The sequence below is a fragment of the Heliophilum fasciatum genome (assembly GCF_004341395.1).
Taxonomy (GTDB): domain Bacteria; phylum Bacillota; class Desulfitobacteriia; order Heliobacteriales; family Heliobacteriaceae; genus Heliophilum; species Heliophilum fasciatum.
In genome coordinates, this window is record NZ_SLXT01000001.1 from 57,672 (window position 1) to 173,014 (window position 115,343).

Annotated in this window: 105 protein-coding genes, 1 tRNA gene, 2 pseudogenes and 1 riboswitch (2 of these 109 cut by a window edge); of the genes and pseudogenes, 26 read left to right on the forward strand and 82 right to left on the reverse strand. The window is 52.9% G+C overall.

Annotated features, from left to right (window positions below):
- The 12 genes from EDD73_RS00300 to EDD73_RS00355 all read right to left on the reverse strand — a co-directional run.
- Positions 1 to 861, reverse strand: the 5' end (the start) of a protein-coding gene (locus tag EDD73_RS00300; protein WP_131917650.1) for an ABC-F family ATP-binding cassette domain-containing protein. 1,137 nt of this gene lie to the left of the window's left edge; 861 of the gene's 1,998 nt are visible here — the first part of the coding sequence; it begins with the start codon at positions 859 to 861; its stop codon lies beyond the left edge, outside the window.
- Positions 862 to 879: 18 nt separating this feature from the next.
- Positions 880 to 1,707: a bifunctional DNA-formamidopyrimidine glycosylase/DNA-(apurinic or apyrimidinic site) lyase gene (gene mutM, locus EDD73_RS00305; protein ID WP_131917652.1), complete on the reverse strand. Its 828-nt coding sequence runs from the start codon at positions 1,705 to 1,707 to the stop codon at positions 880 to 882.
- A gap of 22 nt (positions 1,708 to 1,729) precedes the next feature.
- Positions 1,730 to 4,516, reverse strand: a complete 2,787-nt coding sequence (gene polA / locus EDD73_RS00310) for a DNA polymerase I (RefSeq protein WP_131917653.1) — start codon at positions 4,514 to 4,516, stop codon at positions 1,730 to 1,732.
- Positions 4,517 to 4,663: 147 nt separating this feature from the next.
- On the reverse strand, positions 4,664 to 5,188 hold the full coding sequence (locus tag EDD73_RS00315; protein WP_131917655.1) for a DUF6125 family protein: 525 nt from the start codon (positions 5,186 to 5,188) through the stop codon (positions 4,664 to 4,666).
- Between the two features lie 74 nt (positions 5,189 to 5,262).
- Positions 5,263 to 6,009: a methylenetetrahydrofolate reductase gene (locus tag EDD73_RS00320; RefSeq protein WP_131917657.1), complete on the reverse strand. Its 747-nt coding sequence runs from the start codon at positions 6,007 to 6,009 to the stop codon at positions 5,263 to 5,265.
- Positions 6,010 to 6,103: 94 nt separating this feature from the next.
- Positions 6,104 to 6,712, reverse strand: a complete 609-nt coding sequence (gene kapD, locus EDD73_RS00325; protein WP_131917658.1) for a 3'-5' exonuclease KapD — start codon at positions 6,710 to 6,712, stop codon at positions 6,104 to 6,106.
- A gap of 15 nt (positions 6,713 to 6,727) precedes the next feature.
- Complete coding sequence (locus tag EDD73_RS00330) at positions 6,728 to 7,123, reverse strand: YkvA family protein (protein WP_131917660.1); 396 nt, start codon at positions 7,121 to 7,123, stop codon at positions 6,728 to 6,730.
- Positions 7,124 to 7,226: 103 nt separating this feature from the next.
- On the reverse strand, positions 7,227 to 10,001 hold the full coding sequence (gene fdhF / locus EDD73_RS00335; protein ID WP_131917662.1) for a formate dehydrogenase subunit alpha: 2,775 nt from the start codon (positions 9,999 to 10,001) through the stop codon (positions 7,227 to 7,229).
- A 60-nt stretch (positions 10,002 to 10,061) separates the two neighbouring features.
- Positions 10,062 to 11,876: an NADH-quinone oxidoreductase subunit NuoF gene (gene nuoF, locus EDD73_RS00340; RefSeq protein WP_131917664.1), complete on the reverse strand. Its 1,815-nt coding sequence runs from the start codon at positions 11,874 to 11,876 to the stop codon at positions 10,062 to 10,064.
- A 15-nt stretch (positions 11,877 to 11,891) separates the two neighbouring features.
- Positions 11,892 to 12,377 (reverse strand): NADH-quinone oxidoreductase subunit NuoE, encoded by a 486-nt coding sequence (gene nuoE / locus EDD73_RS00345; protein ID WP_264672902.1) that lies wholly within the window; start codon positions 12,375 to 12,377, stop codon positions 11,892 to 11,894.
- Positions 12,367 to 12,966 carry a 5-formyltetrahydrofolate cyclo-ligase gene (locus EDD73_RS00350; protein ID WP_131917809.1) on the reverse strand — a complete coding sequence of 200 codons (600 nt, stop codon included), beginning with the start codon at positions 12,964 to 12,966 and terminating at the stop codon, positions 12,367 to 12,369. The genes nuoE and EDD73_RS00350 overlap by 11 nt, the downstream gene beginning before the upstream one ends.
- Before the next feature lie 253 nt (positions 12,967 to 13,219).
- A complete protein-coding gene (locus EDD73_RS00355; protein ID WP_131917668.1) occupies positions 13,220 to 13,813 on the reverse strand; it encodes a redox-sensing transcriptional repressor Rex in 594 nt (197 codons plus the stop codon).
- Positions 13,814 to 14,132: 319 nt separating this feature from the next.
- On the opposite strand from EDD73_RS00355, the gene EDD73_RS00360 reads away from it, so the two are divergent.
- Both EDD73_RS00360 and EDD73_RS00365 read left to right on the forward strand, forming a co-directional pair.
- Complete coding sequence (locus EDD73_RS00360; RefSeq protein WP_165876222.1) at positions 14,133 to 16,550, forward strand: DUF4855 domain-containing protein; 2,418 nt, start codon at positions 14,133 to 14,135, stop codon at positions 16,548 to 16,550.
- A 139-nt stretch (positions 16,551 to 16,689) separates the two neighbouring features.
- The gene (locus tag EDD73_RS00365; protein ID WP_131917672.1) at positions 16,690 to 19,095 is read left to right on the forward strand and encodes a DUF4855 domain-containing protein; all 2,406 of its coding nucleotides are present in this window, start codon (positions 16,690 to 16,692) and stop codon (positions 19,093 to 19,095) included.
- 46 nt (positions 19,096 to 19,141) lie between these two features.
- Here EDD73_RS00365 and EDD73_RS00370 read toward each other — a convergent pair whose 3' ends face one another.
- From EDD73_RS00370 to EDD73_RS00460, 19 genes are all read right to left on the reverse strand, one after another.
- On the reverse strand, positions 19,142 to 19,843 hold the full coding sequence (locus EDD73_RS00370; RefSeq protein ID WP_131917674.1) for a metal-dependent hydrolase: 702 nt from the start codon (positions 19,841 to 19,843) through the stop codon (positions 19,142 to 19,144).
- Positions 19,844 to 20,060: 217 nt separating this feature from the next.
- Entirely contained in the window at positions 20,061 to 20,708 is a 648-nt protein-coding gene (locus EDD73_RS00375; protein ID WP_131917676.1) for a class II aldolase/adducin family protein, read from the reverse strand.
- Positions 20,709 to 20,725: 17 nt separating this feature from the next.
- On the reverse strand, positions 20,726 to 21,769 hold the full coding sequence (tsaD, locus tag EDD73_RS00380) for a tRNA (adenosine(37)-N6)-threonylcarbamoyltransferase complex transferase subunit TsaD (protein WP_131917678.1): 1,044 nt from the start codon (positions 21,767 to 21,769) through the stop codon (positions 20,726 to 20,728).
- A gap of 101 nt (positions 21,770 to 21,870) precedes the next feature.
- On the reverse strand, positions 21,871 to 22,272 hold the full coding sequence (locus EDD73_RS00385) for a CBS domain-containing protein (protein WP_131917680.1): 402 nt from the start codon (positions 22,270 to 22,272) through the stop codon (positions 21,871 to 21,873).
- Between the two features lie 81 nt (positions 22,273 to 22,353).
- A complete protein-coding gene (rimI, locus tag EDD73_RS00390; protein WP_131917682.1) occupies positions 22,354 to 22,872 on the reverse strand; it encodes a ribosomal protein S18-alanine N-acetyltransferase in 519 nt (172 codons plus the stop codon).
- Positions 22,869 to 23,600, reverse strand: a complete 732-nt coding sequence (gene tsaB, locus EDD73_RS00395) for a tRNA (adenosine(37)-N6)-threonylcarbamoyltransferase complex dimerization subunit type 1 TsaB (RefSeq protein WP_165876223.1) — start codon at positions 23,598 to 23,600, stop codon at positions 22,869 to 22,871. The genes rimI and tsaB overlap by 4 nt, the downstream gene beginning before the upstream one ends.
- Positions 23,564 to 24,064, reverse strand: coding sequence for a tRNA (adenosine(37)-N6)-threonylcarbamoyltransferase complex ATPase subunit type 1 TsaE (gene tsaE / locus EDD73_RS00400; RefSeq protein WP_131917685.1), 501 nt, complete (start codon positions 24,062 to 24,064; stop codon positions 23,564 to 23,566). The genes tsaB and tsaE overlap by 37 nt, the downstream gene beginning before the upstream one ends.
- Before the next feature lie 22 nt (positions 24,065 to 24,086).
- Positions 24,087 to 24,665 (reverse strand): uracil-DNA glycosylase, encoded by a 579-nt coding sequence (locus EDD73_RS00405; protein WP_131917686.1) that lies wholly within the window; start codon positions 24,663 to 24,665, stop codon positions 24,087 to 24,089.
- A 93-nt stretch (positions 24,666 to 24,758) separates the two neighbouring features.
- Complete coding sequence (locus tag EDD73_RS00410) at positions 24,759 to 25,181, reverse strand: response regulator (RefSeq protein ID WP_165876224.1); 423 nt, start codon at positions 25,179 to 25,181, stop codon at positions 24,759 to 24,761.
- 118 nt (positions 25,182 to 25,299) lie between these two features.
- A complete protein-coding gene (locus EDD73_RS00415; RefSeq protein ID WP_320055162.1) occupies positions 25,300 to 26,454 on the reverse strand; it encodes an amidohydrolase in 1,155 nt (384 codons plus the stop codon).
- Positions 26,455 to 26,463: 9 nt separating this feature from the next.
- Positions 26,464 to 27,465 (reverse strand): asparaginase, encoded by a 1,002-nt coding sequence (locus EDD73_RS00420; RefSeq protein ID WP_131917690.1) that lies wholly within the window; start codon positions 27,463 to 27,465, stop codon positions 26,464 to 26,466.
- Positions 27,466 to 27,518: 53 nt separating this feature from the next.
- The gene (locus EDD73_RS00425) at positions 27,519 to 28,226 is read right to left on the reverse strand and encodes a gamma-glutamyl-gamma-aminobutyrate hydrolase family protein (RefSeq protein WP_207668761.1); all 708 of its coding nucleotides are present in this window, start codon (positions 28,224 to 28,226) and stop codon (positions 27,519 to 27,521) included.
- A 63-nt stretch (positions 28,227 to 28,289) separates the two neighbouring features.
- The gene (locus EDD73_RS00430; RefSeq protein ID WP_131917692.1) at positions 28,290 to 28,640 is read right to left on the reverse strand and encodes a type II toxin-antitoxin system PemK/MazF family toxin; all 351 of its coding nucleotides are present in this window, start codon (positions 28,638 to 28,640) and stop codon (positions 28,290 to 28,292) included.
- 5 nt (positions 28,641 to 28,645) lie between these two features.
- Complete coding sequence (locus tag EDD73_RS00435) at positions 28,646 to 28,915, reverse strand: CopG family ribbon-helix-helix protein (protein WP_131917694.1); 270 nt, start codon at positions 28,913 to 28,915, stop codon at positions 28,646 to 28,648.
- A gap of 128 nt (positions 28,916 to 29,043) precedes the next feature.
- On the reverse strand, positions 29,044 to 29,517 hold the full coding sequence (locus EDD73_RS00440) for a CBS domain-containing protein (protein WP_243116734.1): 474 nt from the start codon (positions 29,515 to 29,517) through the stop codon (positions 29,044 to 29,046).
- A complete protein-coding gene (locus EDD73_RS00445) occupies positions 29,517 to 31,079 on the reverse strand; it encodes an NAD(P)H-hydrate dehydratase (protein WP_131917696.1) in 1,563 nt (520 codons plus the stop codon). The genes EDD73_RS00440 and EDD73_RS00445 overlap by 1 nt, the downstream gene beginning before the upstream one ends.
- The gene (acpS, locus tag EDD73_RS00450) at positions 31,067 to 31,465 is read right to left on the reverse strand and encodes a holo-ACP synthase (protein ID WP_131917698.1); all 399 of its coding nucleotides are present in this window, start codon (positions 31,463 to 31,465) and stop codon (positions 31,067 to 31,069) included. The genes EDD73_RS00445 and acpS overlap by 13 nt, the downstream gene beginning before the upstream one ends.
- An 86-nt stretch (positions 31,466 to 31,551) precedes the next feature.
- The gene (locus EDD73_RS00455) at positions 31,552 to 32,019 is read right to left on the reverse strand and encodes a chemotaxis protein CheW (RefSeq protein ID WP_131917699.1); all 468 of its coding nucleotides are present in this window, start codon (positions 32,017 to 32,019) and stop codon (positions 31,552 to 31,554) included.
- 65 nt (positions 32,020 to 32,084) lie between these two features.
- Positions 32,085 to 32,588: an ATP-binding protein gene (locus EDD73_RS00460; RefSeq protein WP_131917701.1), complete on the reverse strand. Its 504-nt coding sequence runs from the start codon at positions 32,586 to 32,588 to the stop codon at positions 32,085 to 32,087.
- 206 nt (positions 32,589 to 32,794) lie between these two features.
- On the opposite strand from EDD73_RS00460, the gene EDD73_RS00465 reads away from it, so the two are divergent.
- The 4 genes from EDD73_RS00465 (at position 32,795) to EDD73_RS00480 (ending at position 35,109) form a co-directional block, all read left to right on the forward strand.
- On the forward strand, positions 32,795 to 33,001 hold the full coding sequence (locus EDD73_RS00465; protein WP_131917702.1) for a heavy-metal-associated domain-containing protein: 207 nt from the start codon (positions 32,795 to 32,797) through the stop codon (positions 32,999 to 33,001).
- A 125-nt stretch (positions 33,002 to 33,126) separates the two neighbouring features.
- Entirely contained in the window at positions 33,127 to 33,414 is a 288-nt protein-coding gene (gene rpsF, locus EDD73_RS00470; protein WP_131917704.1) for a 30S ribosomal protein S6, read from the forward strand.
- Positions 33,415 to 33,451: 37 nt separating this feature from the next.
- Entirely contained in the window at positions 33,452 to 33,712 is a 261-nt protein-coding gene (rpsR, locus tag EDD73_RS00475) for a 30S ribosomal protein S18 (protein ID WP_131917706.1), read from the forward strand.
- A gap of 170 nt (positions 33,713 to 33,882) precedes the next feature.
- Positions 33,883 to 35,109, forward strand: a complete 1,227-nt coding sequence (locus EDD73_RS00480) for a glutathionylspermidine synthase family protein (RefSeq protein ID WP_131917708.1) — start codon at positions 33,883 to 33,885, stop codon at positions 35,107 to 35,109.
- A 107-nt stretch (positions 35,110 to 35,216) separates the two neighbouring features.
- Here the strand turns inward: EDD73_RS00480 and EDD73_RS00485 are convergent, their stop codons facing one another.
- The 5 genes from EDD73_RS00485 to gltB form a co-directional block, all read right to left on the reverse strand.
- Entirely contained in the window at positions 35,217 to 36,941 is a 1,725-nt protein-coding gene (locus EDD73_RS00485; protein WP_131917709.1) for a putative bifunctional diguanylate cyclase/phosphodiesterase, read from the reverse strand.
- Positions 36,942 to 37,119: 178 nt separating this feature from the next.
- Positions 37,120 to 37,593 carry a ferritin-like domain-containing protein gene (locus EDD73_RS00490; RefSeq protein ID WP_131917711.1) on the reverse strand — a complete coding sequence of 158 codons (474 nt, stop codon included), beginning with the start codon at positions 37,591 to 37,593 and terminating at the stop codon, positions 37,120 to 37,122.
- A 37-nt stretch (positions 37,594 to 37,630) separates the two neighbouring features.
- Positions 37,631 to 39,946, reverse strand: a complete 2,316-nt coding sequence (locus EDD73_RS00495) for a hypothetical protein (protein WP_131917713.1) — start codon at positions 39,944 to 39,946, stop codon at positions 37,631 to 37,633.
- Positions 39,947 to 40,197: 251 nt separating this feature from the next.
- A complete protein-coding gene (locus EDD73_RS00500) occupies positions 40,198 to 41,682 on the reverse strand; it encodes a glutamate synthase subunit beta (protein WP_131917714.1) in 1,485 nt (494 codons plus the stop codon).
- A 21-nt stretch (positions 41,683 to 41,703) separates the two neighbouring features.
- Positions 41,704 to 46,302 (reverse strand): glutamate synthase large subunit, encoded by a 4,599-nt coding sequence (gltB, locus tag EDD73_RS00505; RefSeq protein WP_131917716.1) that lies wholly within the window; start codon positions 46,300 to 46,302, stop codon positions 41,704 to 41,706.
- Between the two features lie 283 nt (positions 46,303 to 46,585).
- On the opposite strand from gltB, the gene EDD73_RS00510 reads away from it, so the two are divergent.
- Complete coding sequence (locus EDD73_RS00510) at positions 46,586 to 47,707, forward strand: type III polyketide synthase (RefSeq protein WP_131917718.1); 1,122 nt, start codon at positions 46,586 to 46,588, stop codon at positions 47,705 to 47,707.
- 15 nt (positions 47,708 to 47,722) lie between these two features.
- Positions 47,723 to 48,238: an isoprenylcysteine carboxyl methyltransferase family protein gene (locus EDD73_RS00515; protein WP_207668762.1), complete on the forward strand. Its 516-nt coding sequence runs from the start codon at positions 47,723 to 47,725 to the stop codon at positions 48,236 to 48,238.
- A 75-nt stretch (positions 48,239 to 48,313) separates the two neighbouring features.
- On the opposite strand, the gene thiL is transcribed toward EDD73_RS00515, so the two are convergent.
- From thiL to EDD73_RS00535, 4 genes are all read right to left on the reverse strand, one after another.
- Positions 48,314 to 50,161 (reverse strand): thiamine-phosphate kinase, encoded by a 1,848-nt coding sequence (gene thiL, locus EDD73_RS00520; RefSeq protein WP_131917722.1) that lies wholly within the window; start codon positions 50,159 to 50,161, stop codon positions 48,314 to 48,316.
- A 111-nt stretch (positions 50,162 to 50,272) separates the two neighbouring features.
- Positions 50,273 to 51,115: a hydroxyethylthiazole kinase gene (gene thiM, locus EDD73_RS00525; RefSeq protein ID WP_131917724.1), complete on the reverse strand. Its 843-nt coding sequence runs from the start codon at positions 51,113 to 51,115 to the stop codon at positions 50,273 to 50,275.
- A 308-nt stretch (positions 51,116 to 51,423) separates the two neighbouring features.
- Positions 51,424 to 52,770 (reverse strand): NADP-specific glutamate dehydrogenase, encoded by a 1,347-nt coding sequence (gdhA, locus tag EDD73_RS00530; RefSeq protein WP_131917726.1) that lies wholly within the window; start codon positions 52,768 to 52,770, stop codon positions 51,424 to 51,426.
- 273 nt (positions 52,771 to 53,043) lie between these two features.
- Positions 53,044 to 54,324, reverse strand: coding sequence for a hypothetical protein (locus EDD73_RS00535; RefSeq protein WP_131917728.1), 1,281 nt, complete (start codon positions 54,322 to 54,324; stop codon positions 53,044 to 53,046).
- Between the two features lie 185 nt (positions 54,325 to 54,509).
- Between EDD73_RS00535 and EDD73_RS00540 the strand changes: the two genes are divergently transcribed.
- A complete protein-coding gene (locus EDD73_RS00540) occupies positions 54,510 to 55,943 on the forward strand; it encodes a flagellin N-terminal helical domain-containing protein (RefSeq protein WP_131917730.1) in 1,434 nt (477 codons plus the stop codon).
- Positions 55,944 to 55,973: 30 nt separating this feature from the next.
- Here EDD73_RS00540 and EDD73_RS15020 read toward each other — a convergent pair whose 3' ends face one another.
- The 3 genes from EDD73_RS15020 to EDD73_RS00555 form a co-directional block, all read right to left on the reverse strand.
- Positions 55,974 to 56,150, reverse strand: a complete 177-nt coding sequence (locus tag EDD73_RS15020) for a hypothetical protein (RefSeq protein WP_207668763.1) — start codon at positions 56,148 to 56,150, stop codon at positions 55,974 to 55,976.
- Complete coding sequence (locus EDD73_RS00550) at positions 56,143 to 56,985, reverse strand: SGNH/GDSL hydrolase family protein (protein ID WP_131917732.1); 843 nt, start codon at positions 56,983 to 56,985, stop codon at positions 56,143 to 56,145. Before EDD73_RS00550 ends, EDD73_RS15020 begins: the two co-directional genes overlap by 8 nt.
- A gap of 291 nt (positions 56,986 to 57,276) precedes the next feature.
- A complete protein-coding gene (locus tag EDD73_RS00555; protein WP_165876225.1) occupies positions 57,277 to 57,600 on the reverse strand; it encodes a DUF4405 domain-containing protein in 324 nt (107 codons plus the stop codon).
- A 178-nt stretch (positions 57,601 to 57,778) separates the two neighbouring features.
- On the opposite strand from EDD73_RS00555, the gene EDD73_RS00560 reads away from it, so the two are divergent.
- Positions 57,779 to 58,270 carry a GNAT family N-acetyltransferase gene (locus tag EDD73_RS00560; protein WP_243116735.1) on the forward strand — a complete coding sequence of 164 codons (492 nt, stop codon included), beginning with the start codon at positions 57,779 to 57,781 and terminating at the stop codon, positions 58,268 to 58,270.
- 137 nt (positions 58,271 to 58,407) lie between these two features.
- On the opposite strand, the gene EDD73_RS00565 is transcribed toward EDD73_RS00560, so the two are convergent.
- From EDD73_RS00565 to EDD73_RS00610, 10 genes are all read right to left on the reverse strand, one after another.
- Positions 58,408 to 58,740, reverse strand: a complete 333-nt coding sequence (locus EDD73_RS00565) for a DUF4405 domain-containing protein (protein WP_131917736.1) — start codon at positions 58,738 to 58,740, stop codon at positions 58,408 to 58,410.
- Positions 58,741 to 58,833: 93 nt separating this feature from the next.
- Complete coding sequence (locus tag EDD73_RS00570; protein ID WP_131917738.1) at positions 58,834 to 59,361, reverse strand: spore coat protein; 528 nt, start codon at positions 59,359 to 59,361, stop codon at positions 58,834 to 58,836.
- A gap of 28 nt (positions 59,362 to 59,389) precedes the next feature.
- Positions 59,390 to 61,408: an ATP-binding protein gene (locus EDD73_RS00575; protein WP_165876226.1), complete on the reverse strand. Its 2,019-nt coding sequence runs from the start codon at positions 61,406 to 61,408 to the stop codon at positions 59,390 to 59,392.
- Positions 61,409 to 61,494: 86 nt separating this feature from the next.
- Positions 61,495 to 61,857, reverse strand: coding sequence for a response regulator (locus EDD73_RS00580; RefSeq protein WP_131917742.1), 363 nt, complete (start codon positions 61,855 to 61,857; stop codon positions 61,495 to 61,497).
- Positions 61,858 to 61,870: 13 nt separating this feature from the next.
- The gene (locus EDD73_RS00585; RefSeq protein WP_131917743.1) at positions 61,871 to 62,797 is read right to left on the reverse strand and encodes a hypothetical protein; all 927 of its coding nucleotides are present in this window, start codon (positions 62,795 to 62,797) and stop codon (positions 61,871 to 61,873) included.
- A gap of 159 nt (positions 62,798 to 62,956) precedes the next feature.
- Positions 62,957 to 63,334 (reverse strand): fluoride efflux transporter FluC, encoded by a 378-nt coding sequence (locus EDD73_RS00590; RefSeq protein ID WP_131917744.1) that lies wholly within the window; start codon positions 63,332 to 63,334, stop codon positions 62,957 to 62,959.
- A gap of 4 nt (positions 63,335 to 63,338) precedes the next feature.
- Complete coding sequence (gene crcB, locus EDD73_RS00595; protein ID WP_131917745.1) at positions 63,339 to 63,782, reverse strand: fluoride efflux transporter CrcB; 444 nt, start codon at positions 63,780 to 63,782, stop codon at positions 63,339 to 63,341.
- A 247-nt stretch (positions 63,783 to 64,029) separates the two neighbouring features.
- On the reverse strand, positions 64,030 to 65,268 hold the full coding sequence (locus tag EDD73_RS00600) for a polysaccharide deacetylase family protein (RefSeq protein ID WP_165876227.1): 1,239 nt from the start codon (positions 65,266 to 65,268) through the stop codon (positions 64,030 to 64,032).
- Positions 65,269 to 65,396: 128 nt separating this feature from the next.
- A complete protein-coding gene (locus EDD73_RS00605; RefSeq protein WP_165876228.1) occupies positions 65,397 to 66,380 on the reverse strand; it encodes a cation diffusion facilitator family transporter in 984 nt (327 codons plus the stop codon).
- 152 nt (positions 66,381 to 66,532) lie between these two features.
- Positions 66,533 to 67,483, reverse strand: coding sequence for a CobW family GTP-binding protein (locus EDD73_RS00610; protein ID WP_131917748.1), 951 nt, complete (start codon positions 67,481 to 67,483; stop codon positions 66,533 to 66,535).
- Positions 67,484 to 68,146: 663 nt separating this feature from the next.
- On the opposite strand from EDD73_RS00610, the gene EDD73_RS00615 reads away from it, so the two are divergent.
- Together EDD73_RS00615 and EDD73_RS00620 are read left to right on the forward strand one after the other, a co-directional pair.
- Positions 68,147 to 69,211 carry a uroporphyrinogen decarboxylase family protein gene (locus EDD73_RS00615; RefSeq protein ID WP_243116736.1) on the forward strand — a complete coding sequence of 355 codons (1,065 nt, stop codon included), beginning with the start codon at positions 68,147 to 68,149 and terminating at the stop codon, positions 69,209 to 69,211.
- 161 nt (positions 69,212 to 69,372) lie between these two features.
- A complete protein-coding gene (locus tag EDD73_RS00620) occupies positions 69,373 to 70,020 on the forward strand; it encodes a corrinoid protein (RefSeq protein ID WP_131917750.1) in 648 nt (215 codons plus the stop codon).
- Positions 70,021 to 70,142: 122 nt separating this feature from the next.
- On the opposite strand, the gene EDD73_RS00625 is transcribed toward EDD73_RS00620, so the two are convergent.
- From EDD73_RS00625 to EDD73_RS00670, 10 genes and pseudogenes are all read right to left on the reverse strand, one after another.
- Complete coding sequence (locus EDD73_RS00625; RefSeq protein WP_131917751.1) at positions 70,143 to 71,726, reverse strand: GMC family oxidoreductase; 1,584 nt, start codon at positions 71,724 to 71,726, stop codon at positions 70,143 to 70,145.
- A complete protein-coding gene (locus EDD73_RS00630) occupies positions 71,723 to 72,394 on the reverse strand; it encodes a gluconate 2-dehydrogenase subunit 3 family protein (RefSeq protein WP_165876229.1) in 672 nt (223 codons plus the stop codon). The genes EDD73_RS00625 and EDD73_RS00630 overlap by 4 nt, the downstream gene beginning before the upstream one ends.
- 11 nt (positions 72,395 to 72,405) lie before the next feature.
- Entirely contained in the window at positions 72,406 to 72,801 is a 396-nt protein-coding gene (locus EDD73_RS00635; protein WP_243116737.1) for a hypothetical protein, read from the reverse strand.
- A gap of 104 nt (positions 72,802 to 72,905) precedes the next feature.
- Complete coding sequence (locus EDD73_RS00640; RefSeq protein ID WP_131917753.1) at positions 72,906 to 74,126, reverse strand: acyltransferase; 1,221 nt, start codon at positions 74,124 to 74,126, stop codon at positions 72,906 to 72,908.
- A gap of 235 nt (positions 74,127 to 74,361) precedes the next feature.
- Entirely contained in the window at positions 74,362 to 75,015 is a 654-nt protein-coding gene (locus EDD73_RS00645; RefSeq protein ID WP_131917754.1) for a DUF1847 domain-containing protein, read from the reverse strand.
- Between the two features lie 23 nt (positions 75,016 to 75,038).
- Positions 75,039 to 76,733: an ASKHA domain-containing protein gene (locus EDD73_RS00650; RefSeq protein ID WP_131917755.1), complete on the reverse strand. Its 1,695-nt coding sequence runs from the start codon at positions 76,731 to 76,733 to the stop codon at positions 75,039 to 75,041.
- Positions 76,721 to 77,761 carry a uroporphyrinogen decarboxylase family protein gene (locus tag EDD73_RS00655; protein ID WP_131917756.1) on the reverse strand — a complete coding sequence of 347 codons (1,041 nt, stop codon included), beginning with the start codon at positions 77,759 to 77,761 and terminating at the stop codon, positions 76,721 to 76,723. The genes EDD73_RS00650 and EDD73_RS00655 overlap by 13 nt, the downstream gene beginning before the upstream one ends.
- Positions 77,758 to 77,904: pseudogene (locus tag EDD73_RS00660) on the reverse strand (uroporphyrinogen decarboxylase family protein); the annotation flags it as partial. The gene EDD73_RS00655 and the pseudogene EDD73_RS00660, both read right to left, overlap by 4 nt.
- 137 nt (positions 77,905 to 78,041) lie before the next feature.
- Positions 78,042 to 79,325, reverse strand: coding sequence for a homocysteine synthase (locus tag EDD73_RS00665; protein ID WP_320055165.1), 1,284 nt, complete (start codon positions 79,323 to 79,325; stop codon positions 78,042 to 78,044).
- Positions 79,326 to 79,425: 100 nt separating this feature from the next.
- A complete protein-coding gene (locus EDD73_RS00670; protein WP_131917758.1) occupies positions 79,426 to 79,620 on the reverse strand; it encodes a hypothetical protein in 195 nt (64 codons plus the stop codon).
- A gap of 82 nt (positions 79,621 to 79,702) precedes the next feature.
- Between EDD73_RS00670 and EDD73_RS00675 the strand changes: the two genes are divergently transcribed.
- The 3 genes from EDD73_RS00675 to EDD73_RS00685 are packed head-to-tail and all read left to right on the forward strand — an operon-like array spanning position 79,703 to position 81,931.
- Positions 79,703 to 80,470: an ATP-binding cassette domain-containing protein gene (locus tag EDD73_RS00675; protein ID WP_131917759.1), complete on the forward strand. Its 768-nt coding sequence runs from the start codon at positions 79,703 to 79,705 to the stop codon at positions 80,468 to 80,470.
- A gap of 17 nt (positions 80,471 to 80,487) precedes the next feature.
- Entirely contained in the window at positions 80,488 to 81,207 is a 720-nt protein-coding gene (locus EDD73_RS00680) for a GTP-binding protein (RefSeq protein WP_243116739.1), read from the forward strand.
- A 1-nt stretch (position 81,208) separates the two neighbouring features.
- Positions 81,209 to 81,931: a (Fe-S)-binding protein gene (locus EDD73_RS00685; protein WP_131917761.1), complete on the forward strand. Its 723-nt coding sequence runs from the start codon at positions 81,209 to 81,211 to the stop codon at positions 81,929 to 81,931.
- A 64-nt stretch (positions 81,932 to 81,995) separates the two neighbouring features.
- Here EDD73_RS00685 and EDD73_RS14750 read toward each other — a convergent pair whose 3' ends face one another.
- From EDD73_RS14750 to EDD73_RS00695, 3 genes are all read right to left on the reverse strand, one after another.
- The gene (locus EDD73_RS14750) at positions 81,996 to 82,151 is read right to left on the reverse strand and encodes a hypothetical protein (RefSeq protein WP_165876231.1); all 156 of its coding nucleotides are present in this window, start codon (positions 82,149 to 82,151) and stop codon (positions 81,996 to 81,998) included.
- A gap of 238 nt (positions 82,152 to 82,389) precedes the next feature.
- Positions 82,390 to 83,637 (reverse strand): trans-sulfuration enzyme family protein, encoded by a 1,248-nt coding sequence (locus tag EDD73_RS00690; protein WP_131917762.1) that lies wholly within the window; start codon positions 83,635 to 83,637, stop codon positions 82,390 to 82,392.
- Between the two features lie 112 nt (positions 83,638 to 83,749).
- The gene (locus tag EDD73_RS00695) at positions 83,750 to 84,883 is read right to left on the reverse strand and encodes a trans-sulfuration enzyme family protein (protein ID WP_131917763.1); all 1,134 of its coding nucleotides are present in this window, start codon (positions 84,881 to 84,883) and stop codon (positions 83,750 to 83,752) included.
- A 112-nt stretch (positions 84,884 to 84,995) separates the two neighbouring features.
- Positions 84,996 to 85,096: riboswitch (SAM riboswitch) on the reverse strand.
- 223 nt (positions 85,097 to 85,319) lie between these two features.
- Here EDD73_RS00695 and cysK point away from each other — a divergent pair.
- The 3 genes from cysK to EDD73_RS00710 all read left to right on the forward strand — a co-directional run bounded on the left by cysK (position 85,320) and on the right by EDD73_RS00710 (position 87,497).
- Positions 85,320 to 86,249: a cysteine synthase A gene (gene cysK / locus EDD73_RS00700; RefSeq protein ID WP_131917764.1), complete on the forward strand. Its 930-nt coding sequence runs from the start codon at positions 85,320 to 85,322 to the stop codon at positions 86,247 to 86,249.
- 191 nt (positions 86,250 to 86,440) lie between these two features.
- Positions 86,441 to 86,516: transfer RNA gene (locus EDD73_RS00705), tRNA-Lys, on the forward strand.
- Between the two features lie 285 nt (positions 86,517 to 86,801).
- Positions 86,802 to 87,497, forward strand: coding sequence for an Rpn family recombination-promoting nuclease/putative transposase (locus EDD73_RS00710; RefSeq protein ID WP_264672901.1), 696 nt, complete (start codon positions 86,802 to 86,804; stop codon positions 87,495 to 87,497).
- A gap of 222 nt (positions 87,498 to 87,719) precedes the next feature.
- Here EDD73_RS00710 and EDD73_RS00715 read toward each other — a convergent pair whose 3' ends face one another.
- Entirely contained in the window at positions 87,720 to 87,971 is a 252-nt protein-coding gene (locus EDD73_RS00715; RefSeq protein ID WP_131917766.1) for a hypothetical protein, read from the reverse strand.
- 329 nt (positions 87,972 to 88,300) lie between these two features.
- Here EDD73_RS00715 and EDD73_RS00720 point away from each other — a divergent pair, with 329 nt between their 5' ends.
- The 3 genes from EDD73_RS00720 (at position 88,301) to EDD73_RS00730 (ending at position 92,356) form a co-directional block, all read left to right on the forward strand.
- Positions 88,301 to 89,125 (forward strand): undecaprenyl-diphosphate phosphatase, encoded by an 825-nt coding sequence (locus EDD73_RS00720; RefSeq protein WP_131917767.1) that lies wholly within the window; start codon positions 88,301 to 88,303, stop codon positions 89,123 to 89,125.
- Between the two features lie 275 nt (positions 89,126 to 89,400).
- Entirely contained in the window at positions 89,401 to 89,706 is a 306-nt protein-coding gene (locus EDD73_RS00725; RefSeq protein ID WP_131917768.1) for a zinc-ribbon domain containing protein, read from the forward strand.
- Between the two features lie 286 nt (positions 89,707 to 89,992).
- Entirely contained in the window at positions 89,993 to 92,356 is a 2,364-nt protein-coding gene (locus EDD73_RS00730) for a cadherin-like beta sandwich domain-containing protein (RefSeq protein ID WP_165876232.1), read from the forward strand.
- Positions 92,357 to 92,457: 101 nt separating this feature from the next.
- On the opposite strand, the gene EDD73_RS00735 is transcribed toward EDD73_RS00730, so the two are convergent.
- Positions 92,458 to 92,655 carry a hypothetical protein gene (locus EDD73_RS00735; RefSeq protein WP_131917770.1) on the reverse strand — a complete coding sequence of 66 codons (198 nt, stop codon included), beginning with the start codon at positions 92,653 to 92,655 and terminating at the stop codon, positions 92,458 to 92,460.
- Between the two features lie 220 nt (positions 92,656 to 92,875).
- Between EDD73_RS00735 and EDD73_RS00740 the strand changes: the two genes are divergently transcribed.
- The 3 genes from EDD73_RS00740 (at position 92,876) to EDD73_RS00750 (ending at position 97,711) form a co-directional block, all read left to right on the forward strand.
- A complete protein-coding gene (locus EDD73_RS00740) occupies positions 92,876 to 94,591 on the forward strand; it encodes a sensor histidine kinase (RefSeq protein ID WP_131917771.1) in 1,716 nt (571 codons plus the stop codon).
- A gap of 23 nt (positions 94,592 to 94,614) precedes the next feature.
- Positions 94,615 to 95,433, forward strand: a complete 819-nt coding sequence (locus EDD73_RS00745; RefSeq protein WP_131917772.1) for a LytR/AlgR family response regulator transcription factor — start codon at positions 94,615 to 94,617, stop codon at positions 95,431 to 95,433.
- A 469-nt stretch (positions 95,434 to 95,902) separates the two neighbouring features.
- Positions 95,903 to 97,711 carry a carbon starvation CstA family protein gene (locus EDD73_RS00750; RefSeq protein ID WP_131917773.1) on the forward strand — a complete coding sequence of 603 codons (1,809 nt, stop codon included), beginning with the start codon at positions 95,903 to 95,905 and terminating at the stop codon, positions 97,709 to 97,711.
- A 170-nt stretch (positions 97,712 to 97,881) separates the two neighbouring features.
- On the opposite strand, the gene EDD73_RS00755 is transcribed toward EDD73_RS00750, so the two are convergent.
- The 4 genes from EDD73_RS00755 to EDD73_RS00770 all read right to left on the reverse strand — a co-directional run bounded on the left by EDD73_RS00755 (position 97,882) and on the right by EDD73_RS00770 (position 102,903).
- Positions 97,882 to 99,507: a peptide chain release factor 3 gene (locus EDD73_RS00755; protein WP_131917774.1), complete on the reverse strand. Its 1,626-nt coding sequence runs from the start codon at positions 99,505 to 99,507 to the stop codon at positions 97,882 to 97,884.
- Between the two features lie 145 nt (positions 99,508 to 99,652).
- Positions 99,653 to 101,599, reverse strand: a complete 1,947-nt coding sequence (locus tag EDD73_RS00760) for a sensor histidine kinase (RefSeq protein ID WP_131917775.1) — start codon at positions 101,597 to 101,599, stop codon at positions 99,653 to 99,655.
- Positions 101,600 to 101,706: 107 nt separating this feature from the next.
- On the reverse strand, positions 101,707 to 102,693 hold the full coding sequence (gene moaA, locus EDD73_RS00765) for a GTP 3',8-cyclase MoaA (protein ID WP_131917776.1): 987 nt from the start codon (positions 102,691 to 102,693) through the stop codon (positions 101,707 to 101,709).
- Between the two features lie 12 nt (positions 102,694 to 102,705).
- Positions 102,706 to 102,903, reverse strand: a complete 198-nt coding sequence (locus EDD73_RS00770; RefSeq protein ID WP_131917777.1) for a hypothetical protein — start codon at positions 102,901 to 102,903, stop codon at positions 102,706 to 102,708.
- Between the two features lie 275 nt (positions 102,904 to 103,178).
- Here EDD73_RS00770 and EDD73_RS00775 point away from each other — a divergent pair, with 275 nt between their 5' ends.
- A complete protein-coding gene (locus tag EDD73_RS00775; RefSeq protein WP_165876233.1) occupies positions 103,179 to 104,231 on the forward strand; it encodes a patatin-like phospholipase family protein in 1,053 nt (350 codons plus the stop codon).
- A 70-nt stretch (positions 104,232 to 104,301) separates the two neighbouring features.
- On the opposite strand, the gene EDD73_RS00780 is transcribed toward EDD73_RS00775, so the two are convergent.
- Together EDD73_RS00780 and EDD73_RS15025 are read right to left on the reverse strand one after the other, a co-directional pair.
- Complete coding sequence (locus EDD73_RS00780; protein ID WP_243116740.1) at positions 104,302 to 105,636, reverse strand: ammonium transporter; 1,335 nt, start codon at positions 105,634 to 105,636, stop codon at positions 104,302 to 104,304.
- A 213-nt stretch (positions 105,637 to 105,849) separates the two neighbouring features.
- On the reverse strand, positions 105,850 to 106,002 hold the full coding sequence (locus EDD73_RS15025; RefSeq protein ID WP_207668764.1) for a hypothetical protein: 153 nt from the start codon (positions 106,000 to 106,002) through the stop codon (positions 105,850 to 105,852).
- Between the two features lie 62 nt (positions 106,003 to 106,064).
- Between EDD73_RS15025 and EDD73_RS00785 the strand changes: the two genes are divergently transcribed.
- Positions 106,065 to 106,865, forward strand: coding sequence for a sulfite exporter TauE/SafE family protein (locus tag EDD73_RS00785; RefSeq protein ID WP_131917779.1), 801 nt, complete (start codon positions 106,065 to 106,067; stop codon positions 106,863 to 106,865).
- Positions 106,866 to 107,038: 173 nt separating this feature from the next.
- On the opposite strand, the gene pyk is transcribed toward EDD73_RS00785, so the two are convergent.
- The 8 genes and pseudogenes from pyk to EDD73_RS00825 form a co-directional block, all read right to left on the reverse strand.
- Entirely contained in the window at positions 107,039 to 108,820 is a 1,782-nt protein-coding gene (gene pyk / locus EDD73_RS00790) for a pyruvate kinase (RefSeq protein WP_243116741.1), read from the reverse strand.
- 25 nt (positions 108,821 to 108,845) lie between these two features.
- Positions 108,846 to 109,880 (reverse strand): copper amine oxidase N-terminal domain-containing protein, encoded by a 1,035-nt coding sequence (locus tag EDD73_RS00795; RefSeq protein ID WP_131917780.1) that lies wholly within the window; start codon positions 109,878 to 109,880, stop codon positions 108,846 to 108,848.
- Positions 109,881 to 109,996: 116 nt separating this feature from the next.
- Positions 109,997 to 110,956 (reverse strand): 6-phosphofructokinase, encoded by a 960-nt coding sequence (gene pfkA / locus EDD73_RS00800; RefSeq protein ID WP_131917817.1) that lies wholly within the window; start codon positions 110,954 to 110,956, stop codon positions 109,997 to 109,999.
- Between the two features lie 203 nt (positions 110,957 to 111,159).
- Positions 111,160 to 112,119 carry an acetyl-CoA carboxylase carboxyltransferase subunit alpha gene (locus EDD73_RS00805; protein WP_131917781.1) on the reverse strand — a complete coding sequence of 320 codons (960 nt, stop codon included), beginning with the start codon at positions 112,117 to 112,119 and terminating at the stop codon, positions 111,160 to 111,162.
- Positions 112,103 to 113,008, reverse strand: coding sequence for an acetyl-CoA carboxylase, carboxyltransferase subunit beta (gene accD / locus EDD73_RS00810; protein WP_264672900.1), 906 nt, complete (start codon positions 113,006 to 113,008; stop codon positions 112,103 to 112,105). Before accD ends, EDD73_RS00805 begins: the two co-directional genes overlap by 17 nt.
- A 13-nt stretch (positions 113,009 to 113,021) precedes the next feature.
- Positions 113,022 to 113,216 (reverse strand): annotated as a pseudogene (locus EDD73_RS15150) (putative signal transducing protein); the annotation flags it as partial.
- Positions 113,217 to 113,237: 21 nt separating this feature from the next.
- The gene (gene mtrB / locus EDD73_RS00820) at positions 113,238 to 113,471 is read right to left on the reverse strand and encodes a trp RNA-binding attenuation protein MtrB (RefSeq protein ID WP_131917783.1); all 234 of its coding nucleotides are present in this window, start codon (positions 113,469 to 113,471) and stop codon (positions 113,238 to 113,240) included.
- Positions 113,472 to 113,589: 118 nt separating this feature from the next.
- Positions 113,590 to 115,343: the 3' portion of a DNA polymerase III subunit alpha gene (locus EDD73_RS00825; RefSeq protein WP_131917784.1), read on the reverse strand. It continues 1,981 nt past the right edge of the window; the window shows 1,754 of its 3,735 coding nt (coding positions 1,982–3,735); its start codon lies off the right edge, out of view — the gene reads right to left on this strand; the stop codon is at positions 113,590 to 113,592.

Consider the following 115,343-nt stretch of genomic DNA (forward strand, 5'->3'; position numbering starts at 1 on the left):
TTTGTTGCGGCGAATGTATTCCTCAATTTTGGCGATCTCCGTTTGATCCTTGGCATAGGCACGCTTTTTCGCCCAGAGTTCCTCTTCACGGAGTTGCAGAAACCGGGAATAATTACCGCTATAGGCTTGCAGCGTTCCATGCTCGAGATGGAGCGTGCGCCGCGTCACTTTATCTAAAAAGTAGCGATCATGGGAGATCACCAGCACAGCGCCCTTATAACCTTGCAGATAATCTTCCAGCCATTCCACGGCTTGCAGATCGAGATGGTTCGTTGGCTCATCAAGCAACAGCAGATCGTAGGGACGAAGCAGCAGCCGGGCCATGGCCAATCGTGTTTTTTGGCCGCCGCTAAGCACGTCCGACGGCAGTTGCAGATCATCATCACTGAAGCCCAGTCCTTTTAAGACCGAGCGCACCCGCGCTTCGGCACCGTAACCGCCGCTTTCTTCGTGTTGATGAACTTTTTCGGCATATTCCTCCATAATCAGCTCTAACTTCGCCGCATCATCGTGAACAGCCGGGCTGGTCATCAAGCGTTCCAGTGCTTCAATCGCTTCCCGTAGCGCTAAGACATGGGCCAGTTCCTGCAAGGCCGTCGAAAATACCGTTTCCCCCGCCGTCACATCTCGTAATTGCTGGAGATAGCCGACACGCACGCCTTGGGTCCAACTGATCACGCCTTCCGTCGGCTCTTCTTGACCGGTTAACAGGCGAAACAAACTGGTTTTCCCGGCACCGTTGGCGCCGACCAAACTCGCTTTATCGCCTTCGTGAATCATCAATGTAACCTGCGAAAAAATATCCCGGGCCCCAAAAGATAAGGCCAGATTTTTCGCTTGCAGCAGCACTCGGTTGCTCATCGTTTCGTTCCTTTTTATCTAAACTTGACAGTACGGGCAAAAATGGGCGCTGCGACCGCCGCGCTTGGCCCGCAGGATCGTGCCGCCGCAGCGCCGGCAAGGCTCACCTTCCCGTCCGTAGACCCACAATTGCTCTTGAAAAGCACCTTTTTGGCCTTCACCGTCGACATAATCACGAAAAGAAGTGCCTTTGGCATCAATTCCTGCCTGCAGCACCCTTTGAATGCTTTGGTATAAGCACGCTACTTCGTCCGTCGTCAAGGATGACGCCGGACGATCGGGATGGATGGCCGCCATGGCTAAGGCTTCATCGGCATAAATGTTGCCCAATCCGGCGATAACATGCTGATCGAGCAGCAATGCTTTGATCCGCGTTGTGCGCCGCGCCAATGCTTCCGCTAGGTGCTCCGGCCGGTAAGCCGGGTCAAGCGGTTCCGGTCCCAATGTCGATAAACCCGGGCACAACGCCAAGCCATCGGCCGATACCAAGCGCAAGCGGCCAAAACGGCGTGGATCGGTATAACGCAATTCCTGCCCGCCGCTAAGCCGCAAGATCACATGGGTATGGGCCGGTTCCGGCGTTTCCGGTGCCGTCAAGACCCAACGCCCGGTCATACGTAAGTGCACAACCAGCCAAAGGTTATCGGACAGGGCCATCAGCAAATACTTGCCTCGCCGTTCCAGTCCCTCAATCGTGCGTTCCATCAGCGCCATGGGGAACATCTCGCCATGCTCCGGCGCCGCTACCACATCGCTTCGCCGCACATCGACGGCCACGATCTGCTGTCCCACCACGTGCGCCGCCAACGAGCGGCGCACTGTTTCTACTTCGGGCAACTCGGGCATGCTTTCTTGATCGCTCCTCTGTTCAGACTGTATAAGGCTTCATTTCATACCAGTTACGGCCCACTTTCAAGTCGACCACCACCGGTACCCGTAGCGGCACCGTCTTCTCCATGACCTGCCGGACCAGCGGCGCCACCTGCGCAACTTGATCGCGGGGCACCTCAAAGATCAACTCATCGTGGACCTGCAGCAACATGCGTGTAGCCGGACTGGCTTGGGCGATCTGCGGGGCCAGCGCCACCATCGCCGCTTTGATCAGATCGGCGGCAGTACCCTGAATGGGCGTGTTCATGGCAGTACGCTCCCCGAAAGCTTGCCGCACTTTGTTCGGGACAAGCAAATCCGGTAAATAACGGCGGCGCCCCATCAGCGTCGTCACAAAGCCGTCACGGCGGGCATCGGCGATTACCTGGTCAAAGTACCCCTTAACCTTGGGATAGCGAGCAAAATAACCTTGAATGTACTTCTTGGCTTCGGCGCGAGTCACGCCGATATCCCGGCTCAAGCCAAAGTCGCTGATACCGTAAATAATACCAAAGTTCACGGCCTTGGCCCGGCGGCGCAGTTCCCGGTCCACTTCATCCATGGGCACACCGAAAACTTCGCTGGCCGTGCGGGTGTGAATATCTTGCTCCTCCACAAAGGCCTCCACCAGCGCATCATCAGCCGACAAGTGGGCCAAAATCCGTAATTCAATCTGCGAATAATCAGCAGCCAGAAGCACCCAATCTTGATCGGGCACCACAAAAGCTTGGCGAATTCGCCGGCCCTGTTCCAAACGAACCGGAATATTTTGCAGGTTCGGTTCTGTCGACGACAAGCGCCCCGTCGCCGTCACCGTTTGGTTCAAGCAAGTATGAATCCGCCCGTCCTGGCTGTCGATCAACGGCAGCAAGCCATCGAGATAGGTCGACTTGAGCTTCATCAGTTGGCGATAGTCTAACATACACGGCACCAGCGGGTGCCGATCAGCCAGTTGCTCTAAGACTTCCACGTCGGTCGAATAACCGGTTTTGGTTTTTTTGATCACCGGCAAGCCTAACTTCTCAAACAAGATCTTGCCCAGTTGCTGCGTAGAGTTAAGATTAAAGGTTTCACCGGCCAGCCCATAAATGTCGCTTTGCAAGCGCGCCAATTCCTGGGCCAATTCATCAGACATGGTTTGCAGCACAGAGGGGTCCACTTTGATGCCCGTTGCTTCCATCGCACCCAACAGCGGCACTAAGGGCATTTCCACCTTTTCATACAAATCGAGCAAGCGGCGCTCCGTCAGGGCAGCGCGCAAATGAGGCATAACCGCGCCCAGGCAACCGGCGGCCTGCGCTGCCGGCGTCATCTCTTCCAGTGTCGCTTCCTCGACAAGTTCCCATCCCAGTTGATCACGAACCACATTGGCCAGCGTATAGCGACTGGCGACAGGATCGAGCAAATAGGCCGCGATCATCCCATCGTCACCGATGCCCTGTAGCGTGATCCCCTGTTGGCGCGCCAGCAAGTAAAAGGCCTTGGCATCAAAAAAAACTTTAGGCAGCGTCACTGACGTCCAAAGCGGCGCTGTTATCGACCAGAAGGCATCCGTCGTCAAGGCCTCACCCATATTGACCGACCAGGCCTGATCGCCACAAGCCAACCCAACTTGCACTAACTGACCGGTACGGGACGCACCGGACCAGTGCGCTACAATCGCCAGCGGTTTTTGCGCTGCCGTGATCGCTTCCACCATGCTGGGCAACGCTGCCGCTGTATCAACGACCTGCCCGGCCCAGCGCGGTTGCTTGATCGGAGCAGTGTCATCGGTACGTTCAGCAACATCCTGTACCGTGCCGACGGCGCCTTCCCCTTGACGCTCTCCCTGCACACCGGTTTCCGTTTTCGTTCCCGTTGTTCCGGCCGTTCCCGCCTCGCAAGCACTATCTTTGCCGACAGCCGCTGCTGGCAGTTCCGCCGCCGGCGGCAAGGTCTTCAGCAATGAGCGAAACTCCATCTGCTGATAAAAACGGCGCAACCCGTCCACATCGGGCGGTTGCACGCGACAAGCATCCCAGTCAATCGTCATCGGTACATCACAGACGATCGTCGCCAAGCGCTTCGAAAGAAAGGCCTGTTCCTGATGGGTCGCCAGTTTTTCCTGCAGCTTGCCCTTTACCTCCGGCAGCCGGCGATAAAGCTCTTCCATCGTACCGAAGGTCTCCAGCAGCTTCAGTGCCGTTTTTTCCCCTACACCGGGAACGCCGGGAATATTGTCGGAAGCATCACCCATGAGGCCTTTCCAATCGACGATCTGTTCAGGGGCTAGGCCCACTTTCTCTTTCAGCGCCGCTTGATCAAAACGTTCCATCTCTTTGATCCCTTTGCGCGTCAACAACACTTCCGTTCCCGGCGCGATCAATTGCCAGGCATCGCGATCACCGGTCACAATCAACCCCTCGATCGCGCGAGCGGCCGCTTCCGTAGCCAGCGTGCCGATCAAATCATCGGCTTCATAACCATCCAGCTCAAACACAGCGACGTTCAGCAAGGCCAGCGCATCTTTTAAAAGGCCAAACTGCGGCCGGAGCAACTCCGGCGTTGCCGCCCGCTGCGCCTTATACTCGGTATATTCAGCCGTCCGAAAAGTTTGCCGGCTTTTATCGAGCGCCACCGCCAGGTAATCCGGCTGATAGTCCTGGCGCAACCGCTCCAGCATATTTAAAAAACCAAACACAGCATTGGTCGGTATTCCCTCGGCATTGCTCAACGGCGGCAATGCATAAAAAGCACGGTGTAGCAAACTGCTCCCGTCAATGATCAAAAAAACCGGTGGGCGCACAGGCAAAACTCCCTTTTCTTTTCCCGAGATCATTCGTCAAATGGCACGTTTATTATACCATCGCGCGTAACCTCGGGCTAGAAAACATTGCCTTGGCGCCTACCGGCATTCGCTTCGAATTTTAGCCAGCCTCAATGACTCGTTAGCTTACGGTTCCAATGTAAATTCCCATACGCAATACGCCTGGTCATCGACCCGCTCCGGCGGGCAAGACAAGCAGCGCGTCTGAATCCGGTCATCGATGGTCCGCGCAAAACCGCTGTACTCGACAATCCCCACGGGACGGCAAGGAAAAGCGTCCATCTTCTTGCGCTCCCGCGCCGCTTGGACGCGACAGTTCACCATGGAAAAGACAAGCTTGTTTTCGCCGTGCCATTCCAGGGTTTGCTCGTTCAAAACGGCATAAAGGCGAAATTGCAGCGCTTGGGCCAGCCCCTGTAAACCGGAACGTTCCGGTAGATTCAACATCGTTTTGATCCGCGTCGCTTCCAAGACCGTAAAGCGTTCCCAGGCCTTGATGTCCATCTCGATCGCTTCATCCATGCCGCGTTTGGCTTCGATCGCTTGGAACCAAACACCGTCATGAGCTAACCAACGCTTTGCCAGATCATCCACCAAAGACCGCAGTTCCTCTTTCGAAAGATCATCAATCGTTTTTAATTTTGTATCCATTTTCCGATTCCTCCAATTTTTCAGATAATTTTAACGGGCAGGCGCATCAGCGCACTGCCGGAATACCCTACCGTTTAATCCTTCAAAACTCCACCCAAATAGGTCTGCATATCCATCCGGATCGGCATAAAGTAGATCGGCGATGCCGCTGACCCTGCTAAGGCCAGTGCTTCACGGGCAAAGCCGATATTCCATTCCAGCGTCGGCTGGAAGCGCGCCGGGAACACCACATTGTTCTTTGTTTCCCAGTAGTTGACCGATTTTTCCCCTAATACCGGCGAAACACCCCAGAAAACTTCTTGCCCCTGCAAGGCATCCATGTACATCTCCATGAAACGCAGATCGAAAAAAGGCTGTGTAAAAAAGCCGTCGGCGCCGGCAGCAATCTTGCGCTTAATATAATTCAGCTCCTGGCGCATGCTGGTGCGATACTGATCGATCGCACCATAGACGCGCAGTTCCGGCATTTCCTCTTTGAGTTTGCGAATCAGCTCAATCGACGTGGAAGGATAGACCTTACGCTCCATTCCCTGCGGCGGATCACCTTGAAGAACAAGCACTTCCGTGATCTGAGCGGCCCGTAAATAAGGCACGACCGGCAACGGTTCATTCAAGTTAAAATCAATCGCTCGCAGGTGAGGAATAGCACTTGTAAAAAACCGTTTGGCAATGCAGCAACCTTCCCAACTGCGCAGATCAAAACGCAACAAATCAGGAATGTTGATTACATTTACGGTCGGGTAGTGAGTATGTATTACCTGCAATTCTTCCAGCAGCGTTTGCTCATTGCGAGGCACCAGTTCAACAGCAATCCGCGTCATGCTACACGCTCCATCCCAATGAAAATAAAATCAAATAAAAAGCTTCAAAGTCAACAGCTTGATGAAATTCTTATACGAAATAGATAAAATTCTTTTACGAAATATCCGAGACGGCTTCCGGCACCGTTGTCGCTTCCCGTTTCAAGCACCAGCCGTCTTCCAGCATACACTGGATAATCAGCGCCGTATTGCGCGCATCATCCAAGGCCGAATGAGAAACGCCCAGCAAATCGAGATTCAATGCATCAACCGCTTTTTTTAAGCTGATCCGTCGCTCCAGCCCATAGAAGCGCTTATGCTCCATCGACAAATCGACATAATCGTCCCAAATGAAAGGGTACTCCAATCCGTAACGTTGGCACACATTATGTAAGACATCACGATCGGCTTCGCCCCAGGCGACGATCATCGTCTCGCCGGGCGAGTACATCGGCAATAACTGTTCCAGCATCACTTCCAGAGGTACGCCGCCATCCACATCGGCTTGCCGGATCATCGTCAATTGCTTGCACTCTTCCGTCAAACGCGGAAAAAAGCGCGGCTTGACAAAAGTTTGATAACCGCCGTCGAGGGAACTGTCGATTCCCTCAACGACGATCGCACCGACTTCAATGATCTCCGGAAAAAACGCCCGCGGACGCCCATAGGAGCGCTGGTACAAAGAAAACTCAAAATCAAGTACCAACCAATTTCGTTTGTTCATACCTACAACCTTACCTCACTTGAGGATTTTGGCCTCCACCTCGATCATATCATTCTCGGCGGCGTCACCAAACCAATCACGCATTTTACCGCGCGCTTTTTCTCGAATCGAACCGTTAATATACATGGCCACCGTAATTAAGGCGGCAATCAGACTGGCAAAATCATCAGTATAGCCCACAACCGGCAAGAGATCCGGAAAGAGATCGACCGGCAAAATCAAATATCCTAAGGCACCCAGTACGGTCATCTTGGCCCATTTGGGCACGTCGGGCTCTTGGAGCACATAATACAACAGCAACGCTGCATAAACCACTTTGGTACCGGCTTGTTTGCCGTACTGGGCCAGCTTCTGCCAAAAACCCTTGTCGGAATAAGCTTCCCGGTAGATTTCATTGTCCGATTTATCCATGGAAGCGATGCCTCCTCTCCTGCAACCATTATTTACACAGAGGGGCCGGAAAATCCTGTTTTTGGAGTGAAGAAATTCATTGCCCACCTATACCAGAACGCACCTATACCAGGACTCGCTTATGCACCGGCCGTTGGTAGCCCTCGGGCGCCGCGATCTTTTGAACAGCCACAGCGCAAACCTTCAACTCGGGAATCTGCGCCAAGGTATCCCGCGCCGGGTTGGTCAGGCGATTAACCAGCGCTTCAGCAAAATGGAACGACGTAAATACCGTTCCCGGCACAATGGCATCAGTGATCCGCAGGGCCAATTCCATAGAGCCGCGACGGCTTGTCACTTGCACCCAATCGCCGTCGCCAATCCCGAGGGCCTGAGCATCATCCGGATGCATTTCCAGGTGTTCTTCCGAATACAGCGCCGCCAACCCCGGATCGCGGCGCGTCATCGTGCCTGTGTGATAGTGAAAAAGCCGCCGCCCCGTTGATAAGATCAGGGGATAATCATCATCCGGCTGTTCAGCCGGCGGCAGATAGGAGACACCGTGAAAACGTCCCAGCCCGCGCGTAAAGGCTTGTTCATGAAGTCGGGGCGTACCGGGATGATCCGGCGCCGGGCAGGGCCAGCACAGCCCTTGCGGCGTCACTGCCAATCGCTCATGGCTGATGCCACCGTAGCTCGGTGTCACCTCGGCGATCTCCTTCATGATCTGCGCTACATCAGTGTACCCAAAAGGTTGTCCCATCGCTGCTGCTAGTTCCGTGATGATCTGCCAGTCCGGTCGCGCTTCACCGATCGGCTCGATGGCCTGCCGCACCATTTGCACCCGCCGCTCCGTATTGGTAAAGGTGCCGGTTTTTTCGGCAAAGGAGCAAGCCGGTAAGACCACATGGGCCAATTCGGTTGTTTCGTTCATGAACAGATCAATGGCCACGACAAAATCGGCCTTTTGCAGCGTTTGCACCACATGATCGCTGTCCGGATCGGAAACTACCGGATTTTCGCCCATGATCAGCAGCGTTTTGATCGTCCCCGCATCGACGGCATCGAGCATCTCGCCCAGGGTTAACCCGGTTTGCAGGGACAAGCTTTCCGGAGGAACGTGCCAGGCCTGGGCCATTTTGCGGCGCACCGCTTCATCGGTTACCGGTTGGTACCCAGGATAGACATTCGGCAACGCCCCCATATCGCAAGCACCTTGTACGTTATTTTGCCCGCGCAGCGGATTAACTCCGGTGCCGGGCCGGCCGATCTGTCCGGTCAGCAACGCCAAGTTAGCGATAGCCATGACGTTATGGGTACCGGTAGTTTTTTGCGTGACGCCCATGGTGTAGTAGATGGCCCCGGCCGGCGCTGTCGCATAAGCGAGTGCCACTTCACGGATTATGGCGGCGGGGACGCCGGTGATCGCTTCGGCCCATTCGGGCGTGCAATCCTTAACTGCTTCCGCGACAGCTTCATAGTTTTCGGTACGCTTGGCCACAAAATCGGCATTGACCTTGCCTTCCGCGATGATCACCTGGGCCATGGCATTGAGCAGCGCCAAGTCAGTTCCCGGTCGCAGTTGCAAGTGCCACTGGGCCTGACCGGCCAGTTCGATACGCCGCGGGTCGATGACGGCCGCTTGGGCACCGCGTTTCAGCGCTTTTTGCATCGCCAAAGCCAGCACCGGATGAGATTCCGTCGTATTCGAGCCGATGACCAGGAAAAAGTCCGTCACCGCCAGATCAGCGATGGGGTTCGTCATCGCCCCCGACCCCAGCGACGCCACCAGCCCGGTAACGCTGGACGCGTGGCACAGGCGCGCGCAATGATCAATGTTATTGGTGCCAAAAACCGACCGTGCCAATCGGTGAATCACGTAATTATCTTCATTGGTCGCCCGCGCCGACGCCAGCACGCCAAAAGCGTCACTGCCGTAGTCGGCTTTGATCGCCTGCCAGCGATCAGCGATCAAAGCGATGGCCTCGGACCAGCTTGCGGCGACCCATTGACCGTCTTTTTTGATCAGCGGTTGGCGCAGCCGGTCACGATGGTGAATAAAACCGGTGCCAAAGCGCCCCTTGACGCAAAGCGAACGGCCGTTGACCGGCGCTTCCGCCGTCGGCACCACTTCCACCACTTGGCGCTTCCCTTGCTGCCCCGGTGCTACGGCCAGATCAAACTGGCAGCCCGTGCCGCAATAACCGCAAGTAGTGCGCACATGCTCCCGCTCCCACGGTCGGCCCCGGCCAATACTGCGCCGGTCGAGCAGTGCCCCTGTGGGGCACACCGTCAGGCAGGCACCGCAATACACACAAGAGGAGCCAATCAAATCTTGATCCATGTCGGCGACGATCTTGGTGGCAAAGCCGCGAAAACCAAAATCAAGCACATGGCGCTGCTGCCACTCTGCACAAGCGCGCACACATTTGCCGCATAAGATACACTTGTTCATATCCCGCAGGAGCATGGGGTTGCTTTCGTCCGGCGGCCATTGATGCTTTTCACCGGCCAAGGGCGATCCGGCCTCGGGAAACCGTACGCCATAAGCGTACGCCGCTTCTTGCAGGGCACAAGTACCGGCCCGTTCACAGGTCAAACAGTCATTAGGATGATTGGCCAGCAGCAATTCGATGATCGTCCGCCGCGCTTCAACAACTTCCGGCGCTGCCGTTTGCACCACCATCCCCGGCATAACAGCCGTAACACAAGCCGGCATTAGGGTGCGGGCACCGGCCACATGAACCACACAAAGACGACAGGAGCCTTCACTGGTTAAGTCCGGATCGTGACAAAGGGTCGGCACATGGATGCCCAGAGAACGGGCCGCAGCGAGCACCGTCGTTCCTGCTGCCACCGTCACCGCTTGCCCATCGATCGTCAGCGTCACCTGTTCCATATCGTTCAAATCCTCCTCGGCTCGCAGGATCGCTTTCCAGATAGCAGGCACCGCGCGCGCTCAAGCACGCACAACCGCCGCGAAACGGCATTTGCCTGCACATTGACCGCAGCCAATGCAGCGTGAACGGTCAATGGTGTGCACTTTTTTCGGCGCACCGCTGATGCAGTGTATCGGGCAAACACGAGCGCAAGCGGTGCAGCCAACACACTTATCCGGTACGATGGCGAATTTGGTCAGGGCCTTGCAAACACCAGCAGGGCAGCGTTCTTCCAGGATATGGGCTTCATATTCTTCGCGAAAATAACGTAACGTCGTCAGTACCGGGTTGGGCGCCGTCTGTCCTAAGCCGCAAAGCGATGTAGATTTGATCACACCGGCCAATCGTTCCAGCGCGATGATATCGTCCATCGAACCTTCGCCCTGGGTGATCCGCTCCAAGATCTCCAGCATCCGCTTCGTGCCTTCGCGGCAGGGCGTACATTTGCCGCAAGACTCTCGCTGGGTAAAGCTCAAGAAAAAGCGCGCTAAGTCGACCATACAAGTAGTATCATCAAGCACCACCAGCCCGCCGGAACCCATCATCGCACCGGCGGCGATCAACGAATCATAATCAACCGGCACATCGAGCAGCGCCGCCGGCAAACAACCGCCGGAAGGGCCGCCAATCTGCACCGCCTTAAAGGGCCGATCCTGCTGGATACCTTCGCCAATGCCAAAAACGATCTCGCGCAGCGACAAGCCCATGGGTACTTCCACGAGGCCTGTATTCTTGACCTTACCGGTCAGGGCAAACACTTTGGTTCCCTTGGATTTTTCCGTACCTACGGCTGCATAGGCATCAGCGCCGGCCCGCAAGATATAAGGTACACTGCCAAAGGTTTCAACGTTATTGATGTTCGTCGGATAACCCCAAAGTCCTTTGATCGCCGGGTATGGCGGGCGCACCCGCGGCATGCCCCGTTCACCTTCGATCGATGCCAAAAGCGCTGTCTCCTCACCGCAGACAAAAGCACCGGCACCGGCTTTGATCTGCAGATCAAAAGCGAAATCGGTACCCATGACCGATTCCCCCAGATAGCCCCGGGCACGGGCTTGATCAATGGCGATCTGCATCCGCTGAATCGCTAAGGGATACTCGGCTCGGATATACGCATAGCCGGCTTGAGCGCCGATAGCATAGGCCGCAATCACCATGCCCTCGATCACGCTGTGGGGATCGCCTTCCAGCAGCGAGCGGTCCATAAAAGCACCGGGATCACCTTCATCGCCGTTACAGACAAGATATTTTTTCTCACCGGGCGCCCCGGCAGCAAAGGACCATTTGAGGCCTGTGGGAAAACCAGCACCGCCGCGCCCGCGCAGCCCGGAACGTTTGACTTCCTCGATGACCGCCTCCGGCGTCATCGTCAACGCCCGGGCCAAGCCTTGATAGCCCTCACGGGCCAGGTAGTCATCGATCTGCTCCGGATCGATAGTGCCGCAATTACGCAGCACAATCCGTTGCTGCTTGGCATAAAAGCCGATATCATGGGCGCTTTTGGCTCGCTCACCGGTCTGGCTGTCTCGGTACAGCAGCGATTCCACCAGTTGGCCCTGTACCAAGTGCTGCTCCACCAGGGTCACAGCATCCTCCGGCTGCACCCGACAGTAAAAAACGTCATCGGGCGCGATCACGACGATCGGGCCTTGCTCGCAAAAACCATGACAGCCCGTCATGGTGATTGGTACCGTTTGGTTCAGGCCGGCTTCATCAAGCGCCTGCTGCAGCTTGTCGGCGACCTGGCGGCTGCCTGAAGAAATACAACCACTGCCGGCGCAGATAAAGATCCGTCGTGCCTGCTCCTGAACAGTTCCTTTGGTTATCTCTCCCATGCTCTTCCCTCCACGTTATGCATAGCGCGCCAAAATCTCCGGCAACTGCTCCGGCGTCAAGCGGCCAAAGGTATCGTCATTGATCGTAATCACCGGCGCCAACCCGCAAGCGCCGATGCAAGCGACCGATTCCAAGGTGAAGCGTTGATCCTCCGTTGTCTCGCCATCGTTCACATCCAAGTGCTGTTGCAGCGCCGTAAAGATCGCAGCGCCGCCCCGTACGTGGCAAGCCGTGCCGAGACAAACACGGATGATATGCCGCCCCCGCGGCTGCAAATGAAACTGTGTATAAAAGGTGACCACACCAAAGACATGGCTCAGCGGCAAATGCAGCGCCGCCGCGATTTGCGCCAGCACCGTCTCCGGTAAGTAACCATAGATCGCTTGTGCTCCCTGTAACACCGGAATCAAAGCGCCGGGCTTTTCCCGGTACTCGGCCAGCATCGTCGCCAGGGCTGCATCTTTGGTTGATTCTGCTGTTCCGCCACAATTACAGTTCACGGCTGATCCGCCCCTTTTTTTCCTGTGTATGGAGAAATAATTGTTGCTCCGTGACGATCGCCTTGAGTGGCACATCGTGCCCGTCACAGGGCACGTGATCGACGATTTGCCATTGGTAGGCCAGGGCGATCGTCCAGGCATCTTGGCGTAGTGCCGGTAAAAAGCGATCATAATACCCGGCGCCATAACCAAGGCGGTACCCTTGCCGGTCCAAGGCTAAGGCGGGCACAATTACCAGATCAAGCAACGCCGGCGCAATCGGTACTTGCCGCTCTGCTCTCGGCTCTAAAATCCCCCATCGCCCCGGCGCCAGATCGTCAGGAAAACGGTCGATCGTCACGGCCCAAAGGAGGTTGCCAGGTCGGCAAAAGGGCACGGCCACTTGTTTATTGTCCTTAAGTGCCCGGGCAATCAAAGCTCCCGTCATCACTTCGCCGCGAAAATCTACATAAATCATCACGGACTTTGCTTCTTGAAAAGCAGGAAGTTCCACCAGTCGCCGGTAGATCGCTTCACTTTTATGGGCTACATCATGGGCCGGCATTTGCTCTCGTCGCTCCAGCATCTGCTGGCGCAGTTCTTTTTTCATACTCACCGGGCTTTACCCCCAATAGTATTTAATTCGCTATCCTGCGACAAATCCCTAGCACTTCTGCAAAAAAGCAAAGGCTAGGTTTCCTGTAAGACAAGAAACCCAGCCTTTGTTTTCTATTTTATCGAAAAGAACTTCATCAAGCTATCCTATGTTGATTGGTTAACGCACAACCGAATCTTGAACGGGCAAGCCCATATTGGCGCGCATGCCGCTGAAACTCGCTAAATTCTGCGTAAAACGCAACAAATCAAAAAAACACCGTCAAGTCCACATTTTGCACTTGTACGGAAGCCAACTTAAGAATGACCGGTGAAAAGTTCAAAATTGCTTCAATGCCCAGGTCGACCAGTTTCTGTGCCGTTGCCTGCACGTCCTCAGCAGGAACGGCAAGAATGGCCATCTTTATTTCTTTTTCTTGAATCATGTTGGTTGCTTCATCCCAAGACAGCACGGGAATGCCTTGGACATCGGTCCCGATCTTGGCTGCATCAACATCGACCAGCGCAGTAATATCGAAACCACGTTGGCGAAAGCCGGGATAAGCGGCCAGAGCCGACCCAAGTTGACCGGCACCAATGACCACGATGGGCCACGTGCGATCTTGTCCTAATAAGCGGCGAATATTATCACGTAACTCACGGACGTTATAACCAACACCGCGAACACCAAATTCGCCAAACATCGACAGATCTTTACGAACAACTCCTGAATTAATGCCGACTGCGTCGCCGAGCTCTACTGAGGAGATCACGGGAATCCCTCGCTCCTCCATCTGCTCCAGTACCCGTGAATAAAGTGATAAGCGCATAATCGTTGGTTCCGGCACCTTGAACAATTTCATTTCTGTTCATCCCCCTTGATGCATTCCGTCAAGCCTCTTACCCGTACTCCCAATGTTTACGATTGATTCTCTGTGCAACGGAGTTACAGGGTTTGTTGATGTTACACATCAACTATACATGCGAAAGTCATCACTTGCAATACCTAAGATGCGATATTACAAAAGTATGGATCAATTTTTTTTATTTGGTTCACTTAACATATTACTTATGGGCTGTTGTTTTTTATTCCCACCCCTAGCGGGCAGGATAATTCCCCCAACAGACGAATTGATCAGGAACAGCCTTTGGCTGTTGACAATTGATCAAAAGGTGAGATGCATGTTCAATCGTTCACGGCACCTGTTTCAAGCTGCCTTCCTGGCCTCATTGCTTTCCCTTTCATCGCCTTGCGCCGCTCAAGCCGGTTCGGCCTTTACCGATCTTTCGGGCCATTATGCGGCAACAGCCGTCGATGATCTCTTCGCCCGCGGGATCGTTCGCGGCGTAACGGCGACAACGTTTCAACCGGAAGCACCGGTTACACGGGCCCAGTGGGCCACGATGCTGGCCCGCACTACCGGTATCCAACCGCTGACACCGGCGGTGCCGCGCTACCGTGATGTCGCTAGCGATCACCCGCTGGCCGGTTACATCGAAGCCTTATCGGTGCGGCAACTGATCCGCGGCCAACAGCCCGATGTCTTTGCACCGGAAGCACCGGTAAGCCGCCAGGATGGTGCGCTGATGCTCGATCGCTTGCTTGCTTTGACTACGCGCAAGACCGGTTCAACAGCGCCGTCCCCATGGTCCGATCGTTCCGCCATCGCCCCCTATGCGCTGGCCGCCGTCGATCGCGTTGCTCAGTTCCAATTGATGGGTAACGGCATCGAACGCTTTGATCCGGAGCAACCGCTGACGCGGGGCCAAGCCACCGTCATCGCCCATCGTCTGTTGGCCTTGCTGGAAGGCGATCTTCAAGCACCGCTCCAACTGCAGCCTACCGAATTGGATGGAAGTTCCCCGAAGCCCCAACAGTTAGCATTGCAAAGCGCTGCTCCGGAAGGGCACTTTGCAATGGCCACCTATGGCGTTAGCTATGGCATTGACAACGACCGTGCCGGCTGGCTGCAAAACGGACAATACGTGGCCACCTTGCCGGTCGAATCTGCGCAAGTCACAGTCAACGTCGGCCCGCGCACCTGGACAGTTCCCGTGCGATCGAATCCTGCGATAGCAGCGCCCTCATCGGCACCAACCTACCGTCCCTACGGACCAACCTACTTTCCTCAACAATCGGTAATTGCCACAACCGGCCCGCTCGATCCGGCCTTTCGCAAAATCGAAAAAGCCAGCTACCCCGGACCGCAGGACGGACTCACGTCCTACTCGGCCAAGTGGACCGGCTTTTACCGTATGCAAGGTCGCACGGTGACGGCCGATCTGGGCAAATTGCAACCGATCAGCAGCGTCTCGATGCAGTTTCAGCAAGAAACATCTTCAGCCATCAATTTGCCCAAGGAAATGCAAGTTGACTTTTCCCAAGACGGACTGCTGTGGTCGCGCGCCGGCAAAGTGGTAGCGGCACCGGCTGTTCAGCAAGGTACACAAGCGATCGAGCGCACCTTCCGGTTAACCTTTCCTACCGTCTCCGCCCGTTATGTCCGTGTTTCCTTTCCCGTTGATGTCTGGGTCTTTGCCCGCTGGTTACGCATTGAAGGCCCCCCGGCACTCCCGGCAGAAGCTCCCCGGTCATCACCGGCGTTTATCCCGGCACCGCCGATAACAGGCACAGTTGTCGCCAGCAACCAAAGCACCACTAGCAGTAACCCATCGTCCAATTCACCGTCAGCAGTGCAACGCCAGCCGATTGCCAACCTGTTACTCGTCTATAGCGATCATCAACGCAGTGACGGCACCTGGTCGACCGAAGATTTTCTGCCGATGCTCGCCCATAAAATCAAGCCCGGCAGCTATGAAGGCCGCTTGTTTGACGGGATTCTCCTCCTGCCCTTTCCGTCGACTGCCGAAGCCGGCAAAGCGGCTTGGACAGACTATGCCGATACGGTCGATCGCCAATTGGCAGCCCTCGATGCTGCCGTAGCCTGGCATCGGGCCCATACACCGGACTTTCCGCAAAAACCTTTGCCCGTTGTACTTACCATCCCCTATCCGAACCCGCAACTGGGCGACTGGCCGACCGAAGCCGATCGCCTGCAAAGCATCCGGGAGTTTACCGCTGAACTTAACAAGCGCTGGCAACAAGCTGCCTGGTCCCATCTCCAACATATCGGCTACTACTGGCAGTGGGAAGATGCGCACCGCGAAGAAGATCAACGGCTGATTCGCACTGTCGCTGATGATCTTCATGAACAAGATTTGCTTTTTTACTGGATCCCCTATTATGATGCGCCCGGGCTGACCAAGTGGCGCGAACTTGGTTTTGATCAGGCTTATCTGCAGCCCAATTACTACTTTGATCCCCAATTCCCCATACAGCGCCTGCAAAATGCCTACCAGCAAGCCAAATCCCTCGGCTTAGGTATTGAAATCGAAGGTGATGAGCATATCCTTCGTCACAATGACGAATTCGGTCCCCGTTACCGCAATCAACTGGTAGCCTCACCTTCCCGCGACATGGCCTATGCTTTTTACTTAGGAACCAAAAGTTTGTTGCAAGCCTCCTTTAGCGGCGGCGATCATATCAACGGACTCTATCACCGTACTTATGAATGGATCAAAGAGCGTTCCCAGCCCTAAGATGGTATACGAGCGTAGCATGGTGTAATGAGAGCACCACGCTACGCTCTTTTTTTGCAGGATAATTTCGCAAACAGCAGAATGCTTAATCAAAAGCAGCATTGCTTGTTGAAAACTATCAAAAGGTGAGATATATCGCATGATCAACCGGAAACGTCCCCCTCGATGTTGGCGCCCCATCTTGCTTGCCGGCCTGTGCCTCCTGGCCCTTTTCCCCTACACGGCCCATGGTGCTTCGCTTCCCGCTTCCCCACCACCGGATGCGACGGCCGTCGCCGAAGAACTGGCCACCCACGGCATCTCCCGTGGGATCATCGACTATGCTTATCCCCTGGAAGCGCCGGTAACGCGTGCTCAGTTAGCGGCACTGCTGGCGCGCACCGCCGGCATCCAACCGCTCCCGCCGACGTCGCGCTATCGCGATGTGCTTTGGAGTCATCCTTGCGCCGGTTACATTGAAGCGCTCTCCGTTCGCCAGCCCGCAAGTGTTCCTCCGAAGGATTTCTTTGCACCGGAAGCACCGGCCACCTATGAAGATGCCGCTCTTTTTCTCGATCAACTGCTTTCCTTGGCATCGCGCCGCACCGGTTCTGCCGAGTCGGCCTTTTGGTTTGCCGACCGCTCCCTTGCTCCTGCCTCACTGGACGCCGTAAATCGTGTTCTCCCGTTACAACTGCTGGGCGTCCCTGCCGATCGCTTTATGCCCCGCCACCGCGTAACTCACGGCCAAGCGTTGCTCATCGCACAGCGCCTGCTGGCACGGCAAGCCGGTGATATCAAGAGCGATGTCCAACTGGAACCGGCCCGTTTAACCGGTAACGCCGCGACAGCGCAGACGATTCAACTACAGGCGCTTTCCCCCGAAGCCGCTGCGACGGTTAACGCCTATGCTCGCAGCTACGGCATTGACAATGACCGTGCCGGCTGGCTGCAAAACGATCAATTCTATGCCCAATCATCTTCCGAAGCGGCCCAAGTCACGGTCAACGTCGGTACACGTACGTGGACCGTTCCCGTGGAACCGGCAACCGTTGAGGCATCCAGGGCTACTTCAGCTCCCTTTTTCCGGGTATCAGGGCCGACCTATCTTCCCGTAAGTTCTTCCGTTACGACGCTCGGCCCGATCGATCCGGCTTTTTTCGATCTGGAAAAAACCAACCACCCCGGCCCCTACGGCGGAGTCCATTCCGCCTCCGATCAGTGGACCGGCTTTTACCGCATGCACGGCCGGGCACTGATCACCGATCTTGGTCAGTTGCAGTTGATCAACGCCGTTTCGTTGCAGTTTCAACAAGATACAGCTTCCGGCGTCTATCTGCCCAAGGAAATGCAAGTGGACTTTTCCCAAGATGGCTTGCTCTGGTCACGAGCCGGCAAAGTAATCCCCGCCCCGTCTGCAAGCACGGCCGTCACGGAGCGCACTTTCCGCCTCACCGTGCCTACCGTGGCCGCCCGTTATGTGCGTGTTTCCTTTCCCGTCGATATTTGGGTCTTTGCACGCCGACTGCAGATCGAAGGCCCCCCCAACGGCGCCGCCACTCCCGTTTCGTCGCTTAATTTTGCGCCTTCACCGGCTTTGAGCGGCACGGTGATCACTACCAGGTCCTCCAGTGCCCCCCCGGATCAACCATCAACGGCGCACCGCCAGCCGATCGATAATCTGCTGCTGGTGTACACCGATCACAGCAGCGTTTATGAGCCCTGGTCACAGGCCGATTTTTTACCGATGCTTGCCCACAAAAAAAGCGACCAGACTTATGCCGATCGCTTCTTTGACGGGATGTTGTTGCTGCCTCATCCCGATTCTGCCTCATTCGGTAAAAAAGCTTGGGATTCCTACGCCGCCGCGCTGGAACGGCAATTGACCGTGCTGGACGAGGCCGTCGCCTGGCACCAAACGCATACAACCGGCTTTCCGCAAACCCCTTTGCCGGTTGTACTTACGATCCACTATCCTACCCCCAAACACAAAGACTGGCCGACAGAAACGGCGCGACTGCAAAGCATCCGTGCATTTATGGCCAAGCTCCAGCAACGCTGGCAACAAGCTTCTTGGAGCCACCTCCGCCATGTTGGCTACTACTGGCTGTGGGAAGATGTCCGACTAGCCGAAGATCAAGCGCTGATTCGTACGATTGCTGACGATCTGCACAAGCAAAATTTGCTTTTTTACTGGATTCCCTACTACGACGCCCCTGGACTGACCAAGTGGCGGGAACTGGGCTTTGATCAAGTGTACCTGCAGCCCAACTACTACTTTGATCCGGATTTTTCCCGGACCCGTCTGCTCAATGCCTACCGGCAAGCCCAAGCGCTGGGATTAGGCATTGAAATCGAAGGCACTGCCCAGTTCCTCCAAGATAGTGATTTTCGCCAGCGCTACCTCGATCAATTGATCGATCCCCCTGCACCTACCATGCCCTACGCCTTTTATCTGGAAACCAAAAGTTTAGTGCAAGCGTCTCAGAGCAATGAACTAGTCAACCGGCTTTATCACGCCACGTACCGGTGGATGCAAAAGCGCGTCCTCAACAAGGCCGATTAGCAAAAAGCTCAGCATCGATGATGCTGAGCTTTTTCGATCGCTGCCATTACAGAACCAACTTTTGCCCCGGCTCCATGACATGACAATCGACATCGGTCGTTTCCTGAGCCGCTTTCTTGAAGGCCAAAGGATCTTGCTTGATCACCGGGAACGTGTTGTAGTGCATTGGCACCACCATGTGCGGATGGAGCCACTTCAACGCATAGATCGCCACGTCCGGCCCCATGACAAAGTTATCACCAATCGGCAGCAGCGCCAGATCCAAGCGCGATCCCTTCAGGTAACACATATTGATCAGTTCCAGATCACGGAACAACCCCGTGTCGCCGGCATGATAGACCGTTTTACCACCCATGCGCAGCAAAAAGCCACAGGGATTCCCGCCGGGAATCATCGTCTCGCCTTCAAAAATTGTCGATCCATGGGTAGCCGGTATTAAACGAACACGGCCAAAGGGAAAATCCCACTTGCCGCCGATATGCATACCGTGCGCTTTGGCACCCTTTGATTCACAATAAGCCGCGATTTCAAAAGGTGCAACAATGGTAGCACCGGTACGCTTGGCGATGGTCACGGCATCACCAAGATGATCACCATGCCCATGGGTAACCAAAATATAGTCGGCACTCACTTCGTCAGCACTGATGGGACAAAGTGGATTCCCTGTGAAAAAGGGGTCAATCAAAACCGTATGGTCACCATCCTGCAACATAAAGTTGGCATGACCAAAAAAAGTTACGGTCAGCATCGTTAATCGCCTCCTTAATTTTATCATTATCCACAAGGGCGCTACAGGGCTATTTTTCCTTTTCGCCATGGCTGGAAGAAAATCCTGCAACGACATTATTCGACGAGATACTCGTGTTTCCACAGGGTTTTCCACAAGCGCAACCCTAGTGAAACAGGGTTATCAACAAGGTTATCCACTTTATCCACAGGACCTTCATCCCCATACCCACAGGCGATCACTTCACTTGTCCGTAACGATCAATCAAGGCGGCCCGCTCCGTTGCCACTTCCTCATCCGTCAAGATGACCGGCCCACCGGCCAGCAAGGAAAGCAAATAGATGCGTGCGCATTCTTCCAGCAGTTCACTGCGCCGGAATGCTTGTTCGACCGTTTCACCGACAGCAACGGCTCCATGATTCGCCAGCAAGGCTGCCGGCTGATCACCCAACGCAGCGACCACATTCCGGCCTAACTCGATCGTCCCGATCATAGCGTACGCTGCCGTTCGAACCCAACCGCCAAAGTAGGCCACCATATTATCGATCACCGGTGGGAGATCGCGCCGCGTTGCCGCTACGGCCGTGGCGTGCTTCGGATGAGTGTGTACGATCGCCATCACATCGGGGCGCGACTGGTAAATGACCCGATGCATCGGCACTTCGATCGACGGCCGCCGTTCCCCCTGCACCACTTCGCCCGTAGCTAACGCTACAACGACCAGATCATCCGGCGTGAGGCGATCATAGGTCATACCGCTGGGTGTAATCAACAGGTGATCCGCCGATAAGCGCACACTGATGTTGCCGCCCGTATCAGCGACCAATCCCCGTTCAATGATTTTTCGTCCATACTGTAGTATTTCTTTGCGCAACGACGCTTCCATGAATGATTCTCCTTATCTTACAACAGCGGTAAATTGGCGATCGCATTCAAATCCGCCTGGGCAGTGATACCACGCAGCAAACGGTAATAACCGGCACAACCGATCATGGCCGCGTTATCGGTGCACAACACCAGCGGCGGTGTTACCAAGCGCCGTCCTTCGGCGGCCAGCGCCGTCGTCAGCCGCGTGCGCAGGTAACTGTTGGCGGCGACACCACCGGCCAAAAGGACCGTATCGATCTTGGCCTCCCGCGCCGCTTGACAGGTTTTACCGACAAGTACATCAGCAACAGCCGCTTGAAAGGATGCCGCCAGGCCTGCCGCATCGATCGTTTCGCCCCGTTGCCGGCTGCGATGAAGCGTGTTCAATACGGCCGACTTGAGACCGCTGAAACTAAAATCCAAGCTGTTCTCCAGCCAGGCTCGCGGTAATTCATAGGCATCTTCGGCACCGGAACGGGCCAACTGTTCAATCTGTGGTCCCCCAGGATAAGGAAGCTGTAGCGCACGGGCCACCTTATCAAAAGCCTCACCGGCGGCATCATCACGGGTGGCTCCGATGATGCGCATCACTCCATGGCCGGTTAACTCAATCAAATGCGTATGCCCACCGGAGACGACCAAACAAAGTAAGGGAAAGGTCAAGTCCGGCTCGGCTAAAAAATTGGCATAAATATGCCCCTCAATATGGTGTACCGGCACCAGCGGCAGTTTACGGGCCAGTGCCACACCTTTCGCATAAGCAACACCGACGAGCAAGGCACCGACCAACCCCGGTCCCTGCGTTACGGCCACACTGGTAACCTCATCCCAGGTGACACCCGCCTCGACCAAGGCCGCATCAACTACATCGACAATGTTCTCCATATGTTTGCGTGATGCAATCTCCGGCACAACACCGCCATACTTTTGATGCACAGGAATCTGGGAAGCAATCACATTCGCCCGCACTGTACGACCGTCGTTCAAGATGGCTACCGAAGTTTCATCACAACTTGTCTCGATCGCCAGCATGCAACGACCTGCTGCTTCCGCCGATCCTTGCAGCTGAAACAAGGACATTTGCTTTCACCTCATCTACAAACCAGTTCTGTTTGCAATCATCGTTTCATCAGCTTGGGCCAGTTAAAAATGACCCTGCCATTGCAGGGCCATCATAGTGCTTACTCTTCTTCCTCCAACAGTTCTGAACAAAGTTCCAGCGCATCGGTGATCGAAAAGATCCCAATCACCTTCCCTTGACACAACACCGGTAACCCACTGACTTTATACCGCCGCATCAGCCGGATTGCGCTGCCTAACGGTTCATCCTGTTCAACCGACACGGGGTTTTTCATCATTACCCAATCAACAGGTGTTAACGGAATAACTCCCGGTGAGCGCATCGCCCGATCGATATCATGAAACGCAATAATCCCCACCAAGTTCATCTCTGCATCCACGACAGGTACACGCCGAAAACTTTGTTCCGTCATCACCTGTAATACTTCACTGATCGTCGTCGTCGGTCGTGTGGTCACAACCGGCGATACCATCCGATCTTTAACGAGCAGTGCTTTTCTCATGATGGTTCTCCTCCTTCTGCAATGATTGATCGCATCAGGTACTCATTTCTTCGTTCGGCAACTGAGGTGGATAATCCTGCCCTAGTCAGGTCCCGATTTGTCAGAAGTTTTTGACGTAAGCTCACACCACATGATGATCGCATCTTCGCCGGTATCGGAATAATAGCCACGGCGACGGCCCACAGCCACAAAGCCAAGCTTTTCATAAAGACGCTGGGCCGATACATTGGATGGCCGAACTTCTAAGGTCATTCGCTCGCCACCATGTTTTAGTGTTTCCGCCATGGCATATTGTAACACCAACGCACCCAGGCCATGACCACGCATAGCCGGGTCAACAGCGATTGTCGTTATATGGGCTTCATCAATGATCACCCAAATCCCGACATACCCGACAATCCGCTCATCATCGCCCTGCTGATCATCGCCCGCCCGCTCCATACAAACCCAATAATGGGCCAGACGGCTTTCCGTTAGTTCTCCCAGAAAAGCATCGTAACTCCAAGGCGTCGGAAAGGATTGCTCCTCAATGGCCAGCACCGCTTCAATATCGCTGATTTCCATGGGCCGGAAATAAAATCGCTCCAGCGCCTCACTCATGCCGAACCATCCTTCGGTAACCCTTGCCCATGTTTTTTCGCCCAGGTTACTTCCGCTTCCGATGGCCGCAGGTAACGCGGCGATAAGGTTCGCCCATCACCGGCGGCTTGCAGGTATTGCGCTCGGCCTAAACGGGCCACCAGCACACCACGAGGATAGCGCCATTCCGGTGGCGCCAGCCACGCCCGCGGACCCAGTTCGCGCCAGATTTCCTGGTAGACCGTAACGGCATCACCGACAAACATGACCGGTTCCGGTTCAAAGGAATGCAATATCGCCAGCCAATCACGCGGGTTGATCGCCTGTTCCTCCACCAGCCGTTCCATCGGTCCACCCTGCCCGTCACTGCGGTACAGACACGTATAGACCTCATTTTTGCGCGCATCCAATACGGGACAAACCAGTCCGGCAAAAGGCGCGCCATGGCCGGCCAGCGCCTCCAGCGTCGATACACCGACAACCGGCAAACCCAAGGGATGAGCCAACCCTTTGATCGTCGCCAATCCAATCCGTAAGCCCGTAAAAGAACCGGGACCAACCGATACAGCCAAAGCCGTCATCTGTTCCAGCGTCATCCCTGCCGATTGCAGCAATTGGTGCAAAAGCGGGATCAGCCGTTCCGAATGGGGGCGCTCAATATGCAAAAACATCTCTGCAACCACTTGTTGATCATCCAGAATGGCCATGGCTGTTACGCCTGTGGCACAATCCAATCCAAGGACGAGCACGTCGCTCTCAACTCCTTCAAAAATCGCAGCGCTTCATCGCCTTGGCTTTCCAGCGTCAGTGCCCGCGCCCAGCTTCCATCAGGCAACGTTACCGGCGTTAAGGTAATATGTAGCCCTGCCATCGGCCAGTTTTCCCCGAGCCGTTCCGGCCACTCCACAGCGACCACACCTTGTCCACCAAGATAGTCCGACCAGCCCAGATCCCACACTTCCTCCGGATCGTCCAGACGATAAAGATCAAAGTGGTAAAAAGGCAATCGTCCCGCAAATTCATGGACAAAGGTGAACGTTGGGCTCGTTACCCGATCAGTAATGCCCAGCCCTTCGGCCAGCCCACGTACCAAGGTGGTTTTGCCTGCGCCGAGATCGCCATGGAGCCAAAGCGTATCACCGGCCTGCATCCGTTGGCCCAGCCAAGTACCCAGCTCTTTTGTCGCTACCTCGTCGGGTAAGATCGCCTGCATCGGCCATCCTCCTTGTCTTCATTCATCGGGGCTGCGGTGCTTGTCCGTCATGAACCACCGCCATCAACTTTTGGATATCTTCCCAGACAGGCCGTTTTTTCGCCGGATCACGAAGTAACGCCGCCGGGTGAAACGTCGGCAAGTACCAACGCCCTTCTTTATTGACCCACTGGCCGCGCACTTTCGTGATCATCGCTTTGGGATCGATCAGCGTTTTCGTGGCCAGGGCACCTAAACAAAGGATCCACTGGGGATTGATCAACGCGATCTGCTCTTGTAAATGGGGAAGGCAAGCTTGCACCTCATTCGGCGACGGCAACCGGTTCCCTGGCGGGCGGCACTTGACGATATTGGCAATATACACATCAGCACGGTCAAAACGCCCAGCCGCTAAAATTCGATCGAGCAGTTGTCCGGCGGCCCCGACAAAAGGGCGCCCCAAACGATCTTCATCCGCACCGGGCCCCTCACCAATCAACATCAGCTTGGCTGTGGCCGGCCCTTCTCCATAGACCACTTGTTGACAACCATCACGCAAAGAGCAGGCTCGGCACTGGCGCACTTTTGCACCATGATCGCTTAATCGATTCTCTTGATTCATCAGTCCACCTCTGCTTCATCCTACATGATCCACACAAAAAAAGCAAAACCCCGTAGGATTTTGCTTATGGAATCAGCCATGAATTGTCGAATATCAAATTCCCGTCGAACAAACCTTGGCAACACCGTTATCGGAGCAACCGTTAGGCGGAACCGCCAGCGGCCAATGCTTGTCCACTTGTTCCAGCAGCGTAAAAATATCAAAAGGTTTGGCAATACAAGCAAGCGCCCCCTCTCGGAACGCCTGTTCAAAAAGCGCTCCCTCCGGGCAAGCCGTCATCAAGATCACCGGCAAGGACGGATAGCACAGGTGCATCCGTTTCATTGCCTGCAGACCATCTAACACAGGCATACGCACGTCCATCAAGACCATCCCGGGAGATGCCTCTTCCACACGCTGCAGCGCCTCAAGGCCGTTGGTGGCTGTAATTACTTCATAACCAACTTCTTGAAAAAGGGCACGCAACAACGAACGTAAGCTGTTTTGATCATCGACGATCAAGATACGTCTGGCCACGCTTACTGTCACCACCTTTTCGACAATTTCCGACAATCATTTTACATTCAATCTTTTATTTCCCATTTCGTCGCTTATTGTCTATCTCCTGCCGAAAAACAAAAAAAATTATTAACGCTTACAAAAGTTGTTTCCCTGCCATCCAAAGATGGCGCACACGACTGCGCGCGTCAAAAGGGTGCCCGGACCAAAGCACAAGATCGGCTTCTTTGCCCACGGTTAAACTGCCCAGACGTTCATCGAGGCCGAGTAACCGGGCCGGCTGAATCGTAATCGCTTGCAATGCCGCCATTTCATCGAGGCCGAACCGCACCGCTAACCCGGCACTGAGCGGCAGATATTGAATCGGCACTACCGGATGATCCGTCATCAGACTGACAGCCACACCGGCACGGTGCAAGATCCCGGCGGTGGCCGGTGAGACTTCGCGCATCTCCACTTTGGCGCGATTGACGATCAGCGGCCCCACAACGGCCGGCACCCGGGCATCACTCAAAAGCTCGGCAATGCGATGCCCCTCGGTGCAATGCTCAATGACCAGATCCACTTCTTGCTCACGGGCGATGCGCAGTGCTGTCCAGATATCATCAGCACGATGGGCATGCACCCGAAGGGGCATTTGTCGTTCCAGGACCGGCTGTATCGCTTCCCAGCGCAGATCGCATTCGCCTTCACCGCACTGCTTCTTTTGCCCATAGAAACGGGCACGCTCCAACGCTTCCCGCAAAAGCGCGGCCGAGGCCATGCGCGTTATCGGTGATTTTTTTTGCTCGCCGTAGATGCGTTTCGGGTTCTCCCCCAGGGCACACTTAAGGCCGACTTGCTCCCGCAGAACCCGCGATGGCCAGGGGCCGGCTGTTTTGAGCAATACCGCTTGTCCACCGACAACATTGGCACTTCCCGGCAATACACAGACCGTTGTTACCCCACCTTGCAACGCATCATCAAAGGCCGGATCATCCAAGTTAATGCCGTCCAGTGCCCGTAAGTGCGGTGTAAGCGGCTCTGACGTTTCATTCAAATCATCGCCTTCGATCGAAGTCCCTTCTTCGACAATGCCCACATGGCAATGGGCATCGATAAAACCGGGCAACAGCATGGCGCCGCTCCCGTTAACGCGCTTTACGCCAGGACGATTCGCCCAATGGGCAGCCTGCTCTTCCGTATAAGCACCGACGGCCACAATGCGCCCTTCGCTAAATGCAAGAAAACCAGGGTCATAAATGGCCCCGGTCATCGTCCAAACTTGCCCCCCATAGATCAGCGTGGTCACAACCCTCACCTATCTTTCCAGCGTAAATGCAGCATGCATCTCACCGATGGGTTGACGAAGATTGTTCTTTACACTTGTTCGATCGTGGTTGGCCAAGGCCGTTCGCTGCTCTGCCGACAAGATACCTAACTGGGACAAAGCCTCAATTACGACCGGCTCCAACGCCCGCATATTGCCATCTTCAATCTTGAGGGCCAGTCCCCAGCCTTTTTCCGGAATTGCCAGGCAGTAGACACCATCAGCACCGATTTTGGCGACCACCGCCCCCTGGGTGACTTGCATCAAATCCGTATCCAGGCGGCCTGTGCCAGAAACGAGGAAGGGGTGCTGCACCATCGCCTTCGTGATGCGCCGGCAGGCTTCCCGTCGGGCTGACGATCCGTGGCTGGCGCTACCGAGACGGGCAAAAGCTAAAGCCATTTTTTCCAATCCCATACCGTACACGGGGATACCACAGCCATCAACGCCGATGATCACATCCTCCGGCGCCAGATCAGCTATGCTGGCGACCGCTTGCAGGATATCCACTTCTGCCGGGTGCGTTGGATCGGTGTAATTTTCCAGATCATAGCCGCGCAACTTGGCATAGGCCATGACGCCGGTATGTTTGCCGGAACAATTACAATGCAGGACCGTTGGCTTCTCTCCCATTGCACGCAGCGCATCAGCCGTTTTACGATCAAAAGGCGTATGGGTACCGCAAGCTAAGGCGGTTGCCGGTAGGTCAATTTTGGCCAGGGCATCAGCGACCCACTGACGGTGCGCTTCTTCACCGGCATGGGAACTTGTAAAGATCGCCAGGTGCTCCTCCTGCAAACCAAAATGCTCCATACCACCTTGTTCAACCAGCGGTAACGTCATCAACGGCTTTGAGGAAGAACGCATATAGGTAACGGACGGCGTTCCCAGGCCGGCAATACGCTGACCATCGCTGTCGACAACAATGATCATTCCTCGATGACGATTTTCTACCATCGGTCCTCGTGTAACTTCTACTACAACAGCTGACACAGATGCTTGACTCCTTTCCTACCTATCCACACTTGTCTATCCGCTATGATCGATTATTGTTTCATCTGGTATTCCCGGCAATAGGCCGCAAACAAACACCATAATTGTTGCGTCTCTGCTGTCGTTAAATCCTCTGGATGCCACTGGACAGCCAGCACAAAGGATTCACCGAGCCCTTCAATCGCTTCGATCATGCCATCACCGGCTCGGGCTGCGACCTTCAACCCTGCACCTACTTGATCGACTGCTTGATGATGAAATGAGTTCACCCAACCGCTTCCCTCGGGGTAACAAGCCTGCAAGCGCGATCCGGCTTCTACGTGAATACTATGGGAAGGATGCCAGCGTGGCGCTTTTTGCTGATGTCGCAGCGCTTGTGGGCGTTGCTTAGGAATGTCTTGAATTAAGGTTCCTCCACAGGCCACATTCAACACCTGTAAACCACGGCAAATCCCCAAGATCGGCATGCCCTGTTGCAAGGCCAAACGGATCAAGGCGAACTCCAAGGCATCCCGCTGCGGATCGACTTCACCCAACGCCGCGTGGGGTTGCTGCCCATATCGAGCGGGATCCAGATCGCCGCCACCGGATAAAAGCAGTCCATGGGCTTGTTCTACATAGTACTCACATTCTTGGGTCGAAGCGATGTGAATGGGCCAGCCAAGTACCCCGGCAGCGACCAGGGAGCGCCAGTAGGGCCCACGCAGAATCATACGTTCACCGTCAAAGGACGGGGCGATCAATATCCGCGGTCGGCTCATGGTCAAGCCCCTCCTATTTCCACCACGAAACAGCAAACAACCCGGGATATCCCGGGCTGCTGATCATACGTCCACAAGCCCTAAACTGATTTCTAACGCTTGTGCAACTTTATGCATCATCTCTTCATCAAGTACACCGATTTTCTCACGCAACCGCGTCTTATCAATGGTTCGAATCTGCTCCAACAAGACAACTGAATCACGATCTAATCCACTGCGCCGTGCCGGCACTTCTACATGGGTAGGTAACTTGGCCTTGGATATTTGCGATGTAATGGCCGCCACAATCGTCGTCGGCGAGTATTGATTGCCAATGTCGTTTTGCACAATCAATACCGGTCGCGTACCGCCTTGCTCGGAACCAACAACCGGATTCAGTTCCGCGTAGTAAACTTCTCCTCTGCGAATGACCATCACCGCTACCTTACCAACCGGGCCTCGTTTACGAGTTCCGCATCAAATTCCGCAATGAATCCTTCCATCGCTAACTCCAAATTAATTCTCGCCATTTCCACATAACCGCGTCTCATCTGATCACGTAAGGCCTTGCGCTTAAGCTCTGTCATGTACAGATTCACAGCTTCCCGGATCAGTTGACTGCGATTCATACGTTCTACCATCAACACTCGGTCCACTTCCATGAGCAGAGGTTCCGGTAACGTAACCTGGATGCGCTTTAAATCAGGCAAACGGTTGCACCTCCCAGGGAGACTCCGACTCTGTGTCCATTATATAAAGCTTGCCCGCAATCCTGCAAGAGTAAACCTCAACGCCACACTGCCCAATTAATGGAAATCAGAGCCCCCAAGTTACTTGATTAGAGCAAATCTTCGGTCATTGCACGAATGATGTCGGCTCGTGTAACAATACCAACCAGCTTACCATGAGCCACCACCGGCAACCGGTTGATTTTGTTTTCCGTCATCAATGTGGCCATCTCTGCAATCGTTGCATCTTCTTCCACGGTTAGCGCGTCTCTGGTCATCAGTTCCTCCGCCTTAAGAGCGATGGACTTTTTGAATTCTTCTTCAAAACGCTTCGGGCTTTCTAAGAAGAAAACGCCATCTAATATAGTAATATACGATGGATAATGCAATTTTTTGTCCTTATAAAGAAGATCGCCTTCCGAAATGACGCCGAGAACCGCGCCCTGCCGCGAGATCACCGGCACACCGCTGATGCGTTTTTCCAGCAACAGCTTGACGACTTCAGCGATCGTTGCATCAGAATAGACCGTTGCTACTTCCCGGGTCATAATATCACTGGCTTTACGCTCTCGGGATTCCATCATCAACTCACCTGCTTTTCTTCACCGATTTGCTGCCAAGCATCCGCCAAATGGGTCACCAGATCACCGGCTTTCATCGCCAGTTGCCCCGTGCTCCCTGCCGCCCGATCACCGGCCAGCCCATGAACAAACACACCGAGCGCTGCGGCGGCCAGCGGCTCCACACCTTGGGCTAACAAGGCGCCGATGATGCCGGCCAGCACATCACCACTGCCACCCGTGGCCATACCGGCATTGCCGGTGGTATTGACACAGAGTTGGCCGTCCGGTGACGCAATCACAGTACGGGCACCTTTCAGTACCACAATGGAGCCCCATTCCCGGGCCGCCTGCAACGCCACATTGACGCGATTGGCCGCTACCGCCTCCACCGTCATGCCTGTCAACCGAGCCATTTCACCGAGATGCGGTGTCAGCACCACCGGTCCCTGCGCTGCCGCTAACAATTCAATGCTGCCGGCCAAGGCAAACAATCCGTCGGCATCGACAACCACAGGACAGTTGGTTGCTTCAAAGAGCGTTTGGAGCACCTCACCGCCACCTTGATGCCGCCCCAAGCCTGGTCCCACCACAAGAGCAGTGAAATCACGATAATCACCGGCTCGTAAGGCCACGCCATGAATCGACCCGTCGGAGGAAGGTAAGGGCCAGGTCATCGCTTCCGGCGCCAACGGCGCTACAAGCGGTACAATCGCTTCCGGCATGGCCGCTGTCAGCTTGCCCACACCGGAACGGAGGGCACCGGCAACGGACAGCGCCAATGCACCGGCCATGCCCACCTTGCCGCCGACGAGCAACAGATGACCGAAATTGCCTTTATGGGCCGACGCCTTGCGCTCGGGCAGCCCAGCAGCTACGCCTTTGGCGGTCAGCAACTGCCGCGGGATATGGGTCTTGGCCAACAAGTCACGAGGCAAGGAAATATCGGCAACAACTAAATCACCGGCTAAGGTAGCACCTGGTTCCAGCACCAATCCCAGCTTCGGTAAGCCAAAGGTAACGGTACGGGTGGCCGCTACTGACACGGTCGAACAATGCCCGGTATCGGCATGGAGACCTGTCGGCACATCAACAGCCAAAACGGGCAACGCCGCTTCTCGCACCATCGTCACGGCCCGTGCAATCAGTGCTGGTAGTTCTCCGGTAAAACCGGTACCATAGATCGCATCAATCACCAGATGAGTCGAAAGCAAGGCCATACGCAACGCGTTGATATCTTTGGTATCCATCAAGGAATAGATTTTGCCGCCGATGCGCTGAAAAATGGTCAGGTTCGTCAAGGCATCGCCTTTCACGTCCCGTTCTTGGGCCAACAAAAACAGCTTCACTTCCACACCGGCATTCATCAGGTGACGAGCCGCGACAAAGCCATCGCCGCCATTATTGCCTTTCCCGCAAAGGATCAAGACTTTTTGTTGTCCCCCGCCCATGCCGCCCAACATCGGAAGACAAGCACGTGCCACTGCCGCACCGGCATTTTCCATCAGTACGATCGAAGGAATACCATATTCAGCCATTGCCCGTTCATCTAGCCGGCGCATTTCCGTGGCCGTCACGAGCTGCATGAATCATTCCTCCCTTCGTCCACCGGGCAAGCGAGCACCATAGCCATCGCGTGGGTTCGTTCATGCGACAAAGACAGGGACCACGCCCACGCTCCGACCTGGGCCAATCGTTGTGCTGTTGAGCCGAGAAAATGGACCTGTGGTTTTTCTCCGGCACTGCGAACGATTTCAATTTCATTTAAAGCTATAGGTATGCCTGCTGGCAATGCCTTGATGACTGCTTCCTTGGCAGCAAAACGCGCTGCCAAAGAAGCCCATGGGTTCGCTTTACGGTAACATTCTTCAATTTCAGCAGGTGAATAAACTCGTTGTAAAAAGCGGCCGTGTCGTTCCACAGCCGCTTTAATGCGACAAATTTCTACGATATCACAACCGATACGGGTCATCGTTGCTTCCGCCTTACGCTACCAACCTGTTCCTTAGTATATCCGTTCGTTTTCATCGGCAGACCTCGACAAAAAGAAAGTTATACTTAAAAGGAAAGTTGGCTTTTTTCATCTTTCGAAAGAATCTTATCAATTTCCAGAAGCAACAACAACCGTTCCCCGATTTTACCTACGCCATATAAATACTCAGCAGAAATACCGCCGATCATGCTGGGTGGGTGCTCCACCGACTGCAACGGCAAACGAAGCACTTCGGTTACCGCATCAACGATGATCCCGACGGTATGCTCAGCGATATTGATTACAATAATGCGTGTGCTGTCACTGTAATCGGCCCAAGGCAATTGAAAGCGTTTTTTTAAGTCAATCACGGGAATGATCTTACCACGTAGGTTAATGATCCCTTCGACAAAGGAAGGTGCCTGGGGAATCTTCGTTGGTGCCGTTAATCGGTTGATTTCCTGCACTTGAGTAATCGGTACGCCATACTCTTCCGAACCTAAGCCGAAAACCACCAATTGAATCACGCCGGAATCTCCTTGATACTCATTCATCGTCCTTGCCGCTCCTCCTCATGCCTCCATGCGCTTGAATTCTATGCACCTTGTCCATGGGACGGTCAATGCGGCAATTTTTTTACCATACGGATACACCGACCGCCATCATGATAGGAAACTTCGTCCATCGATGCCCGGATCAGTAGGATTCCTCGTCCTGATTCACTGTACAAATCCATCTCTTGATTTTCACGAGGCACAAAGCCGTTTCCTTCATCAGCAACCATGATAATCAAATGTTCTTCCGTCATCTCCATGGTTAGACAAACTTGCTTATCCGGTGATTGCTTATTGCCATGGATGGCTGCATTAACAAAGGACTCAATCAATGCCAGCTTAATAAAATCAAATTCTCCGGTTTTCCATGGGAGCTTGCCAATAAAACTTTCTAACATTTCCACTGCTTTATCGACAAGGAGCGGCTGACTGGCCAACCGTATTTCTTTTTTGGTGCTCCCATTACGCTTATTCTCTTGCGATGTGATCACAGCCCCCTCCCAAGCAAATACAAAATTCTTCGCATATACTGAAGTATTTCGCGCTTCTAAACCAGAATCCTTTTTCATGAACCAAGATTCTTACCAAGTTATGAAGATTATCCGCTTTTTCGCCCTGAGTTTCATCAGCAGGTTTTGATTATTGATAATTTCTATTGACAGTTACGTTCAAAACTTTTATAAGAGACGTAACACCCGACGTAATCCATGAAAAAGACGTGCTCCCTGCCACCGTTTGCAAACCTAATGAAAGTTTAATGAAAAGAGGAATTACCATGCGTGAAGTTCAATTGCATGTAGACGGAATGTCCTGCAGTCACTGTCAGGCTGCTGTTGAAAAAGCAACATCGGCCGTCGCCGGTGTGATTTCGTCGCAGGTTGATCTGGCCGCCAAAACGGTAACTCTCCAATTGACCGACGAAGCTTCTCTGCCGGCCATCTGCGCTGCCATTGAAGACATCGGTTTTGATGTGGTCGATTAAAAATATTTCCTAAAGCTCTTGTAAAAAGGGATTTTATCCGGTAATATTATGTGCTGTGGCTAGTTGCCATCCCTGCTCCGCTCCAACAGAAGCGGGGCCATACGTCCGAAGGGAGGTGCATTTACATGCGCAACTATGAAGCAATGATCCTGATTCGTCCGGGAATCGACGAAGAAACCTACACGGCTGTTGTGGACAAGTTTTCGAACCTGATTACACAACAAGGTGGCGAATTGGTCAAAGTCGAGAAGTGGGGCAAACGCCGTCTGCAGTACGAGATTAATCGTCACAAAGAGGCCTTTTATCTGCTCGTCTACTTCAAAGGCGAACCGGCTGTCTCGCAAGAGCTGGAACGGGTGATGAAGATTTCTGATGACATCATTCGTTTCCTCGTGATTCGCAAAGAAGACTAACCAAATCGTTACACCTTTTGAGTAAAGGAGGGTTCCCATGCAAGACCGTGGAGATAAGCCAGAACGCAAAGGCCGCAAAGGACGTCGTCCTCGCCGCCGTATTTGCTTCTTCTGCGTTGACAAAGTCGCTGATGTCGACTACAAAGAAATCGGCAAACTGCGCAAGTACCTGACCGAGCGCGGCAAAATCCTGCCCCGCCGTGTATCCGGTTGCTGCGCCAAGCATCAACGTCAACTGACCCAAGCCATCAAACGGGCTCGTCACGTTGCGCTGTTGCCGTTCACACTGAACGAATAGTCCTGAGCATCAAAGCTGGTGAGAATCTACCGATTCTTATCGGCTTTTTTATTTTCCCCTGACGATCGCGCCTTCATAAAGTAGGTTTTTTTAAGGATGTGTCGAACTTTCATATCTGGTCAACTTTCATATCCAAATGAAATGGAGCCAATCATGAAGGAGTTGAGGTCATGCGCCTGGTTTGGGTACATGGCGAAGACCGTGATGCCTATCTCGATACATGGGAAGCAGAATGGGCCCGCTTTGAAAAAGACTTTGGATTTACTTGGGCTTTCGATCGTCGTGGCCAGCACTATCTCAATCTTCACGCACTGGCACTGAGCGCGGAAGAACATGAAACGCTGCAAACGGCCCACCGCGAAGTGGTGGCGCTTTTTCATCATGTCCAGATGCATGTCCGGTTGTATCCTGAGGTTTTGACCTTTTTAGGCATTCCCACGGAGCTTCGTTCGTTTTGTCTGTCTTCGCCGCTTCCCTATCTGACGGCCATGGGACGTTTTGATTGGCACTGGACACCGCAGGGTCCGGCACTGCTGGCTTTTAACAGCGAAACACCGCTCGGTCAGATTGAAGCCTGCGGCCTGCAGCCCCTGATCGCCGAACGGTGCCATCCGTACCTGCGCGATCCGAATCAGCTCTTGGGTGAGCAATTACGGGCCAGTTTGCGTGATTCCTTTACCCGTCAAGGCGGTCATGCTTCTTCGGTTACGGGAATCGTCGGCTTTCCATCCAATCCGGAAGAAGAAGCCACCTTGCGCTTGATGCGCCGTTTGGCTCATTTCCCCGGCGCAACGATTATCGGCGATATCCAGTTGCTGACCGTAAATGACGATCAGCGCCTTTGCTTGGGTGATGCTCCTTTGGATTTCCTCCAAAGTTTCGCTTCGATTGAGTGGTACACGCCGGAACGGGACGGCGGTGCTTTGGTTACAGCGCTGCAATCGGAACAATTACATTTGATCAATCCACCTTCAACACTTGTGCTACGTTCTAACGCTCTTTTTGCTTTGATCTGGCTGTTAAAAGGTCATCTGCCGCTTTCGTTGCAAAAGGTGGTCACCAAATATATTCCCTATACTTCCTTTGATCCGGAGCCGCTGATCGGTCAGCCCACGATGATCAAGCCGCTGCAGCAACGGGAAAACCAAAGCATCCGCTGGTCATCGTCGCTGCTACTCACCGATTGTCATGAAGAAAATTATGTGTACCAACGCCTTGTCCCCAGTGAAGCGCTTGCTTTTCCAGTCATGCGCAACGGACGGGTACAGATGCGCAAACTGGTACCGGCCATCTCCACCTTCAGTGCGCAAGATCAACCTGCCGGATACTTTACACGTCTGGGGACCACGGTGCTGAGCACACAAGATGTTTGTTGGGTCCCTACCTTGGTGGAGTAACACCGGATTGTCGGGCATCAGACAAAAAAAGCAACCATTTCAAGCAGCGCAGCTTGGAATGGTTGCTTTTACTTTGTCTGTAACCCAGGAAGGGTAACAACCCTCATTCAACTGAACCTATCATCATCATCGCTAACCTTGTTAAGCTGTTTTTCCAGATCAGCGGCAGGCATCGGACGGCCAAGCAAGTAGCCTTGTACCTGATCGCATTGATGCTTGCGCAAAAAAGTCAGTTGTTTTTCCGTCTCGACACCTTCGGCAATGACGCGCATATTGAGATTGCGCCCCAAGGTGATCACACTGGCCAAGAGCAGTGCACTGCTGTTGCTTTCTATCGAATCGCGTACAAAGGAATTATCAATTTTCAGCCCTTCCACGGGAAAGCGCATGAGGTAGCTAAGGGATGAATAGCCGGTGCCAAAATCATCAATCATCAAGCTGACCCCCATGGCCCGTAAATCTTTAAGCATCGCAATGGTAAATTCGGCATCTTTCATGGCCAGCGATTCGGTGATCTCCAGTTCTAACCATTGTGGCTCCAAACCGGAGGTATAAAGGGCGCTCTCCACGGTAGCCACAAGGTTTTGCTGCTGAAACTGGCGCGGTGATAAATTGATCGCCACACGTACAGGGTCAAAACCACGTTCTTGCCACTCTTTGGCTTGGCGGCAAGCCGTACGGAGAACCCATTCACCAATTGGCAAAATCAATCCCGTTTCTTCGGCGATTGGAATGAAATGGTTCGGCGGAATCATCCCTAATTCCGGATGGAACCAGCGTATCAGCACTTCCACACCGATCATTTTTTCGGTCATCGTATCGAATTGCGGTTGATAATACAACTGTAACTGCTTACGCTCCAAGGCATGCCGCAAATTACTCTCGATCAACTGCCGCTCTTTGAGTTGCTTTTCCCATTGATGTTCATAGAAACAATAGGTGTTTCTTCCCTGGGCCTTCGCTACATACATGGCCCGGTCACCGTTTTTAAATAATTCTTCCGGTGTTTCCCCATCACCGGGATACATGACAATGCCAATGCTAAAGGACAACGGAAACTCGTAGCCATGAATGACCCAAGGTGTACGCATCATTTTCAGAATTTCTTCCGCCCGCAGTATCAGACGCTGGCGGTCCCGCGCGTTGGTAATTAATAAGGCAAACTCATCGCCGCCGGTACGGGCCAAAAAATCACCATGTCCTACTACCCGCTTCAGACGATCAGCCACTTCCTTGAGCAACTGATCACCGCCCACGTGTCCAACAAGGTCATTGATCGTCTTAAAGCGATCAAGGTCCATGTAGAGCACCCCGAAGAGGGTATTGGTTGCTGTCGCTTTGCGCAAGGCAATGGCTAACTGGCGTTGCAGCAAGGTGCGGTTGGGCAAATCCGTCAGGGGATCATAATAAGCGAGATGATAGACAAGTTTCTGCGAACGCTGGCGTTCGGTAAGGTCCCGTTTGGATACGATTAAACCGGTTGTTGCCTCTTCGGTTACCAGAGGAACAGCGGCCACTTCCAGCCAAAGGTATTCACCACTGGCATGGCGGTAGCGAAATTCTGCACGCATCGGAACGCGCGTGATCAAGCATTCCTCAAAAAGCGTTTGTGCTACCGTTATATCTTCAGGGTGTACACGGTCGACAATGCTTGTCTCCGCTAATTCTTCTGCCGATAATCCCAAAAAACGTTGGTAGGAAGTACTTACATAGCGATAACACAAATTCGTATCTGTCTCAGCAACCATATCATCAAGTGTTTCCAGCAGTTGACGAATCCGGAGATCGCTGATCCGTACGCAGCAAGCCGCGTCCTTGGCTTGTTCGCTCAATTGACATCCTCCTTGCCCTTGGACTTGCTTTGCCTTGTCTTTGTCCTAATGGTATTCGCATTAATTAGACATAAATCCTGCTAAGAAACCATTTTTCAACGATAGAAAAAGGCTACGGATCCTTTTTTTTGTCCGTAGCCTTTCAGATCAATATGGTTTTTTTCGGATGTGTTCGATGTTAAGGAAGTTCTTTTTTGATCGCACTTAAGCGACGAATATGCTCCTGCTCTTGCCGGATCAGTTCCTGTACCGCCCGGCGATCACTTATGGCCACCAGATTCATCATCTCATGGAAAAAAAGAATCGATTCTTTCTCAAAATGGAGTGCCCATTGAATCGCATCCCGATCAGAATGGATTCGCTCGATCAGCTCTTCGATGCGCGCTGATTGGCCAAACACACTGTCTTGAATCAATGACTGCATATAGGCTTCGTACTCTCCGGGAAATTGTTCCGGCGGTTCATAATCGCCCAGGCGGTCACGCAATGCTTGAAAATCAACGATATGCTGGCTCTCGGCAGTGGCTAGCTCTTCGATGACCTGGCGTATCGACGGATTGGTGATCCGGGCCGCCAGAGAACGGTAGAAAGCTTCACCGTTTTTTTCAATGCTGACCGCAAAATCCACGATTTCCGAAGACCGAAACAACATAGAAGTCACTCCATTTCATCATTAACGTTACCGCCGTTTATTGACTTTGACCGGTCTCATTGGCGATCGGTTGGGCAGGAAAATCTTCCGTTAGGCGAGGTGCTTCGTACCACAGAGCTTCTCGCTGCGGGCATTCCACATCATCGAGAACACGTACAACTTCACCTACCAGTTTCCATCCTTTATGTTGTAAGTAGGCATACCACTTGGGCATGGCCTCCACGGCACTTCCCTGTTGCCCGCTCCACTTCTCATAATCGTGGAGCAAGTACTCTTGCACAATCGACAAGCATGGCGTCGACAATCCCATCGAACCAGCCAACCACCATCGCCCATCATCCAGCGGCAGCAACCGCGCCATAATGATCTCCTGTGCCTGTAGCTTTCCCGGTCCCATCAACAATACATCAGCAGCAATCTCTTCTCCTGTCAAAAAATCGCGAACGCGACAGGCTTCAGCCGTGCTTGATAGGATTTGGTAAAAACCAAAGGGCACTTCTGTCCATTTTTTCAGTCGTTTAACGAGCCGACGATCAAGCACATCCATCTGGTGGCGTAAACAGACCGGGCGCATCTCCTGGGGCAGGGCCAAGATGATCCCGTCAAGCAACAAACCGCGAATGAGTTCACCATGCCGCAGAAACTGTTCCCTGCTCATACCTATCCAATCCAGGAAGCCCCTCGTAACAGCGGCTACTTCTTGTGGTTCTTGATGGAACCACTCTTTCCATGTATGCATCAGTGCTGACAGATAAACATCATCTGACAAGGCCGGCGCTTTTACAGGAGGCACTTGCTGCCATCCGTCCGGCAATCCTACGCGCTTGGCGTCAAATACGGAAAGCATGGTTTGCACTTGCTGACGCCACTCGGGAAAGGAAGACACATCTACATTGGACAACCAATCGCGAAATGAACTATACAACCAAAGGGGTAATTGCTCGTTTTGCATTATCATACCGCGCAAGGATAATTTCTTTTCCCAACCGGCGATGCGCGTTTCGTCTTTACCGACGATGACCAATACATCATTAAACAGATAAAAACTGCAACGATGATCATGGCCTGCATCAATTTCGCTTTGCCAATTGGTCTGGGCTTCTTGCCAGACGAATCCGCCTGCTTCAGCTACCCCCATCAACGCCGTTGTGTTGTTTAATTTGGTTGTAACCGTTCCTCGCTGGGTACCTAAGCGGAAGACGCGATAGTAAAAGGGCGCTTGAAACTGGCTGATCTGTTCACTCAACAGGTAGGGGCGGGCCGGCCAGGAACGTCGATCCTGAATCCGCCAGAGCAAACCGTGGCGATGCAAATCCAGTTCGATCAATCTTTTTTCCCAGGGTAGACTTAAATTCCCTAAGATCGAAGGGGTTGCTTGGATGGCACTGCGAAGCCAGGTGAGTTCCAGTGTTGTAGTTTGGGGGATGGCCACCTCGTTAAGCAGTTCATGCTTACCGGCCAGATGGAGTTTCCCTTGATAATCAGCTACGTTTGGCAATGATACGCCTGTCGATGCTGACGTGATCAGGAGGTGTTCCGATTTCCAGGGAATGATCCAGGCGGCATCAAGTGCTTCTTGCACCATGCGCTGAACAATTCCGTCAATTTGCGCTGCCAGATCACCGGGATTCCACAGCTTAGGATCTACGTCAATGCTTTCCCAGGAACTTGTGCGGCGTTGAATTTCATTACGTACCATCGCATAAAGGTACCACGGCGCCATGGGCTTTTCATGGCTCGGTGGTTCCTCGTAGAGTTGCTTGGCTAAGATATCCCACCAAGGTACACGAATTGCTTCTTTAGGCTCACCAAGGGCTTGCGTCAATTCCATATCCAGATTTTGCTGCGACAGAATATAGGCCAGCGCCACATCTTTCGGTTGCATGGCTTCGGGCCGTAATTTTTGCATAAAGCGATAGCTTGTTCCTCCACCGAGAGGCGGCAGCGGTGCCAACCCTTGATATAATCGTCCCAGGTCTGGCCAAAGTTCTTCGCCAATGCGCTGCATGTTGGTTTCTTCACGGTCAAGCAATGCCCAATATTGCAGCATCGCTTGCAATGCTCCACCTAATTCATTGCGTTGTAACGGGATTTCATTGAGCTCCTCCGATTTCCATTTACGGTAGGGAATCTCATGCCAGCTTAACAACGCCGGATCAAGCGGATTATAGGTAAATTGCCCACGACAAACGCAAAGTTGCCCTAGTTTTCCTTGCCAGGCAGCCCGAAATGTCAGCAACGATCGTTGCCAGCGTTCATCTTTACGAACAAAGGCTTCAAAAAAGCTATCCTTCATCACAGGAGTCTGGCTAAGCAGTCGACGCCGCAGGGCTACAGATTTTGAAGGTTTCACGTTCGATCACCCCTTAAGGATAACAGTTACAATCATCATAATTACAAGGAAAACTCGCCCCGGACTGTCCGGTGAAGCGAGTTTTTTTTGCGGAGCTTTATGTCTTATGAATCTATCTGTGTATATTATTACATTCGCTATGGCTGAACAAAATCCTTGTGGTGACAATAACTTTTTTGGTAACGCGTAAGCCTAAGCAAAAAAGCCCTGCCGATAACCGGCAGGGCTTTTCGCTATACCTTGGGGACTAATCAGGGCAAGTTGGTACTGCCCATCAAGTAGCGGTCGCATTCGCGGGCCGCTTGACGGCCTTCGCTGATCGCCCAGACGACGAGGCTTTGACCGCGCCGCATGTCACCGGCGGCAAAGATGCCGGGCACATTCGTGGCGTAGGAACCTTCTTCCGCTTTCGCGTTGGAACGGGGATCGCGCTCGACGCCCAATTGTTCCAGCACGGTGTCTTCGGGGCCGAGGAAGCCCATGGCGAGAAGCACCAGTTGGGCCGGGTAGACTTTTTCACTGCCGGGAATCTCTTTCGGGATAAAACGGCCTTGTTGGTCTTTGACCCACTCGACTTGTACCGTGTGCACTTCTTGGACATGGCCGTTCTCATCGCCGACGAATCGCTTCGTCGTAATGCAGTATTGACGGGGATCGGCGCCAAAGCGGGCAATGGCTTCCTGTTGACCGTAATCGGTTTTGCAGACTCGGGGGAATTGGGGCCAGGGGTTATCGGGCGTCCGCTCGTCGGGCATTTTCGGCATGATCTCCAGTTGGGTTACGGTGTTGCAGCCGTGGCGCAAGGAGGTACCGACGCAGTCAGTGCCGGTGTCGCCACCGCCGATGACGATGACGTCTTTACCGGCGGCGGAGATATAGTTGCCGTCCTCATGATTGGAATCGAGCAAGCTTTTCGTGTTGGCTTTCAGGAAGTCAACGGCGAAATGGATGCCAGCCAATTCACGGCCCGGGACGGGGAGATCACGGGGCTTGGTAGCGCCGCCGCAAAGGACGACAGCATCGTATGCTTGCTGCAGTTGGGTGGCCGGAATGTCTTTGCCCACTTCCGTACCGGTGACGAAGGTGATGCCCGATGCTTCCATGACATCGATGCGACGTTGTACCACCTGTTTTTCCAGCTTCATGTTAGGAATGCCGTACATCAACAAGCCGCCGGCGCGGTCAGCGCGCTCGTAGACGGTGACGGTGTGGCCGGCTTTATTCAGTTGCGCTGCGCAAGCGAGGCCGGCCGGTCCGGCGCCGACAACGGCGACTTTTTTACCGGTCCGTACGGCCGGTACCTCGGGCTGGACCCAGCCTGCTTCGTAGGCTTTGTCAATGATCGTACATTCGATGGTCCGGATCGTGACCGGGTCGCCGACCAGGCCGGTGGTGCAAGCGCCTTGGCAAGGCGATGGGCAGACACGGCCGGTGAACTCGGGGAAGTTGTTGGTCCGCGTTAACCGTTCCAACGCTTTCTCCCACAGCCCGCGATAAACGAGATCGTTCCACTCCGGCGGTGCGTTATGGAGGGGACAGCCGGAAGCCATCCCGTTGATCATCACGCCGCTGTGGCAATAGGGGACGCCACAAGCCATGCAGCGAGCGGCTTGGCGCTTAAGCGCTTCTTCGCTCATGGGCAGATGAAAGTCTTGCCAGTCCTTGACCCGTTCGATCGGATCGCGGTCGGCTAATTGTTCTTGTGCGTATTCGATAAAACCAGTTGGTTTGCCCATCGTCGTTCCTCCAAACCTCTCTTAGTTGCCGCTGACGCGCGATTCGTCGTTTTTATTTGCTTCAAAGGCGGCCATAATGGCTTCCGTTCCGGTCAGCCCTTGCTGATGGGCACGGTCAATCGCTGCCATCATGCGCTTGTAGTCTTTGGGGATGACGCGGACAAACTTCGGCAGGTATGCTTCCCAGTTATCCAGCACGTCTTGAGCATATTGGCTGCCGGTGTACTGGACGTGTTTTTCGATCATCGCCTTGACGTGGGCGATGTCTTTTTCATCTTGCAGCGTTTCTAACTGCACCATTTCCATATTGCAGCGGTTGGCAAAAGTACCGTTGCGGTCGAGTACATAGGCGATACCGCCGGACATACCGGCTGCAAAGTTACGGCCTGTGCTGCCAAGGACCACGACGCGGCCGCCAGTCATGTATTCACAGCCATGATCGCCCACACCTTCGACAACAGCGTTGACGCCGCTGTTGCGGACGCAGAAGCGCTCGCCGGCGACGCCGCGGATATAGGCTTCGCCGGAGGTGGCACCGTAGAAGGCCGTATTGCCGATAATGATGTTTTCTTCGGGAACAAAGGTCGCTTGGGCCGGCGGATAAACGACGAGTTTACCGCCCGACAAGCCCTTGCCCACATAGTCGTTGGCATCGCCTTCGAGGGTCAGCGAGATGCCGCGAGTAACAAAAGCGCCAAAGCTCTGACCGGCCGAACCGTTAAATTTGAACTGGATCGTGTCTTCTGGCAGTCCGGCAGCGCCGTATTGGCGGGTCACTTCCGAACTGATGATGGTACCGACAACGCGGTTGACGTTGCCGATGGCCACTTCGGCTTTGACCGGTGTACCGGACTCAATTGCCGGTTGGGCCAGCGGCAGCAAGGTCGTCATATCGAGGGATTTATCGAGGCCATGATCCTGCGCTTGTGTGCAGAAGCGGCCAATATTTTCAGGAACGTTGGGTTGATAGAGCAGTGCCGCCAGGTCGATGCCCTGGGTTTTCCAGTGCCGTGTGGCTTGATTCTGCTCGAGGATTTCGGTGTGGCCGATCATTTCGTTGATCGTCCGGAAGCCCAGTTCCGCCATCAGTTCGCGTACTTCTTGGGCGATCATCTTCATGAAATTGACGAGATGGTCGGGATCGCCTTTGAAGTTCTTGCGCAGTTCGGGGTTTTGGGTCGCTACGCCGACGGGACAGGTGTCGAGGTGGCAGACGCGCATCATGACGCAGCCCAGAACGACGAGCGGGGCTGTGCCAAAGGCAAATTCTTCGGCACCAAGCAGCGCAGCGATGACAACATCACGGCCGGTCATCAGCTTGCCGTCCGTTTCCACGACGATGCGGTCACGCAGGTTGTTGAGCACGAGGGTCTGATGGGTTTCGGCGAGGCCCAATTCCCAGGGCAGACCGGCGTGACGGATACTGGTGCGCGGCGATGCGCCGGTACCACCGTCATAACCGCTGATCAGCACCACATCGGCTTTACCCTTGGCTACACCGGCAGCGATGGTGCCGACACCAACTTCCGATACGAGCTTGACGTTGATCCGCGCCCGGGGATTGGCGTTTTTGAGATCATGGATCAGTTCGGCCAGGTCTTCAATGGAGTAAATGTCATGGTGCGGCGGCGGCGAGATCAGACCTACACCGGGTGTAGAGCCGCGCACTTCGGCGATCCAGGGATAGACTTTACCGCCCGGGAGTTGACCGCCTTCCCCGGGCTTGGCGCCTTGAGCCATTTTAATTTGAATTTCGTCAGCGTTGACGAGGTAGTTCGCTGTGACACCAAAGCGACCGGAAGCAACCTGTTTGATCGCACTGCGGCGCGAGTCGCCATTGGGCAGCGGAATGAAGCGCGCCGGATCTTCCCCACCTTCACCGGTGTTGCTTTTGCCACCGATACGATTCATGGCTATTGCCATCGTCTGATGGGCTTCCGGGGAAATGGAGCCAAAGCTCATGGCGCCGGTTTTGAAGCGACGGCAGATCGCTTCCACGGATTCCACTTCGTCGATCGGCACCGATTGACGATCCCGCTTGAAATCGAGCAAGCCGCGCAACGTCAAGGCGCGCTGGCTTTGATCGTTGATCATGGCGGTGTATTTTTGGAACAGGCCATACTGGTTGGTTCGGCAAGCTTGTTGCAGCGTTTGTACCGCTTCCGGGTTAAAGAGGTGTGCTTCCCCCTTATGACGCCACTGGAAGTCGGATCCGGAATCGAGGGTGATCTCCCGGCCTGGTTGTTGCGAGTAGGCGCGGTTGTGACGCAGTTCCACTTCGCAGGCAATGGCCGCCATATTGAGACCGCCCACACGGGACGGTGTCCAGGTAAAATGCTTGTCGATGACTTCTTGACTGATACCGACAGCTTCGAAGATCTGGGCACCGCGATAGCTTTGGATCGTGGAAATACCCATTTTGGACAGGATTTTGACAACGCCTTTGGTCGCCGCTTTGATGTAGTTGTACTCGGCTTTGGCTTGATCAACGCCGGTGAGCAGGCCGTTGCCCAAGCTTTCTTCGATCGTTTCAAAGACAAGGTAGGGGTTAATGGCGCTGGCGCCGTAGCCGATGAGCAGCGCAAAGTGATGAACTTCCCGAGGTTCACCGGTTTCCACAACGATGCTGGCACGGGTCCGTTTGCCTTCCCGCACGAGGTAGTGTTGCAGCGACGATACGGCCAAGAGTGCCGGGATCGGTGCATAGGCTTCGTTGATGCCGCGGTCGGACAGGATCAGGATGTTGGCGCCTTCATCGATGGCCTTACCGGCGGTGGCCGACAGGTTTTCGAGGACCTTTTCCATGCCTTGGCTGCCTTCGGCCACGTTGTAGATCATGGGCAGTTCGACGGGCCTAAAGCCTTCCCGTTGGATATGGCGAATTTTGGCCAGGTCTTTGTTGCTTAAAATCGGCGAAGGCAAGTGGAGTTGGCGGCAGCTTGCCGGTTCCGGCTGGATCAGGTTGCGCTCGGGGCCGATATGGGTACCGGTAGCGGTAACGATCTCTTCACGGATCGCATCGATGGGCGGGTTGGTCACCTGGGCAAAAAGCTGTTTGAAGTAGTTATAGAGAAGTTGCGGCTGCTCGGAAAGCACAGCCAGCGGCGCATCGTTGCCCATGGAGCCGAGCGGGTCAATGGCGCTTTTGGCCATGGGCAAAACAATTTTGTCAAGCTGTTCATAGGTGTAACCAAAGGCTTGCTGGCGCTGACGCAGCGTTTCCAGGTCGGCCGTAGCCACTTGTTCGGCATCCGGCAGATCGGTAATTGCCATCAAGTGCTCTTGGAGCCACGCCCGGTAGGGATGCTCGCTAATGATGCGCTGCTTCACTTCTTCGTCGTCGATGATCCGACCTTCTTCCGTATCAACGAGAAACATCTTGCCAGGATGAAGCCGTTCTTTACGGACGATGTTTTCGGCGGGGATATCCAGGACGCCCACTTCCGAAGCAAGAACGATCAAGTCATCTTTCGTGACATAATAGCGCGCCGGGCGCAGGCCGTTGCGGTCCAGCGTAGCGCCGATCACTTTCCCGTCGGTAAAGGCGATGGCAGCAGGGCCGTCCCAAGGCTCCATCATGCAGCTATGGTATTCATAGAATGCTTTTTTCTCATCGCTCATGCTTTCGTGATTCGCCCAGGGTTCGGGGATCATCATCATGGCCACATGGGGCAAGGAGCGGCCGGCCAGCATGAGGAATTCCATGGTATTGTCGAACATGGACGAGTCGCTGCCTTCGGCGTCGATGACGGGCATGACTTTCTTGATGTCATCGCCGAACGCTTCAGATGCGCACATGGCTTGACGGGCATGCATCCAGTTGATATTACCGCGCAGGGTGTTGATTTCACCGTTATGGATCAGGTAGCGATAGGGATGGGCCCGCTCCCAACTGGGGAAGGTGTTGGTGCTGAAACGGGAGTGGACGAGGGCCAGCGCCGTTTCCATGGACGGATCTTGCAGATCGACATAAAATTTATCCACTTGCTCGGGTGTGAGCATCCCTTTATAAACGATCGTCCGCGCAGAGAACGATGCGGGATAGAAAAACTCACCGCCAGGCATCTTATCCATACGAATTGCTTTTTCCGCACGTTTGCGGATCACATAAAGCTTCCGTTCAAAAGCTAGGTTATCAGTCAACGCTGTGTTCGGCGCGATGAAAACTTGGCGCACAAAGGGCTGCACCGATTTGGCTGTCTCACCGAGCGAACTGTTGTCGGTCGGTACGGTCCGCCAACCCAGTACGGTCTGGCCTTCTTCGGCAATGATCGCGTTCAGCTTCGCTTCGCAGGCTTGCCGCTGCTCCCCATCGGGCGATAAAAAAAGCATACCCACGCCATATTGGCCGGCTTCCGGCAGTTGAATATGATCGACAGCACAAGCTTTGGTTAAAAATGCATGGGGAATCTGCATCAGGATCCCCGCGCCGTCGCCACTGTTGGTTTCACTGCCTTGGCCGCCGCGATGATCAAGGTTGATCAGAACGCGGAGTGCTTGGTGAAGAATTTGATTTGATTTTTTGCCTTTGATATTGGCGACAAAGCCAATCCCACAGGCATCATGTTCAAATTGGGGATCGTATAGCCCCTGTTTCGGTGGCAATCCAATGTTTTTCATTCCTTACAACCTCTTTTTAATTTTTTAACCATCGAAATATGGCTTCATTTAAGATCTTCAGCATTATAGCACGTAAAACCACGATTTGTTCTTATAAATTACATTTTCCATTTAAGTTTATAGAGCATTGTATACAGAACACAAACTTCAGTATTTTTAATATAAGATCCATAATTTTATCTGAATATTATTTGTTTTAATGAAATAACTATAGATTCGTTGTCATTTTCTTCACGGTGGTGCAATAAGCTAAAAAGAAATCGTCAAAAAAGGAGCGGATGTTGTGCCGCAAATTCTTTCTGTCGGAACAGCCGTCCCCCCCTATTGTGTCGATCAGGCGATGGCCCGCCGCTTTGCCCACTCCCTCTTTGCATCATCCTTTGCCGACATTGGGCGGTTGCTCACCGTATTTGAGCACAGCCAGATCGAGGAACGATATTTTTGTGTTCCCACCGAATGGTTTGAAAAACCTCATGATGTAGTCGAAAAAAACCGCCTTTATGAAGAACATGCGGTTGCCTTAGCTGCCACAGCGATTGAAACGTGCTTGGCGCAAGCCGGTGTGGCTGTGCAGGACGTGGACACTCTGCTTTGTGTTTCTTCCACCGGAATTGCTACGCCGACGATTGATATTCACATTGCCAACAAGTTAGGGATGTCGCCTCATCTGCATCGCTTACCGCTTTGGGGGCTAGGCTGCGCCGGTGGTGTGGCCGGCATTGCCCGGGCGGCGGAGATGGCCCGGGCTTATCCGGGACGTTATGTGTTACTCGTTACGGTGGAACTCTGTGGGCTGACTTTTATCTGGGATGATCGCAGTAAAAGCAATCTTATCGCCACGTCGCTGTTCAGCGACGGTGCAGCAGCAGTGTTGATCGCCCACGAACCGATGCGCCGCCGTGGACACGGTCGTAGCTACGGCTCCGGTACGGAAGCGATACCGGGTCATTCCCGCAGCCGTTCACTGCGTGCGGGCCCGGAGATCATCGACTGTCAAAGTACGCGCTGGCCGGGAACGGGCGACGTCATGGGTTGGCAAGTGACGGAGCAAGGATTGAAGGTCGTCTTTTCCCGTCAGATTCCGCAAATTGTGCGCACTAAATGGGCGCCTGTCGTCAAGGCTTTTATTGCCGGTGAAGGGCTTGGGCCGGGCGATGTGCGCCGAGTGATCGCTCATCCCGGCGGTCTGCGCGTCATTGAAGCTTATGAAGCGGCCATGGGCTGGTCCGCTGAAGATACAGCGGCAAGCCGCGCTGTACTGCGTCATTATGGCAACATGTCTTCAGCAACGGTACTTTTTGTGTTAGCCAAAGCGCTGGCCGATCCGCCACCGCCAGGCAGCTATGGTTTGATGACGGCCTTGGGACCGGGTTTCTGCTCTGAGCTTGCATTACTTCGCTGGTAAGAGGTGTAGATGATCATGGGACTGGTCGCGGTGCTTTTACTTGTCATCGTTCAGCGTTTGTTCGAACTACAAATTGCCCAACGGCACCGCACTGCGTTGCTCGCCCGGGGAGCTTATGAAGTCGGTCAAGGGCACTATCCTTTTTTTGTGCTTTTGCACAGCTTATTCTTCGTCAGTTTAGTCGGGGAGGTCACCCTCTGGCACCGGACTTCGCCGGCATGGTGGCCTTTTGCGGCTGTCATGCTGGCGGTCGCCCAGGGGTTACGGCTTTGGTGCATACGCTCGCTCGGTGTGTTTTGGAATACACGGATTATTGTTTTACCGGGGGCAGCGTTAGTAAAAAAAGGTCCCTACCGGTATCTGCGTCATCCCAATTACCTGGTGGTGATCATCGAATTGTTGGTGCTGCCCCTGCTCTTTGGCGCCTATGGGACAAGCTTGGTGTTCAGTTTAGCGAATTTGGTGCTGTTGTTGTGGGTGCGGATTCCCATGGAAGAAGCGGCACTGGCATATAAAAAAACGGCGCAGTGAAATGTTTGGTTTCACTGCGCCGTTTTTCACTGGGGCCGTTTATTACTAGAACCTTTGTCCGCGAAGCCGTTTTTTCTATTCTAAAAAATGATTGAATCCTTTTGCCGGTAAATAATTCGGCGCCCCACCGTCAATATCCGGATGAACAGCGGTGATTCCGGCTTCCGGTTCGGTCAACTGACCAATGACCGTCACCGTTGTGCCGGTCTGGGCTTGAATGCTGGCCATCAAGCCCGGCACCGCCGCCGGTGAGGCCGTGAAGATCAACTCATAGTCTTCCCCACCGGTTAGCGCGAAGGGTAGCACCGATTCCCCCTTAGCCTGCGACCAGCGCTGGGCGGCGGGACTGATCGGCAGGGCCGTCAGATCGATCTGCGCCCCACAGCGGGATGCGCGGCAAAGATGATGGACTTCACTGCTGATCCCATCACTGACATCCATCATGGCTGTCACACCGCCATGGGCGGCAAGCAGCAGTGCTTCCGGCACACGCGGCGTAGGGTCAAAGTGCCGGGCCAAAAGAAACGATGCGTCGTCTCGAAAGAATACGCCTGAAGTTTCGGCAAGTTCCGGGAACTCATGGTGCGGGCGAAGCAGTTCCTGCAAACCGATGGCCGAATCGCCTACCGTGCCGGTCACTAAAATGAAGTCACCGGGACGACCGCCGCCACGGGTAATCGGCTCCCCTTTGGCCACGCCGATTAAGGTGATATTCAGGATCCACTTATCGGCGCAGATCGTATCACCACCGGAGAGGAGCACACCGTAATCAGCAGCGACGGCACCCATCCCGGCATAAAGTTCTTCCACTTCTTCCACGGCTGCATGGGGCGGCACACCGATCGATAAAAAAGCCCATCCGGGACGGCCACCCATCGCTGCGATATCACTGATATTGACGGCCAGCGCCTTGCGTCCCAATAGGTGAATGCGCTCCGGATGCCAGATAAAATGAACATCTTCCACGAGCATATCGGTAGTTACCAAGCAGCGCTTGCCTGCGGGAAAGTCAAGAACGGCAGCATCATCACCGATACCTAAGCGCAGGCCCCATAACGGCGACGAAGGAAACCACTGAAAAGCCCCATCATCGTGGGAATTCGCTTCGAGCGTTTCGCCTTGAATGGCCCCCTCGGTGCTCTCCCGGCCGCCTTTTTCCCATGCTTCTTGCAATCGGGCGATGAGACCGAATTCACCGACAGCGCTCAAGGGGGTACGGGTTACGCTGCCGTTGGTCTCTTCGGTTACTGCCAACGTTTCCTGGGATTCTTCTTGATACCGGTATGCTTCAAGTTGTTGCACCAGTGCCTGCGCGGCCGCTTCGGGATCACTAGCGGCCATGATCGCCGACACAACAGCAACACCGGCACTGCCGGCTTCAATCACGTCGGACACATTGCCTAGATGCAACCCACCGATGGCGACGACGGGCACCGATACAGCCTGGCAGATGGCCTTCAAGCCGGCAAGCCCCAACGCGGGTGCTTCTTCTTTTGTCGGTGTGGCAAAAACAGCGCTGGCACCGATGTAATCGGCACCGTCACGCTCAGCAATTTGCGCTTCTTCAACCGAGGAAGCTGAGATACCGATAAGTACATCATCACCAAGGATCGCCCGGGCATGCTTGATCGGCATGTCCTCTTGCCCGAGATGAATCGCCGGTGCCGCCACGGCCAGGGCCACATCGATGCGATCATTGACTACAAAAAGTGCACCATAACGCTCACATAGGTCTTTTAGTTGGCTTGCTTCGGCGATCATCTCCCGGGTAGGCAAGGTTTTTTCGCGATATTGGACAACTTTTACACCACCCCGTAACGCTTGCTCGACAATCATCGTAAGCGGCCGCCCCTGACAGAGCGCGCGATCCGTCACCAGATAGGTCCACGGAAGTCGCTGGGGCCAAAAAATTGGCTTTTTCACTGCAATGCTCCTTAATCCAGGTTCATTAATCCAAGTTCCTTAATCCAACCAAGTTCGCTAATCCAAGGTCATCATCAAGTTGGGGGAAAACGTTCTGGCCATAACGTTGGCTTAACCCGCTGCACTGATCTTGGCCAGTTCCGCTGCCCGTTGGCCGTCAAGTCGATAGATTGCATCGAAAAAAGCCGTTTTGAAGCTGAGCGGCCCTCGTGGACTTGTCCAACACTCATTGCCAAGCGCCAGCGGTACATGACCAGCCGCGATCTCACCAGCAGCACCGTAAAAGGCCACCGCCGCCGTTGCCGAGGTGAGACCGTCTTTTTCGACGGCACAGAATGACGCTACCACCGATGAGGCCATACAACCCGTCCCGGTTAGGCGGCTCATCCAGACATCGCCATTAGCAATCTCGAGCGTTTTTTCTCCATCCGATACGTAATCGATGACACCGGTAACGGCAGTAACAACACCAAATTGGCGTGCCAACGCTTTGGCTGCCGATACGCCGTCACCGCTGACGGCATCCACACCTTTGACGACAGATGCTTGTCCTGCTAACGCAGCAGCTTCAGCAGCATTGGCCCGGACGATAGTAACTTTCACTTCATTCAGAATGCGCAGTGCCGCTTCAGTACGCATCTGCGTCGCTCCGGCACCGACGGGATCAAGAATGACCGGGACGCCGGCAGCATTCGCGGCTTGACCGGCCATGATCATGGCATCAATCCAAGGCAAGGTAAGTGTGCCGATATTCAGCACAAGCGCACCGGCCATCCGGGCCATGGCGGCAACTTCTTCCGGTGCATGGGCCATCACGGGCGAAGCACCGGTAGCCAAGACCATGTTCGCACAGTCAGTCATGGTCACGAAGTTCGTCAGGTGGTGGATCAGCGGGCGCCGGGCACGAAGCTCGGGAAGTTTGGTTTGTAAGCATACCAGCGCTTGTTGGGGCATGGGGTCGCCTCCTTCATCAGATCAATCCCTCTTGAAGATCAATCTTTCTTGAAAATAAATCCCTCTTGAGAATAACATACCATTGTGACGTCCGGCAGTTGATTGTGCCCTTAGCCAAATAGCCCTTGGTCTCAGGTTGAGATCAAGGGCTATACGATAGTTTTATTATAGCCGGAATGGCGAATTTTGAAAGGGGGAAGCTGCTTCAACTTGTAGAGACAAAAAAGAGGCCGGACTGTTTTGCCGTCCGGCCCCTTGACTGCCAGGAAGCTCAGGCAGTTATGGCCATGGTCTTCCGTATCCGTTAATTATACGCAACCTTGTGCTTTCATCGCTTCGGCTACTTTCAAGAAACCGGCAATGTTGGCACCGGCCATGTAGTTGCCTTCCATACCGTATGCCTTGGCTGTTTCGTCGCAATTTTTGAAGATGTTGTGCATGATATTTTTCAACTTTTGGTCCACTTCTTCGAAGGTCCAGGAGAGGCGTGCCGAGTTTTGGCTCATTTCCAGACCGGAAGTGGCTACGCCGCCGGCATTGGCTGCTTTTGCCGGTCCGTAAAGCACACCGTTGGCGAGATATACTTCGATCGCTTCCGGTGTGGAAGGCATGTTGGCACCTTCCGACACGCAATAACAACCGTTTTTGACAAGGATTTCAGCGCTTGCTTTGTCAATTTCGTTTTGCGTTGCACAAGGAAGTGCGATATCGCAAGGAATGGTCCAGATACCGGTAGAGCCTTCTTTGTACGTTGCACCGGGATGGGTGTCCACATAGTCTTTGATCCGGCGGCGTTCTACTTCTTTCAGTTGTTTTACGCAAGCCAGGTCGATGCCGTTGGGATCATGGATGTAACCGTTGCTATCGGACATTGCTACAACTTTGGCGCCCATTTCAACGGCTTTTTCGACGGCATAGATCGAAACGTTACCGGAACCGGAAACAACGACCGTTTGGCCTTCGAAGCTCTTGCCGTTGGCTTTGAGCATCACATCGGTGAAGTAGCACAGGCCGTAGCCGGTCGCTTCGGTACGAACGAGCGAACCGCCGTAGGTCAGGCCTTTACCGGTCAAGATGCCGGTAAATTCGTTGGCAAGACGTTTGTATTGGCCATACATATAGCCCACTTCACGAGCACCGGTACCGATATCGCCGGCCGGCACGTCCGTGTCAGCACCGATGTGGCGATAGAGTTCGGTCATGAAGCTCTGGCAAAAACGCATGATTTCGCCATCGCTTTTGCCTTTGGGATCAAAGTCAGAACCGCCTTTGCCACCGCCCATGGGCAGGGTGGTCAAGCTATTTTTAAGCACTTGCTCAAAACCGAGGAATTTGATAATGCCCAGGTAAACGGAAGGATGGAGGCGAATGCCGCCTTTGTAAGGTCCAATGGCCGAACTGAACTGAACGCGGAAGCCACGGTTGACTTGAACTTTGCCTTGGTCATCAACCCAGGGCACACGGAACATGAGTTGCCGTTCCGGTTCAACCAAACGTTCAAATACACCGGCTTCTACCAAATCAGGGCGCTTTTCGACAACAGGTTCCAGGGACTCCAGCACTTCGGTGACTGCCTGAATAAATTCAGGTTCTGCTGCGTTTCTCTTTTTTACTGTTTCCAATAGATTGGACAAATACTCGTTTTTCAATGCCATTGTCAAAAACCTCCTGAATCACTTTCAATATTTGCTGAATATTGGCTTCGGTTACGGATATTTTTCTGTCCAGTAACCTTTTGCGGTCATATTATACTACGAAATCTTCGGTTGACTAGTGATTCCATTTAAAGAATACAGTATATATTACCGAATAACGATAAAAAATTCTGTATACCGTATTCAGGACGAAAACAATGAAAATTCAGAAAGCGATATTGAAAAAGCCACCCGTTGACCAATCACTCATTCCCCAACAATTCCTTGGCAGGATTAAATTTTTACGAATAAATCCGAATACTTTAACCGTTTTTTCAATGTACTCTTCACTTTGTTGCGATATCCTTCGTGTTCGAATGTGAAGTAGAGATAACCATTGCGATCGACCGTTGTCATCATATTCTCAGCCAGACAATGCTGTTCCAGTTGATACCACGTTTCCAAATGAGCCGAGCCGGCGGGAAAGCGATCCCACACCTGCAACTCATCACATAAGATGGCCAGATAGAGTAAGGGATCCGTATCTAATGCCAGCGGTTGCTCTTTGATCGTCATATTATGGTAGATCACAGCCCGGCAAGCAGGAATCACATCGTTGAGAAACACTTTTAATGGGTATTGGTAAATCTCATGGATTTCATGATTTGCATCGCGCTCTTTCGCCTTATTACTTAACCAATACCAAATGGATGTATACTGCAAAAGCATGAGACCGCCGGCAATGGCATGATCGACCATCCCCCCCGTACCCTGGCCATAGCCATGTTCGGCAATCTGATGAGCATAATCGGCTAAGTTTGGTGATATTGATTCGTTTTTCAGCAATTCAAAACCAGTTACATGGTCTAAGGAAATGATTTTATTGATAAAATCTTTTTTATCGATAGACAGATCATCTTCTTTTAGCTCGATCATCATCTCTTTGATCCACGCAACTTCATTAAGCCGGGACAAGATATCGGCCGGTGTTTTGGCGACACTGGTGGGCCGCGGTCCGTATTGCTCATGGAATCCTTTCCATACCTCTGCAATTTCGTTCCCGAATTTTTTATAGCCGCGCTCAAAGGCATTTTTAAATAAATTGTCATAATGAACGCCATTTTTCTCATATTTTTTGTCATAATAAAGGTAGCCGATATCATGCAACAACGAAGCGATGATCCAGCGGAACAGAAACATCTTTTCTTTTTTACTGCTTTCGATCGATCGATTGATCTTTTCTTTGATACCCGGTACATTATCATAGATAAATATGCCCAAAAGAAACAGATATAGTGTATGCGCCGTATGATCCGTTTGTTTGCTATACTCAATCTCTCTTTTGATCTCCAGGCTGGCTACCTCATGACGGAGACAAGCGATTTCTTGATAATCCATCGTATCAAGAATGTGTCGGGCCACTTTCTCTGCTTCGATAATTCGTTTAAAATCAGATCGGGCCTGAAAGAAATTCTTTAATTTATCACCAAGCTGCCAGACTCGATTGCGTAAATATTTTGCCGCTCCGTAACCGTTTTGAAAATGGTCTAATAATCGCTGATTGATATTCTCCATGCAAACCCTCCTCATGAAAGCAACGGTACTGATTATTGTGGTTCCCCAACAAGCGGCACTTTTTGTGTTCATTAATCTATGATGCCGTTGTCGGGTTGATACCGTGTACTTCATTTTTCTGGGTAGCAGTGCACAAAAGACAACGAAGATAAGGTGAAAAACAGATAATAACGAGGAGGGTACGAATGCGTATCAATCACAATATACCGGCAATGAATACCTATCTCTATCAGTCCAATAATACCGCCAAAGCGACCAAAGTCATGGAAAAACTGTCTTCCGGCATGCGCATCAACGGCGCGTCCGATGATGCCGCCGGTTTAGCTGTGTCGGAAAAAATGCGCTCGCAAATCCGCGGCTTACGCCAAGCGGATCGGAACGCCTTAGACGGGATTTCCATGATCCAAACGGCCGAAGGCGGCCTTGCTCAGATCCAAGCATCATTGCAACGAGTGCGTGAACTTTGCGTACAAGCGGCTAATGATACCTATAACCTGAGTGACCGGCAGGCTGTTCAAGAAGAAATCGATCAAATCATCAACGGGATTACTACGACCGTGAACACCACCGAATATAATAAGACCAAATTATTGCGCCCGCCGATCATCGAAGCCTCCACCGGCAACGGCAAAGCCGATATTGTCTTTGTCGTCGATAATACAGGCAGCATGGCCGGAACCCAGACCAATGTGGCCAACAACCTCGGTGCATTCATCAACAGTGTTACCGGCAAAGGTGTTACTGAACTGCGCATGGGCGTCCTGGAGTATACCGATTTTACGTATGACATCAAACAGTTTTCCAGCAGTCCCTGGACCGGCAACGCCACCGATATTCAAGATGCCTTACTTAAATTGGCTGCGACAAACTCGGGAGGCATTGAAAATGCCATGACCGCCCTGGAACTCGTCGCGAATCAATACAGCTTTCACGAAAATACCAACGGTGCCATTACGAAGCATGTTGTGCTGGTCACCAATGAGAATGCCGATGATGAAGGTAAATTATCGGGTACATTAGCGCTCTTGCAATCCAAAGGAATTCGCGTTCACGGAGTCTATGACAAAAATTTTTATGAAGGCACGGCCGACCTCGATACCCTCACCCAAGCTACCGGCGGAAAATCAGTCAATTTATCGAGCCCTTCCTGGGGGACGGAACTGATTGATGTGATCGGGGCATCGATCGGTTCCGACGCAACACCGATCGAATCTGATGAAATGCCCGTCATTACACTGCAAATCGGGGCGAATCAAGGACAGACCTTTACGCTTCCCTTATTCGATTCAAGACCGGAAAAGCTGGGCCTCACCGGCCTTTCCGTAGCTACTCACCAATCCTGTCAAGAGGCCCTCGTCAAAACCGATGAAGCATTAAAAACCATCGCCTATCGACGGGCGCTCTACGGTGCTTATCAAAACCGCTTGGAGTTTGCCGGCAACATCACCGGCAGTTATCAGATCAACATTACCTCGGCTGAATCACGGATCCGCGATACCGATATGGCCCTAGCCATGGCCGATTACACCCGGACGAATATCATCGATCAGGCGGCAACGGCCATGTTGTCCCAGGCCAATCAATTGCCCCAGGGGATTTTACAACTGTTAAAGGCGTAACCATAAAAAAATACCGCCAAAGGAAGTCACTCACTGCAACTTCCCGGCGGTTTTTTCTTTACCCATCAATACACGTCCTGCCGCACAAAATGCCAGAACGCCAGCGCCAACGCAACCGCGCCGCAGTTCAAAATCAATACCTTTGATAATCTCTTTGGTGCCAATAACCTTACGCAGACCTTGAACCGCCAGTGTGATATCACTCATGGAAAGCCTCCGATTCCAGAATCAAGGGAACAAGCCGATCGGCCATCCGTTGATAGCCGGCGGCATTGGGATGAAAGGCATCCAGCGACAAGAATTGATCGGCCTTGAGTTGAAACAAATCATAAATCGGCACAAATACGGTCTTGGGGAACTGCGCCGCCGTCTCCGCCGTCATGGCATTCCAATTCCGGACAACCGCTGAAGTGGCCATACCGTCCGCTTGCTGACTGTAAGGATTGTAAATGCCCAGCAAACAGATCGTCGCTTCGCTGTTAAGCTTACGCAGATCCGCTAAGATGCCCGTCAGGTTACCGGTATATTCCTTGGTGAGCGCTTGGATCATGGCCGGATTCATACTGGCCTGCGTCTGCCCACTGCGATTAAGATCATTGCCGCCGATGGTCATCAAGATCACCTGGGCACTTTTAATCTGCCGCTGCACTTCGCTTTGCTTAATCTGTGCCGCCAGTTGCTCCGATCGTTGTCCGCTGATGCTGAGATTGTAGGCCGTCACTTTTTGTTTTGTTTTTTCCTGAAGGCGTTCCACGGTGTAGCCCATATAGCCTTTACCGTTCGGATCACCAACGCCCCGGGTCAAGGAGTCGCCAAGGCCCAGCACGATAATGCCATCGTTAGTCACCGGCATGGCAGAACTCTCTCCTGTACCCAAGGTAGGCTTGTCCGCACCAACCCGTGATGAGCCCGTCGATGAATCACTGACTTGCGGCTGCGGTGAAAAAACATTGCGGTACAAGGTCATGCCCAGGCCGCTGATCCACAATAACCCGGCAATCGCTGAAAGAATCACAAAAATCGTTACCCCTTTGGATCGCATCCAAATTCCCTCCTTAAGAAAGTGATTCAATTGATGAGAAAGTGATCATCGATGCAAAGAGCCCCTGGACTCCGGTCAGAGTTCCAAGGGCCGCAACACATCTAGAATCTTGAATGCTACTATTCATACTCTCATGGTATCAACGGGGCTTCATCCTTGTCAATGTTCACGTTGATACCAACTGAACCATCGATGCCATTGGTACACTTGTACAATCGAAGTGTTCCGAGCCATCGGATCAAAAAAGCCCCGGCAATCATACCGAGGCTTCCATCGATCGCTATAAGCATCCTACCGGAAAAGCTGCTTGAACTCACCCTTGAAGATTTTGAAGTTGAGCACCATGTGGGCAATCACCGGTAATACGATGCCGAAGCCCAGCAAAATATGCAGTCCCTTGAGCAGCTTACCGGACATGCCTAAGAACGTCCACCCTTGTACTGCGGCCGGACCGTGGGGTGCCACTAGTAAACCTAATCCCGTTACCGTGACCACCATGCCGAAAAGAGCCAGCATCATGGAAATAATCGCTTTGGTTTTGCCATTGGATACCGCCTTAGCTTGTGTTGCCCGCTCGTTGAAACCTGCGGTCATTTGATTATTCATCGTACTCATCGTGATAGCCTCCCGAATCATTTTGATTTCTTTCGATGGCTTTACTTTACACCGGAAATCTGAAAATCCCCTGAAAGACTATGCATCTTTTGAATTTTTCTGCTTGCGTTGCATGATCGCTGGGTTAAAAGCTTTGCTATACTGAGAAGGTACAAACCACACAAAAGGGTGTGTTTTTTTGATTACCATTGAAGCCGTCACTTCCACATCACAACTGGAACAAATCGGGGAACTCTTTCGTGAATACCAAATTTCTCTGGGCATTGACTTATGCTTTCAGGATTTTGAGCGCGAATTGGCCAACCTTCCCGGCAAGTATGCACCGCCGCAAGGGCGGCTTTATCTGGCGTTGTGCGACGGAATGCCCGCCGGCTCGATCGCTTTACGTCCCCACCAAGATGATCAATGTGAGATGAAGCGCCTTTATGTGCGTCCGGCTTTTCGGGGCCGGCAGATCGCCCGGTTGCTGACCCGGCAAATCATTGCCGATGCTCAAGCGATCGGTTACCGGCAAATGGTTCTGGATACCTTGTCGACGATGACAGCAGCCTGTGCGCTTTATCAATCCTTAGGTTTTCAACCGATTCCACCGTACTGTTTTAATCCGCTCGCTCATGTTTGCTATCTGGGGCTAGACTTGACCCTGCAAGATAAGGAGTCTCGGCAATAAGGCCATACAAAAGCGAAAGCAAAAAAAAGAAACCGACCAGCGACCCTGCTGACCGGTTCCTCTTTTTTATTAATTACATACCGCTGTTTTTACTGCCAAACATGAACTGCCTGCACAACCGGCAGCACGCTCATCCCTTACCGAAAAAGCTGTTTACACTCACCCATGAACATTTTGAAGTTGAGCACCATGTGCGCCATCACCGGCAACACCATCCCAAAGCCGAGCCAGATGTGTAAGTCTTTCATCACTCGGCCACTCATCCCCAGGAAAGTCCAGCCCTGAGCTGCTGCCGGTCCGTGCGGGGCCGCCATCAAACCCAAACCGGTTACGGTGACGATGATACCAAAAAGAGCCAGCATCATCGAAATAATCGCTTTGGTTTTCCCGGTCGATCCAGCTTTTGCACTTGTCGCTTTGGCTGCGAGACCGTTTAATTCTACCGTTATTTGATTGTTCATCGTACTCATGTTAATAGCCTCCCAGATATTTTTTTGATTTCTCCCTGTGCTTTTACTATACAGTGAGAAACTGAAAATACTCTGAAAGGCTATCTTTTTTCGCTACATTATTGAATTTTGCTGGAGGTACTGCAAAAGTTCTTGCCCGTGCTGCTGTTCTTCCTTCTGAATATGGTTAAAAGCCTGCCGCACTTGGGGATTGTTGAATTGGAAAATCGCTGAGTCATAGGAAGAAGAAATATACTGTTCCGTCACCAGCATGTCCCTGCACAACTGCAGATCATCCTCGTTTGCCTGTGAAGATGAACCGGCTACGGACGATAGCAGACCCTGGGACGCCATATTTTGTTGCTGCATGTTTGGGGACTGCTGCATGCTTTGCTGTTGCTGACCTTGTTGCTGACCTAGCTGCTGACCCTGCTGCTGGTTCATCGCCGGTACTTGACCGCTCAAGATCTGATTGACCGTATTTAAGTGCTGCTGTTCGTGCTGGGCATGCTTTTGAAACATCTGCTTTAACACTGGGTCCTGCGCCTGTTGGGCATAACTCTTGTACTTATAAACACAAAGCTGTTCATGAGATTGCTGATCTTCCAGTAAGCCCCGCTCCCGTTGGGTAAGTTGCAGCATGAACCATACCTCCCAAAACGTTTTAAAGCTAGTTTGGGAACGGAGACGCTGCTTTATACCCCCCAGCGGAGCAGGAAGACAATCCATTGATTACGGGCAGACAAATGATCAACGTCGTACCTTGACCTACCTTCGATTCCACATGAATCGAACCGCCGAGCAGTTCCACTTCCCGCTGAACCGCTGACAAGCCCACCCCTCGTCCGGAAATGATGCTAATATTGTCTTTGGTAGAAAAGCGATCACGAAAGATCAGCGCAATCACTTCCTGATCGGATAAGCATGCTGCCTCTTTTTCGCTGATCACTCCCTTGTTCAGCGCTTTGGCGCGGATCAACGCCGGATCGATTCCGTGCCCGTCATCGTGAATCCGCATCGTCAAAAAGTTGTTCGGGGCCGAGCGGATCTCGATGGCCACCGTACCGCTTTCCGGCTTACCGGCAGCCAAACGCGTATGACTGTCTTCAATCCCATGATCGACAATGTTACGAAAAATATGGTTCAAGGATTTACAAAAATCTTTGTAAGCACCTTGCTCGATAAAAATATCATCACCGGTAATTACCAGTGGCTGCAAAATTTTATCAAGGCGTATGGCCAGATTCTGTACATATTCATCATAGGATGCGACAATTTGTTTTAAATTTTTGCAACGCAGCCGTTTGATCAATGGCAACAGTTGATCCTGTTGTTCCGCTGAAAAGGCTTCTTGTACACGTCGTTCAATGTCGAGAATCTGTTCCGCCGTCACACAAAAAGATTGGCTCTGCCAGAAGAAGTCTTCGCCAAGGATATCGGTAATCGTTTCCATATCACGGGCCAAAAAGGACTGATAATCAATGGTGCTGATCAAGTGTTCGATATCGCGCTGGGATATTTGATCAAATGATTCACACATGGCGGCCAGCCGGTCTTCCAGTTCATGAAGATGAAGAGCCGTATTCCGCAAGTACATCTGCGAGAAATCCCCTTTAAAAGTATGGACCGTACGAAAAATCACCGAAAGCTTCTCGGTCACCGGACAAGGGCTGGCCAGAATTTCATACACACTTCGGGTGAAAAACTCCCGCAGCCCTTCCATGCTGTTGATCATCTCGCTTTGGTTGGAAAGTGCCTTCAGCACCAACTGCAAGTTGTTTTTCTCGGCCTCCATCTTTTGTTCCAGCTCTTTTTTTTCCGTTACGTTGGTCATGATGGTCATGATCATCTTTTTTTCCGCTTGGGTAATCAGTTTGTACTCACAATGTAAAAATACATTTTTAATTTTGATTTCCTCAGGCAGTAAAGAGAGATAGACCTTCCTTTCCAGTTCCTTCTGGGTATTGAAAATACTTTGCAAAACCACCGCCAGGATTTGCTTTTGATCATTGGCGATATAATCGTTCAATACATCGACAAAATTCAGCCCGCCGATTTCTTGACCGAAAAGGCTGACACATTCCTTGCTGTACTCGGGGGAAATGATTAAGTCTTCCCCAAACAACAAAAAGCCTTGGCCGGCATTATCTAACAAGCTCTTGATCGTTTCTTTTTGTTTATGTAACAAGCGAAGTTGTTTTTCTCGCCGGCGGGCTAACTCCATGGTAAAGTTGCGGATGCTGATCACGCCCAGGTAGCGGGTTTGATCGTTGATGATGATAAAGTCGTATAAATTCTCCTGCGGGCGATTCATGGCCAAGGTACCCATATGGGTCAAATCCATAAAGTGCTGCAGAATCAGCGGCGTCTTCTCCATCATTAAGCTTACTGGACGATTCAGATATAGTTCCCGTCCAAAAGGGCGGCCAATCTTACGGTAAAAATAATTGCGCATGATTAAACCGACAGCACGATCATCATGCAAGACAACGATACCTTCCAGTGACTCCTGTGCTTCAAAGATCTGCTGCACCACCGAACCTTCAACGGTAACACTCACGGTGGGAACTTGTTGGATCAACTGATGAACGGTTACATCATACTGCTCATCATGAGACGAACGATCATGCTTGGCCAGCAAATTCAGATGTCGATAAGGATTGCTGAGGCTTTCTTCCCGTAATGCCATGGTCATCTCCTACTGTCGCCCGGAATCCTCCGGCTTCTGCTTGTATGGGCTTTCTGCTGTTGATTCGATCGACCTTTTGCTCTGACTTACGCATTCAGTGCATCATCAATAGCGGTCCGAACTGCGTTTTCATCAAACGGTTTGGTTACATAACATTTGGCCCCGTGGTGGACAGCTTCCAGGATCTTGGCTGCATGCCCCAACGCGGAGATCATAACCACTTTGGCCTGGGTATCCCTTTGGAGGATGGCCTGTAATGCCTTAATCCCGTTCATTTTCGGCATGGTGATGTCCATCGTGACCAAGTCCGGTTTTAATTCGCTGAATTTTTGGCAAGCTTCTTCGCCGTCAACGGCTTCACCGACGACAGTATGCCCGGAAGTATGGATAATTCTCCTCAATGCACTGCGTGACAAGTTCGAATCGTCACAGATCAGAATGCGAGCCAACCTTGATTCCTCCTTAAACTGTTCCTTGTTCATCCTTGGACTGCTGTTCCAGCAGGTGTACCCCTTCAGCGATAAGGTAATCAAAATGTCCAAAGGTCATATGAACGGGAATGCGAAAAAAAGGTTTACTGTTACATAGCGATTGCCTTTTCAGGGCCACCGGCGGCAACAACTCCACCATGACGCCTCGCTGAGCAAGCGAAGCCTCAACCATGCCTCCGACAATGTTCAAGAGTTCACAAAGCGAATCGGCCATTTCGTTATCATCGACATTCATCGATTCCGCGAATAGCCTGGCTAATTTATTGAGTTTATCAAAGTTGCCGCCAACACCGACCAAGACGGTATAGTCACCTTGCATGACACTAAACATCAAATATTCAAAATCGTAATTCGTCAGCTTCTCCAAAGGCCCAAATTGAAAGGATGCCTCAATAAACTTGATTACCTTGACAAAGGAAATCAGGCTGCTGCCGAAAATGGGGTCGGCAAATTCCATGGTGGTCTCGAAGGCCGTAAGTTCATCCATCATCATTTCTACACTCTCTTTTTGCAACGGTTCAACGGCAGCAGGATCACTTGTCGATTGTGATTTGTATTCGTCGATCAGCCTTTCAATTTGCTCATAATCGAAAAATCCTTGGTTGACCAGCACTTGGCTAAAGGTAAGGTAGCTATGGATCGGTTGATCAAAAAGCTCTTCCATTTGGGCAATCGTTAGAAACCCTTCTTGAATGGCGATTTCACCGAAGCTTTTATCGCTTGCCCGTTGCAGTCGGTGAATGCGATCGACTTGTGCACCAGTCATGTAATCGCTGTCAATGGCCAGAAGACCAAGTTTGACCCGCACAAATTGTTGGGCCGCCAACACTTCATCTAATTGCTCCAACGTCAAGATATTCCTCTGGTGGATAAAATCGTAAAAATATTGGCGATACATGATTGCCTCACTCTCAAGATGCCATCGGAAAAGCCAACTTATATCCGGTTTTGTGTTAACCCTGGAAAAATCATAGCAAACCACCTTTATCCATCAATGGACTTTGTGTTAAATTCATGTAAACTTATAAACCCTCCATCCCGCTACGCGATGGAGGGTTTACCCCAGAAAATAACCTAGCCCACAAGCCAGCAATCCCATGACCGTTGTACCCAAGAGATAGGTAAAAAATTTATCCCATTTGCCCAACTCAATCAAACGTACCGCTTCATAGCCAAAGGTTGAAAAGGTCGTATAGGCACCTAAAAAGCCGATCTGCCATCCATAGCGTTCCACCAGGGCCGCCATCGAGCCATCATCGGTTACTGATTCCAGATGGGCCGCCGAAAGCCCAAGCAAAAAGGCCCCGGTAACATTGATGAACATGGTCATCCAGGGAATCTTCGCCCCCGGCCAGCGTTTGCCGCTCCACAGCGCCAGCCCGTAGCGCAGCCAGGCGCCACCAATACCGCCCAACCCAATCCACAACAATTCCATCGGTTTATTCCTCCTGCGCCGGCTGACCTTCGGTTCGCGCACCTTGCGATCGGTGGTGCCGTCGCTGGGCCCGCTCCAAGTTGCGCGCCCAGAACACACCCAGCGCCGACAAAACGGTGCCGCCAGCGATGCTGGCCATCAGGTAGATCCCTAAGGACCAAAAAGCCCGGCTGTTCAAGAGATAAACACATTCTAACGTAAAGGTTGAAAAAGTAGTAAAAGCCCCTAAAAAACCGGTGCCCAATCCCACCCGGATGGAGGGGCGTACAGAATAGTATTCAAGGGTAATTGTCAAAAAGAAAGCGAGCACCAAGCAGCCGCTCAAGTTAATAAGCAGCGTTCCCCAGGGAAAACCGCTCTGGGCCACCCAAGGAGCGCACCACTGCCCCATCTCATAGCGCAGGATCGCCCCAAGGAACCCTCCGATGCCGACGGCCAATAACTGCATAGTATTCTCCTCAACAACTTAATCACAGCAACATTGCTCATGCCTGGCCCACCATGTTGGCAAAAGTCGAATCATGGTGGGCTGTGCTTTTAGCGATATTTTATTAAGGATATTACTGCAAAAATCATCGACTGGCTATAGATCCCCTTGTTTTTTCTCTTCACAGGCATCATCACTGCGGCCAAATCCCTGTTCTGTTTTTCGCTCTTTCGCTCGCTCTTGCGATCACTTTTCAGCTTCCGTGCTTTCATCTCGCCGCCAGCGGACTGCTTTGGGCCAGATCGGTCAGCGTAATCACATCGACATCAGCCCGCACCAAATGATCGATGACCGCTTGAAAGGTCTCGATTGTCACTTGATCATCCCGCGTCACCACCGGGACAAGATCATGAAAGGTGATCGTCAGCAATCCGCCATGATTGGCACAATCGTCAATGAGGGCCTGGATCTGAGCGGCCGTACGATTTTCACAAATCGTGCTATGCATCGTCCACCGCCCGAGCGGCGGAAAGGTATCGATACAGTCAGCGCCTCCATAAGCCAGCGTGTGATAATCCCGCGCTTTTTGATAACTCATTGCCGAAACCTGATGACCGGGAAAAACGAAAAATTGCGCCCCCTGAGCAAAACCGTGATGACGCAACCAGCGATAGGATGCACCGATTTCGTACTCAAGCAATGCAGGATTGCCGTCAAGATTCGGCAATGACGGATGGGACATCGTATGGGAACTGATATCCCACCCTTGCGATTGTAAGGCGCGAATCTGCTCCACCGTCATGTGCAATCGCCCTTCGATGATTTTTCCGATGTTCCCCACGATCACGCTGGCAAATCCCACAAGTCCCTTACGGGCCATATAGGGCAATGCCACAGCGTAGACGCTTTGAAAACCGTCATCAAAACGGACGATGACCTTGCCTCGTTTTGTCCCATAACGTACTCCTCGGAGATCGTCCAAGGAAAGACCACGGGCATCACCGGTGGCCGTCACTTCGCAACCTTGGATCGCCGCCCAGTCATTTACGGTCGCGCCACCGAAGGCCAGAAAGTCAGACTTACGCACAGCGACGGTCTGCCATTGACGGTCCACCCTGATCCTGGCCTTGATCTCGCCGCTGGAAAAGCCTTTACGCTTTCCTTCTCCCGCAAAAAACTTGATCACCAAGGACGTGAGCAATGAGGGCGCAGCATGTGGATAGATATCAACGGCAAGAGCATCCGCTTGCGATACATCCCAAGACCCGTTGATGACAATGTGAATCCTATTTCCAGTAACCTGCAGCGCCCGAACCCCTTGCGAAAAATTCGTCGGATCATACGCCGCCTGTCCCAACAAGACGGCAACCCTATTTTCCCCAACCTCAAACCCTGCCAACGGGAGCGGACGCCCCGCGAGACCGCGCATCGCCACGGCCGCTTTGATCTCCCGTTCAATCCGGTCGTTTTCTTCCTGCAGACGAACCAACTCATGAGCAAGTTGCACGGATATCACCGCCTCGATTTTTTTAGTCCTGCCCCACTTTAAAAAGACCATCACCCGGCCAGGTTTCATCCTGTCGAGGTGATGGTCTTTTCTTTTCCTCCCGGCTCAATACTATCCATACTCCGTGGTCATTCGCCGTCACTCGTACCCTTCCAGTGGGGAATCTTGTCGTCTTCGACACCGTCAAGGATGATCTTGATGATATCGGAGTCAATGGCCATGATTTCCGCACGCAGCGCTTCTTTGGCGGCATCAACTTTACGAAAAGGAAGTGTCGACTTCCACTCCATTTCACAGGCAACGACCGTTTTGTCACCTTCGGCCAGCAAATAAAGATTGCGAATGTCTGCAACATTGGCATTGGAGATGATCACTTTAGCCACTTTGTCCCGCAAGCTCTCCGGGGCTGCTACCCCGATGAGCGCCAAGGCGTTTTCCCAACCGATCTTGAGCGCGATCAGCACCAGAACCGCCCCGATGATCATCGTCACCACCGGGTCAATCCAGGCGATGTGGCTAAAGTGTCCGATCACGACGGCCACCAGTGCTAGCAATGCCCCACCGACAGCGATAAAATCCTCCCAGAACACCAGCTTTGTCGGGGGACTGGCCAGGTGTAAATTCGCCAGGGCCACAAAGGGGAGTTGCACCAGACCAACATGACCGGAACCGCTTTCTTCGGCGACCTCTCGCATCGCCCCCAGCCAAACCTTGCCGTCAACGCCAATCGACAACAGCAGCGCAGCGATGGCGATCAGGAAATTTCCCTCCGCTTCCGGATGCATCAGCAGTTCATAGCCATGGAGTACCGTTTTGGTGCTCATGAACACAATAAAAGCGGCCGCCAACAGGCATAACAAGTTGACCAAGCGCCCAAAACCATGGGGATACTTATCCGTTGGCTCATGTTCGGCAAAGATGCTGCCAAACCAAACCAGCCCCTGGTTGGCGGCATCGGCCACTGTGTGGATCGCTTCCGCGAACATCGCCCCGGAACCACTCATGACCGCAGCCCCGTATTTTACCATCGATAGCATCACGTTACCCAAAAAAGCGGACTTCGCCGACTGGTTACCCCGTTGGTACCACGGAGCATCCCCATGAATTAGCACATCCATTCCTCCAAACCCAGCCGTAGGTATCCACAATGGGTAAGGGCCATTTCTAGTGTATGCAACCCACGGGATAGATAAACATCACTAATCGCAGGCCGACACCCGATGACCAGCGCATCGGCCTGCGATAAACTGTTGTTTCTGAATTTTTAGCAGATAGTGCCAAAAAGTTCATTAAGCGCTTTTTTATTTACATTGTACCCGATGAAGCACAGTCGACTTTTCTGATGAGTTCCTGCTTCCTTGATCCGATAGAAACCCCGAACATAATCAAACTGTAGCCACCCGTCTTGCCCAGCTCGGATTAATCCTTTGCCACGCAGGATAGTGCCAAAGATATCGTTATGCGGCAAGACATTCAGGTTTGCTTTTATTTCTGCTGCACTGAAGGAGCGTTCCGTCTCTGCGCCCCAGATGTCAATGATTTTTTGGCCCGCTGCCTCATGATCGTCACAATGGCTGTGATCATGAAACGCTTTCGGAACTGCCCCATCCAACTCTGGACTGAGTTCGGCGATGGCCAAAATCTCATCGCCAGTCAATACCGCCCAATCAGCCGTAATCAAATTGGCGTAACGATTTATTTCCGATACAGAAGCAACAACGCTATCGATTACCGGATCATCGACTTCTTGTGTTTTACTCAACAGGATTGTTTTTGCATGGGCAATCTGATCGTGATAAAACTCGCCAAAATCTTCGATATACGCTTGATGATGAACGACATCCACAACCGTAATCAAGGCATTTAGGGTGAGGTCATTTTTCCCGGCAGCCTTTTGGCAGGCTTTGATGACATCGGTTAACCTCGCCAAGCCTGTTGGTTCGATGATGATCCGCTCCGGCTTATAAGCAGTGACAATCTCATCAATTCCTCGGATAAAGTCACCGACCAAGCTGCAGCAGATGCAACCGGAGTTGATCTCCAGGACTTCGATCTTTTGTTCGCGAAGAACATGGCCATCGATGCCAATTTCGCCAAACTCGTTTTCGATGATGACCACCTTTTCACCGGTAAGGCTTTCTTTTAGCAATTTGGAAAGCAATGTGGTTTTGCCTGCTCCTAAGAAACCGGAAATAATATCAACTTTTATGCTCATTGCACTCACCTTTTTTCATCATTGTTATTCGTTACGGTGATCATCAGCCAAATCCCAGTCAGTAATCGTACAACTGTCCGGACAATAATTCTTCCTTCATGATCTCGCAAGCAATGATTTTTATCGTCACCAATATCCTCCTTCCATTCAAGCCATCAAATCAGAATTTAAAACAAAAAGGCCTGGCATGATCGCCAAGCCTCCAGTTCTCTGGTCAGCTATGAACACATGATTAGCATTCAGTTCAGTGGTTGGTTGGTTTCGCTTCCGGACATCGCCATCCGCATATAATTGACTATTCAGGTATGAATATATGTATTTTATCATCTCATCACAAGGGTGGTCAAATTCTTTGTCCAAAGAATAAATTTATCTTGACACGATTCTCATCGCCGACTAACATAATAAATACGAATCGGTTTACTAGTATTTAAATACGGAGCCAACCGGAAAACCGGAGGCTGAGCGACACCTATCCACTGCGCGATAGGGTTACTCAGCCTCCTTTTTTTTTCAAAAGGGGTGATTGAGCAGCGTGATTGCCTAACCCAATAAAGGCAGGTATCGCCAGGCACTCTGGAAACAATCCCATAATCCTGATCAAAACTTACTGAAGCAAACCGCACTCTGTCGAAAAAAGAGTAAAAAAGGAAGTTGAACACTTTGGTAAGACGCGACGAACTGACCTCGTTAGAACGAATCGCCACCGCACTCCAGTATAAAAAACCCGATCGCGTACCTGTTGCCCCCTTGGTTTGTGGTGCCTCCCACCGGGTCTTAGGAACAAGCTATGACAAATGGTCCATGGACGCCGACTTGGCAACCAGAAGCCTCCTGGCCGCCCATGAGATCATCGGATTTGATTCCTTCTTGACCCTGGTCGATTTATCGGTCGAGGCCTACGACTTTGGACAGGAAGTTGTTTTTCCCAAGAACAGCACCGCCTACACCGAAACAAGCAATCCATTGATCAAAACGGTCGAGGACTATTACAAACTTACGCCCATCAATCCCCGGGAAACCACACGGATGAGCATGGTTATCGACATGTGCGCCGGACTGTCGAAGGCTCGCGGCAAAGACACCGCCGTCATCGGCTTCGTCTATGGCCCTTTAGGTGTGCTTTCCCAACTGCGCGGTCATGAGCGGATGTTTGTCGACTGCATTCGCCACCCTGAGGCGATTCTTCATGCCGTAGAAGTGCTTACTGAAGTGCTGATTGAATATGCGAAAGCCCAGATCGAAGCAGGTGCCCATGCGATATGTATTGATACCCTCTACGCGTCAGGGAGCATTATGAGTAAGCGCATGTGGGAAAAATTCGAAGGTCCCTTTGCCAAGCGCATTGCCGATGCGATTCGCGCAGCCGGGGTAACCGTATTGCTCCATAACTGCGGCAATAAAATCTATTTTGACGTCCAGGAAAAATGGTGCAATCCCACAGCCATCTCCCATGCCTACCCCTCCGATGACTGCGCTGACTGGGATGAACATGCCCGGAAATGGGGGAAGAAAATCGTCACCATCGGCTACTCCGTTCCATCCGATACGGGGATCATGATGAGCCCGGAAGAAATCATGGAAGATTGCCGCAAGCAGATCGAAACGTTTAAAGATTGCGACGGCGGGTTTATCTTGGCCACCGGCTGCGAATTCCCCCCAAACGGTAATTTATTAAGCGCCATCGCTATGGTAAACGCCTCCAAAACATACGGCCGTTACAGCTAAACCGTTCAGGTGATTTCTCTACCCTGAAAATCCCCTCGCTGTTGCTTTCATCCTTTGGGGTGCTACATAGCAGCATGTTGTCTATTTTACCCGAAGTGCTCAGCGTGCGATCAAGCTTACCGGATTAATTGCAAAGTAATAAAAAGGAAGTGACTGTCCTAATGTCAGAACTGAAAGATAAATTATTCCAAGAGCTTTCCGATGCCGTTGTGGATATGGATGAGGATAAGACGGTAGCGACCAGCCATCGCGTGATCGAGGAAGGCATCGACGCATATGAAGCGATTGAAAACGGCCTCGCCCATGGCATGGATCGAGTCGGCGAGCTTTTTGACCAAGAAGAATACTTCATTCCCGAAGTGTTGATGAGTTCCGACGCCATGTATGCCGGTGTGGAAGTGCTGAAACCCCATCTGAAGGCGACCGAGCAGGGAGAAAAAACCAAAGTCGTCATCGGTGTTGTTGAAGGCGATACCCATGATATTGGCAAAAACCTCGTCAAAATTATGCTCGAGACCTCTGGTTTTGAAGTCATCGACTTGGGTCGGGATATTCCACCGCAGCAGTTTGTCGACAAAGCTACTGAAGTAGGTGCCCAGATCATCGGACTGGCGACCTTGATGACAACCACCATGGATGGCATGCACGAAGTCATTCGCATCTTGGAACAAAAAAATATTCGCAGCCAGTTCAAGGTGATGATCGGTGGCGGACCGATCTCACAGGCCTTTGCCGATAAAATCGGTGCTGACAGTTACGCCGTCAATGCAGCCGACGCCGTGAGAAAAGCACGAAAACTGGTCAGCTAAGTTGGTAGAACGGCGGCTCATTTAGTCGGTATATTAAAAAGCCAACGCCCTCGGACATCCAGTCAGGAGCCGAGGGCGTCTTTCTTTGCCCACAAGTACGTCTGGCCAATCGCCCTTTCCCCTCAACTACCGGACGAACGCATCTGATCAATCAAATGATCCACCGTCCGCCAGGCCAGCGCCATCGCCGTCAGCGTCGGATTAGACGCTCCCGACGTTACAAACAGTGACGTATCGGCAATAAATAAATTGGGATGATCATGCGTCCGCCCCCAAGCATCGGTCACTGACGTCGCCGGGTCCTTGCCCATCCGGCAGCCGCCCAGCATGTGCGACGTATCGGGCGCCACAAATTCCACTCGCCCGCCGGCCGCTTCCAAGATGCGTTTGGCCATCGCCACGCCGGCTTCAATCACTTTATGATCATTATCACCGTAGGAAAAGGTGATCAGCGGTACCGGCAGTCCCGATGCATCGATCTCCCCGGTCAGCGTCACGCTGTTGTTCACCTGTGGAAGCACCTCGCCGACCATGGTGATCCGTGCGAAAAAGTTATAATCCCGGGCGATTTCCCGCAGATTCGCTCCCCAGGCACCGCTGGCTTTTACCACCGGGCGCAAAAAACCGAGTGGCCGTGATCCATGGGAATGCAGCGTAAAGCCCCGCTTGCGCGAACCATCCTTGGGCGTTTCATAAAATTCCTGGGTCGTCGCCATGATCGGCGTACCTTTATAAGGCAACACTTCGACCGGGAAGCGCGCAATCACCTCATGGCCCGAATGGAGCATAAAACACTTACCGACCATGCCGCTGCGATTGGCCAGCCCCTGGGGATGCCCTGCATCCATCGACATCAGCAACAGCCGGGGCGTTTCGATCGCCGAAGCGCAAAGAACAACAATAGCCGCCCGCTGCCGGTATTCGGTCCCATCATATAAGAAGGTAACCCCTTCTACACGTTCATCATCATCCACGAGAATCGAATTGACCATACAACCTGGGCGCAATTCCACCCTGGCTTCCACCGCCTGGGAAATGTGATGAATCAAGGTGGAAAACTTCGAGTTCGGCAAGCATCCCTGCGCACAAAAACCGCGATTGATGCAAGGCGGTCGTCCTTCATAGGGCGCTGAAAGAATCGCCAGCGGTGCCACCGTACTCCGGATCCCCAAGCGCTCGCAGCCTTCCCGAAACAACTGGTGCGTCACAGCGATCGGTTCCCGCTCCGGGTACGGATAGGAACCTTTGAAGCCGCCCCAGGGATACTCCTTCGGCCCCGAAACAGGGATTTCTTTTTCCAACCGCTCATAATAAGGCACCAGATCATCATAGGCGATCGGCCAGTCTTCCCCAACCCCATCGGCGGTGCGGATGTGAAAATCGGAAGAAAAAAACCGTGGCGTCACGGCCGTAAAGTGAATCGTACCGCCACCCACACCGGTTCCGGCGATGTTATGGCCCAGTTCCGGCGGATCGGCGCCGGCCGTCAGCCGCTTGGCCCGCCAGGCCGTCTTGCGCATATGCAGTTCATCGCTGACAAAGTCCCGCTCCACCTGCCAGTGCGGTCCTGCTTCTAGCAAAACCACCTTGCAGCCGGCTCGCCCCAGTTCCCGGGCGACCAGCCCACCCGTCGCGCCGGCACCGACGACCACCACATCAACCGTTTCATCCAGCCAAGGCCACGGTGCTCCATGCGTTGCACTCATTCCCCCGCCTCCCCTACCGCCACACCATGCACCGGATCATCGGGCATCGATGAAGGCCCCAGCCCTGCACCGCGCCGTTTTTGCATTTGCTCTGTATTCAGTACCGGCTCCCAGGGATCTTTAAGCCCACTTTCCAACCGGTAATAACCGCGCGGGTAGGCCGGGCCGCCAAAACCGATTTCCGACCAGATATCGGGTTGCGAAAAGAAAAAATCAACAGCGCTCAACAAGGCATGCTGAAAAAAGTCCTTCGCCGGCACCGTAGCCCAGGTCACCGTGCCTTGCTGCACTTGCAGCAGCAAGTTATCCCGCTCCAGTGGCGTCAAGGCGACAAAACTCCGCCCGTACTCGGCCACGGCCGTGCGTTCCAATTCACCGAGCCCGTAACGCCAAAGCACTTCTTCATCGGGCAAATGGGTCGGGTGATACCCCTGCCCTCTTCGCTTAGCCAGATGCTCGTCCAATTGACCAGCCACCCGGAGCAACCGCCCTTCGTCGGCATCACCGACAAGCGCGCCGATCAATACCTGAATACAAGTGAATTCCGTAGACGTAAAAAAGCGCGGCTCTGACGGCTTCACCAAGCGATCAGCCACGATCCGTCGTGTACGTTCATCCCAGTGCGCTTGCTCGGCCATCACATCATAACCGGGATACATGCTGTTCATGATCATCCCCCTTACCAGTACATGGCCAACAGCCCCAGAACCGACAAGGCCGACAACATCATCGGCAAGATCAGCGGCGGCCCAATCATGATATTATGAAGGCCCCAGCCGCCCACGCGCTGGCCCACGCCGCGGCCATGAAAATAAATCCCCAGCAACGAACTGCCCAGTTCCAACCATAACGCAAGGATAAACAACAAGCGCATTGTCACCGTTTCCTTAGCCACCAGCAAAAAACCCAACAGCGCCGCAATCGGCAACCCGATTACCGGTCCCCACATGGCCCAGTGCCGAAAATTTTGCCGGTAATGAAACAGCGTCACCTGCACCGCCAGCAGCGCAAAAGCCAGCGACGTAAAAAGCACCAGCGTTCGCTCCCAGGGCCAACCTACCCAGCGATCGATCAAGATATCACCTCCCCCAAAATTCCTTACCCTTCACGCAACGTTGCAATAAAAAAGACCTTCTCCTTGCTTATTGTGAGCAAGAAGAAGGTCTTTCTATCCTGATTTCATGATTTTATCGAAAGTGAATCAACCGGTTCACCAACTGCCACCGGCGGCATCATCCGGCGTCGCCCCCCGGTTCCCACCAGCCAATGACCTCCGGGCAAGCGCGAAAGCAGTAACGATCCCCCATAGGCTACGGCCGTACAAAAGCCAAAAGCCACGAACATCTTCAGCACCGGGTTCAGCACCGGCAAAAACCGAATCACCACCCGGGCCACATAATCAAGCGCCAGCGCATGCATTAAATACGCACCGTAGGAATGACGGCCCAACGCTTTTAAAGCGCCAGACCAGCGCACCTGCGTCTGCCACGCCCGGGAAGCGGCATAGAGCAAGATCAGCATGCTCACCGAGTACAGCGCCATGGTGGGCTTCAGCGTTGTGGAAACATTGATATCCACCGCCGGAACACCGGGACCATTGGCACCAAAGGACAGACTGCCCACCAGCGGGTAAGTCACGATCAGGAACAAGACCAACCCGATCCCCAAGTTCCCAAAGGCATACCGCTCTGCCCAGGCCCGCCATTGATCAATGTACATCCCCACGATTCCGCCGAGGATAAAGTAGAAAAACCAGAAAAGCAAATTGCGATCACGATAATCGGCAAACAACTGCCAAGCCCGCCAACCGGCCCAGCGTTCACTCCATAAGGGAATCATATCAACGGACAACCACATCAACAGCAGATAGCCCACAGCCAAACCCAGAATCCAGGCAAGCCCCTGCCTACTCGTTGTCAGCCGCGGCCCGATCGCCAGCCAGCCCTGGCGGAACAAGGGAAAAAACAAATAAAACTGAAAAATCATCACCACAAACCACAGGTGATAGCAGCCGGTCCCCGTCAGCAACGCTTTCAAAAAATACCGCAATCGCTCAACCGCGCCAGCACCAATCGCCGGATCGCCGCTGATCCAGATCGCATCGGCCACATAGATCAAGGTCCAAAAAAAATAGGGCACCATGATCTCGCGAAAGCGCTTACCTAAAAACTGCCCATACTTCAATCGTTCCCCGTAGTTATAGAAAAGAACGATACCTGTAATAAACACAAACATCGGTACGGCAAACTTCACCAGATTAAAGACAATCGCCAAGGTGATCACATCACCAATATGTACATCAGGCCGGCGCAGGAAAATCCCGAGCGTGTGTTGCAGCACCACTCCCAAAAACGCCAACCCCCGCAGATCATCGATCTCCGGAATCGCCCCTTTGGCCACAGGTCCACCGCCTTTACACTAAAAAAAACCAGCGAGGCAGTTACGTACCGGGGCAAATGGTTAGATATGGCCATTCACGGCGCAAGCAACCATCTCCCCATCGCCAACCCTCACTGGCCTGCTTAGCGTACTATACCATGGACAAGCAGAAAAAAGTATCCCTTTGATCAAACCACCTTTTCTTAACCCTACCGTTCCATCTTCTCAAGAAATACAAGGTGACTCTTCATCGGCGTTATTTCAACGGCTCCAGCAGCCGTTTATAGTAAAATCCCGTATTATACAGCGCTGCTGCCGGGTTATGGCCGAGCACGCGATCCTTAACGATCAATGTGGTCACTGGCGCCTCTGAATACTTGATAAACATGGAGTCATGACCTACACAAAGGCCGATGATCACGTTGAGATCGGTTTTTTCACGGTTTAGCAGGCGTGCTTGCATCACCGGATTGCATAGGGACTCATGGCATCCCTGGTTGACTTTCATCGACTCGGGAATACCGATCTCCGTCTTATCGATCGCGCCGACCTTGCAAAGGACGCTGTAATTCTCCAGGCCGTTGATCGCTAGAATGCGCGCGAACACCTTCGCTTCTTGACTTAAACCGATGCACGTAGCCAGTCCAATCTTTTTGGCTCCGATGCGCTTGGCAAAAGCGACAATCTCCTCGACACGGGTCAGCCTGCCGTAATAGGTACCTTCCACCTCTGCAGCCGCTTTGGTGAGCCGGGCAATCGCCGGATCTTCCTGGTAAAGCGTCTTTAGTTCTTCACGTTCCGTTGCTGTGATCGCCGTCGTCAGGCAAAAAGCAGGGAACGTTCCTTCGGCCGGACGGGCACAATTCAAGACGCCGCAATCGGAACAGCTCAATGTTTTTTTCTCACTCATTGGTGTACCTGTCACTCCTGCACTTAAAAATTCAAACTCTCCACAAAGACCCGATCAAAACCGGGGTCATGGGCCAGTTCCACGACATCCACCGTATCGACCCAAGCCTGAGCCGTCGTCCGCAACGGTTCATGAACCAGCAATGCCTGCCCGCCGGTCAGTGCCGTATTGCCGACAAACTCGATCTTCCCGGCAAAGTCCGCCGGCAACAGACCGATATCGATCAAACTCCGTGCGCGCAAATGGTAGCCGAAGGAGCCGGCAATCAGCACCTGATCCACATCCGCCAGTGTCAGCCCCTCCCGTTTTAACATCATTTCAATACCGGCACGAACTGCCCCCTTGGCCAGTTGAACTTGGCGCACATCTTTTTGCGTCAGATAGACATCGCCGTCCACATAAAAGACGGTTTTGCCTTCACGCGGCTGTAGCCGTTCGGCCAACGCCGGCAGCAACTGGGTTCGCCCTGGATCGGCCCAGCGGCCGGTGGGCTGAAGTACTCCGTGGCGGACAAGTTCCCCTACCAGATCGATCAAGCCGCTGCCACAGATGCCGACGGCAGGCGCTTGCCCGATCGTCTCGACCGATAGGGTTCCATCGTCTTCAACCGTAAACCGTTCGACGGCACCGGCTGCAGCGCGCATGCCGCAAGCGATGTTCATGCCCTCAAAAGCAGGACCGGCTGCCGTCGATGTGGCCAACAACCGGCCATCGCGGGCCAAGATCATCTCGCCGTTCGTACCGATGTCGACAAACAGCGTTGTCCCGACCCGGGACGCCAGTTCCGCCGCAACGACACCGGCGGTGATATCAGCTCCTACATAGGCCGAGATGATCGGCGGGAGATAGATCCGCCCCCACGGCGCGATTGCCAACCCATGGGCTTGCGCTTCGATCACTCTGCCGCCGCGTTCCAAGGGATCATAGGGATAACGCCCCAGCGAGGTGGGATCCTGCCCGGTGGCCAGGTGCAGCATACAGGTGTTGCCCGAAAAGACAACTTCATAGATCTGCCGGCGATCAACGCCGCTTTGCCGGCAGACCTGGCCGATTAAATCATGCAGTTCCCCGATCAATCCCGCATAGAGCCGCTCCAAGCCTTGGGGCTCGCCGGCCAGCTTAATGCGCGAGAGCACATCCTGGGCATGCAAACTCTGTGGATTCAGCGCTGATGATTTCGCCGTTTCCTGACCGGTATGTAAGGAAACCAGGGAAACGACCAGCGTCGTTGTCCCGATATCCACAACGACTCCCCACAAATCGGCAACGGTATTACCCGTTTCACTCCCCAGGCATTCCTCTTCCCCGGTTTGCCTGTTGAGGGCCAATACGTCCGTTCGTTGCAACAGCGGATCATAGCGCTTACGGATGGCCGCATCAGCGATCACATCCAGTGCTTTTCCCTGACCGATGATCTGCATCGCTGCGGGCTGTCGTGCTGATGACGGCAAGAAAACTTCAATATCGTCGAGCACTTCAGTCACGCAGGCCAAAACCGTGCCCTTCGCTTGATCGTCAACGGTGACATCATGGTGAGCCGCTTGCCGAATGCGATGGTGCCAAGCCGGGTCCACCTGTACACGGCACTTGCCGCAGGTACCGGCACAATTGCAAGGGGATTCGATCAATACACCAGCTTGCCGGGCCGCCGCCAAGATCGTTGTTCCCGCGGCAACGTCAATCGATGTCCCACCGGGCAGAAAGGTTACGCGAGCCATCCTCGGGCACCTCCTCGCACCGTCTCGGTCAACGCCTGGATCTTCGCGATCGACGTGGATGTACTCAAGCCGCAAGCCGGGGCAATGATATCGACCTGATCCCTGACCAGTTGTTCCGCCTGCCTTGCCACTTGATCAGCCGAACCAAACTCCAGCAAATAGGTGCTCAAATTACCCATCGTCGTCAACGCCGGAAAATCTTCCTTGAGCCGCCTGAGACTGACCATCGCATCGGTGCTGATCGCATCCGAGCGAATCGCCGGGATCAAGTGGCGGACCGCTTTCATATCGCCGCAGATATGTACAATCACCGGTGCGCCGACGGCGTGAATGCCATCGATCACCTGGTTCAAATAAGGCACCGCAAACTCTTCAAAACACTTGGGGCCTAAAATCTCCCCCGTTGCCGTCGGATCGCCGATGGAGATCACCGTCGCGCCGTTGTCGATCAACTCTTGGGCAAATTCCACAAGATGGCGGCTCACATAATCGAGTACGCGATGCACTTGTGCTTTGTTCTTGCGCAGTTCCTTAAAGAAGTTCATCGGATCGATGATCGAAGCAGCCGTACTGATCGGTCCCGTCAAGTTACCGACAATGGGCACATCGGGACGGGCACGGTGCAAATGATAAGCGGCCTGGATCACTGTGGCCGTGCGTCCCGTACCCATGCGGTACGCTCCATCGCGAAACTGAACCTGATCGGCCGAAGCAAACAATTCCCGGGCAATTTTCGGTTCACAAGCCAGCGTACCGTAATCAACATCAGCCCCCAACACTTCCGCTTCCACGGTCATGCAAAAGGGAATCCCCAGATTTTCAAACCCCGTATAGTCATGAATATCCAGGGCGATTTGGGCCATTTTTTGCGCGTCATGATGTCCTTCGGGCAAGGTGTGACCGGTTTGATTCATCACGTCCACAATGGCTGCGTTCATCATCCCGCCAGGGCAAATCACGGGCGGGCGATCGGTCGTTTTTTTCTGTAATACCCGTTGTAATCGTTCTTGAGGACTGAGTGAACTCATTTAAGGCCACCGCTTTCTATTTTAGATTGGATTTGACTTGGATCACCGAGGGAGCGAACTGTCGCCATCATCGCCTCGATATTGGTCAGGGGCGTTTCCGTCGGCAAGCTGCAACCCGATGCAACGATATAACCACGAGGACTATCGTAGTGACTTCGGAATTCAAGACATCAAAAAAAGCGAAGCGATCTGCCTTACTCATGTAAAGCCGATCGCTTCGCCTTCAGTTTTTCTGATCAGCGAAATATTCTTTACTCATTGATGACTTTCAGCGTAGTATTTACGCTTGCGCCAACGCTTGTTCGATGTCGGCAATGATGTCTTCCACCGTTTCCAAACCGATGGAGAGACGGATGAAATCTTCCGTCACCCCGGCAGCCACTTGCTCTTCCGGCGTAAGCTGCGAGTGCGTCGTCGTGGCCGGATGGATCGCCAAGGACTTGGCATCGCCCACGTTGGCCAGGTGCGAGAAGAGTTTCAAGCTGTTGATGAAGCGCGCGCCCGCTTCCTTGCCGCCGGCGATCCCAAAACCGAGAATCGCGCCGTAACGTCCGCCCTGATGATATTTCTTCGCGGTTTCATAGGACGGATGTTCCGGCAAGCCGGGATAATTGACCCAATTGACTTTCGGATGATTTTGCAAGTACCCTGCGACGGCAGCGGCATTGCTGCTGTGCTTCTCCATGCGTAGCGGCAACGTTTCAAGACCTTGAATAATTTGAAAAGCATTAAAAGGACTGAGGGCAGCACCGATATCACGAAGAAGTTGCACACGCGCTTTGATAATGTAGGCAATCGCTCCTAATGCTTCATAATACTTCAGACCGTGATAACTCGGATCGGGTTCGGTAAAGCCGGGGAACTTACCGTTACCCCAGTTGAACTTGCCGCCATCAACGATGATCCCGCCGAGGGATGTACCGTGACCGCCGATGAACTTAGTCAGCGAGTGCACCACAATATCGGCACCGTGCTTCAGCGGCTGGATCAGATACGGTGTCGCCAAGGTGTTATCAACGATCAGCGGAATGCCGGCTTCATGAGCAATGGCCGATACCCGCTCAAAATCCAGCGTATCCAGCTTGGGGTTGCCGAGGGATTCGGCAAAAACCGCTTTGGTTTTTTCCGTAATCGCCTTGCGGAAATTCTCGGGATCTTGAGGATCAACGAATTTGACCCGGATGCCGAACTTGGGCAGTGTGTAGGCAAACAGATTGTATGTTCCGCCATAGAGGCTGCTCGATGCAACGATCTCATCACCGGCTTCAGCAATGTTCAGGATCGAAAAGGTAATCGCCGCCGAGCCGGAGGAAAAGGCCAGGGCACCAACGCCGCCTTCCAGCGCATTGACTCGCTGCTCCAGCACATCCGTCGTCGGGTTCATCAACCGTGTATATATGTTGCCAAACTCCTTGAGCGCAAAAAGGTTGGCCGCGTGCTCAGTATTCTTAAACACATAAGACGTTGTTTGGTAAATCGGCACTGCCCGGGAAAGGGTGTCTCCATCGGGGTTATGTCCACCGTGCAAACTGGTTGTGGCAAATCCTTGTGATTGCGTCATGATTGTTCCTCCTCTTGATATGGGCCTATCGTTTTAATTCCTTACTAACTTACCCGGAATTATTATAATTACATAGCTACTATAACGGCTTTACCCACCTTTGTCAATCAACTTTATGTAATTTATCTGATGCTTTACCAAAGCCGCCGCCGTCCATCCCTTGCCAGCCGCTACCTGCATTTTTTCCGCCTGTCCCCATCAAGCGCCCGGCCCCTTTTAAGCAGCCAATAACACTTGCCCACTGGGTGGCATAATGTACCACCACCGTCAACCGTTGCAACTCTTTGGGTCTGAACATATTCTTACACCATTGAACGGCGCACCTACCCAGGTGCCGCTACCCTTGCTCACCATGAGCATTGAGAAAAGAGGCGATGCCAGTGATCCAAGAGATTACGATTTTACCCGGTCGCGATCGTAACGGGCAGGCAGAAAAATTTGACGCCATCACCATGCGCGCCGGCGAAACCATTTCCATCGTCGGCCCTACCGGTAGCGGAAAAACAGCCTTAATCACCGACATTGAATTGCTGGCCCAAGGCGACACCTCCACCGGGCGCTATCTGCTGCTTAACGGACAGGTGCCTGATGAAGAAATGCGCTACAATCCCACCAAAAAACCGATCGCCATGATCACGCAAAACACCAAATGCTTTACCGATCTGTCCACCGTTGATTTTCTTACCATCCATGCCCGTGCCCGCGGTATCAGCGATCCGTCCATCGTGCGCAGGACCATTGATCTGGCCAACACCTTTACCGGTGAAATGATCCACCCCGAGGTCAAAGTGACCGTGCTTTCCGGCGGTCAAACCCGTTCGTTGCTCATCGCTGATGCCATCTTGATCGGTGCCGCACCGATCATCTTGCTCGATGAGATCGAAAACGCCGGCATCTTCAAGCAAGAAGTCGTTCGCCTGATCCAGTCAACCGGTAAAATCGTTCTCTTTGTCACCCACGATCCCGTCATCGCCCTCTTGACCAAACACCGCATCATCATGAGCAACGGCTCTGTACAAAAAGTGATCGCCCAAAACGAACTGGAACTGCGGGCTGCGCAAAACTTGCTGGAACTCGATCAGCGCGTCGGGGACATCCGGGAAAAACTGCGCGCCGGCCACATGATCACCCACGTTCAATTGGCCTAAGTCGTTACGAAAGGTAGGTGACCCATTTGAAACTGCTCGTGATTGCCGGTCCTCCCTCGGCCGGGAAAACGGCTCTGACCAAACAGATCGTGAAAAACTTTCAGTCCCAACTGCGCATTGCCTATCTTAAGATCGACGTCGTCAAAGCGTACGAAGATATTGAGCTCAAGAAAGAGTTCTCCATTCTGACCCGTAAAGTCTACTCGGGCGATCTTTGCCCCGATCATGCCAGTGTCATGGTGCTCGGTGACGTCATTGATTGGGCCGAAGAAAACAAAGCCGATCTGTTGATCGTGGAAAGTGCCGGCCTTTGCTTGCGCTGCTCGCCCTATCTGAACCAGGGGCTGGGCGTTGTCGTCCTCAGTTCCATCTCCGGCATTCACACACCGGAAAAAATGGGCGCCATGGTCAGCCTGGCCGATGTGGCTGTCGTGACTAAGATCGACTTGGTCAGTCAAGCGGAACGGGAAGTATTTATTCAAAAAATCTCCGAAATCCATCCCAGCGGCATCGTCATGGAAACCAACGCCCTGCAAGGTACGTCCTTACATCGCCTCTATAATTTGATCGTCAACTCGGAAGATATTACTCCCGATCAGTTGATGCTTAAAGGTAGCCCGCCGATCGGCACATGCACGATCTGTGTCGGCAAAAAAGAAATCGGTTGGAAAAACCATTTTGGCGTCGTCAAACGCCTCGACGGTCCGATCGCCGACTATCTGTATCGGGGGGAGTAACATGCACAGTGATCATGCTTGGCTGCCTCCGGGTAAAAACTGCGGCCTTTGCGGCGAGCCGTCATGCAAAAGCTTTCTGCGCGCACTGGCCGGCGGACGCAAATCCAACGATGACTGTCCCTTCTATACTGCCGAAGTCCTCAGTGCCCATCGCCCTTCCGTCCATCCGCCTTCGGCCGGCTGTGGCTGCAGCGAGCACAAGTGCAGCACCTGCCACTGCGCTGCCGATGCGGCTCACGCGACCAACCATCAAGGCGTCGATGTCTTAGGCAATCCCTACCATTTTGTCCTTGCCCCACTGCCCGGTGAAATCTCGGCGCGCAAGATCGTCCTGCCTTTCCGAGCGGATCTGGTGGAGAAATTCGAGATCCGTCCTGGTGATCATGTCCTGGGCCGGCCGATGGGCGCCGGCTGTCCTGTTCCGCACGTGCTGCGTGTCATTGATGCCGATCCGATCACCGGCGTGCTGACCACCTGGGCCGTCGGACCGCAGTTTGCCCGCGATCAACCGGTCAAAGATGTTAAGGCCTATCACATGATTGGCTTTGAAGGTCTGGTCACGGCGATGCAAAAAGAACCGGTTATCGGCTGTCGCGTGACCTTTTTACCGGGCTTTTGCATGATGAACCTCAATCATACAGCTCTCGTGAACATGCTGCTTGAAAAAAAAGCAGGCCTCCACATACGGCTGGAAGACATCCGTATCTTGGCAGGCCTGCCCTAAATGAAAGAACCCCCGGTTGCGCGGGGGTTCTTTGCTTTTTCATACACTTTTTTCCGGCTCGGGGTTACTTGTCAAACAAGCCGCCTTTTTTATGTTTCTTCGTGGCCGGACGTGGGCTACCGAGCACACTCTCACCGCGTTTGTTATTCCCCTGGCTGGCACTTTTCCCCTTCTTCTGTTCGATAACCTTCTTCATCAGTTCCACGTATTGATCATTCATGAACCGTTGCCCCACTTTCTGCTTCTACGCCGATTCGCTATCCTATATTGTGTCTGCCCCGCATAAAGTCTGCATAATGCCTATAATCATTACACCAACCCTGCATTTCTCCACGATATCATGTCTACCTTGCGTTACGCCTACCCCGCATTATACCTGCCCTACATTATAGCTGCCATGCATTTATCGCGAAACCGAAAAAAAAGGTGGAAATCATCACCGATAACCCACTTCCCGCTTATTCCTGGCCGCCCGATAGCGCCGCCAGTGCTTGCTCCAGATCGGCAATCAAATCATCGGCATCTTCGAGCCCCACGGAGATGCGCAGTAACCCCGGCCCAATGCCGCGACTTTCTCGCTCTTCCGGCTCCATGGCCGCATGGGACATGGTCGTGGGATAGGAAAGAATGCTCTCCACTCCGCCCAAACTGACGGCCACCAGTGCCAATCGCACTTTCGTTAAAAAAGCTTTGACCCGCTCCCGGCTGCCCAGATCAAAGGAAAGGACGGCACCGGCACCTTGCGACTGTGCCTTGTGCACCCCATAGCCGGGATGATCGATCAGTCCCGGATAGTATACCTTCTTCACTTCCCGATGAGCCTGCAGCGCCGTTGCCACTTTTTGCGCCGTTTTTTGCATGGCTTGCATCCGTACATAGAGCGTCTTGATCCCGCGCAGCAACAGCCAACTGTCGTGGGGACTTAACACCGCGCCAAAAGCATTTTGTAAATAGCCGATGCGTTTGGCCAAGGCCGGATCATCCACGACGATCGCCCCAGCGATCAGATCGCTGTGACCGCCCAAAAATTTGGTGGCACTGTGCACGACCACGTCGATACCTAAGGCCAGCGGCTGTTGCAGGCAAGGCGTCATAAAGGTATTATCGACGATGCTGATCCAACCTTGTTGGCGCGCCAAGTCCGCGGCGGCCCGCAGATCGGTAATCGCCAGCGTGGGATTGGACGGCGTCTCCAGAATCAGACCTCGCGTGTTGGGTCGCGCTGCTGCCGCAATCGCCTCGACATCGGTCGCATCGACAAAAGTCGTCTCGACGCCAAAACGGGGCCACACCTGTGACAGCAAGCGATAGGTGCCGCCATAGATATCGCGGGTCGCAATCAAATGATCACCGGCGCCAAAAAGGCCCAGAGCTGTCGTCATGGCCGCCATCCCTGAAGCAAAGGCAAAGCCGGCCCTTCCACCTTCCAAGGCCGCCAGCGCTTTTTCGACGGCTTGCCGTGTGGGGTTACCGGAACGAGAATATTCAAAGTCCTGAGGCGCATCAATATCACGCTGGTGAAAAGTGGAGGCCATAAAAATCGGTACACTGGCCGCGCCGGTGTGTTCCTCCGGTTCTGTTCCGGTATGGATGACCTGCGTCGCCGGGCGTAAGGAGTCCTTCGCCTGGTGTGGTTGCGCCTGCGACAGCTCATTTTGCTGCTGTTCCTGCGACAGCTTGTCTTTTTGCTGCTCTTGATCAGCCATCATTACCCCTCCTATACCCTTGCTGAATTAATCAGCTTATTCAATCAACATGCTTAGATCAGAAGCTACTTATGTCAGCGTCATGCTTGTATCGTTATCGTGCTTGCACTTTCTAATCGGCTAAAGCACCGGCCAAATCGGCAATCAGATCCTGTACATTTTCGATCCCTACCGAGAGCCGCAGCATACGCCGGTTCACGCCGGTAGCCGCCCGGATCTCTTCCGGAATATCAGCGTGAGTTTGCTGGGCCGGGAAGGTCAGCAACGTCTCCACACCGCCGAGGCTTTCAGCAAAGGAAATCAATTGAATGCGCGCCAGGACTTCCGGCACTTTGCTTTCTTCCTTTACTGTAAAGGCAACCATCGCACCGGCTCCTTTGGCCTGACGAAAATGAATCTCCCGGCCGGGATGATCATCAAGGCCGAGATAGTTGACCTTTTCCACGGCCGGATGCCCTGCAAGCCACTTGGCCAGAACCAGCGCATTTTCCTGGGCGCGGTCCAACCGCAGTGCCAGCGTCTTGAGTCCCCGTAAAATCAGCCAAGCATCCCAAGGGCCAATCACAGCCCCCACGGCATTTTGATAATAATAGAGACGATCGCCCAGTTCCGCCGTCGCCGCCACCACCAACCCCGCCAAAGTATCATTATGGCCACCTAAATATTTTGTCCCACTGTGCACAACAATGTCCGCCCCGTGGGCAATTGGTGTTTGCAGGTACGGGCTCATAAAGGTGTTATCGACAATCAATAACAGTCCGCGTTGCCGGCAACATCGGGCCACGGCGGCAATGTCGTAGACCTGGCCGGAAGGGTTCGTCGGTGTTTCAATAAAAACGGCCTTGGTGTTAGGTTGTACCGCTGCTTCAATTGCTCCGTCAACGGCATTGACATAGGTCGCCGTCAAGCCCCAGGGACGAAACACTTTCTCCATCAAACGATAGGTGCCGCCATAAATGTCCTGACAGAGAACCAAGTGATCGCCCGGTTGAAATAAGGACAAGACGGTGGTAATGGCAGCCATACCCGTAGCAAAAGCCAATCCCCGCTGTCCGCCTTCCAATTGGGCAATGGCCTCCTCCAATGCTTTACGCGTGGGATTGCCGGAACGTGTATAATCATACCCGGTGCTCTCCCCCAGCGCCGGATGGGCAAAAGTGGCCGTTTGATAGACAGGGCAGGTGATGGAGCCGGTCAGGGGATCGCGACGATTGCCGGCCTGTGCTAAAAGAGTCTCCATTTCCATCTGTATATTCCTCCTTAAATTGCTTCTTTTCATCAGTTTTGTTATGCTTGGCGGTGACGTAAGGGCAATAAAAAAATGTCTTCCCAGCGAGAAGACATTGGTGTGACCCCGTGTCTTATCTCTCAGGGATATCCCTGCAGGAATTAGCACCGTACATCACTGCCGGTTGCTGGGCTTCATCGGGCCAGTCCCTCCACCATCTCTGGATAAGTTATTTAATTACAACATATCCTAGCTGCTTAATGAGAAACCGTCAAGCTTTTTTTCGTACCTGCTTGACAGTATCCAATAGGGCAGGTAAGATAAGAGCACAGTAATTCTTTAATCCCGATTTGTTTACTCAAGGTTATTTTACTCAAGGTTGGTTCCGGATCGTAAAAAGAACAGTAAAAAATCTTCAGAAAATCTTCGATTAATTGAGCGGAGGATGAGTTTTATGTCCCGTATCGCCCAAAGCATTACCGAATTGATCGGCAATACGCCTTTAGTGCGCCTGCAGCGCCTTCCTCACCCATCAGGTGCTGAAATCGTAGCGAAAATCGAATCGTTTAATCCCGGCGGCAGTGTCAAAGATCGTATCGGTTTGAATATGATTCAAGACGCCGAAGACCGTGGTTTGATCCAGCCCGGTGCCACCTTAGTGGAACCAACCAGCGGCAATACCGGTGTCGCCCTGGCTATGGTGTCGGCCGTCAAAGGCTACCGTTTGATCTTAACCATGCCGGAAACGATGAGCATCGAGCGGCGCAATTTGCTCAAAGCCTATGGCGCTGAGCTTGTCCTGACTCCAGGCTCGGAAGGCATGAAAGGCGCCATTCGCAAAGCCGAAGAGATTGTGGCTAACACACCGGGCGCGTTACTTTTACAGCAGTTTGCCAATCCGTCCAACCCGGCCATCCATCGTGTGACGACGGGCGACGAGATCTGGCGCGATACCGACGGACAGGTCGACATCTTGATCGGTGGTATCGGCACCGGCGGCACGATCACCGGAACGGGCGAAACACTGAAAAAACATAACCCGGCTATTCGCGTCATTGCTGTGGAACCGGCAGCTTCCCCGGTACTGTCCGGCGGTAAGCCCGGCCCACACAAAATCCAAGGCATCGGTGCCGGCTTCGTTCCTGAGGTCTACAACGGCGATATCGTTGACGAAGTGATTCCGGTTGACGACGAAGATGCGCTGGCAACCAGTCGCCGCCTGGCGCGCGAAGAAGGTTTGCTTGTGGGTATCTCGGCCGGTGCCGCTGCCTACGCGGCCTTGCAAGTGGCTGCTCGTCCCGAAAACGCCGGCAAACGCATTGTGGTGATCTTACCGGATACGGGTGAGCGGTATCTGAGTACGGTTCTGTTTACCGAGGCGTAAACGGAAGCTTCAATTGGTCTTTGGCTTGCCTTTGATTAAAGAATCAAGTTAATAAGGCTTAATGGTAGCGCGATGCCTCGCTGGGATTACTATACCCCACGAGGCATCGGCTTTTCCAGATCTGCAACGATTTTCATGGCCATTCGACATTGACATTTCATTCTTTTGCGTTATAATATTCTTTGTTCGATGGACCTATAGCTCAATTGGTAGAGCATTCGACTCTTAATCGACAGGTTCACGGTTCGAGTCCGTGTAGGTCCACCAGTGAAATCAAGGCTTTCAGGGTTTTTCCCTGAAGGCTTTTTTGTTGTTTTGGTGTTACCCGGGGGTTACCTGGGAGTTACCCATAAAAAAAGCCGTTTTCGGGAGCTACCCGAGAACGGCTTTTTTTCCCGCCTCCTTGAACAAATCGTGAAGCTTATCTATCATTTTATTAAAGCGATGCCACTTCACTGTTACATCACGCTAATCAGTCATCTAGATCGATTAAATTGACAACATCGTCAATATTTTGTTGAAGTATAAAAACCCGGAATACAAAAGGAAAATGTGAAGCGCGGTTTGGGGAGCAACAAAAACCACATGCCGAACCGCAGCGCCTACTACATCTCCGAGATGTTTGCCGAAATGATGACCAAAGGGATGCGCTACCAGGACATACCGAAAGCCATTACCATCATCATCACTGGGTATGTCCAGTTCCCGCAAAGCAACAGCTATCGGCATCATTTCCTCTGGTATGAAAAAGATCAGCACTTTCTCCTGACGGACCGCATGGAGATCATCTATCTTGATTTGGAACGGGTGAAGCAGCAGTTCCGGTCCGGTACACTGCCGATCTGTAACGACGCATCGCTTAAATGGCTGCTTTTTCTGCTGGCCAAAGATCATCCGACAATCGCAAATGAGGTGGAAAAGATGGCGATCGAAAATCCGTCATTACAAGAAGTCTTCAAAGCGCTGGACCGCATCACCAGCGATCCGGGTGCCCGCGCTGATTACCTAGAGTGGAAAAAGCGGCAGTTTGATGAAGCCGATGCCCTGCTTGGGGCGCGGGAAGAAGGTATGAAGGAGGGCATTAAACAAGGTTTTGAACAGCGTGCAGTAGAAACTGCCCGAATCGCACTGAAAAAAGGCTACGATCTGCAAACCGTCTCCGAACTTTCCGGCCTGTCCCCGGAGCATGTACAACAAATAAAGGCAAAGCTTTCCGCCACGAATTATCAAGAAAAACCCCCATCATAATGATGCATCGCTTTAGCCTATGGTAACAAAAAGCCTTTGGATTCCCAATCATCCGGAATCCAAAGGCTTTTTGTTTTGATAGACTTCCTCCACGTGGGGAAAAGTGTCCTGCTTACGGGTCATTTCATGTATTGAAGCATCAAAAAAGGCTGCTGACATTGTCAGCAACCTGCCATGCTCCACATAGAACTTTTTCAACTCTAAGGTCTAATCGCAACTGGTTCAAGGCGTTCTCTCAATCACTTGTAGGCTTCGCCGCGCCAACTGCAGATGTTCCCGAACCTTTTCAATCACCTGCTGAAGCTCTACCGCATCTAGCTCTGTAAAGTCACGATCGCCACCTTGAGCCCGGATCATATACTCCGCTTCACTGGGGTTATAACCGACTGCAATAAGTTGTTTCTTGAGCTCCAACAATTCATCGGGCATAACTCTGTGGGGCTTTTTACGCAGAAACTTCGACAATCCATACATAAAAAAACCTCCATGTTCCATATATGTCGAAGAAAGTGAATACGATTAAGCTGTTATAATCCTGCGGAAACCTTCGGTCATCCTGACCATCGATAGATAGCCCATTTCACAGAAAAATTACTTATACACTACATACAATATTAGTAAGAAGAACTAATTGCGCTCGTGCGCCTTCAATTATAACAAACAAGCAGACCCCTTCCAAGCAGAACTTCTATCCAGAATACCATTGTCTGTGCAATCTGATGCTACATTCTTGGTGATCTTGTGCTAAACTAATGAAGGTTCGCTATCGCCATTATGCTTTACGATTCAAAGGAGGTCTGGGTTTGGATAACCTATATGTCATCGCGGTAATTCTCGGGATCATCGAAGGGCTCACCGAGTTTATCCCGGTTTCCTCAACAGGACACTTAATCATCGCCGGTAACTTACTCCAATTTACCGGGGAGCGGGCCGATACGTTTGAGGTTTTTATACAGCTTGGTGCAATTCTGGCCGTCGTCATCATCTATCGCGATCTGTTTGTGAATATCCTGCGCAATTTTTGGCGCTATGGTTTGCGGTCTCAAGAATGCGGTTTTTCAGTCATTCACATTGCCGCCGCGATTACACCAGCCCTCGGGCTCGGTTTCTTGCTTCATAAAATCATCAAAACCTATTTGTTCTCCGTTCAGACCGTGCTGATTGGCCTTGTGTTAGGGGCCATCTTGATGCTGGTCGCCTCCCGCCTGTTAACGCGCAACCATGCTGATACGCTTGATGAAGTCACGATCCGCCAATCGTTCCAAGTGGGCCTCTGGCAATGTCTTTCGCTTTGGCCTGGCTTCTCACGGTCCGGCTCGACGATTGCCGGTGCCATGCTGTCCGGCATGACGCCGTCGGTAGCCGCCGAATTTTCCTTTATCATTGCCGTTCCGGTCATGATCGCTGCTACCGGGTACGATATGCTTAAATCGTATGACATCCTGACCGTCAGCGATATCCCTGTCTTTGCTACCGGTTTTCTCGTTTCCTTCTTCGTTGCCTGGTTGGCCATCGTTTGGTTCCTAAAACTGTTGCGCCGGATCGGCCTTACGCCGTTCGCCATCTATCGGATCGTCATTGCCGGTTTGTTCTGGTTGATGATCAGCATGCAAATCATCAAAATTTAGTCGCCCACCGTACTGGACCCAGATACATCAAAATGTAGTCGCCCATCATGCTGGACCCAGATACATCAAAATGTAGTCGCCCATCATGCTGGACCCAGATACATCAAACATTGCATGATCTTTCTCTTGCTTTTTCCTGATTTTCGGTTATACTATAGATAACCCGGTAAGAGCTATAGGATAAACGGAATCCCTTCTCAGTTGCCACAGGCTATGGGGAAGTTGGTTGGATCTGTTAGTTCCCTAGGCCCGGGTATTACGAGGAGGTTTTTCCCATGTTTCAAGACAAAGTATTAGCCTGCAAAGAGTGCGGCCGCGAGTTCGAATTCACCGCTTCCGAACAAGAGTTCTATGCGGAAAAAGGATTCACCAACGAGCCTGGCCGTTGCCCTGAGTGCCGCGCTGCCCGGAAAGCCAACCGCAACGCCGGTGGTGGCAACTCCTATGGTGGTCGTCAAGAGCGCCAAATGTTCAGCGTGACCTGCTCCTCTTGCGGTGCAGAAGCTCAAGTTCCTTTCCAACCACGCGGTGACAAGCCTGTCTACTGCCGTGATTGCTTCCAATCGCGCAACCGCTGGTAGGATTGAAGCGTTTACCACTAAGGTGAACTGCTGATATTGCCGATAAAAATCAACCTGAGAGCCATTCGCTCTCAGGTTTTTTATTTTGTCTTTTTCTCTTGTCTTCATAATTCATACCTTATTGCTGGTGTAAATTAATAGTCTTATTTTTTGGATATTTTTTTCTATTACCGATTGGTTTGCTTATCGACTTCATTAAAGTTTACATGTACAATAAATTTAGCAAAATGTGCAGGAAGCACGTTGACTTTTCATCGAACAACCCATCAATAAGGAGGTTATGATGATGGTTCGGTCTGTATTTCGTCTTTTATGGAGCAGCATCTGCAGCATCTGCTTGATAAGCACATGGTTCGTTGGAGCAGCACATGCCGGCGTGGCAATTGACACATACCATGACAATAAACCTTTTACAAGAACAATCCCGAATGTCATTAACAGTGCTCACCCGCCCATCCTCCAACTTTACTTAGAAGGCTTTAAGAAACTGCAAGCCAATAAGAAAGACAATCGTTGTATTTTTCATGTAACGCTGAACGATGAACCTGTTACTGCTTTGGAGGATATTCTCAATACTATACCTGCAACCAATAATGTTATGACCATAAACATCCCCATGCCAACACATCTTTATAATAAATTTAAAACCGAAACAACCCTCACCTTGCGCATCTCTGACGTTGTGCATGGTGTCGGTCACTATCCTGATGATACTAAAAGTAGCGCCACGATCGTGAAAGAGATCAAAGAAAATGCCACGATTTACGGTACAGTAAAAGATGCCGCTGGTAACCCGATCACCGGTGCACAAGTCAGTGTTGCCCTTGGCCCAACTACCACTACTGCCGCTGACGGTTCTTACATTCTAACCAACGTCCGTGAGGGCACCGTACTTGTACAAGCGGTAAAACCCACCTTTGAAGCCAGTGTAATAGCCATATCCGCTGTCAGCGACGTAAAAACACCATGCGACTTTGTGCTTGTAAAATCACTGAACACGAACCTTCCCGTAATCAAGTCGTTTACCATCAATGCCGATGAAACCTATGCTTACAACTCGAAGGTTACGCTCAATGTTAATGCGATCGCCTATAACGGCAGTAAAGAGATTACGCCTGCAACTACTCCGCGCACCTATGTTCCCGATAAAATGTTTATTTCTTTGGACGGTATTACAGGAGAGTGGATACCTTATACGAGCTCATTCACATATACCTTACCCAGTGGTGAAGGCATCAAAACCCTCTTTGTTCAAGTGGAGGACAGCAACGGCCTCCGCAGTATTATTGCCACAGACACCATTGAACTGCGTGAGCGCTTAGAGAGTCTTAATATTCAAGGTGCAACCTTAGCTCCTGATTTCGATCCTAATCGCTACAGTTACACAACCACGGTGAACTACACGAACTCCCTTACCGTATTGCCTGTGCCTGAAGATAAAAACGCAACAGTAACGGTTCGATGCAACGGTGAGTTTATTGATTCGACGCCCCCACGATGGGATGTGCCACTTCAAAGCAACACCACCAACACGATTGAAATTATCGTCACGGCGCTTGATGGTTCTGTGTCTTCGACATACCGTATCGCTGTTCCGACGGGAATCAAAGTGGCTGCTTCGCTTACAGATGATATCATCAGTATGAACAGCGGCAATACAACCATTTCTGCCAATAACAGTTGGATAATCAACGTCACTGCCGGGACCGTAAAAACAAATATCAGCAAGGACGATCTGCTGATCACCGATCTCCCGAACGGGGTAACGTTTACGGCCGCCAAAGACGGTGCCAGCAATGCCATTATCGTTACACTGTCAACCACAAACAACGCCAATACCCCACTGATCAGTACCCTTACACCGGTGAAAATCGTTGTCAAAAGCACTGCGGTTTCCGAAGCCAATGCAGCCAATTCCAACGAACTCACCGCCACGCTACATCCCTATCGAAAAATCACAACCACCCTCACCGATAACACGGTAACAATGGCACCAGGAAACTCCTCCGTTTCCGCCGATAATAGTTGGCTCATCAATGTTACTTCAGGAACCGTCAAGGAAACTGTCAGTATCGAAGATCTCACCATTTCCGGACTTCCTGCCGGTTTGAGCGCCACCGTAACCAAAGACGGTGCCAACAACGCAATCAAAGTGACCATTGACGGAAAAACAAGTTCTCCTATTGGGACTACCATACCGGTATTCATTACCGTCAAAGGCAGTGCGGTAACCGAACCGGCCGATAATGCCGACCAACTTACCGCTTCCCTGAAAATCAATCTTACCGAAGACACCGGCATTCGTTCCCTTTCTCTTTATGATGGTGCCAAAACGATTCAATTGACCCCGGTGAGCGGCAATCCGACCCTCTACCAATATGTGGTTCCTAACGAAGTTACCGCAGTGGCCCTCCAAGTTGTGGCGGTGGATCCGGGAGCTAGCATCACCTTCCCCGGCACATCAACTCCAGTCCAAACGGGCGTCGGCTATTTACCAATTAGCAACTTAAGTTGGGTTGGCAACCAACGAACTATCACCGTGACTTCAGGCTCAGCACAGCAGAATTATACCGTCCAAATCACCCGCCGGATGCCTAACTATCTTCCCAACAAAGCACCAAGTACGACAATCACCGAATGGCGAACCTGATCGCCTCTGTCGACACTCTACCATCCATCATTTACACCCTCTACCAACTGAAACCTGCAGCAACGCAACGGTGGCGAATCAATCACGATTCGCCGCCGTTTTTATTGGGGATCACGTTCAATCTCCGGCAGCAGATCATATTCCGCGATATGCGGCACACCGGGATCATCCCATAATTCAGGGACACCTTGCGGATCCATGCCCGCATCATAACTTATCGCCGAAACTTTTCCATCCTCGTGTGCTTTTTGGAGATGAGAACACACACACTTTTTCTTCTTTGGTTGCAGTGCTGTCATGCCGCGTCCTCCTTGCGGTTTACCTACCTACCGCCAATCCTGCGGACCCCATTAAGGATTCCCAGCAAACTACGTACTTATGCCATTCCTTTTTTTACGATACCCGACCATGGACTGATGATTTATACTATTGTTAACCCAAGATCAACCCAGGCTCAAAAACCAGGTACGTACCACACCGCCTACCCTTGCCGCTCATCGGAAAGGAGCACCATTACCGATGAAACACGATCTTTTTCTCTATCTGGCTCAACGGCTGACCATCGTCGTTACCATCGCCTTTCTCCTCTCCCGCCATCCCGCCATCCGCCGTTTTTTTGCCTACCAGGCCACCACCAAACGGGACATCTTACGTATCAGCGGCATCTTTGGCGCCATTTCGATCATCGGCACCTATGCGGCCGTTCCCATCGACGGCGCCCTCGCCAATTCACGAGTGATCGGGCCCGTCCTTGCCGGCCTGTTAGGCGGTCCCTGGGCCGGCCTAGGCGCCGGTCTCATTGGCGGTATCCATCGCTGGTCCCTAGGCGGCTTTACTGCACTCGCCTGCGGTATCTCCACAGTCATTGAAGGCCTGCTGGGCGGTTTGGTTCGCCGTTACCATCCGCAGCCGTTAACCGGATTTGCGGCGTTAATCACCGGCCTGATGGCCGAAACCCTGCAAATGCTGATTATCCTCGCCGTAGCCCGCCCCTTTGAAGATGCCGTTGAGTTGATTTCCCATATTGCTTTGCCCATGATCCTGGTCAATGCCAGCGGCATCGCCATTTTCGTGCTCATGATTCAAGATCTGCGTGCCCGGGAAGAACAAGCCAGCGCAGGCGAAGCTCAAAAGGCACTGCAAATCGCCACCATTACCGCGCCCATGCTGCGCCAAGGGCTGAACGCGAAATCGGCCCGGAAAGTCGCTCAAGTCGTCAAAAACCAAACCGATCTTGCTGCAGTTGCCTTAACCAGTGCTGATCAGATTCTCGCCCATGTGGGCCTTGGCGAAGATCACCACCTGCCCGGTATGCCCGTTCGCACCGAAATTACCCGCGAAGTCTTGCGTAACGGTGTTCCGGTGATCGCTACGACCAAAGAAGAAGTCCAGTGCTCCGCACCCGATTGCCCCCTCCATTCGGCGATCGTCGTTCCTCTCTTTTCCGGTAATCAAACGGTGGGAGCCCTTAAGCTGTACCGTGCCCGAACACTGTCCGTCTCCCTAGTCGATCAAGAGTTGGCCAAAGGATTAGCTCATCTCTTTTCCACTCAGCTCGAAATCGCCGATCTGGAAAAAACCGCCCGCCTCAAAACGGTGGCCGAAATTCGCGCACTCCAAGCCCAGATCAGTCCCCACTTCTTGTTTAACGCCTTGAATACGATCGCATCCTATGTCCGCACACAACCGGAAACCGCCCGTAACCTGTTGATCCAACTCGGTGATTTCTTTCGAAAAAACTTGCGTGATCCTGTGCAATTTGTCACGCTTGCTGATGAATTACAGCATATCGAAGCGTATCTTGCTTTAGAACAAGCTCGATTTGAAGATCGGCTCCAGGTGGTTAAAGATATCGATCCGCAAACGCTGACGTGCCAGGTACCGCCGCTGTTGCTGCAACCGCTTGTGGAAAACGCCATTCGCCACGGTTTGTTGCCGCTGCGTCAGGGAGGAACGCTTACACTACGCACCTGCCATGTCGATGATGGTACAACCATTACCATCGCCGACAATGGCGTAGGCATACCTCAAACCCATATCGATCTTTTGCTGCACAAAGAAAAACCGCCACTCACCGCCATCACTACCGGCGGGATCGGTGTGCGCAATGTGCATGAGCGGTTAGTGACCATCTACGGTCCTGCCTACGGTTTATGCATCGAATCATCGCCAGGTAGCGGGACGTGCTGTACCGTTCGTATCCCTAATCAAGCGCCAATCCCCCTGACACTGTAAGACGTACGCGAGGAGGAATTCTTGTGGTTATTCGCACATTCATTGTTGATGACGAAGCCCCTGCCCGCCGGGAACTACGTTTTCTCCTTGAGTCGCTGCCTGACTGCCAGATCGTCGGTGATGCCGCCAGTGGTGAAGAGGCATTGGAAAAACTCCGGTCCCTACCGGCCGATGTTATTTTCTTAGATATTCACTTGGGGGACATCGATGGTCTGCAAGTCGCCCGCACACTTAGCGAGGAGGGGCATTTGCCTTTGATCGTCTTTGCCACCGCTTTCGATCATTATGCGCTGCAAGCCTTCGAGTTTCATGCCATTGATTACTTGCTGAAACCTTTTGATCCCCGGCGCCTCACTTCGACTTGGCAAGCGATACGCCAGCGCATACAAAATCAAGCAAACCTACAGCAGAAAATCGATGAATTAAAGCAATGGTTGCTTCATGGGCAGCCATCACGACCGGTAGAAGCACCGTCACCGTCCGCACCTGCCCCCAATCCCGTATCAGCACAACCCTTAGAACGTATCGCTGCCCAAAAAAACGGTAAGATCTTACTTGTTTCGGCAGAAAACATCCGATATGCCACGGTAGAAGGGCGCAAAGCCGTCGTTCAGGTGAACGGCGAGCGTTACGAACTCCACCTGACCTTACAAGAACTCGAAGAGCGCCTTGATCCACAGCTGTTTTTCCGCGTACACCGCGCCTATCTGGTGAACATCTCCAAGATTCGCGAAATTGTCCCCTGGTTTAATGGTTCCTATAATGTCATCCTTGATGATCGCAGTGAGATTCCGGTCAGTCGCCATTACGCCAAAGAATTTAAGGAGCACTTAGGCATTTAATGATCAGCGATTTAACGTAACCAACGCGTTTCCACAAGTGCGTTTTATGCAATCATCATGCACTTGATGCAGCCATTGCTGCTTTTTGCGCAAAAAATCTCGATCGTTTTTTGCGCAACCTGTATGATATGCACAGATGGACAGACTCGCAGATGCAAAAATCAATGCAGCACGATACTACGGTTGTACCTTCTCTACCGTACCATCACCGTTCATTCGCCGCATCATCTCTGCAATCTCGCACCAACGCTCTCGTTCATTCGCCGCATCATCCCTGCTATCTCGTCACAAGTGCTATCGTTCATTCGCTGCATCATCCCTGCCGCTTCGCTGCAACAAAGATACTTCGAAGTTACTTCCCTGGTAATCAAACATATCCTACCTACAACGTTTCCGGCCTGTCCATCTATTGTTTCTTCTTCTCCATTGTTGTTCTCTCTACATACCCCCTCAAGGAGGAGTGATCATTATGAACGGACTTACTCTGGTCGTTGGCTTTGCTTGTATCCTGATCATTGCTTATCGCTTATACGGTGGGTTCATGGCCGCCAAAGTACTCTCGGTCGATGCAACGCGGCCCACACCGGCGCACACCATGGAAAACGGTACCGACTATGTACCGATGAACCGTTGGGTCGCCTTTGGCCACCATTTCGCCGCCATCGCCGCAGCCGGGCCCCTGGTGGGACCCATCTTAGCCGCCCAATTCGGTTATCTTCCCGGCACGATCTGGTTGCTTGTCGGCGCTGTACTCGGTGGCGCAGTCCATGATATGGTCGTTCTTTTTGCTTCCATTCGTCACAAAGGCAAATCCCTTTCGGATATTGCCCGCGAAGAAGTTGGCCCCATTGCCGGCGTTTGCACCGGAATCGCAATTTTATTTATCATCACGATTACCATGGCCGGTCTCTCCCTCGTAGTCGTTCACGCCTTGAAGAACAATGCCTGGGGCACCTTTACCGTCGGCGCGACGATCCCCATCGCCATCTTCATCGGCATTTTGATCAAACTTTATCCGAATAAACTGGGCTGGTGGACGGCCCTCGGTATGGCCCTGGTCATCGCCGCGGTTGCCTTAGGCCCTAGTGTCAAAGGTACCTGGCTGGGTTCGATATTGACACTCTCCGAACAAGGCGTAAAATTGGCGCTTCCCATCTATGCCTTCTTCGCAGCCGCCCTGCCGGTGTGGTTCCTCTTAGCCCCTCGGGACTACCTCTCTTCCTATATGAAGATTGGTACCATCGGTGCCTTGGCGATAGGGATCATCCTGATCCATCCCGATTTGAGAATGCCGGCACTGACACCCTTCATCAACGGCGGTGGGCCGGTGATCAAAGGACCCGTATGGCCCTTTGTATCGATCACCATCGCTTGCGGCGCCATCTCCGGATTCCACGCCTTAATCGGTTCCGGTACAACACCCAAGATGATCGACAATGAAAAAGACATTCAACTGGTCGGCTTCGGCGGCATGCTGGTGGAAACTTTCGTCGGCGTCATGGCGTTAATTGCCGCTTGTGTCCTCGAACCGGGCGACTATTTTGCCATCAACTCGGCACCGGCCGTATTCGCCAACCTGAATATTCCTGTTGTCCACCTTCCGGAACTTTCCAGCCTGGTCGGCATCGACTTGGCCGGGCGCACCGGCGGTGCCGTTTCCCTGGCTGTTGGCATGGCCTACATCTTCAATCAACTGCCGGGCATGACAGGGCTCATGGCGTACTGGTATGAATTCGCCATTCTCTTTGAAGCCGTCTTTATCTTGACCGCCATCGATGCCGGCACCCGTGTAGCTCGTTACATCGTCCAGGACTTTTTCGGTCAAGTGATCCCCAAACTCAAAGATAATGACTGGAAACCCGGTGTCATTGGTGTCTCTGCCATCGTCTCTGCCGCCTGGGGTTACCTCCTCTACGGCGGTGATATCGCTTCGGTATGGCCGCTCTTCGGTGTTTCCAACCAGCTCCTGGCCACCTTGGCGCTGGCCATCGGTACCAGCTTGATCCTCAAAAAGACAGGAAAAATCCGCTACGCCTTGACCTGCTTTCTTCCGATGAGCTATCTCTTTGTGACGGTGATGTACGCCGGTTACTGGACCATCATCAATCAGTACTTACCTAAAGGCATGATGCTGAACACCGTGCTGTCTGTAATCATGATGGGCCTTGCCGTGATCATCATGGGCGATGCCTTGATCAAGTGGTACACCATTATCACCAATAACCATCATCACAACACCCACCACGACCACGACAAGCATGTTACCAAACCCGTGTAGCCTACGTTTGAGTGACCGGTGTCCACGTTACTACCGCCCCTTTGCTCCCTTGCTTCGTTCTGGTCCGAAGTCAAGAGTATCAATACCCTCCTTTTCCCCTTCGTTGCATTTCTTTAATGCAAAGGAGCCGTGGCAATGCCCGGCTCCTTCTTTTTATGCGTTATCCACTTTTATTCGGCTTTGCGCGACGGTGCGAGGGCAAAGTTGACACTGGAATTCTGCTCCGTCGCATAACGCAGGGACCACTCATTGCGAAATAGGGCCACCGGTTGATCATAGCGGTCATGAATGATCATCGCGCTGTCCATCCCTTTGAGCGGCTTTTTGCCGATGTTATCTCCTTCCAGCCAGCGCGCTACCGAGTAGGGCAAATTGCGCAGTTCGATATCGACGCCGTATTCCCCTTTGAGACGATACTCCAGCACCTCAAGCTGTAGCATCCCGACTGCACCGACAATGAACGCTTCCACACCGATTTCCGGTTGGCGAAAGACTTGCACGGCCCCTTCTTGCGTTAACTGGGTCATACCTTTGATGAACTGCTTGCGCTTCATCGTATCTTTGGCTTGTACACGGGCAAAATGCTCCGGCGGAAAGACCGGGAAATCTTCAAACGAAAAACCTTTATTATCGACACACAGGGTATCGCCGATGCCAAAAATTCCAGGATCAAACAACCCAATCACATCACCGGGATACGCTTCGTCAATGATCGTTCGTTCTTGCGCCATAAATTGCTGCGGTTGGGCCAACTTAACCATTTTGCCGGACGGCACATGACGCACAACCATGCCGCGCTCAAAACGGCCGGAAACAATCCGAATAAAAGCGAGCCGGTCACGGTGCGTCGGGTTCATGTTGGCTTGAATCTTGAAGACAAATGCGGAAAAGCGTTCACTTTCCGGATCGATATCGCCTTCTGTCGAACGGCGCCCCCGTGGCGGCGGTGCTAAGCGCAAAAACTCTTCCAGAAACGGCTGCACACCAAAATTGGTCAAGGCACTGCCAAAAAACATCGGTGTTAGTTCACCGGCCCGTACCTTAGCCAGATCGAATTCATCGCCGGCCATATCCAGCAGTTCAATGTCTTCACAAAGCTGGCGATGAGCTTCTTCACCTAATACTTCCGCAAAGGCCGGATCATCCACACGGCCCAGTGTCGACGGCATGGCCCACTGCCCATGCTTGGCGTCACCTTCGAACATCTCTACCTGAGCCAGTTTGCGGTTATAGACGCCTTTATAAGCGCCTTCCTCGCCGACCGGCCAATTGACCGGATAGGCCCGGATGTCCAAGACCTTTTCTAATTCCTCGACCAATTCAAAGGGGTTGCGCCCATGACGATCGAGTTTGTTGACAAAGGTAAAGATCGGAATGCCTCGCTGCCGGCAAACGCGGAACAGTTTAACCGTCTGATCTTCCACACCTTTGGCCGCGTCGATGAGCATAACGGCGCTGTCGGCAGCCATCAGCGTTCGGTACGTGTCTTCACTGAAATCCTGGTGACCCGGTGTATCGAGAATGTTGATACGATACCCATCGTAATCAAATTGCAATACGCTCGATGTGACCGAGATCCCCCGCTGTTTTTCGATCTCCATCCAGTCCGATACGGCATGCTTCGACGCCTTGCGCGCCTTGACCGAGCCGGCCAAGCGAATGGCGCCCCCATAAAGCAGCAGTTTTTCCGTCAGCGTCGTTTTCCCGGCATCAGGGTGAGAAATAATCGCAAAGGTACGCCGCCGCTGTACCTCCTCCGTCAGCGTAAACCCATCTTTATCAACTGAATCAGCCATGTTGATACCTCCAGAATTGTTCCTGCCTCAAGCAGTCTGCACTGCCGGCACACTTGCTTAAGTATACCTTTTTCATCAACAAAGCAAAAGAGCAAGCTTGCGTAAATGCACGAGAAAAGCCGTAAGCACTTTGCTTACGGCTTCATCACGCAGATTCCGATCCCGATTCTTTGATCGGCAGATAGAGAATAAACTCACTGCCTCGCCCTGACTGACTCTTGATTTCGATTTCGCCGCCCTGCAGTTCAATGATCGCTTTAACGATGGACAACCCTAATCCCGTGCCGGTTGTTCCCCGCGTCACCGCATTTTCGGCGCGATAAAAGCGTTCAAACAAATGCTCCTGCTCTTCCGCCGACAAGCCGATTCCCGTATCCCAGATACTGATGCGCACGCGCTCCCCCTCACGGGATGCCTTAATGCCGCAAGCGCCCACCAGTGTATACTTGATCGCATTGGACAATAAGTTGTTGATGGCCTGGGCCAACTGCGATTCATCACAATAGATCGGCGGTAGATCGGGCTCAATCTCACAACTGAACTGCAACTTTTTCTTACTCGCCAAGATCGCATAGCTGTCACAGGACGGTAAGATCAATTCATCGACCGAAATCCAATGCATTTTCATGTGCTGCTGTGTACCCTGGATTTTTTCCAGATCAAGAATATTGGTGACCAGATGATGTAATCGTTCCAAACTGGCCCGCGCTTGGCTCAGAAACTGTTCCCGTTCCTCGACCGAAATGTCCCGATCCGCGGCCAATTCCAGATAACCATCAATGCTCGTCAAAGGTGTGCGGATCTCATGAGTGGCCGATGAAAAATATTCTTGGCGCAAACGCTCCATATTCTGCTGCTTGGTAACATCGCAAAACTGCATCAAGCAACCGGCCATCGATGAACCCTGCATAACCAGTTGCATATAAACGTCGACGCGGCGCACATCGGTTTCACCAATCACTAAGCGTGTCAGCGGTTCCCCGTTGTCCTTCTGGACGGTCTGGGCCCTCTCTAAGATACTGTTCTTGTCCAGCAAGGTGTTGAGAGAATCCATATCATCGATCCGCAAACTCATGGCCTTTAAAAAAAGCTCCGTGCTGTCAAAATGAATAACTTCTTCATCCCAGCCAAACATCTCAGCAAAGTTTTCGTTACATACCCACGTTCCCTGGTGCCAATTGTAATAGGCAATACCATCTTTCGATGCATTCAGTAAGGCCACCATCCGTACCCGTTGATCATCACGACGTTGCCGTAAATCTTCATAGGGTCGTTTAACTTGCATCACGAAAACAGCATGATAGAAAATGCCATAGCCCACCAAGCGGATGAGCTGGCTCACCATACTTTCCGCCCCGGGTACGAAGGCTTGCCACAACTCCGCAACCGCACAAAGGGCCAAGGCTGCAACGATCACCTGCCGCGGTGCCGTCAGCGGTAATGCTTCATGACGGTACATGTAAAAAAAGGCCATCGCCGCATAAAGCACCGCTGCTACGGTTTGCACAATGATAAAATTCGTGCTGCTCATCAATAAGGCAGTGCTGAGTGGCCAAGCACCGTTTTTTTCTAAAATGATGACATACTGTACCACCAGCATCAGCAACGCAATGATCGCCACACCACGGTAGATCACCTGCGAAGCAACACGTTCCATCGGCGGAATCAACGTTCCATAGCCAATGATCGCCACCAACACAAACCGGCCGATGATCGCCAAAAGCCGGGCCTGCTCTTCGCCGCCAAATAATGTCCCCTGCACACCGTGATGAACCAACAACTGCATTGCATCCATGCAACCGATGGCCAAGAAACCAAGACCAAGATTGATCTGCCAGGCCGTTGCTTGATCCCGCGTATGCCAAATCGTCGAAAAAATAAAAAAAGCAATAATCACCGTTGCCCCTTCAGCAAGCAACTGAAAGGGAATGGTCCAATCGATACTCGCCAAAATAGCAGCTTGACTGTGACCTAATGTAGCGAAGATAAAAACGACCGAGGTCACCACAATCAACAAGGGCGCTAAAAGATACTGACGCTCTGCTTTAGAGCCTTGAGCTGTCAAACCCAGCATCCGTGCCATCATCTGCATCTATAACGCCTCCATGTGTTATGTGTTAATCATCTACTTAGGAATTATTCGCTTTAAGCTGGTATTTTCCTGCCTACATACCGGAAACATCTGCAAAAGAACCTCATTTACCCACCGATTTGGCTCATTTGACGAGCATGGGCCTTCCATGGTTCCGTTATCATCTCATGGTGAGCTGGCTTGACCGCCAGAGCCCGTCGAAAGATCGCAGCCAACTGCCGATCGGACACGCCCAGGCGCAGGAGGCCCTTCAGATCGAACTCAACAGGCCCATCCAAGCAAGGGCGCAAGTGACCGTCGGCCGTCAGGCGCAGGCGATTACAGGCGGCGCAAAAATGCTGAGACAGCGCCCCGATAAAGCCAATCGTTCCCAACGCACCCGGCAACCGCCGATAGGCAGCAGGCCCCGCCCCTCGAACCGGCGACACCGGCTCGGGCCGCAATCCCGCTTCCATAAGCGTTTGTTCCATTTGGCCAACACCGACAAAGCAGCCTGGAATACCACTGCACCGGGACGCCCCCATCGGCATCCACTCAATAAAACGCACATGAATCGGCCGCACCAGCGTCAAACGGGCAAAATCAACCAGTTCATCATCGTTAAACCCACCGATCACTACCACATTGAGCTTGATGGGATTGAGCCCGGCAGCCAGAGCGCCATCGATCCCGGCCCAAACCGCATCGATAGCACCACCGCGGGTAATCGCCCGAAAACGCTCCGGTCGTAACGAGTCCATGGAAATATTAACGCGCTGCAACCCAGCCGCTTTGAGTTCCGGCGCCATCGCTCCAAGTAAGATACCATTGGTCGTCATCGCCAGATCGTCGAGCCCGGCGATGCCGGCAAGGCGGGCCATCAACGGTACAATCCCTTTGCGCACCAGCGGTTCACCGCCGGTCACCCGGATCCGCCGGATGCCCAAACGAACGGCAACCCGAGCCAGGCGTTCCAACTCTTCCAGACGCAAAATCTGCTCATGAGCCAGACGACGCACACCTTCTTCCGGCATGCAGTAACGACAGCGTAAATTACAGCGATCCGTTACGGAAAGACGAAGATAATCGATCGAACGCGACCACCGGTCTTGCATCGGCGACCTCCCTTAAAAACAGCCAAGTTCACAATGGGCGATCTTGATCTTCAACTCATTGGCTGCTTGTCCAATCGAACGGTACGATACCTGCAATTCTTCCGCCAGCGCCCTTGCTCCGGCGCAATCGATATGCCCATTCGCAGCCCGCTCCAGCAATCGTTGCTTGATGAACAGCCAATCGACGTCCGGATACTCCTGATGGTTCATCGCACTTCCTCCACTTAATCATTGCTCTATGCAAGCTTGATCATTGTCTATGATTGATTATTGCCTATGCAAATATAAAAATTGCGCTATGCAAGTATAAAAAAGAATAAAAAAATCCCCGCTACCGGTCAAGCACCGGAGCAGATACTTAATCAACAATTAATTTAGATAATTATAAGTTAAAGCAAGATAAAAGAACAAGTAGCAGAAATAGTCACCTCTGCATCTTTTAGCGCATATACTGAGCAAAAAGCATGGATCGGCAGGTGATCCTCATGAAGTGGGCCCTGATCCTCAGTGGCGGCGGTTCTCGTGGTGCCGCCCATGTCGGCGTCATTAAAGCCCTTGAAGAAGCCCGCCTTCGGCCTTCCTTGGTCATCGGCGTCAGTGCCGGCAGCTATGTGGCCGCGCTGTACGGTACCGGTGCCGGTGCTGCTGACATGGTCAAAATCGCCCAGTCCCTGTCCCAGGCCGCTCTCTTCGATTTTGATTGGCGTTGGGCCTGGCAAGCAGCGCGCAACCTGGGTCAAAAGCTCCTGGGCCACCCCAACAGCCACTTGTGGCCGGAACTACCTTCCGGCGTGCTGCGCGGTCGCCGTCTGGAACAATTCTTCACCGATCAGTGGGGCGAACAAACGCTGGATCAGACCGATCCCCCCACGGTGATCACCGCCACCGATCTGATCAGCGGCTATGCCATTTGCTTTACGCCGCGGGATCTTTTGCCCAAGTACCCCATACCCTACCGGCAGTTTATCAGCGCTGTGCCGATTGCCCAGGCCGCACGGTCCAGTTGCAGCCTTCCCGGTGTCTTTCAACCCTTTCCCCTCGGTGATCTGCTGCTCGTGGATGGAGCCGTACGCAACAATATGCCCGCCGATGTGGCCCGCGCACTCGGTGCGGATCTCGTCATCTCGGTCAATCTGCGTAACCCTGGTCAACCGGTTCCGGCACCAGCCAACTTGATCACCACGATGGTGCGTTCCACCGAAATTCTCGGCTACGAAGTTGACTTATGTACGACCCAAACCAGCACCGATCTGCTGATTGAGCCGCATTTAGATGACATGGGCTTGTTTGACTTTGCTTCCTTCGACGCGGCCATTCAAGCCGGCTATCGGGCGACCGTCGACAGCTTACCGGCACTGCATCGCTTACTCCACAGCGAAACCGTGTCACCAACATCGTCATCGGAGCCGCCATCTCCCTTTCCACCGGCGCCGGCTCATTCCACGATCAACGGGATCCGGCTGCAGATCACGTCAGCACCGCCCCCTGCACCAACAACCCCTTTCCCCGCCCTGTCAAGCCCAGCCAAAAGAAAATAAAACGATGGCCACAATCGCTTGGCCATCGTTTTTTATTTTAAGGTGATTTCATTGATTGGGCTGGTTTGATTTATTGAGGTGGTTTCATTGTCGGAACATTGGCCCATTGCGCCGACACCGGCATCGCTTGACCAAAAGCGTCGTGACCTACGGAGTGACTGGGAAAGGTCGTTGTTTCCGTATAGGCAGCCATACCATGTTCGGCCAAATCCATGCCTTCCAGTTCGTCTTTTTCACTGACACGAACGCCCATTGTATTCTTCAAAACCAAGAAAATTCCGTAAGTGGATAAAAAGGCGACGAGGGACACCGATAAAAGGCCGACGAGCTGTACACCGAGCAGTTCCGCACCGCCGCCATAAAAAAACCCTCGCTCCGTATGCAACAAGCCGACAGCGATGACACCCATGGAACCACAAACGCCGTGGACGGCCACAGCGCCGACAGGGTCATCGGCACGCAAACGATCAATCCAACCAACTGCTTCCACAACCAGCACACCGGCCACCGCACCGATCACCACAGCACCTACTGGCGATACGCTGGCACAGCCGGCTGTGATGGCCGCCAAGCCGGCGAGACAGCCATTGATCACCATCGTGGGATCCGGTTTGCCCCACTTGAACATCGTGTAAAAACAACCGATGGTACCGCCGGCCGCTGCCGCCAGATTGGTCGTAACAGCGATGCGCGCGATATTCATATCTAAGCCCGACAGCGAACTGCCCGGGTTAAAGCCAAACCAACCAAACCAGAGGATAAAGGCACCTAATGCCGCCAAGGGTAACGAGTGGGCCGGAATGACGTTCGGTGTTCCATCGGGATTGTATTTACCGATACGCGGTCCCAAGACAAGCACTGCGGCCAGCGAAGCCCACCCGCCGACGGCGTGAACAGCGGCACTGCCGGCAAAATCAACCATACCCTTCTTCGCCAACCAACCTTCCGGATTCCATACCCAGTGAGCGACCAAAGGATAAATAAAAGCAGTTGCTACTAAACTAAAGATAATATAAGGGCCAAACTTCATGCGCTCCGCCACAGCACCGGAAACAATCGTCGCTACCGCCACAGCAAAAGCCGCTTGAAAAAGCCAATAGGCATAAACCGGAATGGAAAGATTCAAGTGGGCTGCATCACCAAGCAGAAAAAAGTCACTCCAACCGATGAACCCGCCTTTACTGACACCGTACATGATCCCAAAACCGACGGCCCAATACCCAAGCATCCCTACGGTGCAATCCATGAAAACTTTCATGATGATGTTGATGCTGTTTTTAGCCCGAACAAATCCTGCTTCTAAAGCCGCGAAACCTGCCTCCATAAAAAACACCAGCGCTGCTGCCAGCAGCACCCATACCGTATTAACCCCCATGGCCAGTTGGCTTAACGTTGGTTCCATCATCTCGATCCCTCCATCATTGTCTCCCATGTTACGCCAGGCAGTTTTGCGTCTTGCTTGATCCACCTCTCTTGATCCCGATTGGTTGTTTAAACAAAAAACGCCCTCAAGACTTGACCTGTATCAAGTCTTGAGGGCGTCAATGCCCAGAACATAACCCATCCCGGTTAAACGATTACCCGGAAATGTTTGAAGAGCTTTCCACTATGGATGGAATTATACCGCACCGGAACCAGAATTGACAAGCGATATTTTGATATTTTTTTTACAAAGCACGGGCGGCCAGTCAGGCAACTCGGTGTACTGATGGCCCACCTTTTGCCGGCTTAGCAAAAGGGCCATCCGCTCTTCGCCTACTGTTACAACCAACTGATGCCATCAGACTATGTTATAATGAGAGCAATAACTCGCCCCATAACAAGGAGGCTTCTATGGACACGGCACTGCTCTTGATCACCGGCATCGTCGCAGGAACCCTCGGTTCGATGATTGGTGTCGGCGGTGGCTTTATCGTCATCCCCGTTCTGCTCTTGTTTTTCAACTATTCCCATACCTGGGCCGCCGCTACGTCGCTGACCTTTATCCTGATCAACTCCTTGGTTAGCACATGGAATTATGCCCAACAAAAACGCATCGACTTCCACATCGGCATTCCTTTTTCCATCGCCACCATCCCCGGTGCCCTGGTCGGTTCTTATCTGACACCCTACATTGAGGGCAAAGCCTTTGCGATCGCCTTTGCCGGTTTGCTCGTGTTGGTTGCGCTGTTGATGTTTTTTAAACCGACCGGCGCAGCGCAAGACCGTATCCCGGCAGCATGGGGGAACAAGATCACGCGCTCATTTCAAGATGCCCAAGGGATCGTCTATCACTATCAAGTAAATCGCCGCGCCGGTATTGCCATCAGCGGATGGGTGGGCTTGCTTTCCAGCCTCTTTGGCATCGGCGGCGGCATCATCCACGTGCCGGCCATGACGATGCTGCTGGGCATTCCTGCCCATATTGCCACGGCCACATCGCTGTTGATCTTGACCGTATCAGCCTTTTTCGGTACCATCGGGTACTTGCTCCAGGGGCAGATTCAATATCTGCCTGCAATGTTTTTGTCCATCGGTGCCATCATCGGCGCCCAAATCGGTACGCGGCTGGCACCGAAGATTCCCGCAAAAAAACTGCTTCAGCTTTTTGCCGTGCTCATGTTCATCGTGGCCTGGAGACTGGCCTTCGCTTGATCGCTGATCAGACATTGGAAAATCCACGGATTAGGTCCATGAATCAAGAAATACGTTGCTTTTATACGATCAAGGGGAATACAAAGCATCCTTGCGGTGCTGTGTATTCCCCCTTTTTTATGAAAAACCGTTTTCATTATAGCCCGTGGCCAGCGGGTCATGAATTTTTTGTTTTATAGTACTCGTGCTACGCCTTCGTAAATCAGCCCACGCTCCGAATCCATCGTCACGGTTTCACCGTCCGTCAGGGCATCCAGATCGCCGATGCTCACGATGACGGGAATGTTAAATTGCAAACCGACGATGGCCGCATGGGATGTCAGCCCGCCTTCGCCGGCAATGATGCCGGCGCAGCGTTCAATGGCCGGGATCATGTCCCGTGTCGTCAGCGACGCCACTAAAATATCACCCTTTTGTACCTTCTGCGTGTCAGCAGCCGTGCGGCAGATTACGGCCCGGCCCACCGCTGTCGCCCGGCCAATGCCTTGCCCACGGGCCAGGATTTTACCGGCTACATGCACTTTGATCAAATTGGTCCGCCCGGCCACACCGGCCGGTACACCGGCGGTCAGCACGACCAGATCACCGGAATCGATCCATTGTTCCTGCAAAGAGCGATCGATCGCTTCGGACAGCATTTCATCGGTGCCTTCGGTCTGGCGAACCTTCATCGGCTCGGCACCCCACACAACGGCCATCTGCCGCATCACTTTCTCCTCCGGTGTGGCCGCAATGATCGGGCAGCGTGGACGATACCGGGAGACCATGCGCGCCGTCGATCCTGATTTCGTCAGGGTAATGATCGCTTTGGCCCCAAGATCAGCGGCGATCGTACAGGTTGCCGCACTGATCGAGTCCGTCACACTGCCAAAATTGCTGGCGAATTGGCGCTCCCGTGCCGTTTTATATTCCAGCGCTTGTTCCGCGCGCCAAGCGATGCGCGCCATCATGCGTACCGCTTCTACGGGATATTTACCGGCCGCCGTTTCCCCGGACAGCATGATCGCATCGGTGCCGTCAAGGATGGCGTTGGCCACATCAGTCGCTTCAGCCCGGGTCGGCCGGGGATTGCGGATCATCGAGTCCAGCATCTGCGTCGCCGTAATGACCGGTTTCCCGGCAGCATTGCACTTGGCGATGATCATCTTTTGCACCAACGGCACTTCTTCGGTGGGTATCGCTACGCCGAGATCGCCTCGTGCTACCATAACCCCGTCGGCCACCTGCAAGATGCGATCGATGTTGTCCACGCCTTGATGGTTTTCAATCTTGGCGATCAACTGCATCGACGCTCCCCGTTCCTCCAAGATCTGGCGAATCCCTAACACATCATCGGGCGTACGGACGAAAGAAATGGCGATAAAATCGATGTCATGAACAATGGCAAACTCCAGATCTTTTACTTCCTTTTCGGAAATGGCCGGCAACTTCAGGGCCACCCGCGGTACGCTGACACCCTTGCGCGTCAGTACGTCGCCGCCGGTTTTGACTTCACAGGTGATCGCCTTCCCGTCAATGTGGATGGCCTGCAACTCAATATTGCCGTCATCAATCAAGATCCGTGTGCCGGCTTCAATATCGCCGGCCAACCCGGCATAACTGATCGGCAGTTGCTTGACGTTCCCCGGTGTTCCATCATCGGGTACCAAGACAACCGTAGCCCCTTCCTGCAGTGTGACCTTGCCGCCGTCGACTTGGCCTATGCGAATCTCCGGCCCTTTGGTGTCCAGCAAGATAGCGACCGAATGGCCCGTTGCCGCTGCGGCCTGGCGAACCATCGCAATGCGCTCAGCATGTTCACCATAGGTCCCGTGAGAAAAATTCAACCGGGCCACCCGCATGCCGGCAAGCATCATCGCTTGCAACGTCTCTACATTGGAACTGGCCGGCCCAATGGTGCAGACGATCTTCGCACAAAGTTTCATGGCGTTAGCCTCCGCGTTCACTTCTGGCATCGATACATTTCCTCCTTGAACATCATTACGACTTCCGAGGGTTCAAGCTAATCGTTTGATCATCACCATGCCACTGGACCTCGACCCCAAAAACTTGGGCAATAGCCCGTAACGGTACGAACATACGCTCCTCCATGATCTGCGGTGCCACCGGTAGGGAAACTTGTTGGCCGCCGGGAAGACTCATCGTCGTACTGCCCACTTGCAACGCACAGGATTGGGCACCGACGCCGATGTGTACTGTACCGGTACTACCATCCCACTGCAGCGCGCCTGGGCTCAACCCCATCACTAGCGCCAAGGAGCGCAAGGGAATCATTGCATGATCGTTGAGCAATTGCGGCGCCTGTTCCATCGTAATCAGGCGATCATGCCAGCGAACCGATGGCCGGCCGATCTGCAACTGCAGCCGATCGTCAAGGGACCGTTCCTGAAAACCGGTCGGTACTTTGGTTGTATGGTCGGTCGTTACCGAGGGTACCCCCACCGGTGCGGTCACCGCCCGGGCAATGGGGATTTCGGCAGCCGTGTCACGGCCAAAGGCAGCGACGATACCATCGTCAGCCGTAGCCGATCCTTTTAGTTTAACAACGATGTCGCCATCAGGTACCATGCGTTGCAGCCGCAAATAGATCGAAGATACACGCAGTGTCGAGGGCGTTGTGGAATCGGCGCGCAAGCGAATACGCAGATAAGCCCCCTCCGAACCGTCGCTGTATGTACTCACCGACGAGGGATCGATGAGCAAATCGCCTTGCACTACGTCCACTTGCGGCAATCCATCGAATTCCACCCCGCGCGGTAAATAAAGCCGCACTTCATCGTTACCTTTGCTTGCGCTTAAGCTGCCGGCCATCCCTTCCGTCAAGACAATATCCCCGGCGGCTTGATGCGTTTTGCCCACATAGACCAGCGGCAATGTTTGCGCCGCTTCCACCGGTGCCGTTGCCGCAAGGCTCGGCGCCAAGCCCAGCGGTGACAGAGCCATCAGCCAGCTTACCGCCCCCAGCATGGCCATGCGCACCGGCAAACAACGTAGCCAGTTCCAACGATACTTCATATTTTTCACTCCTGCACTGCGCACAGCGGTATGACGCTGAAGTTTACAGCGATAAGATGCCTGCCGTTTACAGTAATAAGATGCCCGCTGTTGTAAGTGACAAGGCTACCCGCCTCTTACAGCGATAAGATGCCTGCCAGATCATAAAGATCCTGATCGAGTCCGGTCGAAGTTGTAGCGGCCGCATCCAGATCCACAGCGACAAGCCGGCCCTGCTGCACGGCCAGCATTTCGCCGCTATGGCCGGCCTGCAAACGCTCCACCGCCCGGGCACCCATGCGCGATGCCCAGAGGCGATCGAGGGCCGTTGGGTTACCACCCCGCTGGATATGGCCTAAAATGGTGACCCGCGTCTCCTGGCCGGTTTTTTTCTCGATGGCTTTGCCGATTTCCATGGTATCACCGGCCCCTTCGGCAATCAAAATGATCGAATGCTTTTTCCCGCGCTCGCGCCCGCGGATTAGCCGCGTACATACAGCCTCGAGATCAAACGGCTCTTCCGGTACCAAGATCGACTCCGCCCCGCCGGCAAAGCCAGCATGGAGCGCAATATGGCCGGAACGATGACCCATCACTTCAATCATATTGATCCGTCCATGGGACGTGGCTGTGTCACGAATTTTGTTGATCGCATCCAGTACGGTATTGACGGCCGTATCAAAACCGATCGTATACTCCGTACCGGCAATATCATTGTCAATCGTCCCCGGAATGCAGGCAACAGCAATGCCGCGCTTATGCAAGGTCTGGGCACCACGAAAGGAACCGTCACCGCCGATGACGACCAAGCCGTCGATACCGGCGATACGCAAGCGCTCCGCCGCCCGGTCCTGACCGGCCGTTTCCATAAAAGAGTTGGAACGGGCCGTCATCAAAATCGTACCGCCACGATGGATGATATCACCGACGCTCCCACTGTCCATGGCCACAAAGTTATCATTGAGAATTCCTTCATAGCCATACCGAATACCGGTTACGCGAATCCCGTGGTAAACGGCCGTACGTACAACGGCGCGAATACAGGCATTCATCCCCGGTGCGTCGCCACCGGACGTTAACACACCAAGATGTCGAATCGCCATGCCTTTGACCCCCTTTTTTCTTCCCTTAGAATACCCGACAGGTGCTGTTTTCACCACCCTGTCAGGGTTAATTTTTCGTCAAATCCCACCGCAGTTCCTCTCCGGACGGTTTCTTTTCCGACCGTTTCTTTCTATGCCGTTTCTCTCCATAAAGAAAAGACCTCTAGGCATCACTCCATGCCTGAGGTCTTTTCTGCTTATCCCATCAATAAATGATGTCCTAATTGCCGATACTTTTCATAACGACGTTCGACAAGTTCCGCCGGCGGCAGATCTACCAAAGACGCCAATTCCTGCGCAAAGGCAGCGCCCAGATTATGGGCAGCCTCCAGCGGCGCACGGTGGGCACCGCCGACCGGCTCATCGACGATACGATCGACAATCCTCAGCTTATGCAACCGTTCTGCCGTGATCGCCATCGCCCCAGCGGCGCGCGGTGCTTGGGTGGCATCTTTGAAAAGAATCGAAGCGGCCGACTCGGGGGAGGCCACGGAATAAATGGCATGCTCCATCATCATGATGCGATCAGCTACGCCCAGCGCCAAGGCGCCGCCGCTGCCACCTTCACCGATGACGCAGGAAAGGATCGGCACCGGCAAGGATGCCATCGCATAGAGATTATGGGCAATCGCTCGCGCTTGCCCCCGTTCTTCGGCACCGATGCCGCAGTAGGCACCGGGGGTATCGATAAAACAAAGCACGGGACGACCAAACTTGCCCGCTTGCTGCATCAGCCGTAAGGCTTTGCGATAGCCTTCCGGATGGGGCATCCCAAAGTTGCGGTAGATGTTATCTTTGGTATCTTTGCCTTTGACATGACCCAATACGGTCACCGGCCGGCCTTGGAAAAAGCCGATGCCGCCGACAATGGCCGGGTCATCGCCATAAAGGCGATCGCCTTTGAGTTCGATAAAGTCCTGAATGTTCGCGCGAATATAGTCAATCGCATTAGGTCGCTCAGCATGGCGGGCCAATTGCGCTTGCTGCCACGGTGTTAAGTTTTGATAAATCGAAGCGCGTAATTCTTGTGCCCGCTGTTCTAACGTGGCAATCTCTTCCCGCAAGTCCATGCCTTTTTCTTGGGAAAAATGGCGCAGCTCATCGATTTTCGCCTCCAAGGCAAACAGGGGCTGTTCAAACTCAAGCGGTTGGGCCATTGGCGGTCACCCCTTCCGTCTTGGTATGCATGGCGAGAATCAAGGCCAGTTGACTGCGCATCTGCGTACGGGGCACAATACGGTCGATCATACCGTGCTGCTCCAAAAATTCAGCGCGTTGGAATCCTTCTGGCAATTTTTGTCGGATCGTTTGCTCGATCACCCGTGGGCCGGTAAAGCCGATCAGTGCGCCCGGCTCCGCTAGAATCAGATCGCCTAACATAGCAAAGGAAGCCGTCACGCCACCTGTCGTGGGATCGGTCAACACGGAAATATAAAGCACACCGGCTTCAGCAAGGCGCGTCAAGGCTGCACTGGTGCGGGCCATCTGCATCAACGAAAGAACGCCTTCTTGCATGCGGGCACCACCGGAAGCCGAAAAAAGAATTAAGGGAATGCGCTGCGCGCAGGCGCCTTCAATGGCACGAACGAGCTTTTCACCGACAACGGTTCCCATCGAGGCCATGATAAACCGGGGATCCATCACACCGACAACGACGGGAAAACCTTCGATCGTTCCCTGTCCGGTAACAATCGCTTCGGCCAGACCCGTTTCGCGCTGGCTTTTTTCCACTTTTCCTTTGTACCCCGGAAAATGCAACGGATCTTGCGTGGGCAAATGGGCATCCCACTCGATAAAACTGTCCGGATCAAGCAGCGCCGCGATCCGTTGCGGAGCAGCGATGCGAAAGTGATGGCCACACTTGGCACAAACGCGACAGTTCTTATCGAGTTCTTTCGCCAAGAAGATCTCCTGGCACTTTTCACAGCGAACCCAAAGTCCTTCCATGCGTGTTTCCCGTTCCTCCTGAACAACGTCGTTCTGAGGATTTTGTTCTCGCGTTTCTTCTAAGAGCCGCTGGCGGGCGTTGCGAATAAAATCTTTCAATGTCTTCTACCCCCCCTAGTGCTCCGCTGAGAATCTCATGTGCTTCTTCCGCTTCCGATTCGGGCACAAGGATTTCTACAGAACCGGAATCACCTAAATGAGGAACACCGACGGGACGCAACATCACCAGTAACCCCTCTAGCGTCAATACATTCTTTAACATCTCGGCGGTACTACGATTCGGCGCGATGTAGACAACCGTCCACACGGTCAGTCACCTCTCTTTCTCTTAATTTCCTGCTTCAACAACACCGTGCTTGGTATATACTTGGGCTCGCCCACGGATCTTCATGGCTGATGTATGTTCCGTAAACTGAGCGACCATGACTTCACCCTTGTCCATTTTTTCGGAATGATGAAATTTTGTATCTCGCCCACGTGTTAACCCAATAATGGTGACACCGTTTTCTAATGCTTTAATTAAAATATATTCACCAGTAACGATCGTTTCTTTTTCTTGCAAAGGTCACACCTTCTCTCGGTTAATCCATTCCATGCTAAGCATAGCACAACCAATGTTCTCCATGCAAACAGTATGTTATCACAATCGTTTATGATCGTTGTTACCATACACTACGCAATTATGCTTGTTGAAGTTCCACTGTTCCCGGTCCTAAATAGTCTTCAATGGTTTGCCAAAAATGTGCGTTCACATCGACGGAAAACTCCGGGGTAAGTTGAAAAGCGCGGCGATCTTTGAGAAAAAGCACGCGCACCGGTGTAGGGCCGGGAAACTGGCGAATGCGCTGAAGCAGATGGCCAACAGCGTCTTTATCACCATAGGCGATCGGCGCTTGAATGACGACGATGCCCTTGGGCGGTGGCGGTGTTGGCATGGTTGGTTGCGGTAGCATGGTTGGTTGCGGTAGCATGGCTGGTTGCGGTGGCATGCCCGGTTGCAGCGGTGGTGGCATGCCCGGTTGCAGCGGTGGTGGCATGCCTGGTTGCAGCGGTGGTGGTGGCATGCCTGGCTGCGTCCATGGCGGCATGGCTGATTGCTGTGGTGGGATGCCATCGAGCACGGCCTGTTGCACCGGATAGATGCGCTCCCCGAAGATGCGTCGTGTTTCATCTTCGTAGTGCACTTTGCCTTCCAGCAAAATGATCGCATCATCTTTCAGCAGTTCCGAGCAACGCTGGTAGGCACGGGGAAAGACAAGCACTTCGATGCTGCTGTCCCAATCTTCCAACGTCAAGTAGGCCATCAATTCGCCGCGCTTGGTCGTCGTCCGGCGCAAGCTTTGGATCAGCCCGGCCAAGAGCACCCGCTGTTGATCCATCTCCGGCGTGATCTGGCGGATCGAAAGGTTGGTCCGTTGCTCTAACTGCGCCCGCACTTCTTGCAAAGGATGACCGCTAAAATACAGGCCCAGCAGTTCCTTTTCCATCGTGAGCCGTTCGCGCTGGCTGAAGTCGGCCACTTCCGGTAAGGGCACATCTTCCACTCCGGCAGTGCTGTCGAGGTCTTCTTCGCCACCGGCTTCATTAAATATATCGAGCAAGTTCATCTGCCCCGTCGCCAGATCGCGCTGGCGGCGCGAAGCGATTTCCAGGCAGCGGTCCAGTATCATCAACAGCGGCCGCCGCGGTCCCAGCGAAGCCATAGCACCGGATTTGATCAAGCTTTCCATCACGCGCCGGTTGACATGACGCCCATCGACGCGAGTGCAAAAGTCGACAAGCGAACGAAAGGGGCCGCCCGTTTCGCGGGCCAGCAGTATCGCTTCGATGGCGTTGCGGCCGACGTTTTTCACGGCTACCAGGCCAAAGCGAATCTGCGCCTCGCCGCTCTCCCGCTCCGTCGTGACGGTAAAATCGATGCCCGATTCGTTCACATCCGGTGGGAGTACCTTGATGCCCATGCGACGGCTTTCATCAATATACATACTGACTTTATCCGTCGTATCGGCAGCGATCGTCAATAGGCCCGCTTGAAACTCCACCGGATAATTGGCTTTGAGGTAGGCCGTTTGGTAGGAGATCAGCGCATAGGCCGCCGAGTGGCTTTTGTTAAAGCCATAACCGGCAAAGTACTCGATCAATTCAAAAACTTGCGCCGCCGTTGCTTCCGGCACCTGCCGGGCCCGGGCACCGTCAGTAAACTGCTGCTTGAGCCCGGCGATGACTTCAGGCTTTTTCTTGCCCATGGCCCGGCGCAGCATATCGGCTTGTCCCAGGGAGAAACCGGCCAGGTCGCTGGCGATGCGCATGACCTGTTCTTGATAGAGGATGACGCCGTACGTCTCTTTGAGGATCGGCTCCAGGACGGGATGTAAATAGGTGACGGCTGTACGACCATGTTTGCGCTGGATAAAATCTTCCACCATACCCGACT

Bases quoted from the DNA above. Each gene is read 5' to 3' on its own strand.
- gdhA (WP_131917726.1), bottom strand. From the start codon at position 52,770: ATGGCATTGAAAAACGAGTATTTGTCCAATCTATTGGAAACAGTAAAA.
- EDD73_RS00750 (WP_131917773.1), top strand. From the start codon at position 95,903: ATGAACGGACTTACTCTGGTCGTTGGCTTTGCTTGTATCCTGATCATT.
- acpS (WP_131917698.1), bottom strand. From the start codon at position 31,465: ATGACCCGTATCGGTTGTGATATCGTAGAAATTTGTCGCATTAAAGCG.
- EDD73_RS00430 (WP_131917692.1), bottom strand. From the start codon at position 28,640: ATGGTCATTCGCAGAGGAGAAGTTTACTACGCGGAACTGAATCCGGTT.
- EDD73_RS00740 (WP_131917771.1), top strand. From the start codon at position 92,876: ATGAAACACGATCTTTTTCTCTATCTGGCTCAACGGCTGACCATCGTC.
- EDD73_RS00690 (WP_131917762.1), bottom strand. From the start codon at position 83,637: ATGGCTGATCAAGAGCAGCAAAAAGACAAGCTGTCGCAGGAACAGCAG.
- EDD73_RS00455 (WP_131917699.1), bottom strand. From the start codon at position 32,019: ATGAATGAGTATCAAGGAGATTCCGGCGTGATTCAATTGGTGGTTTTC.
- EDD73_RS00465 (WP_131917702.1), top strand. From the start codon at position 32,795: ATGCGTGAAGTTCAATTGCATGTAGACGGAATGTCCTGCAGTCACTGT.
- EDD73_RS00460 (WP_131917701.1), bottom strand. From the start codon at position 32,588: ATGAAAAAGGATTCTGGTTTAGAAGCGCGAAATACTTCAGTATATGCG.
- crcB (WP_131917745.1), bottom strand. From the start codon at position 63,782: ATGCAGTTATTGGCCGTCGGCATCGGAGGGTTCCTTGGGGCGATCCTG.
- cysK (WP_131917764.1), top strand. From the start codon at position 85,320: ATGTCCCGTATCGCCCAAAGCATTACCGAATTGATCGGCAATACGCCT.
- EDD73_RS00535 (WP_131917728.1), bottom strand. From the start codon at position 54,324: ATGGAGAATATCAATCAGCGATTATTAGACCATTTTCAAAACGGTTAC.
- EDD73_RS00575 (WP_165876226.1), bottom strand. From the start codon at position 61,408: ATGGCATTACGGGAAGAAAGCCTCAGCAATCCTTATCGACATCTGAAT.
- EDD73_RS00650 (WP_131917755.1), bottom strand. From the start codon at position 76,733: ATGGCTCGCGTAACCTTTCTGCCCGGTGGGACATCGATTGACGTTGCC.
- EDD73_RS00755 (WP_131917774.1), bottom strand. From the start codon at position 99,507: ATGGCTGATTCAGTTGATAAAGATGGGTTTACGCTGACGGAGGAGGTA.
- EDD73_RS00350 (WP_131917809.1), bottom strand. From the start codon at position 12,966: ATGAAAAAAGAACTGCGCCAGCAGATGCTGGAGCGACGAGAGCAAATG.
- fdhF (WP_131917662.1), bottom strand. From the start codon at position 10,001: ATGGAACAGGTGACGCTGACGATCGATGGGCAAGCGGTGACGGTGGCA.
- thiM (WP_131917724.1), bottom strand. From the start codon at position 51,115: ATGCCCCAACAAGCGCTGGTATGCTTACAAACCAAACTTCCCGAGCTT.
- EDD73_RS00565 (WP_131917736.1), bottom strand. From the start codon at position 58,740: ATGAGTACGATGAACAATCAAATAACGGTAGAATTAAACGGTCTCGCA.
- rimI (WP_131917682.1), bottom strand. From the start codon at position 22,872: ATGAGTGAGGCGCTGGAGCGATTTTATTTCCGGCCCATGGAAATCAGC.
- EDD73_RS00375 (WP_131917676.1), bottom strand. From the start codon at position 20,708: ATGGAAGCGTCGTTGCGCAAAGAAATACTACAGTATGGACGAAAAATC.
- EDD73_RS00360 (WP_165876222.1), top strand. From the start codon at position 14,133: ATGTTCAATCGTTCACGGCACCTGTTTCAAGCTGCCTTCCTGGCCTCA.
- EDD73_RS00655 (WP_131917756.1), bottom strand. From the start codon at position 77,761: ATGAGTTCACTCAGTCCTCAAGAACGATTACAACGGGTATTACAGAAA.
- rpsF (WP_131917704.1), top strand. From the start codon at position 33,127: ATGCGCAACTATGAAGCAATGATCCTGATTCGTCCGGGAATCGACGAA.
- EDD73_RS00315 (WP_131917655.1), bottom strand. From the start codon at position 5,188: ATGGATACAAAATTAAAAACGATTGATGATCTTTCGAAAGAGGAACTG.
- EDD73_RS00365 (WP_131917672.1), top strand. From the start codon at position 16,690: ATGATCAACCGGAAACGTCCCCCTCGATGTTGGCGCCCCATCTTGCTT.
- EDD73_RS00685 (WP_131917761.1), top strand. From the start codon at position 81,209: ATGCACAGTGATCATGCTTGGCTGCCTCCGGGTAAAAACTGCGGCCTT.
- EDD73_RS00405 (WP_131917686.1), bottom strand. From the start codon at position 24,665: ATGAATCAAGAGAATCGATTAAGCGATCATGGTGCAAAAGTGCGCCAG.
- EDD73_RS00760 (WP_131917775.1), bottom strand. From the start codon at position 101,599: ATGCAGATGATGGCACGGATGCTGGGTTTGACAGCTCAAGGCTCTAAA.
- EDD73_RS00540 (WP_131917730.1), top strand. From the start codon at position 54,510: ATGCGTATCAATCACAATATACCGGCAATGAATACCTATCTCTATCAG.
- EDD73_RS00555 (WP_165876225.1), bottom strand. From the start codon at position 57,600: ATGAGTACGATGAATAATCAAATGACCGCAGGTTTCAACGAGCGGGCA.
- EDD73_RS00620 (WP_131917750.1), top strand. From the start codon at position 69,373: ATGTCAGAACTGAAAGATAAATTATTCCAAGAGCTTTCCGATGCCGTT.
- EDD73_RS00440 (WP_243116734.1), bottom strand. From the start codon at position 29,517: ATGATGGAATCCCGAGAGCGTAAAGCCAGTGATATTATGACCCGGGAA.
- nuoF (WP_131917664.1), bottom strand. From the start codon at position 11,876: ATGGGAGAGATAACCAAAGGAACTGTTCAGGAGCAGGCACGACGGATC.
- EDD73_RS00670 (WP_131917758.1), bottom strand. From the start codon at position 79,620: ATGTTCAGACCCAAAGAGTTGCAACGGTTGACGGTGGTGGTACATTAT.
- EDD73_RS00695 (WP_131917763.1), bottom strand. From the start codon at position 84,883: ATGGAAATGGAGACTCTTTTAGCACAGGCCGGCAATCGTCGCGATCCC.
- EDD73_RS00630 (WP_165876229.1), bottom strand. From the start codon at position 72,394: ATGAACAGCATGTATCCCGGTTATGATGTGATGGCCGAGCAAGCGCAC.
- EDD73_RS00590 (WP_131917744.1), bottom strand. From the start codon at position 63,334: ATGGAATTGTTGTGGATTGGGTTGGGCGGTATTGGTGGCGCCTGGCTG.
- EDD73_RS00725 (WP_131917768.1), top strand. From the start codon at position 89,401: ATGTTTCAAGACAAAGTATTAGCCTGCAAAGAGTGCGGCCGCGAGTTC.
- EDD73_RS00805 (WP_131917781.1), bottom strand. From the start codon at position 112,119: ATGGCCCAACCGCTTGAGTTTGAACAGCCCCTGTTTGCCTTGGAGGCG.
- tsaE (WP_131917685.1), bottom strand. From the start codon at position 24,064: ATGCAGGCGATCTTACCCGACGAGGTAGCGACAAAAGAGCTGGGTACT.
- tsaD (WP_131917678.1), bottom strand. From the start codon at position 21,769: ATGTCCTTGTTTCAGCTGCAAGGATCGGCGGAAGCAGCAGGTCGTTGC.
- EDD73_RS00585 (WP_131917743.1), bottom strand. From the start codon at position 62,797: ATGTATCGCCAATATTTTTACGATTTTATCCACCAGAGGAATATCTTG.
- EDD73_RS00370 (WP_131917674.1), bottom strand. From the start codon at position 19,843: ATGCTGACCGTAACTTTTTTTGGTCATGCCAACTTTATGTTGCAGGAT.
- EDD73_RS00445 (WP_131917696.1), bottom strand. From the start codon at position 31,079: ATGCAGCTCGTGACGGCCACGGAAATGCGCCGGCTAGATGAACGGGCA.
- pyk (WP_243116741.1), bottom strand. From the start codon at position 108,820: ATGCCAGAAGTGAACGCGGAGGCTAACGCCATGAAACTTTGTGCGAAG.
- kapD (WP_131917658.1), bottom strand. From the start codon at position 6,712: ATGAACAAACGAAATTGGTTGGTACTTGATTTTGAGTTTTCTTTGTAC.
- EDD73_RS00570 (WP_131917738.1), bottom strand. From the start codon at position 59,361: ATGCTGCAACTTACCCAACGGGAGCGGGGCTTACTGGAAGATCAGCAA.
- EDD73_RS14750 (WP_165876231.1), bottom strand. From the start codon at position 82,151: ATGAATGATCAATACGTGGAACTGATGAAGAAGGTTATCGAACAGAAG.
- EDD73_RS00385 (WP_131917680.1), bottom strand. From the start codon at position 22,272: ATGAGAAAAGCACTGCTCGTTAAAGATCGGATGGTATCGCCGGTTGTG.
- EDD73_RS00320 (WP_131917657.1), bottom strand. From the start codon at position 6,009: ATGACGCGGATTGCTGTTGAACTGGTGCCTCGCAATGAGCAAACGCTG.
- EDD73_RS00480 (WP_131917708.1), top strand. From the start codon at position 33,883: ATGCGCCTGGTTTGGGTACATGGCGAAGACCGTGATGCCTATCTCGAT.
- EDD73_RS00775 (WP_165876233.1), top strand. From the start codon at position 103,179: ATGAAGTGGGCCCTGATCCTCAGTGGCGGCGGTTCTCGTGGTGCCGCC.
- moaA (WP_131917776.1), bottom strand. From the start codon at position 102,693: ATGCAAGACCGGTGGTCGCGTTCGATCGATTATCTTCGTCTTTCCGTA.
- EDD73_RS00715 (WP_131917766.1), bottom strand. From the start codon at position 87,971: ATGTATGGATTGTCGAAGTTTCTGCGTAAAAAGCCCCACAGAGTTATG.
- EDD73_RS00770 (WP_131917777.1), bottom strand. From the start codon at position 102,903: ATGAACCATCAGGAGTATCCGGACGTCGATTGGCTGTTCATCAAGCAA.
- EDD73_RS00780 (WP_243116740.1), bottom strand. From the start codon at position 105,636: ATGATGGAACCAACGTTAAGCCAACTGGCCATGGGGGTTAATACGGTA.
- EDD73_RS00625 (WP_131917751.1), bottom strand. From the start codon at position 71,726: ATGAGTGCAACGCATGGAGCACCGTGGCCTTGGCTGGATGAAACGGTT.
- EDD73_RS00610 (WP_131917748.1), bottom strand. From the start codon at position 67,483: ATGAGCATAAAAGTTGATATTATTTCCGGTTTCTTAGGAGCAGGCAAA.
- EDD73_RS00550 (WP_131917732.1), bottom strand. From the start codon at position 56,985: ATGCGATCCAAAGGGGTAACGATTTTTGTGATTCTTTCAGCGATTGCC.
- EDD73_RS00500 (WP_131917714.1), bottom strand. From the start codon at position 41,682: ATGGGCAAACCAACTGGTTTTATCGAATACGCACAAGAACAATTAGCC.
- EDD73_RS00330 (WP_131917660.1), bottom strand. From the start codon at position 7,123: ATGGATAAATCGGACAATGAAATCTACCGGGAAGCTTATTCCGACAAG.
- EDD73_RS00735 (WP_131917770.1), bottom strand. From the start codon at position 92,655: ATGACAGCACTGCAACCAAAGAAGAAAAAGTGTGTGTGTTCTCATCTC.
- EDD73_RS00490 (WP_131917711.1), bottom strand. From the start codon at position 37,593: ATGTTGTTTCGGTCTTCGGAAATCGTGGATTTTGCGGTCAGCATTGAA.
- EDD73_RS00425 (WP_207668761.1), bottom strand. From the start codon at position 28,226: ATGAGCCGACCGCGGATATTGATCGCCCCGTCCTTTGACGGTGAACGT.
- EDD73_RS00730 (WP_165876232.1), top strand. From the start codon at position 89,993: ATGGTTCGGTCTGTATTTCGTCTTTTATGGAGCAGCATCTGCAGCATC.
- gltB (WP_131917716.1), bottom strand. From the start codon at position 46,302: ATGAAAAACATTGGATTGCCACCGAAACAGGGGCTATACGATCCCCAA.
- EDD73_RS15020 (WP_207668763.1), bottom strand. From the start codon at position 56,150: ATGAGTGATATCACACTGGCGGTTCAAGGTCTGCGTAAGGTTATTGGC.
- EDD73_RS00795 (WP_131917780.1), bottom strand. From the start codon at position 109,880: ATGAAGTATCGTTGGAACTGGCTACGTTGTTTGCCGGTGCGCATGGCC.
- mutM (WP_131917652.1), bottom strand. From the start codon at position 1,707: ATGCCCGAGTTGCCCGAAGTAGAAACAGTGCGCCGCTCGTTGGCGGCG.
- EDD73_RS00355 (WP_131917668.1), bottom strand. From the start codon at position 13,813: ATGAAATTGTTCAAGGTGCCGGAACCAACGATTATGCGCTTATCACTT.
- EDD73_RS00515 (WP_207668762.1), top strand. From the start codon at position 47,723: ATGGGACTGGTCGCGGTGCTTTTACTTGTCATCGTTCAGCGTTTGTTC.
- rpsR (WP_131917706.1), top strand. From the start codon at position 33,452: ATGCAAGACCGTGGAGATAAGCCAGAACGCAAAGGCCGCAAAGGACGT.
- EDD73_RS00645 (WP_131917754.1), bottom strand. From the start codon at position 75,015: ATGAGTGAGAAAAAAACATTGAGCTGTTCCGATTGCGGCGTCTTGAAT.
- EDD73_RS00785 (WP_131917779.1), top strand. From the start codon at position 106,065: ATGGACACGGCACTGCTCTTGATCACCGGCATCGTCGCAGGAACCCTC.